Here is a 115,343-nt window from a genome sequence, read left to right on the forward strand (position 1 = left end):
TCTTCTATTATCGAGTCACTAAAAAAAGCATTAAAAGTTCATCCACATCTTACACAGTGGTTTTTATGTACGCCTACAAATTTTACTCCTATTGAACAGAATTGGTTTAAAAATACCTTACTAAGAGCAGCTCCCAAAAATAGAAAAATCAAGTTAATACATAGCGGAGATAGTGATTTTAATAATTGGCTTAGGAAACCCCAGTTTGCCGGAATGAGACAATATTTCTTTGGAGAATTAGAATTAACATTAGATTGGTTTACTAATCAATGCAAAAAACAAATAAGCCATATTGGGGATAAGTTTAATGGGTTACTGCATACGGAAACAGGCCTTGATTTGCACATTCATTCTATACTTTGTGATGCTGATTTTGCACAATATTTTAAAAGCAAGGTAGCCTATTTTAAAGATGATCTTGGTGAGTACCAAGAATCCATAAAAGAATTAAATACTCCACATTATCCGGAGGATATATTTTGGCCTTCTGAAAAGTTAGATTTGATTAAAGACGCGCAACAACTTAAGAAATTTTTCCTAGAAGCAATTAATCATCTTGATAAAGCGTATAATTTACTGCGAAACCAACAAATTAATGGAGTGCGCAAATTAGTTTGGGATAAATTACTTGATGGAATGACCCGGCAATATGAATTATATCATAGGCATATAAAATCATTTGATGTATCAAAGATTAAATATACTGGCAACCGAGAAACGGAAAAAGAACGATGTCTTCGTGAGGCTAACAATCTTATAGTTAAACCCACGTGGCAAGCCGAGGCGCTTATTAGAAATTTTCGGGCAATAAAAAATAGCATTGATACCACCAAACCAAATTTACATATTTTTGGGAATGCCGGACTGGGCAAGACGCATAGTGCCGCTAATATTTGTGCTATGCGATTAAAAGATAAATTACCAGCACTATTCTTAAATGGGAAAATATTTACCGGAACAGGGCTATTAAACACTCAGTTATTGGATAATTTAGATATACCTCGCAGTTATAATTTGAATGACTTTCTAAGCGCTTTAGACTCTGCTGCTGAGGCTTATCATACGCGCATTCCTATAATAATAGATGCACTGAATGAAGCAACGCAAAATGGAGAATTTTCAAATATATGGAGACGACACCTGTCTAGTCTAGTGAATGACATAGGAAGACATAAAAATATTGTTTTAATTACCACATGCAGGACGACTTATAAGCCCGCCATTTGGGACAATCAAGAGCCTCCTAATATTGCGTATACCTATGGGCTTGCCCATTATAATATAGAAGAAGCAAGCAAGAAATATTTTGATTTTTATAAAATCAAAGCGACCCCAACATCCTCAGCGCTATCACAATTTCACAATCCTCTTTATCTAAGAATATTTTGTGAAAGCCAGAATAAAGATCACCAGGTGGAAAAAAATATTTATATTGGGGATCGAACTATTTTCGATATTTTTGATGCTTACTTAGATCAATGCAATAAATCCGTTTGCAACAATTTAGATTTATTCCGCACAAGCAATGTATTAAAAAATATATTGAAGAATATATCAAAAACCTTATGGGAACAAAATGAACGCCATATTTCATTTGATAAATTCACAAGAATAACGGATGGGCAGGGCAAGGATAAATTAGTTCGGGGCTCCTCAATAGCAAACGCAATTCTTAACGAAGGATTATTAATTTGCCGAGATTGGAGCGATGGGACAGAAAATGTTTCTTTCACGTATGATTTTTTGGGGGGCTATCTTATTGCAAGATATCTTGTTGATAATTTTGGGCGCGATTTGAAGAAATTTGTACGCTTAGCTACAACAACCAAAAAACTATTTGGCCCTGATTATAAATTACGTCACCCCTTGAGCGAAGATATAGGGCGCTGTTTAGCCGCATTAATCCCTTCAATGGCTCAGCAATATTTACACAACCTTACGGATAATACAAAAGCGCTTGATCTTTCTGTCAGGGCTTTATTTGAAATCCCCCCATCCAGCATAGATAAAAAATGTATTGGTTTTATGGAGAAACTATTTAAATTCCCAGGGAATCGTAAGGCGCTTTTTGATCTTGCGATTCATACATTAGATCAAATTGGCCATCCTTTCAATGCGCTGTTCTGGTCAAAACAATTGAGGAAATTATCTATTCCAGAGCGGGATATAAGTTGGACAGAATTTATTCGGGAAAATGCCAGCAATTTTGGGAAAACTATAAGCGATTTAGAAAATATTTGTGAGCAAACTGATTTACCTTCAGATAAAACCGCGCAACAACAAGCAGCTCTTTTGGCCGAGCATATTATGTGGGGGTTGACTTCAACATCACATTCATTGAGAGATAAAGCCACAAAGGCACTTTATTGGTATGGTCGAAAATTCCCCAAAAACCTTTTGGATTTAACCATCAATTCATTGAGTATTAATGATACTTATGTTCCAGAACGTATGCTAGCAGCTTCTTATGGTGTGGCAATGGCATTACATAATGATTTAAATAACCCGAACTTTAGCCGAACAATTTTGCCTCAATTTGCCCAAAACCTATATCAATTGATGTTTGCAGGAAGAGCCCCATATTCCACAACGCATATTTTAATAAGAGATTATGCAAGATATACAATTGAAATTGCTCTTATGCGCAATAAGAACCTTTTGAGTGCACAGCAAATACAGCGGATAAGACCACCATTTAAAGATGGAGGGATAAGAAAATGGGGCAGAGAGCAAGATAGAAATAAAGACGAATACAAAAATGGTAATTGTCCGTTTGGCATGGATTTTGATAACTATACACTTGGTCGTTTGTTGCCGGATAGACAGAATTATGATTTCAAAAATAATGGGTATGTGGAAGTAAAGTCTAATATGTGGTGGCGAATATATCAATTGGGATATTCACTAGAAAAATTCGGAGAAATTGACAAGTGGATTCCCAGTTCCAATAGCCGCTCTGGATTTGAACAACCAGATAAAATTGATAGGTATGGCAAAAAGTATTGTTGGATAGCTTTTTATGAATTAGCAGGATATCGCAAAGACAAGGGATTACTAAAATATAGATGGGCTGTTGACGGGGAACGTATTTCAGATGCTGACATAGACCCAAGCTTCCCCGATGAGATTGAAACACCAGGAATAATAAAAACAGATTATCTCAAGGGTAATCCCAAAGAATTACATAAATGGATACAAAAAGGGCCTATGCCCAATATGGCAAATTATTTAATCACCCGTAATCTTACAGGCTTAAAAAGTCAGTGGGTTTTGTTGCAGGGTGATATTGCTCAAGAAAATTATACAACATGCAGAGGTATTCTTGTTTCGATAAATGGTTTTTTTATACGTAATATAGATTTGAAAACTTTTAATAAGAATAAATCCAAACTAACAAAAGCAAATAGTTCATCGCCGGAAACGGAAAGTGATTATTATACTTTTGCTGGAGAAATACCCTGGTGCGAAACCTTTCCTTTTGCCAGAGAAAAAAGTAAAATACAAATCCCTGTTGGAACAAAATTGGTAAGATATTCAGACGTAAACACGAAAATAGTTTACAAGGCTAATGGAATAGAGCTAACCAATGAACAACTCCAAGAATTCTTAAAAATAACTAGAGAAAATAATGAATCTCGCCAAAACGGTTCGCTAAATAAACTGGCATTAATAAAATCCAACTCGCCTAAAACTAGAACAGAAACAATTTATATTGAAATTCCCGTCGAACTCCCAGTGAGAAAATTCTGTTGGGAGAGTTATCATTCTATGGTTAATCCAGGCCAAAATATATGTATTCCTTCTAAAGAGTTGGCGCAAGAATTAGCCTTGCATATTACGCCACAATCTTTCGATATGCTTGATAAAAGAAGCGAAAAAGCGAGCGTGACGATGCAATGGGGTGATCTTTCGCATAATGGGCATAGGCTTATTTATTTGAGAAAAGATCTTTTAGATAGTTACTTGAAAATTAAAAATTATTCGTTATTTTGGGTTATTGATGGTGAACGTAGGTATAGACCCCAAGACTACCACTATATAAGCACCTACCCTAAAAAATATGGGGCTCCCTATGTATATTTTAGGAATATAAATACGTATAAAATATAACAGCTTTTTCTAATTATAGTAAAAAGGTTCGTCTTTCGCGAGAACTATGAACTTTTGAAACTAGTAAATATCTGAAAGCGAATTACACACCTTTGTAAAAATATTCTCATTAGTCAGTAAAATCACGCCATTCATTAACATTAACAAGTCAATCTGGAGGCTTTACTACGCTTGAAAATAGTCAAATTCATGTTGCATTAGTGTTGCAAATAGGGGGTAAAAAGTGGTCATTTACGGTAAATTGTGGTAGGTGGGTTATTTGCTATATCTCTTTATTTATCAATGATTTGTATCTAATTTTGTGTGTGGTAAAAAATGCTCCCATAGGTTTTTCAGTCCAGAGCTCTACCGCTGAGCTACCTACCCCGTTAGAAGTAAGACTTAGGCCGTACTTCTAACGGGGCAAGCCCATAACTTGCTCAAAGATTACACAGATATTTATCAATGTCAAGAAAAGAGAATAACTTATTTTATTTGAGTTCTTTATGACTTTATGGTTAGATTATTCCCATGCGCAAGATAATCATCTTTACGGCATCATACGGCGGCGGGCATAACAGCGTCTCCAACGCGCTGTCCGCTTATTTCAAGTCCAACTACCCGAAGATGTCCGTGGAGATAATAGATTTTATGGAGCGCTTTGTAGCCGGCGACCGGATTATGCGCGCCCTGTACAAGCAAAGCGCTAAAAGACTACCGGCCGCCTACGGGCTGTTCTTCAAACTGACCGACAAGCTCTTCGACAAGCAGATTTGGAAAAATAAGCTGGCCCCGTCGGTGGACAAGGTCAGGAAATTCCTGGCCGCTTATAAGCCCGACACGGTCATCTCGGTCTACCCCATCCCGGGCATCGTCGCGGCTATGCTCGGGCCGGAGCTGGGATTCAAGTCGGCCACCGTCATCACCGATTTCGGCGCGCACAGCCAGTGGATATATGACAAAACCGATATCTATTTTGTGCCCACCGAAAACCTGAAGCAATTCCTGGTAACCAAAGGCATAAAGACATCACGGATAAAGGTCACGGGCATCCCTATCAAGAGCACATTCTCGTCCCGAACCAGGCCGGAGCTGATACGCAAACAACTCGGGCTCAGGCGCAGGTTCACCGCCCTGTTGATGAGCGGGGAATACGGTTTCGGCAGCATCCGCAAACTCTGCCAACGCCTACTCAAGCTGGACCTACAGCTCATCGTCATCTGCGGTAAGAATAAAAAACTGTTCAGACGGATAAACGAGCTGAAGTATAAGGCCAAAGCCGACAACCTGGTCTGTTTCGGGTTCACCGACCGGGTCCACGAGCTTATGGCCGCCAGCGACGTCCTGATCGGCAAGGCCGGCGGAATAAGCGTCTCCGAGGCGCTAGCCGTAGGGCTGCCGTTGGTCGTCTACCGCCCTATCCCCGGGCAGGAAGTCTACAATGTCGATTACCTGGTCAACGAAGGCGCGGCCTTGTTCGGGCGTGATAAGGATGACGTCACGGCTAAGGTCGATTATCTGTCCACCCATCCAAAGAGACTGGCCGAGATGAAGAAACACGCCCGACAAATAGGCAAACCTAAATCCACACAAACTATCTGCCGGATGATTGCCGCATTAAAATAGGATTGTCCCGGTTCAGCGGGACTGATATTTGTTCTTATACCATTCACGCCAGGTGGTTTCATCCAGCTCAAAAGGCAGGTTAGTCAGGCTCCTGATACAGTTCAAAACCGTTTGCTTGAGATTATTATCCTTGAACTTGTCCAAGTATTCGAAAAGCATCTTGATGGCTTTATCGGCATCCTTCTCATCGACCAGTTGCGCGCACAGGAAGATATCCAGCGGCAATTCGCCTTTCAACGCCTGCTCCAGGAAAACCATGGGCTTTTCCAGAGCCGGGCCGACGTCAGGCGGGAAGTAACGGAGCAATATTTCCGGAGTGACAATTTGACGGAGCGTTTCCTGCTTATCCAGATGGTCAGCCAAGGCCTCGCTTTTGATCATCTTTGGCTTGATGCCCAGGTAAACATTATAGGTCCGGTAATAGATGCTTTCGGGCATGTCGCCTTTGGTGACGATGGTTACCGGGAATTCTTTTTTTTCGCCCGGTTTCAACTCGATGCCGTCAACACCCAATTTCACATCCTGCATCCTGGTTATGCTGTTGTAATCACCAGTGGTCGAATGCACGGTCATGGCGATATAGAGCACGGCCGGATTTGAACCCAGGTCTATCTGGACCGGCGAACGGCTGACGTTCTGCAGCCGAAAAACAAGTTCGGCCGTATCGCCGATTTCGTAGATGTTTTTCTGCCTGGAGGAAGTCAGGTTGGCCATCAGGATATTCTTCTGAATAACCCGTTCTTCTATGCTTATCAACAGCAGCTGGAGCTGCTCATGCACTTTCAGCCGGTTATCCATCATCAGCACCGCCCTGACCAGGCTGCGCGCCTCATCGTAACGCTCCTGCTGGCATAACCTCAAGGCGTCCAGGTATCTGCCGTAAAAATACTTCTCAATCACCTGCCGGTCCAGATTAGTCATCGATACCGCCGGGATATGTTTCAGCGACTTTAATTCTTTTTCTATAAAATCAGAGGTGAAACCGGCCCGCTCCATTATCCGTCGGGTCAGGTCCACATAAACAGACTTGTCTTTGAGGTAGTCTATCATAAACGGGATGACCGGCAACCCGATTTCCAGAAGCTGGCTGAAAGCCTGCTCGCGGATGACGGCTTCTTTAGATTCCAGCGCCGGGATAAGCTTGGTTATCCGAACCGCCTGTTCATGGACATCGCCGGACTCTTTTTCCTGGCTTACCGCCGGCTCGGGCAGAGCATCCTTGGAAACAGGATTGGAATCCTGGGCATAAGCGTGAGCCGACACAAGCCCAACGCTCAGGAAAAGGAAACAAATATATTTAGTAGTTACGGGCATATAATGAAATATCCGCGGTTATTCCACGGTAACGCTTTTAGCCAGGTTTCTGGGCTGGTCGATATTACAGCCTTTCTTGACGGCTGTGTGGTAAGCGAGCAGTTGCAGCGGGATAACCGTCAGAATAGGCGAAAGTATCTCCGGCGCGTCCGGCACATCGATGACTTCGTCGGCTATCTTCCCGATGCCCCGGTCACCGGCGGTGGCAATGGCGATAATCACTCCCTTGCGCGCCTTGACTTCCTGCATATTAGAAAGCATTTTCTCATATACCGCGCTCCGGGTGGCGATAGCCACGGTCGGGAAAGTATCGTCCACCAGGGCCAGCGGGCCGTGTTTCATCTCGCCGGCGCCGTAACCTTCGGCATGGGTGTAGGAGATCTCCTTCATCTTAAGCGCGCCTTCGTAAGCGTTAGGCAGATTATAGCGCCGGGCGATGTACATAAAGTTATGGGTATCATACCATTCTTTGGCGTAACGCCTGATGACATTATCGTGCTGGAGAACTTCGCTCATCTTCTGGGGCAAAAGCAGGAATTCTTTTATCAGTGATTTCTCCTGCGCCGGTTTCATAACGCCCCTGAGCCGGGCCAAATATATTGCCGACAGGATAACCACCGCCAACTGGGTGGTGTAAGCCTTGGTCGAAGCGACACTGATTTCCGGGCCGGCATAGGTGTAAAACACGCTCTGGACCTCGCGCGTCAGTGAACTGCCCACCGTGTTGCATACGGCCATGGTCACGACCCCGTGTTGCTTGGCGGCCCTGATAGCGGCCAGGGTATCGGCCGTTTCTCCGGACTGGCTTATGGCCACAACCAGGGTTTTGCTGTCAAGGACCGGGAGCGAATACCTGAATTCCGAACCGAGCGCAACCTCAACCGGTATCCGGGCCAGTTCTTCAATGGCGTATTTGGCAACCAGCGCCGCATGCCAGGCCGTGCCGCAGGCCACAAATACCACCCGGTTCACCTTGCGGAGCCGGCGCTCTATCGGCTTGTCGAAATTAAGCTTGATGGCGTACTTGACCGGGTCGATATAATAACGAATGGTATTGCCGACCACGCCGGGCTGCTCGAATATCTCCTTGAGCATAAAATGCGGATAGCCTTCCTTTTCGGCCGCAGTAATGTCCCAGTTGATATTCTTGATCTGGTAATTATTTTTCCGCCCTTCAAAGTCTATGATATCTATCCGGTGATTATCCCCGTCGCGCCGGGCATGGACAATCTGGCGTTCGGCCAGATAAATAACCTTTTTCGTGTATGGCAGGATAGCCGGGACATCCGACGCCAGGAAAGTTTCACGCTGGCCGACGCCGACTATCAGCGGGCTGTTAAGCCGAACCGCAAACAAACTGTCCGGATGGTCGGCAAAAATGATGGCCAGTGCAAAACTGCCCTCCAGCTCATTGACGGCTTTGCGCACCGATTCCAGCGGGTTATGGCTTCGTTTGTAATACGACTCTATCAGATGGACCACGACTTCGGTGTCGGTTTGCGAGCTGAATTTATGCCCGAGTTTGGTAAGCTTGGATTTTAAGGCCTGATAGTTTTCGATTATGCCGTTATGGACCAGCCCGATGCGGTTATCGCACGAGAAATGCGGGTGGGCATTGGCGCAGGACGGCGCCCCGTGCGTAGCCCAGCGAGTATGCCCTAGCCCGATTACGCCCCGGAGATGCCTGCTTTCAAGCTGTTTTTTAAGGACTGATAATTTACCCTGCGCTTTGTGCTGCTTGAGCGAGCCGTTATCCAGTATAACCACGCCCGAGGAATCATAACCGCGGTATTCTAACCGCGAAAGCCCTTCCATGATAAGAGGAAGAACATCACGATAGCTGAGGCTGGCAATTATTCCGCACATATATAATTATCAGGCCGCTGTTTTAGCAGCGGCCTGAATATTCTTATCGGCGTTAATATGCGTTATCCTTGAACGGCAGTTTCGGGGACCTTCAAAACCACCCGGCATTCGGCCGCGTCCAGTTTAAGGACCTGAACGTTGATGGTATCGCCCGCCTTGACGGCTTCGCCTTCCTTGGGCAGATCAACGGTGCCTTCCAGATTAGCTTCCAGATACACCACCGCGCCGTGAGTCGTCAGTTTCATGACTTTTGCCGGCACAATCGCGTTCTCCGGATATTTTTCCAGGAAACTCGTCTCCCATGGATTCGGCGTCAGCTGTTTGAGGCCGAGAGAAACGCGTTTTTTATCCGGGTCGACCGAAAGGATTACCGCCTCTATCTTGTCGCCCTTTTTGACCACATCCGACGGCTTGACAAACTTCTTGGTCCAGAGCATATCGCCGGCATGGAGCAATCCGTCAACGCCCTCTTCGATCTCTATGAACGCGCCGTAAGATGTGATATTCTTAACGCGGCCCTGGATTTTGGTCCCGGCCGGGTATTTCTTTTCGATCTCCGACCAGGGATTTTCCTCGAGCTGTTTCATACCCAAAGAAATCTCCTGATTACCGGGATCGCTCTTGAGGACCACTGATTCAATTATATCGCCGATGGCCACCATCTCGGACGGATGGGTCAGGCGCTTGGTCCATGACATTTCCGAAATATGAAGAAGCCCTTCGACGCCATGCTCAACCTCGACGAACACGCCGTAGGGAACTATATTGACCACTTTGCCTTTAATCTTGGTCCCGGCCGGGTATTTGGTGGCGACCTTTTCCCAGGGGTTCTCTGTCAGCTGTTTCATGCCCAGAGAAAAACGGCCTTTTTCGATCTCGACTTTAAGGACCTTAACGCCGATTTCCTGGTTCAATGCCACTACCTCGGACGGATGGCTTATCCTGCCCCACGACATATCGCTGATATGCAGCAATCCTTCGACCCCTTTGATATCAACAAACACACCGAAGTCCACAATGTTCTTGACAATGCCCTTAAGCACATCGCCTTCTTTGATCTCGGCTAAAAGCTTCTGCTTCATTGTTTCGCGCTGCTCTTCCAGATGCTGGCGCCGGGACACAATGATGCTGCGCTGGGCATGGTCGATTTTTATCACCTTGCATTCTATTTCTTTCCTGAGAAGATCCCTGAAATCATCGGTCTTATGAATATCCACCTGCGAGCTGGGCATAAATGCCTGGGTGCCCTCGACATCGATTATCAACCCGCCTCTGGTCTGGGTCATAACCCGGCCATGAATCAAGCTGCCTTCCTTGTAATTATTGACAATCCGCTCCCAGGAACGCTGGCGGTCAGCCTTGTTCTTGGATATGACCAGCATGCCCGCGTCATCATCGATCTCGTCGATGAATACCTCCACTTCATCACCGGCCACGAATTTATCGTCCGGCCCGAATTCCGACTTCGGCAGAAGCCCTTCGGACTTATACCCCAGGTTAAGAACAACGTCCTTGTCGGTGACATTGACCACCTTGCCTTTGACGATAGTTTCCGGCTTGAAATCCCTGATGGATTCGGTGTAGATCTTGGAGATATCTTCCTCTGAATAGTTCGCCAGGTGCGCCTTGATTTCCTTTTCGATTAGTTCGCTTTCCGGTTTGGTGTTTTCCACTTCCTTAGCTTTCATTGCTTAGGTTAAACCTTTCTTTATATCAAAAAGAGTGTTCACCGCTATTTGCCGAACGGCTACGACTCTCCCCAATATGCTTTCTACAAAAGCCCTGTACAAATAGCAAAATTACAAATTAATGTCAATATTTTATGCAGTTTGAGCGTAGCGCATTAGTGGCAGTTAGAGCAGAGCGAGTTATCTGCCACTTACCCCTGAGCAAAGCGAACGGGGCTTACTGGTACTTTCGATAATACTCAGGATAAACAAATCACAGAGTCAATAATATTTGCACTGGGCTAGTGCCAGTCGGAGTCCCGCCCGAACGACGCAGTCGGGCAGGCAGGATATCCCGGTGCGCAGCCTCCTGTAAGGACTTATCCCGATGAGCCCCACCAAGGGAGGGGTAGGTCCTATATCATCTGGAAAACACATTAGCGAAGCTCATCACCAGGAGCATTAATCCGTATTTTTAAAAGGGTATGAGTTTACGATACACCCTCTCCCCGTTTTCGATACCACCAGTCCCGATTTTCGATACGCCTAATCCCAGTTTCCGATACGCCCAGTCCCGATTTTCGATATCCCTAATCCTAGTTCCCGATACGCCCAATCCCGGTTTTCGACACCCCCAGTCCCCGTTTTCGATATCCCTAATCCCGGGTTTCGATATGCCCAGTCTCGGTTTTCGATACGCCTAATCCCCGTTTTCGATACACCCAGTCCCCATTTTCGATACGCCCAGTCCCCGTTTTTGATATCCCTAATCCCGGTTTTCGATACGCCCTATCCCGATTTTCGATATCCCTGATACCCGTTTTCGATACAGGTATTAGGGGTTAAGGGGGGAGGGGGTAGGTATCTCCCCCCCCCTGCCTGGAAGTGCGTTATATTCGTTTTAGGGCCAGAAACTGACAGCAAATCATACTATAAGGCCAATTTTTGTTGTTCCTAATGTGTGTAGCACCTACATAGGGGCTCTTATCCCGACGGATATCGAGATCAACCCAGAAACCTGTCAATTTTGGTCGTTCTTGATGTCTGTCGCATCTACAGGCCTGTCCCGCCTACTCGCTCAATACTTCGTTAGAAAATAAAAGCATTTTATATGCAGGCCGAGGGACGGTATCAATTACGTCAGATACAATATCCCAAGGCGTATTGCCGGTAGCATTAATTTTCAAGTAAGATGTTGGTTGTTCATTCCCGGAATAGGGGAAACGGTAGTATAACTGACAGGTAAAATTAGTATCTTTAAATTCTCTAAAACCACCAGGGGCTAAAGCATTCCATGCTTCATTTTTATACTTAGTTCCATCCACAGTAAAAATAGATTTTCCTTTTTCATTATTCCAGTAAATATCAGCGGAAACTATTGTGCCATCAATTTTATAAGGGATGTTTATCCTTAATGTTGCTCCCTCCTTGGCTTCGCCCATGGTGACAGATAAAATATTACCTAAAGAATTAAACACCGGAGGTATCCAAGCAGAAAAAATATCGTGTGTTCCATTGCCTTCTCTGGTGACAAGCAGTATGTTACAAAAACCCATTTCTGCGCACAATTTTAAAACACCATGGACTAATTCCCAGGCTGCTCCATAATCAACAAGCAAACGAATACTTAATGTGCTTAATTTTGACCATTCCTTATGAGGATTTTGGGCGAACTTGACTCTCAGCAAATCACGCAAATCATGAACAACCACGAAATTACTATTAGCCCCAATTGCCCAATGGGTTTTATCCTGACATGGTGGTATTATGTGAAATAACGAGGATATTCTTTTTTCATGCGTTTCACACGGAATAATCTTGTGGATAATCCAAATGTCCATATATTTATCCCTGTCCAATAGGCCGAAACCACTCTGTTTAGCATTTTCCATTTCGGCAAGTTGCGCGGCCCTGGTTGTATAAAAAAATTCTGTTATTTTGGGTAATTTATTATTATCGATTCTCTCCATCGGTTGTGCTATTCCCGCTGATTGGCTACAGCCAAATACGGAGATAACCAACACGAAAACGAATAAAATTTGCATACTAACAACAATCAACTTACAATCCCTTTTCATTTTTTCCTCCTTTTATTATGTGGAATTCTGGGGACACCATACTCAATTCACCTTCGTCTTTGGTTTCGGACCAGGTTTTATTTGTCTGGCAACACCCACCTTGATGCCTATCAAGCTATCCGCCCGGATGAACCGTTCGGACGGGTTTCCCTTACTTGAGTTTTTCCAGGCTTGTTATCTGCCCTCTTACTTTTCCCAGGACCGCATCCGAAGGCATTGCACTATCAGGATATACCGGTTTTGTATAATCCAGCCTGACCGAACTTAACCGCACCGGCAGACTGGCCTGCCGGGGCCAGATATTGTATGCGCCACTGATATATATGGGAATAATCGGTGTGTTGCTTTTTTGGGACAAGAATGAAATACCGCCCTTAAATTCCTTTACCCGGCCGTTATTGGTTCGGGTCCCCTCCGGGAACACCACAATAAGCTTGCCCTCTTTCAATAAACCGATGGCTTTCCTTATGATATCTGAACTGGTAGCTTCCCTGTTAAGAGGCACCGCGTTGTGCAGCGTTATGAAAAGTCCAAACAGCCAATTGGCCGAAAATAACTCCTGCTTGGCCAGGAAATATATCGGCCGGCTTGTGCCCATGGCGATAAGAACCGGATCGAGAAAACTCTGGTGGTTTGAGGCGAGTATCCCGCCTCCTTTTAACGGCACATTATTCTGCCCGCGGGCGCGGTATCCTAAAAATATGATTACCAGAAACCTGAGGATGAAATGGCTGAGCTTATAGCAGATTGTATTAAGCAAAATGATGCTCCACTAACCCCAATAGAGCTACGCTCATTGGGATAACGTGGCAGGTAATACCTAAAAGGTATAATATAATAAATATACCTTAAGGTATAACGTCATGCCGTGCCTACGACACGGTATGACTAACTGCCACTAACTGTATCTGAGTTTTCGCCGGCCCAGTACCGGATGCTGGCTGACAGAATATAGAATCCGGTGAACCACCTGGTTTATGGTCATTCCGGTCGTATCCACGACAACCGCGCCTTTGGGCTTAATCAGCGGCGCGACCTTCCTGGACTTATCGCGCGCATCGCGCAGTTTTATTTCCTTCAAGACCTGCTCATAGGTTAACTCGGTATCAGGCGCAGAACGCTTATCGACTTCGCTGCGGTCCTCTATCTGCAACTGAAGCTCCATAAACCGGCGCCGGGCGCGCTCGGAATCCGAGGCATCCAAATAAAACTTCACCATCGCGTCCGGAAAAACAACACTGCCCACATCACGGCCTTCGGCCACGTAGTTTCCTTTGCCGGCCAGCTTGCGCTGTATGGCCAGTATCTCTTTCCGTATCGCGGGCATCTCGGCCAGGTGGTAAACCTGATTGGTAACTTCCGGCGTCCTGATGCGCTTGGAAATATTCCGGCCGTCCATCATGACCTTTGTCCCCGAGTCGGTCTGGCGAAAGCGGATCCGCGATGATTTTACCAGGCGAACCAGGGCTTTCTTATTCTTAAAGCCGACTCCCCTGTTAATCACTTTCCAGGTGACAGCCCGGTAAATAGCGCCGGTATCCAGGTAATGGAACCTCAGGCGCTTAGCCACCAGCTTGGCAATAGTGCTTTTGCCCGCGCCGGCCGGACCGTCAATCGTAATAATTATTCTGTTTGCTTTCATTGCCTCTCACCTATCGACGCCTTAATGGATTGTTCCTTGCCGTTTCGGATTATCTTAATGTTAATATCATCTCCGACATTCTTCTTATTAATTACTTTAGTAATATCCTCGGGCGTTTCAATCTTTTTAGACTCAATTTCCATAATAACATCGCCCTCAAGAAGGCCGGATTTTTCGGCGTCAGAACCCGGGACGACCCGGAGCACAAATACGCCTTCAGGTTTGGCCATCTTAAGATGCTTAAGCAAATCATCGACACCGTCCAAGCCGTAAGAAATAGCCAGGGCTTTGTCAATCGGGCTGGCCTGGACGCCCAGAAAAGGCCTGGCCACCCGGCCCTTTTCAATAAGCTTATTCATAATATACTTGGCGCGGTTAATGGGTATGGCAAAACCGATTCCCTGGTAACCGCCAGAGCGGCTTATGATCGCAGAGTTTATGCCGATAACCTGCCCGGTCAGCGCTACCAGAGGCCCGCCGCTGTTGCCGGGGTTGATAGCCGCATCGGTTTGGATAAATCCCGAATAATCCCCGGAAATGTTGCTGGAAGCCAGGTCTCTCTTAGCGCTGATGATACCCGATGTCACGGTATTACCCAGCCCGAACGGGCTGCCGATGGCCACAACCATCTCGCCGACTTCAACCTTATCCGAATCGCCCAGCATCGCGGACGTAAGCTTATCGGTGGTGATTTTAACCACAGCCAGGTCGGTCATAGAGTCAGAGCCGATAACCTTGCCGATAACTTCGCGTCCGTCCAGAAGGGACACCTTTATTTCATCCGCACCCTGAACCACATGAGCGTTGGTCAGGATGTATCCTTTTTCATCGACAATAACTCCCGAACCAATCTGCATGGTTTCCGCCTGGGGCGACCTGCGGAAAAAGTTCCAGAAGAAATCATCGTCGTGAGCCAGTAATGTTTTCTTGGTGCTGATACTTACAACGGAAGGCTGCACGAATTTAACCACCGTGATAAACGGCTTTGAAGCATCCTTAAACGCCAACAGCTCCTGCTGCATCTTGACCCGCTCCTCGGAAGATTGTGCAACCGAATAACTGCCATCATAATACTTGCCCAGAAACAATCCCAGAGCAATCCCGAAAAACAGAATCGCCACCAACTGCCATTTTCTCATCATAATATTAACTCCATCTATCTTATTTCTTCTGCCAATCTAACATTTGCTTTTTGCCCTGTCTAATAATTTCCAGTTTTACTCCGCCGCTTTCCATGGAAGACTTAAGCAGACGGCGGAATTCCCAGACCGTAATAATACCGGTGCCGTTGATTGAAAGGACTACGTCATACTGCTTTAAACCGATTTTGTCTGCCAGGCCGTCCGCTTTGATCTTGGCAACCATTACGCCGCCTTTGTCTTCAAGATTCAACTGCGCCCTGAGCGGCGGCTCGATGAATTCAATTTCCGCGCCGATATCCAGGGTTGTTATGGCTTCCTTTTCCGGCTTGGCAGGGATTTTATCCTGCTGAGGAGCTGTTTCTTCCTCCGGCGGATTGCCCCAGGGAATCCATGTATCTTTCATCGAATCCCGCATCATCCGGCGCATCTTATCCATCTCCTTTTCGAAATCATCCCAGCGTCGGCTCCAGGACTTGCCGAAATCATCCCACAACTCGCCCATATCTATCTCGGGAATTTCAATATTCTTACCGATGTTTATGCCGTATTCCTTGGCGATTTCAGGATACTTGGCCATAAATTGTTCCGGACTATCCGCCGTGTAGGTGTTGGTAACCTGTTTGCCATCCTTAACCTCGGTCACCGTAACCGTGATTTTCCCGGATCCATCCTGGACCACGCTGACGGACCTGTTGCCAGGCATAGAATTCATATTCAGGCTGAATGACTGGCTGAAAGATTTCTTATCCTGCTGTTTGTTGGACTTTATAGCTTCTTCACGCTCTTTTTTAAGCTCGGACTTTTTAATGGCATTTATAATGGTTTTAGCCCGCCAAGCAACCTCCGGATTATCGCTTTCGGAAGCCTCTTCCAATGCCTTAAGCGCCGGTTTGCCTATTTTTTTGAGTGACTCGCTGGCCTTCTCACGGGTTTTGACATCATCCGCATCCAGATCCTTAATTAGCTGGGCAATCTGCTCAGTCTGGACTTTGTCATCGGCCTTGGCCTCGACCTTAGGTTTTTCCGGCGTGGCTAGTTTCTCCGCCTCCGCCCTGGCAATACCGGGCAGATTCAAAACAATCGCCAACGCCATTACCACTATTCTCATCCTCATAACATTCCTCCTGGGGACAAACGTCCCAATTATATTATTTATTACTTATTTCTTATGACTATTTTATTCCCGTTACGGATAATCTTAATATCCATAGAACCGGTCAAGCCGCCGGGCATCGTAGATGTTACCGAATAGCCGTTCACCTCGACAACAATATCTCCCATCCTTAAGCCTAATTGCTGAGCCGGACTGGAATCCGGCAGACAGGAAATAATCAAACCGTCATCGGGAGCAATACCCAAATGATTAGCCACCGGTTTTGTCAGCGGCGCCAACTCCGCTCCTAGAAAATTATTCGACCACGACTGGGATACCGGCAATTCATTACCGGTTTGTGGCGGGCATGGTTTTACCCATTGCCAGAGGACCAGGCCGGAAATAATACCGGCTAAAAGCATCGCTGCATATCTAAACATAACCTGAGCAACCGAATCGGTGTAAACCGGTCGGCTATTCACCGCTTGCATAATCTTCCCGCGTTGGTTTGACCAGAAGTCTTCATTCAAAGGAAGTTTTTCCCCACCCAAATGCCCCACTGATTCCTTAAGCGCCTGGTACGCGGCAAACTCATCCCGACACTCTGCACACTCGGACAAATGCGCTCTAAGATTATCCAGCTCAGCTCCGAGTAAATCGTTGCCGGCGCCGAGCGGAATAATCTCTTTAAACTTGTTGCATTCCTTTTTCATACTTACTTCTTAATATAATCCGCGCCTGATGAAGCCGCCAGCGAACGGTCGCCTCAGGCTTACCGATTATCTCACTAACCTCTTTAGTCTCAAGGCCTTCCATATCCCTGAGAACAATAACAGTCTTATAATGCTTCGGAAGCTCATCCACCATAGCCCTGATGCGGCTGGCCTCCTCCTCTTTTCCCGGCTCCGGACTCCGGCTAATAATATCACCAGCCTGTTCAATAGAAACCGGACGGTTTTTATATTTACGCAGATAATCCACCGACCGGTTAACCGTAATCTGCCGAAGCCAAGTGCTAAAATTCTTATTAATATCAAATCGCTTAAGCGACTGATACACCCTGATAAAAACATCCTGGGTAACAGAATCCGCTAATCCCTGGTCTCCCAGCATTCGATAAGCCAGCCAAAATACCATCTGCTGGTAACGCTTGACCAACTCCTCAAACGCGCGGTTGGATCCTGACTGTGCCTGGCTGACAATCTCTTTAATTTCTTGGTCTTCCACAACCTCCTATTATAACGGTTTCTCTTATATTGTCAACTATCTAAAATATATACGTAGCAGAAGGTCAAAGTGTTTGAAGAATTATGGAAATGACTATGAACTATACCGAGCGCATGGTCCGGCAAAGCAACAGCCATTTATTGGAAAACATCCCGAAAGGACGGAAGATGCGGATAAGCTCAAGCCCGGAACTACTAAGTTCTTTGGCAATCTCATCTTTGACGAAATAGTTAACCAGCGGCGAACGCCTGAATATCTTAGCCCGAACCCAGTGCATAATGAATCCCCAACTGTGCTTGTCCCGGCATTCCATGACCACCCAAGCCTTTGTCACCCGGCTCATTTCCTTAAATATCGGGCTCCGGATTTCTTTCGGCACTCTCATGGTCAGAAACCGGACACAGGTAATGGCGTCAAAACTGCCAGTTTTATAAGGCATCCTGGTGGCATCGCACTGAACCATCGGCACATTGCCATCTGGGCCGGCTTTGGGCCGGGCCACAGACATCATATGACGTGAGATATCGGAACCAACCAGTTTATAACCCTTCTCCAGAATCTTAGGAAACAAACGGCCCGTGCCGCAGGGAATATCAAGAACCGAATCAACTTTATGGCCGGACGATTGCGCCAGGTTCAAAGCACCGGCCACGGCGGTAACAAAACGCTGGTTTAGAAACTTACCGCGCGTCGTCTGAAAACGCTGGGCGTCGTATTTACCGGCTACGCCGTTATTCTGGTAACTCGTCCGGATGTGCGTATAGTTACTCACATCAGGCTGATTAGTCACGATAGTGTCATCAGTCATCTGTTTTATCCCTTAAAATCCTTAAAAGGATACCAATCTATATTGTCCCGCTTTATTCATCAATGCCTTACGGCGAATTATAAGTCAAGGAAAATGACTCCATCCCGCTCAACTGAGAAGAAGATTGCGAATAAATTGGGGGTAAGTAATAATGACGAAGTCTACAATTTGCGGCCTGAAAAACAGCATCAATAGCGCGCCCAGCGCCAAATACGGACCGAAGGCGATATAATGGTCCTTGGTCACAAAATAGCTGATGACGCCGAATATCGCACCGAGAATACAGCCCAGAATAAAAGTAAACAGTATCGCGTACCAGCCTAAAAACCCGCCCAGGAATATCATCAGCTTGACATCTCCGAATCCCATAGCATCTTTCTTGAATACCAGTTTGCCGACAACTCCGACCAGGTAAACCACCCCCCCGCCGGCAATCATTCCAAGCAACGAACTAACAAACCCATCTAAATGAGCAGGCAACTTGATGAACAACGCCGGGTGCAGGAAGGGAAATATCGCACTGACTATAGGCGCCAGTATTATACCGGGAATGCTGATTTCATCGGGGATAATCCTGAGGTCGATGTCTATGAAGGTTATTATTATCAATGCCGCAACCAGCCAAATATATATCATAAATTTGATTATATTATCCGGCCCGGCCTGAGGCCCAAGGTTTTGCCACGCGGCCAAAGCAAACAGCAATCCGGTCAACAGCTCCACCAGCGGATACCTGAACGAAATCCGGGTCCGGCATCCGGCGCATCTGCCCAATAGAAATATGTAACTGAACAGCGGAATATTCTGATACCACCTTATCGGCTTGTTACAGGACGGACAATGCGATCCCGGACTGACTATTGACATGCGTCTGAAACCGCTTTTGGAATTGCATTTCGGGCAGGCTTCAACCGGCTCATCTGTTGTCACCACGTGGCCGCAGGATTTACATTTACCTCTGGGTAAACGATAGATACATACATTCAGGAAACTGCCGATAAGTAACCCAAAGATAAAAATAACAATGAATAACACTCTTTGCGTCCTCTGCACTCTTCTTGCCCCGTTAGAGGCATGCCTCTAACGGGGTGAACGTCCTTTAGGGTGAACTAAAACGCCTCAACAATCACCGCCATGCCCTGGCCGCCGCCGATGCAGGCCGAAGCCATGCCGTAGCGCTTGCCCAAACGACGCAGTTTATAGAGCAGTGTCATAACCAACCGCGCGCCGGTGGCGCCGTATGGATGCCCGTAAGCAATCGCGCCTCCGTCCACGTTGGATTTATTGCGGTCTAATCCCAATTCGCGTTCCACGGCGATATATTGAGCAGCAAACGCCTCGTTAATCTCTATCAAATCAATGTCCTTAAGCTTCAGGCCGGCTATCTCCATGGCCAGCCTGCAGGACGGCACCGGACCGATGCCCATAATGTCCGGTGAAACGCCCGATGCGGATGACGCAATCACCCGGCCCAGCGGCTTGACGCCCATAGCCTTGGCATCTTTCTCAGAAGTGACCAGCACTGACGCCGCGCCGTCAACAATACCGCACGAATTACCGGCCGTCTGAACGCCGGTTTCCTTATTGTAAACCAGGTCAAGCTTGCCCAGTTTTTCCACATTAGTCTCGCGCGGGTGCTCGTCCTTATCAAGAACTTCCATGCCCCTGGGCAATTTCGCGATATGCGCCTTGAGGTTATGCGCCTTGAGAATGGCGCCGTTAAGCACCGGCGCGATTTCGTCCTTAAAATAACCGCTCTTAATGGCATTAGCCGCACGGGACTGGCTGAGCACGGCAAATTCGTCGCATTCCTTTCGGGTGATGTTGTATTTCTTGGCCAGATTCTCGGCCGTCTGCCCCATGGCACAACCGCAGGCTGTATCATAAAACGCCTCCCATAGGTAATCCACAAAATTAGGACGACCCAACGGCGAGCCCATCCGGCCGCCGAAAGACGCGATAGGCACCTGAGTCAGGTTTTCAGTACCGCCGGCCAGAACCAGGCTGGCCTTGCCCAAAGCAATATGTTCAGCCGCCTGAGCGATGGCTTCAAAACTGCTGGAGCAAATCCGCTGGACCAAATAAGCCGGAGTCTCGATGGGCGCTCCGGTATAAAGCCCAACATGGCGCGGGGCGAAAAAAGCGTCTCCGGCCGAAGCGGCCACGTTGGCGTAAATAACCGAATTAATCAGTTCCGGTTTGAGGTTGGCCTTTTCCAGCGCCGCGCGCGAGGCGATGACGCCTAAATCAATCGCGCTGACTCCGGCCAACGAGCCCATAAACCTGCCGAACGGAGTCCGGGCCGCGCCGACTATCACCACGCCCTGGTAAGTTGACCCGTAACCGTTGGTCTTGTCCCTGAACCCTTTTACTGCTACATCTGCCATAACCTACTCGCTTTCTAAAATAACTATATTATTAAATAATTGCTGACGAACTGCCGGTAGGCTAAGCGTTTTCCCGCGCCCGGACCAGGCAGGTAATGCTGTCGTTATACGGCACGGCCACTTTCTTTGCCCGGCCGTATTCCACTATCTTGCCGTTGATATAATCAATCTCGGTCGTCTGCTTGCGCTCCAGGTCAACCAGCATGGACGGCTTATGCGCGCCGGCGTTCTTGAGGTATTTGATGCACTCGCCGAAAAACTTACTGCCGTAATCGTGTCCGTTGGCCTTGGCCGCGGCAATGCCCTCTTTAAGCAACTCCTCGACCAGATGATACGTTTCCGGATTATCCATGGCCGCTTTCATAGTCAACCCGGTTATGGCGCAGACCGGCGCCAGCGCGCCGTTGAGTATGGCCTTTTCCCAGGTGTGTTTGTGGATGTTCTCGGTAAAGGACGTGGTCAGGCCGGACTCCGAAAGCAGCTTGGCGGTTTCCTTGGCCTTGATTGCGCCGGCGGCGTTCAACGCCCCGATGTAATTGGGGCTGTTAAAGAACGACATCCGCACCTCGGTCCCGGTGATGATACTGCCGGCATAATTGATTACCCCGCGCAGGACGTTATCCTTGCCCAGAACATCAGCCGCGGTCAGTTCCAGGTCCATTCCGTTCATAAACACCACCACCGTTGACTTGGTCTTCAACGCCTTGACTTCCTTGAGCACGCTGGGCAAAAAAGGCGCCTTGACGCAGATAAAAATATGGCTGATATCCTTGATGTTGTATTTCTTCTTAAGGTCGTTGACCGCGAAACAAACCGAGTGCACCGGCGCCTGGAAATTACCCACGCCCGAAAGAGTGATGCCCAGCTTCTTTATCAACTCCAGCCGGTCCTTGAGAATGTCAACCAGGATGACCTGCTTCTTGATTTTGGAAAGGTAGGCGGTTAGGATGGAACCGATGGGACCTGCTCCGATAACGGCAATTTTCATATAAGGTATTCTTTCAATCTTAGAAGATAAGTCAAGGTTTTGATAATAAAATTATGGAAACCCGTATCCGTAAAATAGTACGCTGATTAGTGGCAGTAGGAGTGCAACGACGTACTGCCACTTTATCCCGATGAGCGCAGCGACATCGGGGTTAGTGGCAATTAGTTATAGGCTGATGCAATCAGGATATAACGTTACTACCACATTATCCTAACGAAGTTCATGGGTTGCGCAGATTAGGCAGATTTCAGAAAAAAGCAGGTGTTTTCTTGACGGTATCCTGCAGTGCATTTAGTCTGCCCCTCCTCTGTATCAAATCTTGCTATCCGAAATATCAAGTCTTGCTATCCGGAATACCAAGTCTATCTATCCGGAATACCAAATCTGACTATCCGGGATACCAAGTCTTGCTATCCGGAATACCAAATCTGGCTATCCGGGATACCAAGCCTGACTACCCGGGATACCAAATCTATCTATCCGGGGTACCAAGTCTGGCTATCCAAGGTATTACAAGGGGGTCTGGGATAGGGGGTAGGGGGGCATCCCCCCCCTCCTTATAGCCCAGAAACACAATTAAATGCCCTTCGGATACTCAGAACAAGCATAATTAGTCCTTAAAATGAGGATGGGGGTATCTCCTGTATATCCCCGGAACCTCCGTGTATACCCCCAAAAGCTCCGTGTATGTACCCGAAACCTCTGTGTATATCCCCAGAACCTCCGTGTATACCCCCGGAACCGCCGTGAATATCCCCGGAAGCTCCGTGTATGCCCCCGGAAATTCCGTGGATGTCCCCCAAACTTCTGTGTATGTCCGGGAAAGTTTCTCTTATATCCGGATTTCTTTCCCGTATGTCCGGATTTCTTCCCCGATATGACGGATTTCTTCCCCGATATGGCGAATTTCTTCCCCGCTCAAGCGGATTTCTTTCTCAGATGTCTGGATTTCTTTTCCAGACCACTGGGAAACTTCCCCCGCCCCTACCTGTCTGTGGTAGATATGTCTCAAGATTTGTGGGGAATTCCGGAAATGCCTTGGTTATCTATTAGGTATGATTGCCCGCCTCTGGAGGGGTGTCCCCCGAACTCTTCCGAACTCTTCTAAAAAATAAACCACCAGAATAAAATCCCAATACAAATCAACTGCCCGATAAGCGCATAAAAACCAATTAAAGCAAATAAAAACTTTAGCATTATACTAATATTTGCCCAACTGCCAAGTCTTTCAGAAACTACCCATCTTCTAGTAGTCAACTCAATAACACTAGCAATTAAAAAGGAAAAAGGAATCCAGATATTAGATTTACTAAAAATCAAGCCAATAATAGATGTTAATAACGATATTATAATTGCTAAACTTATTCTCTTGTTATTTGATATTTGAGAATAATCCCTGAAATAGCTCATTATTTTAATATCTGAAATACCATCATTTTTCATTCGTAAATATTCAGATAATAATTTAGGGTTTTCTATAACTGACCGAGCTATATATTCACCAGTACCAGAAGCCATTAGAATCCAAAATATTGCCTTTACCTCATCAGCCGATTTCTCGTATTTCTGTAAGGTTTCTATGATTTCAGAACGATTGCGAATCGTAGATAACATCTCATCATATTTATCAGCACGATTCTTAAATTCATTTAAATCCATTTCAATACATTAATAAAACTCCGACTCCTGTCCACAGTTTATACTAAAAATATTGCATCAGATATTCTATTTGATACATTGACCGTAACTAATATTTAACCGTGAATAAAGGAGTTATTATGAAACGACTGCTATTGATTCTGTCCATTGCCCTATTGATTTACGCAACTGGTTGCGGCGGCAAGGCCGCGACCACAGCGCAGGAACCGGTGTCTGCCACAGTCTCAACGGCCATCACTCCGACCAAGCCGGCGCCGATAATCAGGGCTGATGAAGAAGTCGCAGCGCAGCAAGCCATGGTCTCGGGCGATTGGCTCAAGGCCTTTGACGAATATTCCAGGCTGATTAAGCAGGACGTCAAGAGCCCGGTTGCCGAATACTACCTCTACCAGCTCCTTCACGTGGCCGACTACGCCTCGGGCATTTCCGGCACCGATATGGCCGGCATCATCAACCATCTGGCCGAATCACCCGACACCAACGACAACCTCCGCGCACTGGCCGTCTGGTTCCAGACCCAGGCACTCATCCGCAAGGGCGAACTGGACAAGGCTAAAACCAATATTGACACGCTCGGCTTCGTGCCGGAATACGTCTTCATAGGTCCGTTTGAGAACGAGGAAGAAACCGGATTCAACACCGAATACGACGTGGAGAAAGAACTCGACTTCGATAAGACCTACACCGGTAAGCAGGGCCAGAACAAATGGTTCAACGTCCCCTCCGCTCCGGTCTGGGGCTGGGTGGATATGTCCGCCATGTTCCGGCTTAACGAGGATGTCCTTTCCTACGCACTGGTCTTCGTCAATTCGCCGCAGGAACAGGATGCACTGATAAAGTTCGGCTCGGACGGCGCCGCCAAGCTCTGGCTTAACGACAATATCATCGTCACCAGCGACTGCTACCGAGGACTGTACCTGGATCAGGATACCCCAGCTGTCAGGCTCAGCCAGGGCTGGAATAAAATACTGGTCAAGGTCTGCCAGAAGGCCGGGCCGTGGCGGTTTATGCTTCGGCTGACCAGCCCGACAGGCCAGGCGCTGGCCGGACTGAATTACGCCGCTAAACCAGACCAGATAAAAGAACTCCTGTCCAAAACGCCGGTCCAGCCGCTCAAATCACAACTCCAACCGATTACCGCCACCTGCATATTCTCGTATTTCGAATCCAAACTAAACGACAACGCCGACGATGCCGTTTCGATGCGCCGGCTGGCCATGCTTTACGACGTCAAGAAAGCACTGGACGAGAACGACCGTAAGGATCGTGACCTCTTGAAGCGCGCACTGGAACTGGACGGCAATGACGTGCTGACCCATATCGCTTTCACCCACGCCGAACCGGACCGCAACAAGCGGCTGGAATCATACAACGCCGCGCTTAAGTTGGCCGCGGACTCAGCCCTGGTCTATTACGAATTCTCGCGTTCATATACCACCGACCCGTCATTCTTCAAAGGACTGGGATTCGACTGGTCCGACTATTTCGAGGAGCTGATGGCCAATGCCGAAGAAGGCGGCGATTCCGACAGCGATTCCGGATATGATTCCGGCAAATCCATCCGGCGCGCGCAGAAACATACCCTTTCGCCCAAACGGATGCCCTTTCCGCTGGAGTCCAAGGAGATAGAACTGCTCCAGAAGGCGCTGGAGCTCAAGCCGGGTTTCCACAAGGCCCGCATCGCGCTGGCCAAGGCTTACCAGCGCCGGTCCGACCAGATCTGGCAAAAGGAAGCCGAATCCATCTACTCCGGCCTGCTCAAGGATATGCCCGAAAATATGGACCTGCAGGAGTCGGTTTTCTATACCAAGAGCCGCCTGCCGGCCGAGCGGATAGAATTCTGCCAAAGCCAGCTCAAGCAGGACTTTACATATAATAAGGCGCGCTACGGCCTGATTGGTCTCTACCGCCAGATAGGCGACTATAAAACGGCTCTGGAACTCTGTTTTGAGATGCTCAAAATCAATCCCTATAACTACAAGGTCTATAACACCACCGCGGCCATCTACAAAAGCGTCGATGATTGGGAAAACGCCACGCATTCGCTCCTGAACGCGCTGGCCATCGCGCCGGAAAATACGTCGCTCCTGAAACTGCTGGCCGACTATTATCTCTACCAGGGCCAGACCAAGTTGGCCATCGCTGAACTGGAAGACGCCCTCAAGATAAAACCCCAGCTAAAAGAGGTAGAAAAACACCTCAAGTATCTTAAATCCAGCGAGAAGGAAAAAGATTTCTGGGACGGCTACGAAGAAAAGATAGCCGCCTACCTGGAGAAGGCCAAGTCCGCGGTACAAACCGACGAGAAGGAATCGGCCCGGTGGATACTCTATAACCAAATCATCCGGGTCAAGTCCAACGGCACTTCCAGCACCTTTGTACAGCAGGTCATAAAGATATTCGACGATAACGGCCGCAACGACTACGGCTATGTCTCGGCTTTCCCCCGGAGGCTGGAATACTATCCCAGCACCAAATCAGAGGTCAAGCAAGCCAAGGTCTACCGCAAACAGGCCGGCTCAGATGAATATATGGAAATCGAGGGCCAGTATCAGGAAAACAGCTCCTATGCGGCGTTCCCCAGGCTTGAGGTCGGCGACATCATCACCTTCGAATGCCAAATAGACGAAGTCGGCGAAGGCCGTTACCGCGACTACTTCGGGCTGATGTGCTCCCTGCAAAACCGCGATGAACCGGTCGAGACCAGCAAACTCACCCTGATTTCACCCAAAAACAAACCGGTCTATCACGAGGCGGTCCGCTGCGCCAATGCCAAGCCCGAGGAAACGGAAAAAACCGAACAGGGCCTGATAGTCCGGACCTGGACCGAGAATAATATTCCCCAGATAAAAAACGAACCGCTCCGGCCGGCTGATTTCGAAATCTGGCCTTACATTCATTTCTCCACCTTCAAGACCTGGGACGAAGTGGCCGAATGGTTCTGGGGCCTGGCTAAAGACCAGCTCGAAACCTCGCCCGAACTCAAGGCCGCCGTCAAAAAGGCGGTCGAGAATCTGACCGACGATCGCTCCAAAATCAGGGCCGTCTACCAGCTTATGGTCTCAGCCATCCGCTATGAAGAGGTGTCACTGGAATCACATTACTTCAAGCCTTTCAAAGCGTCCGATACCTTCGCCCGCAAATACGGCGACTGCAAAGACACGGCCATCCTGCTGATAGCCATGCTTAAGGAAGTCGGCATACAAGCCGACCCGGTGCTCATCCGCGCCACCCCGACCGAGATAGGCGTAGTCAATACGGATTTACCATCAATGAAGATATTCAACCACGCCATCGCCCACCTCTATAAGGAAGACGGCAGTGACTTTTTCCTGGACGGCACGGCCCGCTATTGCGGAGCAGAGGAAATGCCATATATGGATCAGGGTGCGGTGGCCTTCGTCGTATCGCCTACCGGCAAAAGCAAGTGCCTGGTTACTAAATTTGCGCCATCGGCCAGCAACCTGACCCAGGCTGATTATACCGTCGAAATCTATCCCAACCGCGACGCCTCCTGGCAGGAGCATACCGTCATCCGCGGCCAAATCGCCCCGCTCTACCGCCAGGGATTCCAGGACGGCACCAAACAGAAACTCATCTATGAGCAGATATACAACCAAGTCTTCAAAGGTACGACCATCTCATCGGTAGAGTTCTCGGACCTGACCGATTACAACCAACCGGTCGAGGTCAAAGCATCGCTCAAGATATCCGACTTCGCCCGCAAGGAAGAGGAAAAGATGATATTCCGGCCCATTCCCCTGCCGACCAAACTCTACGGCGCCGACCTGTCCGATATCACCTCGGCCGAAACGCGCTATTATGATATGATTATGTATTTCCTGGTGGCCGATAAGACCAGCTTTACATATAAGATACCAGAAGGCTATGTTGTCGGTTCGATGCCGGAAAGCGTCAGCCTGGAAAACGATTACGCCAAATACGCCTGCACTTATAGCAAAATAGATGACAGGCAGCTCCGGGTTGAGGTTGAATTCGACCTCAAGTCGGTCCGGATACCCAAAGATAAATACGCCGAGTTCCGCGACTTCTGCGTCAAGGCATCAAAGAGCGCCGAACACGAAGTCGTTCTCGAACGTAAATAATATATTAGTTAAGGAAAACGTAGTTGCCTGATTTATCAGGCAGAAAGTGGCGCCACTTCGCGCCCCCGCCCGCCGTCGGGGCAGGCATGGCTCGGAGTTTATCCCGCTTATTAGCGGGAGCGCCAGAGTTTGAATTATGAAAAGATTTCTGTTAGTCTGCCTGACCGTCATCATGTTTATCCCATTCCTGGCCGTTGCCGAGTCCAAGAATATCTTCTTCCTTGACCGGCAGAACAACGAACCCCAGGCGATGATTAAAGAACTGGAGGACTCGGCCGACCGAACCGCCGTCAGTTCTACGGCGCTGGGCTGGCTCTACCTGCTTTACGAAAACAACGCCACCAAAGCCAAAGGCTATTTTGATGAAGCTCTGGCCAAGTCTCCCGACCAAGCCGACGCCCTTTACGGGCTGTCCCGCGTCTATTACTGGCTGGGCGAGGACGAACTCTATTACCGCAACCTGATGGCCCGCATCAAGGCCGACCCAAATATGCCTGAATTCGAACTGCTTTTCGACAGCTTCGCATACGGCGGCGGCCGTGCGGGCATAGATTTCATCAACGACAAGGAAAAGATGGAATTCACCCGCTCGCTCCTGGACAAGCCTCTGACCAATAAGTTCAACGAGAATCTCATCCGCCGCACACTGCTGTATATGTCCGAGCGCTTCAACGGCGTCAGCCCGGAATCGTTCGCCACCTGGAAATCGTTCGGCTACCCGGACAAATGGCTGGTCATCGGCTACTTCGAGCCCTATAACTCCAACTGCCTCGACCAGGTTTATCCGCCGGAGAAGGAAATAAACCTGTCCGCCAAATATTCGGTCCAGGACTGGGAGGCCGCCTGGCACAAGCGCGCAGCCAATGTATCCACCTACGATAACTTCACGAATAAGATAACCGAACCGCTGGAAAACCGCGGTAACTGCCTCTACCTGCTGACCTGGATAAATTCACCGGACGAGAAAACCGTATCCTTTAATATCGAATCCCGAAATTCTTATAAAATCTGGCTGAACGACGCCGAAATCGCCCGCGTCGACCGGATGGCAAACTACGAGCCCCTTTATCAGGCGCACGGCGCCGTGCTCCGCCCGGGCGCCAATAAACTGCTGGTCAAGTTCCTGAACAACATCAACAGTATTCAGGTTACCGGTCCGGACGGCACGCTCTATCCGGACATCGAATTCCTGGTCGAGCCGCCCACTCAAACCATCGTGGCCGGTATCACACCCGCGCCCAAGGTAGCCCGGGGTAACCGCGATTATTTCAAGGAACTGGCCAAGAACCCGGCAACACGAACCCTCAAGGATTGCCTGGTGCAGGCTTCTTTCTACAATGAAGACGGCCTGGTCCAGGAAGCCTTCACGGCCTGGGAAGAACTCTTCAACCAGCACAAGACCAACGCCATGATAAACGTCATCATGGGCGATGCCTACCAGCGCAACGATTTCCTGCCCAACGAAAAACGCCAGAACCAGGCCTTCAAGTGCTACAAGGACGCCGAAAAACTGGCTCCGGATTGCCTTATCGCTAAACTGGCGCTGGCCGATTATTACTCCGAGAAGGATAAAGACAAAGCCGTCGAATACCTTGATAAAGCCGCCACCACCAATCCGCGTTCTGTCAAAACCCAGTTGAAGCTGATGGAAATATTCAGCCAGCGCGGCTGGCCGGCCGAATCATTCACGGTTATGACCACGCTGGAAAAACTCCTGCCCAACAATGTCGATATGCTTTTCCGGATGGGCAATTATTATTACCAGCAGTCCAATTATGACAAAGCCCTAGAATATTACAAACAGGCCTATGACCTCAACGGCGACAAGTACAGATTCGGCGATATGAACATCGCCGCCCGCCGGGGAAATTACCAGCCCTATCTGGACACCTACGCCGAACTGCTCAAAGCCCAGCCCGAAGCCTATTACCTTTACCGCTATATGATTGACATTTACACGACCATCAGCAATTATGCCGCGGCTGAAACGTTCTACTTAAAACTGCTGGACACGGCAGAGAAGGATTCGGATAAATACCGGTATTATTCCCAGCTGGCCGAATTCTACTACGGCTGGGGCAAGCCCGACAAGGCGCGCCAATACTGGGATGACCTTAACAAGCTTCCGGCTAAGTACCGCCTCTATGACAACGACCTCAGGCGCTATTTCGATTTCAAGGATGCTAAAGCTGAAACCTGGCCGGCCCAGGCCGACATCTCCGTTACCGAGCTGGTCAAGAACGCGCCGTCCGAAAAAGACTACCCCGAAGCCGGCAGCATTGTCTTGCTCGAAGAACATCTGATCAAAATCCTGGGCCAGGATAACCAAAACCTCAGGGTCAAGGAAACACGCTCGCACGAACTGGTCAAACTGCTCAATAAACAAGCCGGCGAGCGTTACGGCGACCTATATAAATACGGCGACCTGCAAATTGCCCGGGTCTATGCCAAGGACGGCCGGGTACTCGAACCCGACCCCATCCAGGAAGGCTCCTACAGCCTGCGGCTCCCCGAATTGGATGCAGGTTCGGTCATCGAACTGAGCTATATCAAGCGCGAACCGTTCTCTTACCGCGGCCCGGACTCGGTCGTAACTATAGACGATTCGCCATTTTTCCGGCGCGAAAAGGAACCAATTATGCACCTGCGCTACGTGGTCAGCATTCCCAAAAATATCAATGTCAAGATGCCGCCCCGCTACCTCAGCCACGAACCCCAAAAGTCCGAGGACGGCGACAACCTGGTCTATACCTGGGACATCACCAAAAGCCTTGATTACGACGACGAGGTCTATATGCCCTCCGAGCGAGAGGTCATCCCCTGGGTGGATATCTACGCCGGCGCTTACTCAACCGAACAGCAGTTCGCCGGATTCAACAGCCGCTATCTCAAACAGATGGTGCCCTATAACGTCTGTGCCAAGGCCTGTGAACTGGTCGGCAGCAGCGAGGAACCGCTGGCAAAAATCCGTACGCTTTACCAGTTTGTAGTCACCGAGCTCAAAGGCAGCGGCAGTTCCGGCGGTCCGACTTCGGACGAATCGCTCAGCCAGACGCTTATAGAAAAGGAAGGCTCGCCCAGCGCGCTGATGATGGCCATGCTCAAGGCGCTCGATATCGAGGCCTATTGGGCGCTGCCCCAATCCAAGTTCTACCCCGGCGTCAACCCGGATAAGGAAGGTCTGCCTATAAATACCTCGCGGGCGATTATCTATATCCCGGCTACGGCCGTCTCGGCTCCGCAGCCGCTCTTCCTCAGCCCGGCGCAGTTCCAGCCATTCGGCGTGTTGCCCTCGGACATACAGGGCGCCAACGCCTATGCCGTCATGCCCGAAGGCATCCGGGTTCTGGAATTACCCACTATGCCATTCGAGGAACTCTGCCGCTCTACCCGCGAATATAATATTACCCTGTCCGCCGACGGTTCGGCCGCCATCGCCGGGGCCATCAAGATGAACGGTGAATCCGGCGCCCGACTGCGCACCCAATTCAAGGAATACGCAAATGAGCAGCAGAAAAAACAGAGCATCGAACGCACCCTGGGCGCCATGTTCAACGGTTTCAAGCTTAACAGCTACCAGATAAGCGATTTCAATATCGACGAGCGCATCAGCCGACTCAACTTCGACTGCAGCGTAGCCACCTTCGCCCGCAAAACACCGCGCGGCTGGGAGTTCGCCAACATCGTCCGGCCCATGGAGCTTTCCAAAGCCTTCCTGCGCGAAACCGACCGCAAGTTCCCGCTCCGTCTTTACGGCGTGGCCGACTATATGTACACCCTGGACCAGATGCGGGTCATCCTGCCCGAAGGCGCCGTTGCCGAGGCTCCCAAGAGCCTGCTGGTGTCCACCCGCTACGGCTATTACTCTCGGCTGGTCAAACAGACCGACGCGGATATCACCATCGAGCGTAAGTTCAGCCTCCAACCGCAGGACGTACTACCCGAACATTACCAGGCCTTCTCCGACTTCTGCAAGAAGATAGACGAAGCCGAGATGGAAACCATCAAAATCAGGATGACAAAGGAATGATCGGGTATTAGATATGGAAACAGTCATCATAGGCGCAGGCGGTGCGGGGATTTCGGCCTTGGAAACAATCCGCCGCTGCGATAAGGATATCCCGCTTACCGTCATTTCGGCCGAACGGACTGTTCCTTATTCGCTGTGCGCTTTGCCTTCTCTTCTGGGCGGCGAATTACCCCATAAAGCGCTGCCGCGGGTAAGCAAGAATTTCTTCAAGAAGAATTCAGTCAAGGTGTTACAGGGCAGCCCGGTCCAGCGTATCCTGGCCGATAAGCAAAAATTAATCCTGAAGAACGGCAAATCCGTAAAGTACCAGAAACTTCTTATCGCGGCCGGCTCGATGCCGATAATCCCCCCTATAGAAGGAATTGACAGCCCCGGGGTATTCTCATTATCAACGCTGGCCGGTTGTCGGGCAATTAATGATTACACTAAAAAGCATAAGGTCAGACGGGCTGTTATTATCGGAGCCGGTTTTACCGGTATCGAGACCGCATTAAGCCTGCACGAACGCGGAATAAAAACCGTAATAGTCGAAATGCTTCCGCGCGTTCTGGCACGGATATTGGATGAAGATATGACCGAGCCGGTCGAGCAGATACTTAACGGTAAAGGAATTGAAATCAAGCTGGGCGAGGAAGTCATTCAGGTTACCGGCGGCAAAGCCGTCAACGGCATCCGCCTGAAAAGCGGAGGCTTGATAGCCGGCGACTTAGTTGTGGTCAGCATCGGCGTCAGGCCCAACATCAAATTCCTTGAAGGCAGCGGCATAAAAACCAACCGCGGAATCATTGTGAATAATAATATGCGGACTAACATTGAAAACGTTTATGCGGCCGGCGACGCGGCCGAGGCGCACGACTTTATATTGGGTAAACCGGCTTTGAGCGCCATCTGGCCCAATGCCGTGGAGCAGGGCCGAATCGCCGCACTGAATATGATGGATATCCTAACTGTCTATGAAGGCAACGTCAGCGTAAATGCGCTTAATATCGACGGCATATCCGTGACCGGAATGGGTCAAACGGCTAACGAAGCCCAACAACAGGGCGCCAGCGGCCTGGAAGAAATCAGATACCGGAATCAGCACAGCCGGCGCAAACTCATCCTGCGGGATAATCGCATCATCGGCTTTCAATCCTTCGGTGTATTCAGGAATTCCGGTACCATTTGGAACTATATGCAAAAACGCCAGGATATCTCCGCGCTGAAAAACGAACTGTTAAAAGACAGCCTTAAACTGCAATATAATACTAAGGGCATATAAGTTTACCGATAGGCAGTTGAATTTACTTGAAAATCCGGTAATTTTTGTTATACTCATCCGGATAATCAGAATTATAGAAAGATGTAAGTATGCTAGACAGAAAATTAGCGTTGATTGATTTATCCACGGGCAAAATAAAAATAGAGGGTATTCCTGACTCGCTCCGCAAGCAGATGATAGGCGGACGCGGTTTAAACGTGTATTATCTGAACAAATATCTCAAACCGGGCGTGGATGCCCTGTCGCCCGATAACGTGCTGATTTTCGGGGCCGGCCTGCTTACCGGCACGCTGACGCCTTCATCCAGCCGGTTCAGCGTCTCGGCAAAATCGCCCGAATCGGGAATCCTGGGCGACGCCAACTGCGGCGGTTTCTTCGGCCCGGAACTGCGTTATGCCGGGTTTGACCGCTTGATTATCACCGGAAAAGCAAAGCAACCGTCATATATTCTGGTTAAAGACCGCAAAATAGAAATCTGCGATGCCCGGAAATATTGGGGCAAAGACACCACTCAGGCGCAGCAGGAAATACGCCGTGATTTGGGCCCTTGTGAAATAGCGCTCTGCGGCGTGGCCGGAGAAAAACTGGTCCGTTTCGCCTGCGTCCGGACCGGGATAAAAAATGCCGCCGGACGGTGCGGTATGGGCGCAGTTATGGGTTCCAAAAATATTAAAGCCGTGGTTGCCCAAGGCACCGGCGGGCTTAAAATAAAATATCCGGATAAATTACAGAAACTGGTGGAAAAGATCAAGGATTACCTTTTCGCTTCTAAAATCACGCCCATCCTCGGCAAGCTCGGCACGCCGCTGCTTTATGAAGTAAGCAACGCCGTCGGCGCCATCCGGACCAAGAACAGCCAGCTCAACGCCTGGACCGACAAGCTTAACGCCGAAGAGGTGGAAAAGTTCGTAGAAAAGATGATCGCCTGCTCTTCCTGCATGATGCATTGCCGCCACCGGAATACACTGGGCGGTGAAGGGCCGGAGTATACGGCGCTTGGCTTAATCGGGGCTAATATCGGGATAGAAGAGCCCGACCAGGTCATAGAACTCAATAACATCTGCAACGAGCTCGGATTGGACATATCGTCGGCCGGCACTATTTTGTCCTGGGTCTATGAACTGTACGAAAAAGGCATCATCGACAAAAAGGTCACCGGCGGGCTGGAGCTGAAATTCGGCGATGTGGAACTGAGCAAAAAACTGCTGCATATGATATCGCGCCGGGAGGGGTTCGGCAATATCCTGGCCGAAAGCACCCAGGCGGCCGGGCAGTTAGGCGCCAATGCCAAGGATTACGTCACCGCCGTCAAAGGTTTGCCCCAGAGCGACCCGCACGACGTCCGTTACTTCAAGGCATTCGCCCTGGGCATCGCCACGTCTTCGCGCGGCGCCGACCACCTCAGGAGCCGGCCGACCCTGGAAATATTCCAGAAACTGCCGCCCCAGGTGCGCCAGGACATTTACGGCTACGGCTCCAAAATCCAGGACCCGACCGTGCTTGATGAAAAGGAAAAAGCCGTCTATTTCTCCGAGCATATATTCGCCACGGTGGATTGCCTGGGCATCTGCAAGTTCATCTGCCACGGATTCAACAGCCCCAACTTCCTGGGCTATTCACACTTCAAAGATTTGATTTACTGCGCCACCGGTTGGCAGATTTCCGAAAAGGAACTGGAAGCCGTCGGCCGCAGGGTAATAGATTCCGAAAGGATGTTCAATCTCAATCAGGGGATGACCAAAGCCGACGACACCCTGCCAAAACGGTATTTTGACGACCCCATGCCTTTGAAAATGGCAAAGGGTCACCACGTGGACAGGGAACAGTTTGCATTAGCCATAGACCGGTACTACAAACTGCGCGGCTGGACCGAAGCCGGACTGCTCAAGCCGGCCCGGATAAAGGAGCTGGAAGCGATAAAATAGCCTGCTGGAGTATAATTCGCTAAGTTTACCCTGAGTATTTCCGAAGGGCTCAAACTGCTACACTATAAAAAGAAAGGATTATTAATGAAACACTTATACGTTTCCCCTGAATTATGCACCGGCTGCAAAGAATGCTCCCTGGCCTGCTCGCTCGGTAAATTCGGCGAATGCAATCCCAAGAAAGCCGCCATAAGCGTCGTGCGGGATGAGTTCGAGCGTTTTGAATATCCGATTATCTGCATGCAATGCGAGGATGCGCCGTGCCTGAAATTCTGCCCTCAGAACGCATATTACAAGGAATCAACCCCGGCCGGCGAAGTCATCAAATACAACGAAGACAAATGCATCAAATGCCGGTTCTGCGCCACCATCTGCCCCTATTGCGCCATAGCCGTCCTGGACAACGATGTGGTCAAATGCGACCTGTGCACCGGCGACCCCGAAAAGCGCGGGCCTAAATGCGCCAAAGTCTGTTCCACCGGCGCGCTCAAATACGAGGAAGAAACCACCGAACTGAACGACCGCCGTAAGACATTAGCCCGAAAAGTACTGGGCGAGAAAATGGCTAAGGCCTCGAAGCCCTAAAGTCTATGGTCTGCGGTCTAAAGTCTAATTTATCCTTGACATTATTCCTATTTTCGCTATCTTACTGCCATTATATGGCTTTGACACTATATGCCTATATCTTCTAAACTGGAGTAAATTTATGTTGCAAGCCAAAAAATTGATAATCCCGACAATCATTATTATCCTGCTGGCCGGCTCTATGGCCTCAGCCGAGGTGGTCCTGCTCAAGGATGGCAACAAATACGTCGGCAAGGTCGAGGAACAGGGCGATAAGTACAAGATTACCACCCCGGACGGCGCCATCAGCGTCGCTAAGGACCGGGTCAAGGCCGTCTACAAGGATTCCGGCGTCATCCTGCGCGAGACCTACGACGTCCTGACCAAGACCCAGGAGATGATATCCGGCGCCAACAAGATTCAGGACGGCAAGGAACGCAACGCCACCCTGGAAAAGGCGGTCGAACTGCTGACCGAATCGCGCAACGCCTGCGACAGCGTCGTCGACGTCTACCCCACCAAGGAACAGGTACCCATCTACACCCGGATAAAAGACATCAACGAAGCCATCAAGCAAGCCAAGTTCCTGATGGTCAGCAACCAGGCAAACCCGCCGCCTCCGCCGCCAAAACCCGAAGACAGCGGCGACAAGCCGGCCAAGAAACCCAAACCGGCCATCGACCCCAAAAAGATAGAAGGCGCCGAGATATTCTTCACCAACGGCTGTGATTCACTCACCGCCAAGAAATACGAAGAAGCCCGAGACGCTTTCAGCAAGGCCATCAACTATAACCCCGAATACGCCGAGGCCTACGCCAAGCTGGGCGACACGCTGGAAGCGCTCAAGTACGAAGAAAACGCCTACGAAAACTACCAGCGCTGCCTGGAAATCATCAACGATATGGAATCGCCCACCCCGATACAGCTGTCCCTGCGCGATGAGGTCACCAAAAAGACCGACAAGTTCCGCGCCCTGGAGGAAAAACTGTCCGGACTCAACAAGGACTTCATCGCCAAACTAATCGAGCTGGCCAACCAGTGCATGACCGACGCCGATTACTCCCTGTGCGAGGAAATATATAACCTGATACTCCAGGTCGAGGAAAACAACGCCGAAGCAACGGCCGGCCTGCAGAAGGCGCGCGAGGAGCTGGAAAAGGAAAAGGCCAAGGAAAAAGAGAAGGCCAAGGAATCAGAATAAACCTCTGCCAGATGAAAAAACTGCTCTCGGCATTAGTCGTGTCTGTTCTGGCCGTGACGGCCGCCCTGGCCGGCGACGATAACCTGGCCGAGGCATTCTTCAAATCCGGCCTGACCCAATTATCACAGAACAACTTCGAAGAAGCCATTTCCAAGTTCAATAAAGCCCTGACCTACCGGGCCGAATATCCCGAGGCGCTCTACCGGCTGGGCGAAGCCTATGAAAAGAACAAACAGGTGAAAAAATCGCTGGCGCCCTACCGCAAATGCCAGCGCCTGCTGACGCTAAAATCCGGACGGACCAAGGACGAAGATGAGCTGTTCCTGCTAGCCGCCAAGGCGCTGGAGCGAACCGATACGGCCTCGCGCCAGCTGACCAAGGTCCGGGGCGCGTATATGTCCGGCCTGCTCAACCTGGCCAACGACTACGCTAACCGCAAATACCCCCGCTTCGCCGGGCGGGTGCTACAACGCATACTCGACATCGAGCCCAACCACAAAGGCGCCCAGGAACTGATGACCAAGCTCCAGTTGGCGCCGATGCCGGTGGCGCAGCCAAACTCCAAGCCCGAGGACAAGAAACCCGCAGCCAAGGGCAAACCCGAAAAGATATTCAACGGCAAGGACATCAGCAACTGGTCCGTGGCCGGCAACCAGCAGGAATACCAGAACTGGCGCATCGAGAGCGGCCAGCTGGTGGGCGGCTCCAAGATGGCCAACCTGGAATGCTACCTGATATGGAAAGGCAGCCTGCCGGAAAACTACAAAATCAGCGTCAAGTTCAACGTCGAGCGCACCTACACCGTTTACACCAACCACGCCGGCCTGGTCTACGCCACGAGCGACGCTTACCAGAGCATCCAGATAAACTCCAACGACAGCGGCACCAACGGCACGCTGGCATTCATCAAGCAGGACGGCAAATGCAAGGCGCTATTAAACGGCAAGGTCATCAATGATAATATAATGATGTCCGGCACGCCAGTGGTCGGTCTTATGACCAGAAACTCTCACGTCTTCTTCTCCAATATTACCGTGGAAGAGTTAAAGTAGCACAAAATGCAGAGGAATTAGCGCTAAAGGAGGTGCATAATGAAAAGAAACCTTTGGTTGATAATAGCATTGTTTGGTTTGGCTATACTCCTGCCGCAAATCGCCACCACCGAAAGCGGCTCATCCGGTAAAAACACTCCCGCGCTCCCATCCCCCGAAAAAACCAAAGAAATCGTTCTTTCCGCAATTGATAATGCCGTTAATTCTAAGGGCTATAACCTGAGAAAAGACATTAATGTCGACCTGAATAATAAAAATTACCTCACCATTAAATCAGATTGTATTTATAAGAACAAAAATCAATTCGTACTCAATGCCAACGCGAAAATAAATGACGCCACTGATGAAAGATCAGCCTTGTTACATCATTATCAAAACGACGAAAAATCACTTTTCATGTCCATCGATGATATAAAAAAACCCGACCGCGCCGAAATAAAGAAAGGCGAACCGGCAAAAGATGAATTCTCGGAAGGCGACCAGATATTCGATTTTCTTAATTATTCCGTATTCAAAGCCATAAAAGAATCCATACTAAACGCCACCTGCACAGGCCTTATCAAATCCGCAGCCAATCAGCCCGCATATTTAATTAATCTTGAGATATCCCCGGAAGGACTTAGGACAATGCTCAAATCGGTATTTACCCAATTCGACGAAGAGCTTTCTGGAAAAACGGATATCATTAACAGCCTCAACCTTGAGATTGACGCCAAAAGCCTGTTTATCAATCAAATCAACCAGACATTGAGGATTGCCGCAAAAAATAAAGACTCAACCATAACAGCCTCGGCCGAAATCAACACCTACTTCTCAGATTTCAATAGTCCGACTATAGATGCTCGCCTGGCCGACGGCATCAAAAACATCATCGACAAGAAAGATGATTTGCAGAAGGAAAAAGATGAGCCATCCGATGATGAAAAACCGCTTTCAAAAATCGAAGCAAATGAAATTTCAACTATGGCTGGACTAAAGATGCTCATAAGCACCCAGGCCATCTGGAGAGCAACCGATACCGACGGGAACGGCATCAAGGATTACTGGAACTTGGATGTATCATGCTTTTATCGGATGTACCGGGCGGACGGCAAAACCAGGGTGAACTATATAGATCTCTCATTTGCCCTGGCAGATGCCGCCGCATACAGCCGAACTAATCCCCGGCCATTCGGATGCTCTGAAAATATAGACGAGATAGAAAACTGGTCCGACGCTAAATTCACGCCCAAGCCAAAGAACGGCTACTGGTTCCGGGCCATGCAGACTAATATGGAGGGCAAACCTTTCACCCAAACCGAAATCATACCCAAGGGCATCTTATCCGGTAATATAACCTCATTCGCTTTTGTCGCCTATCCGGATATCTACGGCGTTACCGGCCGCCATGTCTTTATTATTGATGTGGGCGGCACGATTTACCAAATCGACCCGGGCAGTGACGCCAACAAAGTCGTACTGCAATGGCCGGGCGACCCGCCAACCGCAGTCAATGGCCCCGGCGGCAATCGTTGGGAACCGGCTGAATAATAGATTAAAGCCGATAGACGAAGGACTGTAGCACAAAAAAATTAACCATACACACTATGAAGGTATATCCCCCCTATACCCACTCCCCTATACCCTATATACTCATGCCCTATGCCCCATAGTCCCCTAGTCTATACCCTACCCCCTCATATCCTATACCCTATACCCACATAGTCTATACCCCGTACTCACCCAGTATATACCCTATCCCCTTATAGGCTATACCCCACACTCCCATACCCTATACCCTATACTCCCCTAGTCTATACCCCATACTCACCTACTATATACCCTATCCCCTCATAGGCTATACCCTATACTCCCATACCCTATACCCCATACCCCCCTAGTCTATACCCCATAGCCCCCTAGTCTATACCTCATAGCCCCCTAGTCTATACCCCATACCCCCATAGGCTATACCCCATACCCCCATAGGCTATACCCCATAACCTATGGGGGGTGGCAGAGGGTCCATAGAGTATATAGGGTATAGGGGGTATGGTTATTAAAAAGACCAGGATTGATAAAAGAAGTCTACTTTATAGTAATAAAGAGGCTTAGGCACAGAATTAAACACTTAAGCATCTGCGCGAACCTGACCCTGCCCGCCAATTGGCAGGCGAAAGCGTGTCTGCGTACCATAGCCCAGTGCAAATATCATTGCTAATCTTAACGCCTAAAAATACTCAGGTACGGCTGGCGGTGCATCTTGCCTCTATGGCTTGGAATACCGCTTTCCACTACTGTCTAATGCATCATCATCCCGCCCTGCCCGTGCTTGGGGCGCTTTAACAAGAATATCAGCGGGATCATACAGAGCATGATAATCGCCGAGATGTAAAAAATATCAGTGAAAGCAAACAAGGCGGCCTGCCTCATCAGCCCCTGATAGATGAGCCCGTTAGCCGCCAGCTCGGAGGCAAAACCCGTTTTAGCCGCCACCAGGCTCGATGCCTGGTGCACATAAGATTGGTATGTGGCATCAAAGGGGCTGAGATGTTCAATCAAACGGAACTGATGGAATTGGGCGCGCCGGGACAGAAGCGTCACCATCACCGCCACTCCCATACTGCTGGCGATGTTCCTTAAGACGTTAAAAATGCTGGAGGCGTCCCCAACCTGCGTCTTGGGCAGGGTCACATACATCATGGCCACCAGCGGAACCATGACCATGCCCAATCCCGCGCCCATAAAAATTACCGGCCAGATAATCGCATTGGGGTCGACATAAAGATTGAATCGCGACATCATCAACGAGCTGGTAGCCAGGCTGAGAATACCCAGCACCACAATAATCTTGGGATTTATCTTGTTGACTAATAAGCCGGCCGCCATCATCGAGAACATACTGACTATGCCCAGAGGCGTAACCGCCAACCCGGCCTGGAAAGCATCGTAACTCATCAGCTGCTGGAGGAAAATAGGCAGGAATATGAAACTGCTGAACATCACCAGCATAGCAGCGCCGGAAATGACATTAGCCGAGGTGAAACAGGCGTCTTTAAACACCCTTAAATTGAGTATCGGATGCGGGCTCTTGAGCTCGATGGCAACAAATGCCGCCAAAGAAACCGCGGATACGACAGTCAATATGGCAATGGGCGTTGAAGCGAACCAATCCATATCCTGCCCCTTTGATAAGACGATTTGCAGGCAGGCGACGCCGATTACCACCAGGATGATGCCCCAATAATCCAGTTTCTCCTTGAAGGTCGTTCTCTGTAAATAAGACGGGTCTTCTATAAAAACCTGTGTCATAATCAGCGCCAGAATGCCTACCGGGATATTGATGAAAAATATCCAAGGCCAAGACCAGTTATTGACCACCCAACCGCCTAAGACCGGACCCAAGGCCGGAGCGGTCAGCGTGCCGATGCCGTAAATGGCCGTGGCTATGCCGTGCTCTTCGGGCGGGAATGTCTCCATCAAGATGGATAACGACAATGCCATCAACCCGCCGCCACCTATGCCCTGGAGAATCCTGAACAAAATCATAGCACCCAAACTTGTGGCCGTGCCGCATAGAAACGAGCTTAACGTAAAAAGCGCGATGGAAGCCATAAGATACCGTTTCCGGCCCAAAAGCCGGCTGAGCCAAACAGTCAAAGGAACAATTATGGCATTAGCGATCAGATAAGAGGTGCTCACCCAGGTGGTCTCGTTCAGGCTGGCGGACAAACTGCCGCCCATAGTGTCCAAAGCCACGTTTACTACGGAGGTATCAAGTACTTCTATAAACGTGGGCATAACAACCGTTAAAGCCACCAACCATTTGTTAGTCTGCTTCATATCGATTATTCTCTGGTTTGAATGGTCGGCTCGCAAGACATGCCCAGGCGCAATACGTGTTCGGTATCGGTATCCTTATCAAAAACAATCTTGACCGGTATGCGCTGGACCACCTTGACATAATTGCCCAGGGCGTTTTCCGGAGGGAAGAGGGAAAATGCCGCGCCGGTCCCGGCCATGATGCTGTCCACCTTGCCGGTAAACACCTTGCCGGGGTAACTATCAACTTTTATTTCAACACACTGACCAATGCGGAATTTTTTCAATTGCGTCTCCTTATAGTTGGCCACCAGCCAGATATCATCCAGCGCCACAATCGCCATCAGCGGTTGAACGGGCATTATCTGATTGCCGGCTACCGCGGATTTCTTGGTAACATAGCCGTCGGACGGGGCCAAAATCCGGGTATGCTCCAGGTTGCGTTGGGCAATCTTGTATTGCTCCCCGGCCGCCTTGAGCTGGGCAGCGGCCAGGCTGTAGGCCGTCAGCTTCTTTTCATACTGGCTCTTGGACGAAACCTTGTCTTTATAAAGCGATTCCTCCCGCTCCTTGTCGCGCTTGGCCTGCTCGAATAACGCTTCCTGAACGTCGAGATTGGCCCGGGCCAGGTTAGCCGCTATTTCGTAATCGGTGGCGTCAATTTCGACCAGCAAGTCGCCCTTCCGGACCATCTTGTTATCTTCGGCACAGACCGCCTTGATGGTGCCAGGAATCTTAGAGGAAATACTGTGTATCCGGCCTTCAATGTAGGCGTCATTGGTAACAATCCGGCCCAGCCCCCTGACAACATAGCCGCTGACCAGAATGCCGATCAGGAGCACCCCTGCGCCGCATCCATATATCCATTTTTTCTTATTGCCGTTAATCGAACTCATTCCCGCAGCGCTCCTTTCTTGGGTTGCCTGATATCAGATAACTGACTAAAGTGTTCAATTAATTGACAAATATTAGATATATGGTCAAATATGTCAAACAATAAATATAAAATTATTCCCTGGTTTTTGACCGGAGGCTGACAGGTTGATTCAGGAGGCATTATGACTGCTGAAAAAAAGTTACCACGCAAAGGCTTACTGGAACGGCGAGACCGGATTCTCCAGGCCGCCCTGGAAATATTCACTGAAAAAGGATTCGACCGCACCACTATCGACGATATCGCCGACCGGGCCGGCGTGGGCAAAGGCACCGTTTACAACCGGGTCGGGCGCAAAGAGGACTTCCTGGAACTCCTAATACAACGCAGCGCCAAAAGCACCCTTAGCAATCTTAAGTCGGCTATCAGTAAAAGAAACGACCCCATCCTGCAATTCAAGGAGATGATCAATGTCTTATGCGATATGTTCGAAAAAGACATAAAATATTTCATGCTTTTGTGGACGCAGATAAGCATACAGGCCAATCAGCGGCGCCTTGATATAAAAGAATCATTGATTATCCAAAAAGATATCGCCAGATTATTCCAAATATTCGAGGATATTTTCAACAGGGCAATCAAGAAAAAGCAGCTGCGCGCGGTCGATGTACCGGTGATTGCCAGAACTCTTTTACAGCTATTCGACCCCAATTATTATTACTACTTGCGTTCGAAATGTAATTACACCAAAAGCGAAATCGCCCAATTAACGATAGGATTGTTTCTGAACGGATTAAAACCGGGAAAATAATAACCTGAACCAATCTGCCCCTGCCCGCCAATTGACAGGCAGGGATATGTCTGCGCACCTTTACCACTCCGCCTCAATCACCCGGCCCTTATCCACGTCTATGCCCATGCTGAAGGTCTTTTCGGGATTGCCCGGAGGCGATGTGCGCGACCAGCCGGCGTTGTTGGTCGGGTCGGCCGCGGTGTTTTCCTGCCCCTGCAGGATATACTTGTCCGTGCCGCCCACATCTATGAACAGCCCGGCATTGAAAGCGTCATAGCGCCAGGATAACGGATTCTTTTCATTCTGGAATGACCAGCCGAAACTCTGGGCGGTGTATATCTCGTAGGTGTCGTTGCCGCCGATGTTGGCGTAAACGGCCACGGAATTATTGATGCCTGAACCCAGCACCGTGCCGCCGCCGCCCTTGGTGCCGGTCTCTTTCAAAGATTGCTGCCCTTTTTCGTCTTTCCATTCCCACATGGAAATAGCGTCGTCGCCGGCCTTGTCGATGAACCAGGAGACCGAGACGTCGTGCGCCCCAGCGATGGAGATGGCGTGCCAGACGTGGTATTTGTCGTTGCCGGCTTCGTCCAGAAGCAGGGTCATGCCCATATGGGCCGTGCCCGATTGGACGAAAAACGAGCCTTCGTAGGAGTCGTTGCCGGACTTGTCGTGCAGTATGCCGGTGCCGTACCAGTATCCGGTGGCCTGCCCGTAGACGCCGCACTGGTAGCTGTCGTCGCCGGCCAGGTCCTGGAGTATGCCCATGCCGCCGCCCAAGGCGTGGCCGCCGAATATGTCACCCCTCTGTCCCCAGCCGGCGCCCTGGCAGAAGTTGTAATTGCGCAGGTTGTCGTGCCCGCCGATGCCCGGATGGACCAGATCATACGGTTCGGCCACATACTTGTCGTTGCCGCCGGTATCCAGAAGCAATCCGAACCCGCCGGTGAACCCGAACCCCTGGCTGGTGTAGTAAGCGTAGTAGGAATCGTTGCCACCGGCCTTGGCCAGGTAGGCGATGCCGAACGAAGCCGCGCCCTGAGCCGAAGTATGAGCCTTAAAGGAGTCGTCGCCGCCCCGGGCGCAGAGGATTCCCACGCCGAAACAGGCCATACCTTGCGCGTTGTTGACGGCGGTAAACGTATCATTGCCGCCGTTGTCGACCAGGAACCCGTAGCCGAGTATGCCAGCGCCCTGGGCGCAGGCGGTTTCCTTGCCGGCCGCATAGGTATCGTTGCCTGAGTTGTCCAGGACAATCGAGATGGGATGCTCCAGACTGTTCGACGCGGCCACTGCCCCGTTATAGGTATCGTTGCCGGCCATGTCTATGATGAGCAGGTAGTCACCGCCCTGATAAGTATTGTCCTCGGGCTTGCCGTTAAAGACCACCTTGCCCAGCGGCGTAGCGAACTCGAACTTGACGCCGGATAGGTCCAGCTTGGCCTTACCCGTTTCGGTCAGCACCTTGGACCAATCGGCCACGGATTTTTCCAGGTCGCTTATGGCGCGCAGGCACAAAGCCGCGCCGGTGTAGAGGTCGTCATAATCCAGCGCCTGGCCCAAGTCCCAATTGACCACGGACAGGTCCTCGAATTCCTCGGGCGGGTTGTCCTCGTTTATGGTAAAGTTATTTACGGCATAGTCGAAAGCGTGCTTAAGCTTTTCCTTTGGATAGTTCCGGAGGGCCCGGTCGCGGTAGGATTTTCCCTCGCCGGCGGCCATAAGGATACGGGAAATCTGGTCTTGCACTTCCGGCGGCACGCCTTTGAGCGCCGGTTCCAGAATGCCGGCGGCGCCGGTCTCGGACCAATCCGTCTTAAATTGCTTGTTAAGCTCCTTGAGCGCCATCAACACCGGTCTGTCCTTGTCGGGCTTGAGTTCAGGCATATACTCCGGCCGGAAGGCCACCCGGTGCCCGGTGCGTGCCTGGCCCTGGCCGAACAGGTCGAACAGCGCAATATCTTTGGCAACGCAATCCTCCTGATATCTCAGGATACTGACCGCGAACTTGGGGAAATCGAATGGGTTCTTCCAGTAACGCAGGAAGTGCGGCATGACCATCTTGTTCTGGTTATAGAGCGACTCGAGTATCTGAGGGTCGACCGAGGCGGTCTGGCGGGTCAGGTCGCGGGACTTGAGCATATAGCCAATCAGATCGGTGTCCGCGCCGACATCGGTGATGGGCGCGGCTGCCGGCTTGGCCGGCTCGTCTTTCTTGGGCGCATCCTTGGCCGGCTCGGCGTTAAGGATAAAAGAAAACCCTAAAATAAACAGACCAGCGAGCAATTTCCTATTCATAATAACTCCTTTGATTGTAACCGCTGATTGAGCGGATTTAGCTGAATAAACATATTCTTATTTAAATATCCGTTTAACAAATTCCACAACAACAATCAAAATAAGAGCAAACCCAAGGGTCTGCCAAATAGAACCATCTCCGGAAAACTTTATAAATGCAAAGCTTATCCACAATACTACTATAATTTCTATTATCCAAGATTCAATTTTGGCTTGTTTGGAAGAATATCGCTGTATTGTTTTATAAGCTGACTTACTTTTACTACGGTTATCAGAAACAAAATTATCATCAAGTTTAAGGCCGTCATCAAATCTTATAACCAAAGATCCTTTATTGATAATCTCTCCTTTTTTTATAGGTAACTCTACAGAGCACTGCCCTTTTTCAATTGCCCTATCAATACATTCAGATACTTGGCGCCAATTAGCAGCTGCCCCTTCAATATCATTGTAATCCTCATTCTTATACCATTCAAAAATACTCTTATCAGACATACTAAAAACTATATCAACTCCCTTAAAGGAGTCTTCGAGATGCCAGTGATCCGGAGCTTTAAAGTCCCCAGAAGCAAAATCATCAACCTCCGCTTTCATTTCAAGTAACCCATCACGATTCCCTACAAAGTGAATCTCATTATTTTCATATTTATTTAATACAGACAAACAACTATTTTCAGGTTTAAAGCAATATTTTTTTATCTTCTTCTTTTGGTCTTTTTTTGACCCTATAATCAATAATGGTAAAGTTATAAAAATAAATACTAAGGATACCAGTATACTGATTACTAAAATAATTTGTTTAAACGGTGTGGGAAGACTCTGCCCTGGGAATACGATTGTAGTTTTAGCCGGCATAATATTACGCTATATCGAATGCTATTTCCCCGCCCCGATGAGGCCGACGATTTTGCTGATGTCCTCGTCCATATACTCGAAGCCGAACCCGGCGAAGAATCCGGGGCGGTTGAGGATATCGTTGGTGCCGATATCGAGGTGGAAGTATTTGAAGAGCTTGAGCCGGACCATGGCCCGGACTATGGGGTCCTCGGCGTTCTCGTTAAAGTCGGCGGCGGCGTAGGCGCTCCGGCCTTCGACCGTAAGCAGGAGTATCTCCTTTTTCTGAGGTATGGGCGCGTAGTCCAGCCCTCCACCGAAACGCCCTTCCATCAACCCGGCCTTAAGCGTCAGCCGCTTATCAAATAGCCTCTGGGCGACAAGGAACTCGGCCGCCACCTTACCGTCCGGGTTACTGCCGTCCGAGGTGATGTGGCTGTCATCAGTCGGGTTGATGATGGACGCGCCCAACCAGAAATAGCGTGTATCGCGCGGAACTATCTTGAGATGAAATCTGGTGTTGGTGTATTCGGGATTGATGTTCTCGTCCAGCCCGACGTATATCTTGGTCTGCTTGATGCTTTCAACGATGGACCGGGTGGAATCGACCGCATCCTTGGCACTGTCATACAGACCGGCGTCGTTGAGCATCTTGCTCAGGCTGCCGTCGCCCCGGTCTATCTTGGCGGTGATGGATTCCAGATTGGCCGCTATCTTGTCAACTCTTTCGGCGATAGACTTAGTCTCTTTTATCAACTCCTCCAGCTCCTTGAAGCTGGCGCCCAACGCCTGGGTGGAATCTATCGCCTGCTTGGCGCTGTCATAAAGACCTGAGTCGTTGACCAGCTTGCCGAGCGTGCCGTCACCCTTGTCTATCTTGCCGGTGATGCCCTCGACGTTAGCCGTGGCTTTGTTGATGCTCTGAGCCGTCTTGTTAAACTCGGTGATGGTATCTTCGACCTTCTTGAATCCATCATCAAGCCGCTTGGCCAGCCCGGTCGAGACGCTGGCCTGGATGAAACTGCCGTCGGCCACAGGCTCGGCCTTGTCGGAGCCGGGCAGGATGTTTATCTCGGTGCTGCCGAAGGCGATGGGCTCGAGTATCTCGGCCGTGGCATCGCGTCGGATGTTCTGGTAAAACGGGTAAGACACGCCCATAGTCACCCAGACGGCGTTGTTCTTGTCCAACCGCATCGATTCGACCATGCCGGCGGCCAGGCCGTTGACCTTGACCACCGTGCCTTTGGAAACGCCGTAGCCGCGGTCCAGCACGGTCTCAAGCGTTATGCGCCGGCTGAACAGCTTGGTGTCCCTGATATTAAGCACCAGGAACAGTGTCACCAGCAGTAATGCCGTGAATATAAATATGCCGGCCAGTTTTTCTATCTTATTGGTCTGGTATTGCATGTTACATCAATTTCTTCATCAGCTTCTCTCGCACCGCCTGGCAGCGTCCTTCTTCGACAATGCCGCCGGCCTCGATAAGCATAATGCAGTCTATCAACGGCTCCTCCACGAACGAGGTCAGCAGGTTGACCGTCTTGGTCGTGGATATGCCGGTCATCTTGGTGGCATTCTTGATATCCTTGAGGTGCTGGACGGCCTTTTCACCCCGGAAACCGCTGACCGAGTCGAAGAACTCGTCAAGCATCAGTAGGCGCGGCCCGACAATCAGCGCCCGGGCCAGGCTGGCCATCAGCTTAATCTCATCCGGCAGGCCGGCCGGACGCTCTTTAGCATACACGGTAATATTTAAGAGTTCAAGATATTTATCAACCTGTTTATCTATGTCCCGCTCGCCCAGTTGAGTGTGATAACGCAGGGGCAAAGCGACGTTATCCCGGATATTAAGGTTGCTAAGCAGAACGCCGCTCTGGAAAACAAAACCGGTCTTGTGCCGGAATTCCTGGAGCTGATCATAAGACAACTCGTTTATCGGACGGCCGTTGACCAGAACGGTGCCGCTGTCCGGTTTGATTAACCCGATGCACAACTTCAGGAGCGACGACTTGCCAGAGATGTCAGAACCGCCCAGAGAAGCAAACTCGCCGGCCACCAGGCCGAAGGAGACGTTGTTAAGCAGCACCACCCCACCGCGCCGATATGTGACATTTTCCAGCTGGATATAAAATTCGGATTCGGCCATATCAGATACTAAACTCCGGGAATATGTATAATGAAATAAATATGCTCAGCACAAAACAGATAATAATAGAGTTAACCACGCCGCGGGTGGTGGCCTGGGGAACCTCGGTAAATGATTTGCGGACGGACAGTCCCTGGTTGCAGTTAACCACGGCGATGACCCAGCCGAAAACCAGAGATTTGGCCAGGGATATCATCACATCGTCGAAGTTGACGGCGGCCAGCAGCTTGCCGAAAATAAAGCTGTGCGAGCCGGACGCCACGAACCGGGCGATGACAAACCCGCCGCCCAGCGCCACGGCATTGAAGATAACGGTCAGCGCGACCGTGGCGATAACCGTGCCCATAATCCGGGGCAAGAGCAGGTGGTAATCGATGTTGATACCCAAGCTTTCGAGCAGATCGATTTCACGATTGAGACGCATGGTGCCCAACTCACTGGCCATGGCCGTACCGGAACGGCCGATGATTATCAGCGCGGTGATGATGGGGATAAGCTCTCGGATGAGCGTAATCACAGATAGCCGCTCAACATACTTGCCGGCACCGAAGGTGGGCAGGATGGTCGAGAGCTCGACGATGACGGCCGCGCCGACCACCAGCCCGGCCAGGATGATAATACCCAGCGCCTGGACTCCGGTAAAGTAGACCTGGAGCGCGGTGTTCTGGGCCGGAAACGGCTTCTGATGCCGCTTCTCAAGCCAAGCAGTACGAATGACCAGGTAAGTCTGTGCCAGGATGGAGTAAAAATATCCGAAAGATGACAGAGTCAGGCGCCCTATCCAACTGAATATGTTGCCCATAGCTGAATTTCTTTCGCGCTCAGGCCGCCCCGGTGCGACTGCTTACTGCTTAGGCAGATATTTTTTGAGCGTCTCGGGTATCTGGTACTGGGTACCGTCGCTGAGAAGATATGCCGATGAGTATTGGTAAACGGCTGAACCAGCGCCGGAGTCTGTAACGGTAACCGTGCCAAGAACATTAGACTTGGACGGTTTCTTGAGCGGCTTAAGGCTGGCCAGCGACTTCTGGATGGCCGCGGCATCCTTGGAGCTCTTGACCGTCTTGACCTTGCCCTTGGCCGGCTTGATTTCGATAACCGGCGGAGCCGGGGGCGGCGGCGGCGCCACGCTGCCGGTAAAACTGGCCGCAACCAGGTTGGACTTGACGGTGCCGGTCCAGCCGTTCTTCCAGTCCTTGGGATATTTCTTGCCCTTCTCAACCAGGTGGCTGTAGGAAGCGGTAACGGCGTATGCCCCGTTAGGCGCATAAGCCAATTTCATATTCTTGTCGGTGGCGATGGCCCGCTGTTCGAAGTTCACCTGCCTGAGCTGAGCAGCTTCTTCCTTGGTGCAGGGCACGACGCTAACGTAAACCTTGGCGCCCGGCGGCAGGCTGCAGAACCCATAAGGGTCGTTAGAACCGCGCTTGCTCTTAAATAAGGTCTTGTTGCCATTACCGGTTATCTCGATATCTATCTGGGGCTTTTCCTTGTTATCCGGCGAGGAACGGAGCACAACCGGTTTTTGAAGGTCGGTATTCTCGATGACCACATCAAAGTAAAGCGGGCTGGACACGTTGATTGTCTCCGGCACGTTGCGCAAGTAGCAGCGCAGACCGTTGACCGTAGCGCCCCAGCTGTTGTCGCGGATGAACACGGACAGCGGCTTGGTGGACAACTTGGCCTTGGTGGTCGGTTCGTCATAGGAAGCGGTGATGGACAGCTTCATACCCGGCTTCAGGGCCGGCACAAATGTACCGTTGGCATCCATCCGGCAAGACATACTATAAGCTTCATCGGGCTTGAGCGTAACTACCCGGCTCATAGACATGGAGCTGCCGGTCCGGGTCCACTGAACCGGCTGTTTGTTCTGGTCAATAATGGTAAAATTAATCATGTCGTTGTCGGAAATGGTCACTGGCTCGGAGTTGATGTTCTTGACGCTCAGGTCCACGGCCAAAGCGCCGTCAACCTCTATTGAGTCCGGCCCGGTCAGGATAGCCACCAGTCCTTCGGACTCGGCGCCCCAGCCCTGCTTGGCCAGTTCGGCCGCCTTGCGCGACTTCTCGCCGCAGCTGCCCATAATGATTACCGGTGTCAACAATAATGCCAGCCATAATGCTTTTTTCATAGCCGATACTCCGTTTCTATATGTTATTAATAATATTATTACGACTTAAATATATCCTGATGCGGATTTGTCAAGGTTTAATAGCTGTCAATCATACGCTAATTATTTACGTCCCTGCTTGTATTTTATAAACAAAACATTCCAGTTAATCATGTCCGGCCGGCGCTTGATTAATTCCATGGCCGAATCAATGTCCTCGGAGCCGGCATCGTTGACAACCAAATCAGAGTTGTTGATTGAAACAAGAGCATCCGCGGACGACCAATTGATATCCCGCCCCGGCCCTTTGGCATCCCGCCAGTGTCCGGACACGTTCTCTGTCCCGCCGCCCAGGTAAACCTCGTAAGAAGCATCCTCCGGCCTGACCGTCATGGCATCAAAACAGTCCCATTCCGAACCGCCCCAGGTACTCTGGTTCATCAGAACACCGTCAGCAGCATACTTCAAAACAAAGGCATCATAACCGCTTTTGGTAAAACTATCCGTCCGCCCGACCATATAGACGGTGCCGTCCGGCGCAGCCACGGTCACCTTGGCCCAGTCCGTACCCGCACCGCCCCAACACCTCTGCCAGAGCAGCCCGCCTTGAGCGTCGTATTTTAATAGGTATGTGTCGTATGACTCATTCAAAACGGAGCCGGCCACATAGATGGCGTAATCTTTGGCCACCGGACGCAGGTTATTGGAATCAATGAATTCATTCAACACCATAACCATTTTTTCGCATTTATCGTTAGCATCAGATATTTTCTTGGCGGCTTCTTCGGCCTTGTTATCCGAATCCTGCCTGTTATTCGAGCCTTGTAACATACCCAGAATCAGGTTTAACCCCTCGATGCTTTCGCTGACAACTATCTGCATAAGATCCCGTATTTCGATTGACTGCTTATCAACCGGATTGACTTTATCCAGCAGGTTTTGCACGCCGATGTCTTTCCCCTTGGCCTTTTTAATCAACTCAATCGCCTCCGACTTGTCTTGCTTCTGCTGCTGCAGAGTATCAAGAGCCTTCAGAACCTGAACTCCGGCATTATTCCAGGCGAAGATGACTTCTTTCATGCCGATGACGAAATCGTTTGCCGGCCCATTGTTTTCCGTTGAGGTACCGCTGTTCAAAACTGATATTGTCACAGAGATGCATTCGTTCCAGGTCTGATTGCCCCATAATTTCTGGAATACTATGTTGCCGTCCCTGTCCAGTTTGAGCAGGAAAGATTTTGAAGAACTGTTATTTTCTGAGGCACTGATGCCGGCGGCTATCAGACAGTTATCCGGCGTGACGGCGATGGCCGCGACCGAATCCCAGTTCTCGAATCCCCAGGTCTTTTGCCAGAGCACCCGGCCGTCGGCATTGAGGCGAGCGATAAAGGCATCGTCGCTACCGGCACCAAAACTTTTAGTCCGGCCAGCCACGTAGATATTATCCTGTTTGTCAACAGCGATGGCGTTAAACTGGTCTGGCGACTCGCCGCCGATAGTTTTCTGCCATAATAGCTTGCCTTCGGGCGAATACTTGAGAACGAACCCGTCACCGGCGCCTTCCCCGAAACTGTTGGTATAGCCCACCGTATAAACGTTACTGCGGCTGTCGGCCGCAACGCCCAGCGCCCAATCCCAATCCTTACCACCCCAAAGCTTCTGCCAGACCAATTTTCCGTCCGGCTGGTATTTCAAGACCATGGCGTTATAGCGGTTGAATTCCCGGTTTTCAGCCCGACCGCAGGAATAAACGCTGCCGTCCGGGCCGACGGCCATGCCATCGACCCATTCCCAAAAACCGCTGCCATAAACGCTGATAACTTCATCGGCGTGATTATTGTACTTATTAACGGCGTACATCACACCGACCGAGCAGGACGAAGCAACGACGCATATGGCAAGTAAAGTAAATATTACCGGTGAAATTCCGGCAGGCAGCGACCTGGGCATAACAAACCTCATCTATCTAAAAACATCACCAGACCGGAATGGGCAGGAGATGATCCATTATAATCATGTAAATATCAAAATGGTTGTTGGCCGTGAAGCGGTTGATTATCGGCATCGAATTCTTATCAATGGCGAACCCGATTCCGGTAACCAGCGACTTGCACAGGTTGCTGGGCGTCTTTTCACCTTCATAGGCGTCCACAAACGCCTTGACCGAATCCCTGTTGCCGACAATACCCAAGGTATGCAACGCGTAGATGCGGACCTTTTCGGGCGCGTCTTTGGAGCAATGCTTGACCAGTTGGGGCAAGACCAGGTCGTCCCGCTTGCCGAGCATGGTCAGCGCCACAGCCAGATTGGTATAGGCCAATGCGTCGAGATTCTTCTGCCCGCTTTCGCTATCAGCAACGGCCCATTCCTTGGCCAGCGGCTCGACAGCTTTCTCGTCGCCAATCATGCCCAAAGCCAAAACCACATAAGGGCGCAGATTGGGGTCGTTCTGCTTCTTGAGCGTCTCGGCCAGCAACGGCACCGCGTCTTTATCCTTTAATATGCCCAAGGCAATGGCCGCCGCGCCTTTAGTCAGCACCCTATCCTTACGGCCTTGGATTACCTCGGAGAATTTAGTTTTAGATTTAACATCTCCGGCCAATGCCAGGGCAATCATCATCAGTCCTTTTTCCTCTTCGCCTGATTTCTGGAATGCCGTGCTGATGGGCTCGGTGATATTTTTTACGTTAGACTGGGCCAGAGCAACCGCAGCCAAGCCGCGAACCAGTCGACTACCATCACTGTTAAGCATATTCAGCAATAAATCCTTGGACTCGGCGGCCTTAAGCATACCTAACGCAATAGCCACAGCGGCCCGGGTATCACGTTCCCTTTCGGGTGCGGCTTTGGCCAGTTCGGCTAATATAACCTTGCGTTGTTCAGGCGTAATTTGCCCCGTGCCGATGCGGGCCAAAGCCAACGCCGCGTGTACCTTAATGCGAGCGTCCTTGCGGGCTGACTTATCCTTGGGGTTCAGCAGGCCTGATAAAAGCGGGATTGAAGAGGCATCGCCCAGATTACCCAAAGAAAGCAACGCGCAACATGTCAATTCAGCGTCTTCCTTCTGGCCAGCGACTTCCTGCAACGCCTTGACCGATGCCGGGTCATTAATGTAACCCAGCGCCGCGGCGGCATAACAACGCGACAGAACCGCCTCGGTCTTGGTGGTCAACACCTCCTTAACGGTATCAAGGCAGGAAGCATCACCGCTCAAGCCCATCGCAAAAACGATATTGTTCCTGAGAAAAAACTTCTTCTCGTCCGGATAAGCTTTTTTGAGAGCAGCCGTGGCAACCGGGTCCTTAGCCATGCCCAGCGATATGGCGGCCCGGAAAGACAGAAATTGGTCGCTATCGGCAAGCACTGCCGACAGGATACCGATAAGCTTATCATAGACCTCAAACCTGGTAACCGACTGCGTGCCGCCGTCGGTAGCCTGGACCTTTACCCATTCATTGGGAATATGAACATTCAGGAAAGAATCACGGTTACGGGTCCACCAGGCCTCCCAGGGCTCGACCGCCCCAATCAGGCTGGAACCGCCGGATTTCATACTCTGAATAAGCGGCTGAATCCCCGGGCCAAGGGGCGGCCGTTGAGGAGCCGGCGCCGGCGAACCTCCGCCTGACGCGTCACCGGCGTTATCTGACCCGCTTCCGGATGACTCACCACTCTTTTTTTCCTCTTGCTTTTCCTCTACTTTTTTCTCCTCGCTGCTGGATTCCTGCTTTTTATCTTCTTTTTTATCATCCTTAGGATCAGCCGATTCTCCCTGACCTAACGATTGACGCAGGCGTTGCATCATCCGCGGACAGCAGGCGTCACTGCGGTTAAACTGCTCTCCCACAAGCAGAATAATCCCTGACATTATCACCAAGCTGACCAGTAATTTAATTCTACTCATATAATTGCCATCTTTCATTTACCATACCGGAATCGGCAGAATATGGTCCATGATAATCATATTTATATCAAAATGGTTATTAGCCGTCAGTCGGTTAATAGCCGGCGCGTTATTCTTGTCGAGCAAGAAACCGATGCCAGTAGCGATGGACTTACGCGTTTCGGTCGAGGTAGATTCCTCATTAAAAGCATCCACGAAAATCTGGGCCGTCTCGCGGGTGCCGATGATACCCAGAGTATGAAAAGCATAAACCCTGATACTCTCATTTGTTTCCTTGGCGCAATGCTTAAGAATCCTGGGAATGACAATATCATCTTTCTTACCAAGCATGGTCAGCGCCACGGCCAAATTGGTATAAGCGGCCATGTTGATATTCTTGGGATCCACCTCCTCCCATTTCTTCTTAAGCGGTTCCACTGCGCTTTCGTCCCCTATCATACCCAGAGCCAGTATAACGTAAGGGCTGTACGACGGGTCGTCCTGTTTCTTGAATGTATCCAAAAGTGTCGGCACGGCCTCCTTGTCTTTCAACATACCCAAGGCAATAGCCGCCGCGGACTTAGTCAAAACCTTTTCCTTGCGGCTCTGTATGATATCACGGAACTTAGACTTTATTCTCTCGTCGCCCATAAGTCCCAGGGCAATTATCATCAATCCTTTATCCTCTTCGCCGCTTTTCTGTAATGATTTCAAAATAACATCATAACTGTCGCTAATCTTCATCTGGGCTATGGATATCGCGGCTAACCCGCGGACCAGGCCGCTGGAATCTTTAAGCAGATTAAAGAGCGTATCCTTGGACTCCTCGGCCTTAATCATTCCCAAAGCGATGGCCACGGCCACTCGGGCGTCGCGTTCCTTATCCGTTGAAGCCTTCACCAATTCAGCAATGATGATTTTGCGGTCATCCTCAAAGGATTTCTTAGGTTCGGCACTGCTTTTCTCGCCGGTTACCACTTCTTTAGATTTATCAACCGCCTTGGCCGCCACGGCAATCCGAGCCAAAGCCAATGCCGCGTGAGCCTTTATGCGGACGTCCTTACGTCCTTCCTGTCCTTTGGGATTAAGCAAATTAGCCAGTATCGGTATGGATGACGGATCGCCCATTATACCCAGCGACAGGGCCGCACAACAGGTAATTTCGGCATCTTCTTTCTTGGTGGCAAGTTCCTGCAGGAACTTGAGCATGCCCGGACTGTCAACATAACCTAACGAAGCCGTCGCATAGCATCGGGAAAGCACGGATTCCTTTTTGCCGGTAAGCATTTCCTTGGCCACGTCTCCGCAGGAACTATCTCCGGTCAAGCCCAGAGCAAAGGCAATATTATTCTTAACGAAGAAACGCTTTTCTTCGGCGTATGCTTTTTTTAGCGCTGCATAAGCCACCTCATCCCGGGCCATACCCAAAGATACGGCCGAGCGAAAAGCCACATACTGGTCTTTGTCCTGAATCCCCTTAACCAACGTGCTTATAAGCTTCTCGTAAACATCAAATTTCTTTATCGAACGTGTGGCGCCTTCAGTAATTTTAACCCATTCGACAGCCTGATGGAGATTAAGATACAGTTCACGGTTACGTGTCCACCAAGCTTCCCAAGGGTCGGCCACGCCGACCAGGCTGGCGCTTCCGGATTTAAGGGTCTGAATCAAAGGCATAATTCCGACTCCCAGCGGAGGACGCGAGGCTGTGACCGGCGCGGGCGAACCGCCGCCGCTTGAACCGCCGCCGCCTGTGCTGCGCGGACAACAGCCGTCCGTAGTATTGTATTGCTCGGTAGCCCAGAATATAACGCAAATTACGACTAAAATACCAATAATAATTCTGAGTCTGGCCATGTTTTAGCTCCTTTTATTTAATGAACACAATATAACCTTTTATACCCTAAAAGTCAACTATTTCCCCTATTTATCCGCAGATATTGATTGACTCTGCCGGCCATAGATGTATCTTTGTTTCATGCTTAGATTTGTGGTGCACCGACATAGCAAAAACGAGTCCGACCATTTTGACCTGATGCTTGAAGGCCCGAGAAAACTCCGGACATGGCAAATATCCCCGCCATATTCTTACCTGGATAAAACTATGCTTTCAAAAGCCCTGCCGGACCACCGCCGGATATACCTGACCTACCAAGGAAAAATATCCCGGGACCGAGGCAGCGTCAAAATAGTAGAGGCGGGACATTACCGTATTCTAAAAAAAGGACGGCTATACTTGGTAATTGAATTCCGTGGCAGGAAATTTAGAGGTAAGTATCTGTTAGCGGTGCTTCCCGGAATAAATGATAAAATCTGGTTGATAATGCGATTGCCGAACTAAGTATTTTCCTCCTCGTCTTCCTCGTCATCGGCCACTGATTCTTCATCTTCTTCCTCGATGAATTTGTCGTAATCTTCATTACTCATAAGGGTTTCCAATTCGGAGGGGTCCTCAAGCTTAATGCGTATCAACCAACCGTCCTCGAAGCAATCTTCGATAATCAGCGAAGGCGTCTTGAGCAGGTCGCTATTGACTTCAAGAACCTTTCCACTGGCCGGCGCGTAGACCGAAACAAAGGTACTGTCCACCTCTATTTCACCCATTATCGAATCCTGGTCCAGGTTCTGCCCTTTCTTAGGCAGGGTTAATTTATTTATTTCCTCCCAACCGCTTATGAGGTAATCCGTCACGCCGATAGTAGCCTCGTTATTCTCATCCAAACGAAGCCATAAATGGTCTCCGGAAAATGTAACATCCTTAGGTCTTCTTTTCATAAGGCGTAGAGTTAATGAGGTATAAAAGTGTTTGTCAAGAAAATAAATAAAATTTATGGGCTGATTTTGGAGTTATTTATAACTCAAAACCAGCACTTCCGAGCTTGCCGGAAGTTTATCCGCCCTGACATCGATTTCGCCCGAAACAAAGCGGCTGACAAAGGTTTTATCAGCCAGGAAATCATCCACCGGACTGATGGGAAAATCGATAAGTTCCGTCTTATAATGCATCGGTATAATAATTTTAGGATGGAGTTTAACCGCGGTTTCAACGGCCTGCGCGACAGTGATGGTAAAATGACCGCCCACCGGGATGAAGATGATATCTACCGGCCCTATCTCATTAATCTGCGCCTCGGTCGGCACGTGGCCCAAGTCGCCCAGATGCGCCAGACGCATCCCGTCCATCTCAAAAATAAATACGATATTAGCACCCCTCTGGCTGCCCCGGCTGTCGTCGTGGAACGCAGGAACGCCTTTAACCCTGATGCCGGCAATATCATACCCGCCCGGCTGATCAATTATCCGGGGCTTGCCCGGCAGATTCTTGTTACAATGGTCCGGATGATTATGGCTGAAAGTAACGATATCAGCTTTAACGCCTATCTTCGGGTATTTAATCGCGCCGTTGTAAGCCGAGGAATCGAACGGGTCAGTTATAATAATCTTTCCGATGCTCGAGGTTATCGCGAATGCCGAGTGACCCAACCATTTAATCTTCATAATTTTAAACCGTATGACTAACCTGAAATGCCGGGTTTATCGAAGTACTCCGTTTAGTTATTCTTTCTTGGCTTCTTTCAAGCCAAGGCGGGCGGCGGAACGGACGGACGGACTCCGGTCGTTGAGTGCGTCTTCGAGCGCATCCTGCGCTTCTATATTCTTAAAATAACCCAGCGCCCAGGCGCAGGCACCCCGAACATCGTCCGAGACGCCGCCGAATAATCCTAGGAAACGCTTTTGCTTGAGCATATTAATCAGCACCGGAACCGCTTTCTCATCTTTAAGCTTACCCAGCGCCATACAACACTCTTTTATAATTTCCGCATCAGACGCGGTTTCGAACATGGAAATCAGTGTATTGGATATCTCAGTGTATCCCAAAGAAGCCGCAGTATCTATCGCCTCGATAACCACTTTCTTATCCTTATCCGCTAAAAACGGGGCCAACATCCTGAGCGCAATTACCCTTTCCATCTTCCTGATGGTATTGAAGACCGCATCCCGGACAATCCCCTCCTTCTGCACCAGGATATTCATCGTTTCCTCCAGGCCGCCCTGTATCTCCGGCGCCGCGGAAGCATATATCGACGGAATAACCTCGACCATCCGCCTGATATCGGCCGGCTCGCCCGCATCAACGGCCACCCTGAGTTCATGCAGGAAAATATGCAGTGATTCCGGCCCGATTAAATTCATTATCGCGATAATCTCTTCGCGCGGCCCGGGCTCTTCGGTGATTTTAAGGAATTGGACCAACTCGGGCAGAATCACCGTGCCCATATTAAGAAGAATCTCCTTGCTCTGGTCGTGACGTGCGTTATCACCGCCCAGGAAGTTATTCAAAATACTCTGGAATGCCGGACTGCCCTTGATATTGGCAAATAATTCTTCTATCTTCGACCGCATCGCGTCGGTCAACCCGCTCATTTCCGGCTTATCATTACGCCGCCGTCCGACAGTCCCGATAATCCTGATAACCGGCTCATACTCGCCGCGCTCAAGATGGAACAAGCAATGGCGCGAAGCCGCTTCCGTAATCAACGGATAAACCTTGTTCTCCTTCTCAATTGCCAGCCCCTCCAGTATATAGTTGAAACCCTGCCCAAGAATCAGCATATGCGCCTTTTCCTTGGTCTTGTTAAGCATCTGCAGATAAAAAGAATATGACTGCGAACGCAGCTCCGGCTTGGCATTGTGCATATTCTGCATAATCCGGCCGGACAGCTGGTCGAAATAGCCGGTGTCGTCGTTTTGAGCCATCTTTTCCAATAAGGCGATGATTTCGTCATTCATCAACCGCTCCGGCGCCGCCTTAATCAAGCGGGCTATCTTGGCGGAAATATCTTCTTCCCTGGGCTGAACCTGCGGCCGCGGCCCGGACACAGCCGGAGCATCGTCCGCCGAATCAAATATCGGCTCGGCCATGGTCGACATCTGCGCCGGCGGCTGCTGGTCCGGAGTCTTATACGCGCCGCCGCGCCGAACGTTCGCCACGGAATAACTTATGGCGCCGACCTTGATGCCGGACACGCCCTGACTACTGAGCATTTCCGACCACTCCTCCACCGAAACCTTGCGCTCCGGCGACAGGTTACTCAGGCTGATTAAGAATTTCTCCAGCTCCGGCGGGGTAACCGATTTTAATATCAGGATGCTCTTGAGGTCGTTATCGCGGATAATCATGGCCATGGTCAGCGCGGCTGTGCCTAACAAACGGGCATGACCCGGCGTGCCGTTGACCAGCAAATTATCCTCAACCACGGAAAAATTCAGCATCGACAGGTTCTGAAAAACAACACCCAGCGCTTTATTGACCGAACTAACCGCATCGGTAGTCAACTGGCTGCCTGCGGGATAAAGTTTTATGTTTTCCACCGCCGCGCAAAAATACCTAAGGAAATCACGGAACTGCGGCGCGTTCTGCTCGGTTATCTCCACTTTTTCCTGGGTCGGTATTCCCACGCCTGAAACGGCCTTGTCCTTCGTTGCCACAAACGCCCGCTGGGTAACACCTATATTTGTAATGGATTTTTCCTCCAGGAATTTATTCCAGTATCCGGCCGCCGAATACTGCTTATACTTTGAATCATCCAGATTCCTGAGGAATGTTTCCACCTCCGTCGAGGTCACGCCCTTACGGAAGGTGCAACTCTTTATATAGTGCTGTTTCATCAAAGCCAGGAATTCCGACGCCCCCGAACCGAAAGCCTTCATATCCACCGAAGTGGTATTAACCTGCAAATCACTCTTGGCTTCAGAAAATGTAAAGACGTTGGCCTCGGACAGCACCTTGTTCATCATCCGCAGTAAAGCGGTTGTGGACATGGTAATAAGCTGGCTGCCTTCCGGGTAAAGCCTCATATTCTTGCCGGCCGTCATTAAACTGCGCAGGACTTCTTTCATCGCGTTCATCTGCTCGGCGTTGAGCAGTTGCGACGCCTCAGGAATGCGCGACCGGATGATGCTGTGCTTATGGTCGTAATACGCCTGAGCTTCCCCGCGCTGGAAGGTCCTGGTTGCGGTGTCTTCGGCTATCTGGGTAAACTTGGTCGCCTTTTCGCTCTGTCCGCCCTTTTCATAATGGAAAGCCAGCATGCCGGCCACTTTTTCCGGGTCATCCTGGTAAAGCTTCTCGGTGACTTCACCGACTTCTTTATGGATATTCTGCCGTTCGGCATTTTCGATATTCCGGTAAACAGCATCCTGCACCCGCTGATTGACAAAGGTGAATTTATCGCTGCGTCCCGGTTCTGACGGCGCGATGATTCTCATTCTTGTCGCCTTGTCGATGGCATCCAGAGTTTCGGACTCAGCCTGATGCCCCACGCCGGCCAAAACGGACAGGTCCAAATCCTTCCCGACTACGGTAGCCCGGGCCACCATCTGACGGGTATCGGATTCCATAATATTGATGTTGGCCGCGATAGCCTGCTCCAGGTCAATCTGCCAGTCCGGCTCGCGGATAGATTCCATCGCCACCTGCCACTTGCCCTCTTTGCTCTTAATATATTTCTTGACGATAAAACTCTTTATCAGTTCCTCGATAAAGAGCGGATTACCGCCGGTCACCTCGGTCATACGCCGGTCAAACTCCGGCATCGCCGTCCGGTTAGGCAGGATAGTCGAAATCATGGCGCTGACCTCATCCGGTCCAAGCGGCGCCAGTATAATCTCTTTGAACTTATCCGTTGCGGCCAAATCCACCAAAAGGTCGCTCACGGCCGGCGCCGTTTTGCCGATATCGTTAAAAATATCGTCCTTGATTGACGCCACCACCACTACCCGACCTTTAGGCGATTCGTGCAGGAAATTAATCACTTCCAGCGAGCCGTCGTCTATATTCTGGAATTCATCAATCATCAATACCAGCGGCCGGTGGCTGGAAACCTGTAGTATCTTGGCGGTGATATCGTCGAATAACTTCTTCCGGTCCTGTTCGGTGGCGTTCTTGTTCGACGACATATCAAAGGTCATCTCGGTCCGCTTGATAAGCGCCATTATCGTTTTGTACGGCGCGCGCCGGTCCGATTCGGAGCAGCTAACCTTCAACCCCAGGAAATTATTGCCGCCACCCTTCTCCAGCTCGGACATCAGCCGGCTCTTGCCGATTCCGGACGGCCCGACCAGCGAGATAAAAGCATTATTGCCTTCGGCCTGATCCATTATGAACTCGGTTATCTCGGTTACCACCTGGGTCCGGCCGATGTATTTGGGACACGGGAAATTATTGAATATGGAACGGCCGTCAATGGCGTTCTCGGAGAAAGACCGGGCCTGTGAAACACGGTTCCGGCCGGAGCGCTTGGAATAATAAAGCGCCTTATCCGCTTCTTCTATCAGCTCCTCTATCTGTCCGCCGTCCTCGGGCGCCGTGGCGATACCGATGCTGATGCCGATTTTCATCGGTTCGGCATTGGCTTCACGCCGATTGAATACGGAATCACTTACCTTCAGCCGAAGAGTCTCCGCGAACTTGGTTGCCTCGTCCTTGTTTTTACCCGGCAGGATGACCGTAAACTCGTCGCCGGCGTAGCGGATGGGCACCTCGTCCTTCTGGGCCGACGCCTTGAGTATCTCGCCGAATTGCTTTAAAAGATTATCGCCTTCCAGATGGCCGTAAGTATCGTTGACCTTCTTGAAAAAGTCTATGTCCATCATCATCAACGATATGAATTTAAGCGAATCCACGGTCTGGAGGGCTTCCTTGAGGTAGGAATACAAGTACCGACGGTTATACAAGTCGGTCAACTCATCCTTATAAACGAGTTTTGCTAAATCTTCTTGCATGTGCCGACAATATAGGTAATATTTACAAATAAGTCAACTAATTTTATCGTTATCCGGCAAGAAAATATCCGCCCTGTTTTGAGCTGAAAAATGGGTATAACGGTGCTAATCATATTCGGATTCCTGGTCGGGGCAATCGGCACCCTGGCCGGCATCGGCGGCGGGATATTCATCGTGCCCTTCCTGATGCTGGCCTGCGGTTTTACGCCGCAACTGGCCGTCGGCACCGGACTGCTGGTGGTCCTGTGCAACTCATTTTCCGGAACAATCGCCTACGCATTCCAGAAACAACGGATAGACTACCGGACCGGCGTCTTATTCACCGTCTTCGTCCTGCCCGGCGTGGTGCTCGGCTCCTACGCGCTGGGCATACTGCCCGAGAATATATTCAAACCCATATTCGCGGTCATCCTGATAATCATCGCCGTGTATCAGATAATCCGGAAACACTCCGGTAGCCCGGAATCAGAAACAGACCATCCGGTCAAAACCGGTCCGGGCAGGTATTTCCTGCTGGCGGTTGTCTCCTGCCTGACCGGAATCATCGCCGGGTTCCTGGGAATAGGCGGAGGAATAATCCACATACCGGTGCTGATATTCCTGGTCGGGCTGAACGTGCACCGGGCCACGGCCACGTCGCACTTCATACTCTTCTTCACCTCATTAACCGCGGTGATAGACAACGGCATTATGGGGCAGATAGACTACCGGACCGGGCTGATACTGGGCTTTGGGGCCATACTGGGCGCACAGGCCGGAGCTTACATATCCAAACGCACCCGGCCCCGGGTCATCATCCTTATGCTGTCTGCCGTGCTCATCCTCACCGCGCTGAGGATGCTGGTGAACCTGTAGTTCAGGAAACCACCATTCACCACAAAGGGCACAAAGTTCGACTCTTAGGACTCTTCAGACTTATTAAATTATTCCCTTGACACCCCGTCTTTATTTGCTATCCTGCGCTCATGTTCCTGCGTATCAGCATAATATTAACCGCTCTACTTCTGCTCGGGGCCGGGGTCTATCCGGTCGCCACCAATACACGGCAATGCCGGATAAAAGAATTACTGATACAACTATTAAACGAAGATGAAGCTGTGTATGGAAAAGCTTTTAATACCTTGATTAACCTGAATGTCGACCATGCCATCCCGGAGCTCACTAAACTATTACAGGACAGAAATCCAAAAGTTCGTTGGTTGGCTGTTGGGATATTAGGTGGTATTGGTACCAAAGAAGCTATCCCCGAAATTACAAAGTTATTGTCAGACCCTGATGAAGATGTCCGCGAAGCGGCCCAGGCGGCGTTGAAGGAATTGGGAGCCGAGGTGCCGGGGGAAACCAAGTAATATGAAAACCAAATATATAATAATCGGCATAATAGCCATCGTCCTGATTATAGGAGTAATCATCAGTCTGCCTGATATTCTCCGGCTCAGTCTATCCCACACAGTTGATTTGTATGGTATCGATGATATCATAAAAAAGAAAGTGCTTGATAATAATCAGGCTGTTTTACAATTTCAAAAGTTTTATCCAGGAAATTCCAAAACATATGGCATTACTACAGAAGGGGGTGACCAATTTAAATGCCATGCTCATTTTGAAGAGTCATTTTATCGGCGTTATATTTTATCTCTCGAAGTATATTTTAATGTTACGGATAATGGAAAAGATGTATCAGAGGTCGGACCGACTAAATTTGAATTTATTGAATTCTTTCCTTTTAATAAGAACGGGGCATTATGTTCTGCTATAAAAAAGAGTTTGAGTGCAGATGATTGGAGTAAAATAGTAACTGCCAACGGGGATATATCTGCGATTGTGCCCGATATACAGAAGGATAAACCAGTTGAAGGGTTTCGGGATAATAAACCAATTCGACTTAATAAATAACCCCTAAGGGCGCTGACGATTAGCGCCAGTTCGAATCCATGAGTTACTGGCGCCTTATCCCGACTATTGAGCCGCAGCGAAATCCAGCACTTATGCAGGATTCCGTCGGGAACAGCGCCCTATTCGTGTCCATTCGTGTCAATTCGTGGCTACTCAATATATCCACGAACCCATATATTAATCGAACAGAATTGCCCATTCTTAGTTATCATCACCCGTATCATCCGTACTTTGGCAGTTTGAGCGGTAGCGAATTATCCTTCAAAGGCGGATCCGCCTTTGGCGGACTGCCAAGTATACTGGGCTAATAACTCACTACGTTCTAACAGCCCAAGTGTGTCCCATCCGTGGCTAGCGTGGCTTCTCTTAGTGGCAGTTAGAGCAAAGCGAGTTATCTGCCACTTAGATCCCCGAAGCGCAGCGGAGCGGGATAATCATTCAATATATCCCTTCACCCAGATATTCGTGGATGTAAACACACCCGATTTAGTAATCATCACCCTTAACTGCCTCAATGTATCGACCGCCAATGTCGCCTCCTTGTATGCGTTCTGATTAAGGTTCGCCATATTCTGCCATATAAAGTGTATAGTCGAACTCCCGAAATCGGTACCTGTTCTACGGCCAAGGACGGTCAGTATCTGCTCCATCCCGACCGGGACGGACATAGCGTTTAATTGCATTTCTAACAGCACCGCCTGTGCCGTAGCCGGTATCACCGCCGACAGGTCTACGAGCTGGTCAACATCCGCCATCGAGTTCTCCGAGAATACCAGCGGTTGCGAGGGCAACAGGGTCAACTGCATCCCGCCTCCGCCGGTAGGCGGAGCAATCCAGTTAAACTTGCCCGAAGCCGCATCGAAGGACAGGATTTGTCCGTCCGTAGGAAGGGCGATATTGTAGAGCAGTTCGTGGTTGATGGAGTTCAGGGCAATCTTGACCCAGTCAACGGCCCGGTCGGCTATCTTCCCATTGGTAATGGCATTATTTGCTATCTTATCCGCGGTTACTGCGTCTCCTGCGATTTCTGCGTTTTCTATCTGTGGCGAAATGGGCCTGGTCAATGGCGTGAACGACAGCTTGGCCGGGGTGACGGCTCCGTCCTTAATCTTGGCCGTCTCGACGGCATCAGCGGCCAGTTTCGGCGCTGTCACGGCAGCATTGGCAATCTTCTGCCCGATGACCGAGGCATCGGCTATCTCGTCCGCCGCAACCCCGGGTGTTATCGGCCTCGCTATGGAAGGCGGGGTAAAGGATAGCTTCGCCTGAGTGATTGCTCCGTTGGCGATTTTATCGGTAGTCACGGCGTTTGACGCCATCTGGGGACTGCCGACCGCGCCGGATGCTATCTTAGCGCCGGTCACTGCGTTCCCGGCCAGCTTCGCGGTCGTTACCGCGCCGTCCTGCAGTTTGGCTGAGGTAACCTGCAACGGGCCGATTTTAGGTGTGGTGACAGCCCCGTCTTTTAGCTTGGCATCGGTCACCTGTGCGTCGCCGATTTTTGATGTGATGACTGCACCTGTAGCGATTTTCTCGGTGGCCACGGCGGCATCCTTGAGCCGGGAAGAGCTCACCTGCTTTTCCCCGATTTTATCGCGGGTCACGGACGCATTGGCTATCTTAGTCGTCGTCACCGCCCCGTCCGCAATCTTGGCACTGGTGACCTGCAGGTCGCCGATTTTCGGCGTGGTCACGGCCGAGTTGGCGATTTTATCTGTGGTTACTTCATTAGGTTGTAGTGGCATACAAAAACCCCTTTCTACCACGAAAACACGAAAGTCCGAAGACACGAAATAATATCGTGCTTTCTTCATTCCGTGCCTTCGTGGTAAATTTAATTTCTTACCTATTACGGTGACACGGTGCATTTGGCCGTTTCGCTGAACGGGCCGGTGCGCGATTTATTGTCAAACCACTGGGCCCGGTACTCCACGTTGGCCGGTTCGGTGATGGCCAAATTATGGGTATAGGGGCTGTTGGTATCGTCGGCCACGAAGGTCCACGGCCCGCTTTCGACGCGGAACCATATCTTAGCGCCGGCAATCTCGATTGGCTTGGCATTGCGCTTTTCGTTGGACGGATTGACGCCGAAATGGACCACCACCTGCCCGCGCCCGGACCAGTCCAAAAGCAGGATGGGCGGGGCCAGGTTGACCACGTATTCCGGCGAGGTCGGGGTCCGGGTCAAATCGGGCACGGTAATGGCCAGGGTCTGGCGATCCGCGTCGGTCAGGGCCGGGTTCTTCTGAATCATCCCGACCACGATTCTGACCGCTTCCTTGGATAAGGCGCGCGACTCATCCTTGACCTCGGCTGCCGCTTGAGCGGCATTATGAGCCGTCTGGTGCGCCGCGTAAGCCAACTGCCAATCCGCAAAGGCCGCCGTCACGGCCGTAATCAGGGCCGGGGTAACCCCCAGCGGCGTGGCAATGGCGCTGATATTGGTGCTGAAATTGCGGAACCACTCGTCAAACTGGGCGTCTGCTTGCGGGATATAAGATTTATATGGTGCCATTTTTTACTCCTTTCATAACACTATTGAACCAGTCCATAGCATTATTATCTTTCTTAATAGCGCTATTGAACCATTCCATAACACTATTTAACCGTTTCATAACACTATTAACCCGTTCCATAACGTTATTTAAACGTTCCATAACGCCATTAACCCATTCCATAGCGCTATTGAATCATCTCATAACATTATTGAACTATTCGTCCAATCGGATTTATTAGTGTTCTCTTAAAGGAGGGATTTTCGACATGCGAAACATCACCCGAGAAGGCCCTGCATCACAGGGCCGTCCGCTTGGTTCACAAGCGGTTATTACCACCATCAGTCGCTGGGATTGCCATTGCCCACTGGCTTTATGACAAAGTGGAAGTCTTTGCCGGAAGACAAGACCACATTCTTCCTGCCCTTTTTCAACAATTTGACCTCGACCCAAAGCTTGCTGAATCCGTGGTGGTCAACCATGTCCATAAACAGGGTATTGAGTTTGGTCTGAGCCGGAGCCAGGTTAAGCCACTTGCCGTTGGCCGCATTGCCAGTTCCGGGGTTTAAATCAACCATCTATATCACCTCCTTTTAATTATTTTGTATCAATTTTCGTAATATTTTAATGCTATCATAAAAAGCCCAAAGAATTTTATCCCACGCTTTTTGGTGATTGACAATAGGGTGCTCAATGTCTAATGCTTCAAACGCTCCAATCGCTTCCTTCTGGTGGGTGGGGTAAGAATTCCGCACCTGAATAATATGACGCAATGTCTTGACGAGGGTCTCACCGGAAGACGAATAATTAAGCTGCAAAAACCTTTCCAGCGCTTCCATGGAATTTAATTCCATGTCTTTGTTACCTTCTTTTTTAGTCCGCTTGTCCTCCGGGAGTAATTCTATTATTTTGAATTGCCCCCTGTCTAGTATCGTTCCTAGGGTCTGAATCAAAGCGGCGAATTCTTCGGCCGTTTGGCATTTACCACGTACATCAGAAATTGGCCTGTAGAATTTAAGGTCAATAAGTTTAACGTCTTTGTTGAGATTATTTTTGACATACAGATTAAGAAAATCAATCTCATCAACCACGCGTTCCGATAAATCCGTGGGGATATTAATAGCTAGTTGAGGTATTTCATAAATCTGTTCCCAGCATTCTTGACCTCCTTGAGGAATGCAAAGCATTATGCCAATACCGTCTAAAGATTCCCCTTTGTTGCAATATACTTCTATTATGTTTCTTTCAGTAATCTTTTTATCAAGATTCCTATAACATTGAGATGCGGGGTGAATTAAACAGGAGCATATTAAGCTTTTATCCGGCATGGAACAGCCTTTACAGAAAGAGACATTAGTTATATTATCTGATGGATTGCCTAAGCTTCTGGATATACCGCATATTGGTCCTTTTATTTCCTGTTGTTGATAATGACACGCCTTATTTAAAAATGGGGATATATCTTCCGGTGTGCTAGTTGATGAGATCATAATTTCTTCACACGTAAGAGTGCTTTTTTGGGGGTAATTACCGCTTGCTAATTTTTCCTTAAGACGTTGGAGCGCGATCTTAAAAAACACCTCTTCTATCAGAGCTTTGTTCTCGTTTTCGCTTCCCAAATTAATTTTAAAGTTACAGGTAGCTTCCAAAGTTAAGGCAACATTAACAGGGAACGATAACTCGCCTTGTTTTACAAGGAAACGACAAAATTTCACCAAATCCCTTCCGTTATGAGGAATATCGCCATCAAAAGTAATTATAAATGGTTTCATTTTATTTCTTCCTTATTACTAAATCATTCCAGAATGTCTGAAAGCGCGTTCTTTTCTGTAATTCCGGGGACGCCTTACTTATTTATTCAGTATGCTGTCCCTCGAATTCTGTCCCTCGAATTCCCACAAATCGATTTAACTAAACTATATGAATTACCCATAAACTTAATCCTAATGAAATAACGGTAATAATAATTCTCAATCCAGTAGACCAATGCTTAATAAACTCTGTAACCTTTGGATCCGCGAACTCCTTAACCTTTATTGTTGAATCCACAAGTTTTGCGGCATTCTCTCGGTAAAACCAAGCGTGTCTCTTGTCTTTTTCATCCGCCACCCAAAACCAGTAAAGACAAAGTATCCATAGAGATGCAACAATGCTGTAAATTAAAAAAAAGTAGCCCTCTACGTCACTTCGCGGGGCTAAATAGCCTGTTAGAGCAACAATAGCACCCAGAAAGGCAAGGAAAAATCTCCATTCAACATCCACCCTTTTATGAAAAAGAGAGATTTGTATTTCACATAATTTTAAGTAAACATCGGCCTTTTCACGTTCGGTCATATTTTTTTCTCCTTTCATTTACGGTTTACATACTGAGCAAGCCGTATAACCTTGATTTATTGCTTGTGACTTAGCAATTGATGTACTACTTTGGCTTAAATATTGACATCCGTAGGCATGGTATTTTGAACCACTACTTGTAATATATACAGTGTAATCACTGCTACCGGAACCGCTACCACCACTGCTACCACTACTATTCCCACATGCGCCACCATAGCCAAAGAATGCTATGAACGCCAGGACTATAATAATTCCGAGACAGCAATATTTTTTATTCATAAATTCTACTAAAAGTTGAACGCTACCCCTTTATTTCCCCTCCGCCGTAATTCCGATGACACACCTTGCCAGTTACAGAGTTATTGAGTTATTGAGTTACTAAGGCCGCCACAACTTTCCTTTCGACAGATGCTCTGCGGGCAGTATAGCCGTTTCTTGAATATTGTCAAATATTTAGCCCGAATAAGAACAAAGTTTCGAGGGCTCACGGGCACAAAGGTTTTACCTTGGCACGGGCTTATCCCGCCGGCCAGTCGGCGGGCGCTTACGGTTATACTCATACGTATCCTATTTATAATGCAAATCGCGTGCCAAGAGGTGGTAAAACGATGGATTTTGGGGGCAAATAACCGCCAGCCCTGTATTTACGCCGGATAGACCTGCAAGAGCTGTTTGGGATGCTTCGGCCCGATTCCCGGGAAATTGCCCTTTCATGCACAATTTATTGTGCACGTGCACAATTTCTTGTGCATGGTTGGGGATACAGACACTAATCCCACTCTATTCTGCCTTATTGGCGCCGGCCTTGAGCGGCGTGCCGTTGACCTCTTCGGATGAGATGCTGATGCCGCCGATATCCATCAGCGGGTCCTGCCGGAGCGCTAATTCTTCCGTGCCAGCTTTTATCTCCTGTTCCAGCGAGACCAGTATCGGCCGGGTGGACTGGGGCGGGAAGTAGTTGAAGCGGATGTCGAAGGCGTCTTTGCCTTTGAATGCCTCGGGGTCGGTGACCACCTTGTTGTCGCGGTCGTAGAACGGCAGCGGGTCGTTTTCGCAGGATGAGTGCATTACTATCTTCTTTTTGAAGAGTATCTTGACGTAGACGTTATGGAGCGGTCTGTTGCCGGCGTTGATTACCTGTATCTCCTTGGTCAGGTAGTTCTTGTGTGAGATGTTGAAGAGTTTCAGGAACGAAACGTTGTACGAGGTGGCGGTATTTTTGACGGTCCAGGCCAGGGAATATTCTTTGCGGTATCTTTCTTCGGCGTGGCGTTCCTGGAACAGGAAAAACGTGATGCTGGCAATCAGGGTTATGGCTATGCCGACCGCTATGCCCGGCACGAACTTGAATACTTTATTTATAACGCTCATATCTTATTGCTATTGGATGGCGCCTATCATATAGAACGAGTCGGCCGCTTTCTTGTCCAGCTCGCCGCTGCAGATGCGTTCACAGCCGAGGATGGTCTTTTCCAGCTGGACGTATTCGCCTTTTTTGCCGGTATAGAGTTCACCGACGATAAACGGCTGGGTCAGGAAGTTCTGGAGCTTGCGTGCCCGTTCGTAGGTCAACTGGTCTTCCTTGGATATTTCTTCCAGGCCGATGATGGCCACGATGCGCTTGAGTTCTTCGTATTTGTGCAGCATCCGGAGCACTTCCTGGGCGACGTCGTAATGCCGGTGCCCGACGATATCGGGCGCGAGCGAGGCGCTGGTAGAGGCCAGCGGGTCAATGGCCGGATAGAACCCGCCCTGGACCCGTTCGCGCGAGAGGACGACTATCGAATCCAGATAACCGAAGGTGCAGACCACGGCCGGGTCGGATAGGTCGTCAGCCGGGATGTAAACGGCCTGTATGGAGGTAATGGAGCCGTTCTGGGTCGAGCGGATGCGTTCCTGGAAGCCGCTCATCTCGGACAGGAGCGTCGGCTGGTAGCCGGTCTCGGATGGCGTCCGTCCCAGCAGAGTCGAAAGTTCCGAGCCGGCCTGGACGAACCGGAAAACATTATCCACGAAGAGCAGGACGTCTTTGCCGTGGCCCAGGAAGTATTCGGCCATGGTCACGCCGGTCTGGGCGACCTCGAAACGGGCGCCGGGCGATTCGTTCATCTGGCCGAAGACCATGATGACTTTGTCAAGCATCTTGGCGTTAAGGAATTCGTAATAGAGTTCGTTACCCTCGCGGATACGTTCGCCGACTCCGGTGAATATGGGCACGCCGCCCATCTTGCCGACGACGTTGTGTATCAGCTCCAGCACCAGAACGGTCTTGCCCACGCCGGCGCCGCCCAGCAGGCCGGTCTTGCTTCCCTTGAGGAGCGGGAAGAGCAGGTCTATAATCTTGATGCCGGTTTCGACCAGCTCGTATTTCAGGCTGGAATGCTGGACCCGGACGGTCAGGTTGGCCGGCTGGCGGACCGGCAGGTATTCATCCGATACGATGGGCCCGCGGTTGTCTATCGGCTCGCCCAGGACGTTCATCAGCCGGCCGAATATCGTTTTGCCGACCGGCACCTTGATAGGCGCCCCGGTCGGACGGACCTCGGCGCTGCGCTGGACGTCGTGGGTGGGCGAAAGAGCGATGCACCGGGCCACGTTGGTGCCGCTGTGCTCGATGACCTCGAGCGGCACGCGCCGGTCGTCGTAGGCCAGGCATTCCAAAAGTTCATATATGGCCGGCAGCGCCACGTTGGGCGGGAACTTGACGTCCACTACCGGGCCCTGGACCGATATGATCCGGCCTGAATTATTCTTGGTCATAATTTATTTACTGTTCTTTTTGCGGTTGATAATCATACGCCGCCCGCCGAAGATATCGCGGATGGTCCGGTCGGCGATTTCGTGCTTGCTCTTGAAATACTGGCGCTGGATGTCCTTCTTCATCTCCTTGAGCTCGTCCATCGAGGAGTCAAGATGCATGGCCCGGGCCGAGAATTCCGATAACTTGCTGTGCCAAAGGATATCGTAAATCTTCAGTCCGACCCAGGTGCGGATCAGGTAGTCGATAACCTTGTCCAGATACGGCTCGAACAGGTAAGGCACCCGCGGCGCCGCGGTTCGCGGCGTAACCGGGGCTTTCGGCTCCTGTCCGGGTTCGGTTTGGGATTCGAAAAGATAACCGCAGGGAATAAGGGTGAACATATCTATTTCCTGGCGGGAGAACGAGATGAACCTGGGGTATGAAATAATCACGCGCCCGATATTATTTTTAATGGAAAAGGCGTAGACATAATCACGGATTTTTTCGGCTTCGTTGAAACGCACCTCGTTGGAAATACCGCCCAGGTAATCGAAAGATTTGCCGAAGTCCTCGAGGTAATTATATCCCTTGTCGCCGATGACCAGGATATGGGCTTCATCGCGCTTGGTCAGCTGGCGCAGGCCGGTTTCGATTATTTCGGTGTTCAGCCCGCCCAGGAATCCCATATCGGTGGTAATGAATATTACCAGGACCTTGTTTTTCGGGTTGGTGAACAGCGGGTGATGATTATGTTTAAGGGCCTCTATTTTAAAGAATTCCTGGATGAGCCCGACGTATTTCTCGAAATGCCCCATGCCCTTGCGCCGATTGAACAAAGCCTGGAATTCTATGACCGCGGTCTGGCGCAGGATGTTCATCAGCTCGTTCATCTCGCGGTTGAATGATATGTCGTTGTTCAGTTCCGACAGCGTTCTCATTTATTATTTCCTTATCGACTTGAAGAACTCCATGAATATCCGGTCAAGCTGCGACGATATTTCCGGCGACAGTTTCTGGGTCTGGGCTATCTTGGCTAAAACGTCATTGTGTTTTTCGCGTATATAATTATATACGTTTTTTTCGAAGTATTGGACTTCCTCCGCATGGAGCAAATCGAGTATGCGCAACTGGTAAGCGTAGAAGAAGACTACTTCTTCTTCCAGGCTGAGCGGGTGGTATTTGTCCTGTATGAAAAGGGTCCGCAGGACACTGCCCCGCTTGAGCTTGGCTTCGACTTCGGGCGAATACCTGGTCCTGATACGGGTCAGTTTGAGAAGTTCGCGGTACTGGATGTATTCCAACCGAAGCATCTTGGACACGTCCCGGATAGCCGAGCTTTGGGCTTTACTGCCGATACGCGAAACTGATAAACCAAGGTCGATAGCCGGCTTGAAACCTTCCTGGAAAAGCGAGGTGGACAGGTAAATCTGCCCGTCGGTTATGGAAATAAGGTTGGTCGGGATGTATCCGGTAAAATCGCCCTGGATAGTTTCGACTATGGGGAAAAACGTCATCGAGCCGCCGCCCAGTTCGGGCTTTAGCTTGGCGGCGCGTTCCATCATCTGCGAATGGATGTAAAAAATATCGCCCGGATAGGCCTCGCGACCGGGCGCCCGCTCCAGCAATAAAGCAATCTGGCGGTAAGCCCAGGCGTGGCGGGTGAGGTCGTCGAAAGCGATAAACACGTGCTTGCCGTGGTGCATGAAATACTCCCCCAAAGCGCAAGCGGTATATGGCGCCAGATACTGGGCGTTGGGAGAATCCGCGCCGCTGGCCGCAACGATGATGGAGTATTCCATTGCCCCGCGTTCCTGGAGAATCTGTATCGTCTTCATCAATGACGCGTGGCTGCGGCCGATGCAACAATATATGCAAATAACATCCTTGCCCTTCTGGTTGAGGATGCTGTCAACAACTATGGTTGTTTTTCCGGATTGCCGGTCGCCCAGAATCAGTTCGCGCTGGCCCTTGCCGATGGGGATGACCAAGTCGAGTATTTTTATGCCGGTCAGGAACCCTTCTTCCACCGGTACCCGGTCGATGACCGGAGGCGCTTCCTGGAACAAAGGACCATAGCCGCTGTGCTTGATTTTACCTTTAGTGTCTATGGGCTCGGCCATGGCGTTGACTACCCGGCCGATAAAACCGTCGCCTACCGGAACACGGAATGGCTCGATGGTGCTGGTGACCTCCTGTCCCGAGCGGACAGAAGTTTCGTCACCCAAAACCAGGACGTGGACTTCTTCTTCATCAAATCCGGTGACAATACCGGCGGCACCGCTGGCAAAGTAGACTACCTGGGAATTGATGCAGGAAGGCAGGCCCTTTATGCGGGCTATCCCTTTACGGATATCTTTGACTATTCCAACTTCCTTAATTTCAATGGGCATACAAAAAAGGCTATTCTTCCTTTATCTTGGTTATTGTCTTTTTCAAAAGGCTGTTAAACGTTCCGTCAATAATAGTGCTGCCAATTTTGATGTAAATGCCCGCCCCGCCGGTGATTGACAGATTACTGTCCTTTTTCTCCGTCAAAGTGATATCCTTCTGAGCGGCGGTCGAAAGCGCCTTCTGAAGCGACTCCTTATGCTCGTGCGAGAGCGGATAACAGGAAAATATTTCAGCATGATCACTGTCGGAAAGACTCCGCCCTTTATGATGGGAAATATCGCCAACCGCCTCGCCTATAAGGTGGTTATGTATGAGCAAAGCTATGTCCTGGTCTATTGAGCGCTTAAATAATTCAGCCGCCACAATAAGCGCTTGGTTATTTATCTCAACGCTGGATTCCCTCTTTATAGATTGGACTTCTTCACGGGCATCGCGCTGGATGGCTTCGCGCTCGTGGTTGGCGTCTTCTATTACGCGCTTTTTATCCGACAACGCCTTTTCTTCAGACTCCTGTATTATTCGCTTGGCTTCTTTGACGGCTTCTTCTATTTTCTTCTTGTATTCCCTTTCTGAATCGTCAAGCTTCTTTTTAAGGTCCACTTCACGCCGGAGGTTCTCTTCATTAATCCGCTGAAGTTTCTGGATGGCCATATTGGACTGGGAAGCGAGATAGTTGCGGAACAAAAGAGCAAAGCTTCCGAATATCACGATGAAGCCTATAGCAATCGGTATAATAATATTCAAATCCATATATTACTTAAACAAATTAAACACTACCAGCAGCGCGATAATCGCAATGCTTTCAGCGAACAAAAAACACATAAGCATGGCCATCTGTATTTTCGGAGCGGCGGACGGATTACGGCCCAGCGCCATGATGCTGGCATAGCCCACCGCGGCGATGATAAATGACGGCCCGACGGTAACAGTCAGCAAAACCAGGATCGTCGCGATTGCTTTTTCCAATGACATATAATTTAATTGAATACCTTAAGCACCAGTGATAACGCCCCGATAGCGCCGATTTCGGCTATGACTAAAAACAGGAACATCCGTAGCATTACCCGGGACGCCAGCGATGGGTTCTTACCCAAAGCATTAATGCTGGTATAACCGATTATGGCAATAATGAACGACGATACCAGCGTAATAATCATTAAAATCAATGTTACCGTTACAACCTTGCCCAGATGCATAATAATTTATCAATAAGTCAAAATAAGCAATTCGTTATTCTGGTCCATCCGGGCAATACCGCCCCGGACATCAAAAAACAAGTCGTTTATCCTGATTCGGCCCGGCCGCAGGGTGCAAACGACAGGCATATGAAATGCCAGTATCTCCAGTTCACCGCCTTCGCCCGGCAGAAAGACTGATTCGACCAGCCCTTCGTAAACTACCTCTTTCTGATTTAAAATATTTACCCTAAACATTGATTATTATATACTATTAATACAAATTACTGTCAATTATTTCGTCTTAAGCGCAATATTAGGCTTCCCAAGCTTAAAGCGTAACCTATCGCATATAATACTTTCACACTGAGTAAAATAGCTTTAAAATTAATGAGCGCGGAGCAGATTTGTACAAAACCGCGGAATAACCTGTAAACAAGGCTGTGGCGCGGGACAAAATCCGTGACTTCACCCGTCGGCGTGTCATAAACCAGGTCCGGATGAAACCAAAAATCAATAGCCGACCCTTTGCCGCGCTGGAAGGCGGTTTTTACCAAAACCCGCCAGTTCTCAGGAGGCGGATGGAACACCCATGTATCCGGGACTATAACAACCCGATAGCCCGCTTTCCTGACTCTGGCCCGCAGGTCCGGGTCATCGCCGTAAATAAGATTCTCGTTCTCCTGCCCTACTTTCATATAGACATCTTTTTTTATGGCCATACCGGCGTGAGTAGCCATATCAGAATCCCTGATGGTTTTTATGACAGGAAATTGGAAACGCCCCATTTGTTCGGCGCATCGCTTCTGGAAACGGTTGGCATCAGGAGGAACCAGTTGCGAAGCGCCTGAAATTCCTATGGAGCTGTCGTGAATTACCGGTCTAATCAGGTTCTCGATTACGCTATTATTCCCAAGGATTATGTCATCGTCAAAAAAGACTAATATTTCTCCATGCGCCCTAGCGGCGCCGATATTATGCGCCCGGGCGCAAGGTCTTTCACCTTTGACTATGATTAATTCAAAATCAGAAATGGTCTGCTCTTTAAGCGCACTCACCAACCGGGGAACATTACCCTGACGATAACCGTCAAGCGATGGAACTATAATACTGATTTTCGGATTCATAAGCAACCGAATTATTTCTGGTATTGCCCGACAAAGTGAAGGCCAAATTTGCTAAAAACCCTTAATAAATATTTTTCGGTAAAAATCCCGATCTTAACCAATAATCTATTGAAATAAGCCGGAAAATACTGGAAATAACATTCGTGGGGAACAAAGAGATTCTGTTCCAGGTTAAGACGGAAAAATCCCGCTGATTTCAAATAGTATTCGAATACCCGGCGAAACATCGGTTCATCATAAACTAAATCTCCCTTAACCCAACCCCTTAATAGATCTCTTAGAAATCTCGGAACAGCAAACATCCATTGCCATAAGAATATGGCCTCACGCGAAGGCGTCGAGAATATGAAACGTCCGCCCGGCTTAAGCACGCGATATATTTCTTTAATCGCGGCCTGCTTATCATAAATATGCTCCAGTACTTCCGAGGAAACCACAATATCAAATGAATCGTCAGGGAACGGCAAAGTTTGGGCATCGCCGACAATACCGACAATATTGGGTCTACCTTCCTTTTTTTTACGGTAAATAAGGTTACGAATATTACTGTAAACTACGTCTAAACCAAAAAATTCCAGATTTTGCATCGGGAATATCTTCAGTATTTCAAAAAATAACCACCCTACTCCGCAACCGACATAAAGTATTTTACTACCTGGTTGAGGGCGCAACCATTCCAAAATCCGCCCCGTGATACGCGAATAACGATAATCCTGAACAAAATCCGGAACAAATGGCTGCACCCATTCGGCCGCGGTTTCATAATACCCTCTTTTGGAATAAAATTCCTCAAACTTATCGCGGTCCCATGAGACTGAACCTTGACCTCTTTGATGCTTCTCATTAGAAGCATCAATTACTCCATCCTTCACAGGATATATTGTCCCGCAGCTTACACACAAGAATCTGCCATCTTCAATACCAAAATCAGTAAACTTGGGATCAATCAATTCCATCCTGTTGTGGCATTTATAACACAAAAATATTTTATCTATTTGCATAAATTATCGTAAAGTGATTCCAATTCCTTAATCATTCTCGGATAATTAAAATACTCTTTGACTCTTTCGTAAGCTTGATAACTCAAACGAGCGCGCAAACCAGGATCTTTATATAACCTATAAACGGCATCTGTAATTGCCTGCGGGCTTTTAGGCGGCACAAGCAAAGCGGTCTGCTCATTAACGATAACATTGGGGTACTCACTAAGTAAAGTAACAACAACGGCTTTCCTCATTGCCATTGACTCTAAAACTGATTTTGGGATTCCCTTTATTAAACAAGGATGTACAATAACATCAAATTGATTGATTACTTGAGGTATTTCCCTGCACGATCCTAAAAGCGAAACATTTCCGCGGATATTCAGATTTAATATTTCATCTTCCAGATTATGACGCAATGGTCCATCTCCAACCAATACCAAATGGGCATCTGGAATGCATTTAAGTATTCCAGGCATAGCTTGCAATAAAAAATCATGCCCTTTTATGGGTGAAAGCCCCGCAACCATCCCGATACAAAACTTACCTTTACCAATTACTTTTGTTATGCAATTGTCGTCAGCTCTTTTTATATCCGGGTTGAACTTTCCGACATCAATTGAATTGTGAATACAAATTATTTTATTAACCGGTATTTTTTCGTCTTTGACAACAGAGTTAAGGACCTCCTTATCAATTACAATAATCTTGGTTGTTATAGCAGATAATCCCCTGTCTATCATCATTTGAACTCTATTCATCATCTGGGTTGTATTCCGCATATGAGCGATAATAACCGGGACACCGGCTAAGTAAGCCGCAATCCGGCCAATCATATTTGAAGCAAAAAGATGAGTATGAACAATCTGTATATCCAATCGATGCATCAGATACGCCAGCTTAAGAATTAACCACGGCTTCCATCTTCGAAAACCCAAAACATGCACCTTGATTCCATAAGATTCTATCTCCGGCACAAGTTCCCCCCCGCCGAAAAGACAGCAAACAGTTATGCGATATTTTGTTTTATCCAAATATTTAAGCACTGTGCTGAAGATTACCGGTCCGCCAAGCCGGAGGTCATCAACAACGTACATTAAATTTATCATAATCAAAACTTTTGAGCTAAACAGATTATACTTTCATTATGCCTATCCCCACATAAAAACCATGTGATTTTGCCTAAACCATCAAGCATTGCACCTAACGTACTCCGACAGCTTGACTTGAGGTTAATACGAATGTCAGGCTGTATTCTTAATACTTTAAAACCTGATGCTTCCACCAACCCCCTTAAAGTAATCTCGGTAAAATAGAAATAATGAATTTCCGTCGAGTTCTCACTAAAAAAAGGCCTATTAAAAACCAAGTTCAGGTAAGATAGTCCCGTATTAAAGGAAGGAACGGCAATGAACAAATATCCGCCCTTCCTGATAACTCGATGAGCTTCTTGTAAGGTTGAGGCCGGATTGAACGTGTGCTCAAGAGAATGCCACATCGTAACCACATCAAATGATTCCTTCTGTAATTTAAGTTCTTCTAAGTATCCAATACGGTAATCCAACCCAATAGATTTAAAATACGAATGCGCCTCATCCATTAAATCTGTTCCGATTACATTAAATCCTTGGTGATGAGCCGTTTTAATGAACATCCCCTGCCCAGCGCCTACATCAAGCAATTTACCATTATTTATATACCCCTTAACCAAAGTCAATCGTTGACGATTAAGTTGAGCAATCCGTTTATAAAGCTCATTTTGTTCCGTATAAAATTTATCTATGGTCTGGGCGTAATATGACTCAAAATAGCTATCCTTGTGAAACTTTTTATGTTCGACCCTATCCGGCCTTGGATTAAGAAACACTAAGCCACATCGGCGGCATTTAACCATACCGTAAGGACTGGGTTTCTGCAAAGTAATGAACTGATTACTGCCGCACAATATGCAATTAATCGTTTCCATATATTTCAAACCTGAACAATACGGCAATATAGCTATCCGAAAAACGCCCTCAGCCACATTTCCAGGTTAACCCAACGCCAAATATCAGTAAATTTTATCGTATCCCGTGAAAGCATGCTGTCTATGCTCCCAAACACTTTATCGGGCATAATAAATTCACCGCATAAAACCTTACTCCCTTTAAAAAGATTCTTTATGTTATCCCGGTTTTCAGCCAGCCACTGTACTTCCGGCGTTGCAAAACCTATTTTATCCCGGCGTAGGGCTATTTCCTTAGGTATAACACCTTTCATGGATTCTCTCAAAATCCACTTGGTTAAACCATCTCTTATTTTATAATTATATGATAACGAGAAACAAAACTCGACAAAACGATGATCTAGAAAAGGAACTCGCGCCTCTAAAGAAAATGCTGATGAGTTCTTATCCTCATATCTTAATAGTGCAGGCAATCCATACTCCAAAGTATCCGAATATAAAGTCCGGTTTAAATCATTCGTATATTTATACCGTGCTTCATAAAAACTGTTAATTCTCCCCTTGAATTTTATCGCCCAATCTTCCCTCACCGCAAATGGCTTACTTTTTACAGATGACTCCTGATACAATGCCGCCAGAGAAGAACGAGCTAAACTCCTTAAATTTGAAGGTAACCGACTGTATATGATAAAAAGTAATAACTTAACTTTTTGATATGGGGTTGAAAAAATGCTATGCCGCCATTCGTAAAAAGCCTTTGACAAATCACCTTTAGAAATAAGGCTATTCAACAGAATTGCCGGATAATTGAAATACCCGGCCAAGAGCTCATCGGCCCCTTGACCGTCCAGAAGGACTTTAACTTTGTTCTGAGATACTAGCTTCATCACACAAAACTGTGCGTATATACTCGTAGATCTGAATGGTTCTTCCTGATGCCAGATCAGCTTAGATAAATCATTCCACAACTCTTTACTGCTAGGAAAAGTCTTATGGCTTTCAGCCGCGGTTTGCTGAATTACCATATTCATAAATTTCTGCTCATCCACACGCTTGTCATCATAACAAGCCGAAAAAGTTTTCTGGTGCGCCCCTATTAATTCCGGTCTAACCACCTTATGCTGAAGCAATAGACGATTTATCAGACAAACAATTGATGAAGAATCAAGCCCACCCGAAAGACATGTCCCCACAGGAACATCACTTCTCAATCTTATTCTAACCGAATCCTCAAGTAAATCGCGAAAATTGCTTACGACATCATGCTCGTTCGCACCTTTATCAATAACTCCTATGGCACCCGCCTCAATATTCCACCATTTATTTATTGTAGCATTATTTTTACTATCTATCAGCATATAATGCGAAGATTTAAGATGTTTTATTCCGGCAAAAAATGTATCCTCGGAATGGTCTACATAACCGGTAGTCAGGTAGTCATATAATATCTCATGATTAATCTTTTTAGCAACAGCCGGGTGTGCCAAAATAGCCTTGATCTCAGAAGCAAATACAAAAATATTTTTATCGTGGTAATAGTAAAACGGCTTAATTCCGAAATAGTCCCGGGCGCAGAATAATCTTTTATTGCGGCTATCCCATAGCACAAATGCCCACATTCCATTAAAACGCCTAAGGCATTCGGTTCCCCACTGTTCATAAGCATGAAGAATGACTTCAGTATCACTGTCAGAATTAAACTTATGCCCGAAATTTTCCAGCTCCTGTTTTAGTTCCAAGTAATTATAAATTTCCCCGTTATAAGTTATCCAAAGAGTTTTATCCTCATTGGCCATTGGCTGGTGTCCGGCCGCGGACAAGTCAATAATTGATAACCGCCTGCTGGCCAAAGCGATAAATGGAACGCTGTTTTGCGAAAGCCAATAGCCTTCATCATCAGGGCCTCGATGTATAATCTGGTCGTTCATCCGTTTAACCAAACTCTGATTAACGCCAGATTTATCTAAAGAGTAAATACCGCAAATTCCACACATATTTTAGCTACCTCAAGAATAAAAATTAGTTCCTATCTTTTAAAAACAGAGCGTAAACTCAGGAAATCAGATATCTTGGGTAAAATAATCTCTCCCAGTGAAATCTTTGTTTGTTTTTTATACAGCAAAATTATAACAACAGTTGCTGTAATATAAGAGATTGACGTAGCTATAGCAGCTCCATTAATACCCCAGCGTGGGATCAAAATAACATCTAAAATAATTGTTACTACAAATGAAACAGCCGCAACTATTGTATTATAATGCGGTAATCCGACTCCTGCCAGGTAACTTGCGATAACCGTGGTAAACGAAAAAATAACCACACCTGGTAAAAGCAGTAAAAACGGCAGAATCGATTCGCTAAAATCACTTCCGAATAATAAAGTAATTAAATATGGACTGATAAAAGCTATAATAAGAGCCATCAGTAAAGTAAGATAAAAAGTCACCCGACTGTAGATTGTGGTAATCCGAGCATTTTCCCGATCATCACGGCATGCTGATACATAAGGGAACAATACCGATGAAACACTGTTACCAAGATGCCAAAGTGATTCCGCCACTGCGACCGAAACAACATAAAACCCCACATAACGCGGCCCGCAAAACCAGTTGGCAATCAAAACATCAATCCGGTAGTTAAAAAATTGCAGTACATTGCCCAAATAACCTTTAACACCGAAAGAAATACTTTTCCCTAATACCTTAAAATCTAAAACAGGGTTGCCTACTGATACTTTTCTTGATAAGTAAATACTATGCATTAGGAATAAAAAAACATTTGAAGCTAGTATTATCAAAATGACTGTCCTCACAGTTGGGTAATACGATAGAATAATTATGTATGCCAACAGGATAAAAATGGTATTTAAAAAAGAGAATATATTAAGTGCCTTTATCTCCTGCAACCCCCTAATAATTCCGCTGAAATATGTAGTCACCAGGATAAATGGTAATGAAATAGCGCACAACAAAAGAAGATGATGTTCAATACCACGGAATGCTGAGGGAATAACTAATATAATAATTTTCGCCACGCCAATCAGAATAAGACCTATAAATATCCCGCTGGACAAAGAATTCCAGAACAAAACAGATGGTTTCTCCCTGGTAGTAAAATAAACATTGGCAAAAGTAATTCCAAAATCAGCTAAAATAGTCAGTATACCAACCGTCATTAGAATCACACCTAGAACCCCCCGACCCTCGGCCCCCAAAAAACGTACAAGAATAATGGAGGCAACGGCGCTAATGATAAAAGTCACAATTCTGGTTCCGAAAGTATGAACTACGTCAGTACGCATATTATTTAACTATTCGGACAATCAAATTACTCCCACCATAAAAGCTATTTTATGCAGTTTTTATAAACCATATCAAATTGATGCCCCACAGCTTTATAGCTAAATTTCTCTCGGGCATAATGGGCAATTGCTTTTGTATCGTAATTTTTAAAATGGTCAAGCATATACTCAATCTCATTTTTCAGGGCATTGATATCTCCAGGCGGAACTAAAAGGCCTCTCTCTTTGGTTATAACTTCAAGAGCAATACCAGTTGTTGTGGCAATAACCGGCTTGCCAGAAGCCAATGCTTCTACTGTCACAACTCCAAATGTTTCAAAAAGACTCGGGATAACAATAAAATCGCTTTGGCGCATAAATTCCGCTACCTCATTCTTTGGCTTTATCCCATGGAATCGCACTTTGTCTTTCAACCCTAATTTTGCAGTTAATTCCTCACATCCCATATAATCAGGACTACCACCAACGATATCCAATACAAAATCATCCCTATTCATTCTAATAATTGACAGGGCCTCCAAAAGATAATTTATCCCTTTTTCGGGCCTTAATAGCCCAACAAAAAGTATTCTCTTTTGCGCTTTATTCATTGCTTCCTTGTATAATGGAAAAAAAATCCCCGTGTCAACAACATTCGGAATAACACAAAATTTATTCTTAATGCTCAAATTAATCATACCATCTCTTAAGCAGTTACTGACCGGCATAACCACCCTTGCCTGCAACATCGCCCATCTGGCCAATAACTTCTGCCGGAATGTTAATTGAGAATGCCCAATAAAACCAGAATAGTGCTCAGTAATCACTCCCGGTCGATGATAAAGTTTAGCTAATAACAAACCAGCCATACCAGCCTCGTGAGTATTTGAATGAATAATATCCGGTATATAACCCTGTTTCCTAAGATAACAAAACGCTTTATATACCGCACATAATTGAGAAATAACAGTAGTGTATTTAATTGGAACCCTGTAAAATACCCTAATGGTACGCAATCCATCCTCTATACTATCCGATATGGGCAACTTCGCCGAAGCAATTTCCGGATAAAGCACTATTATTTCGTTATATAAAGAAATTGCTTTTGCATGTTCACGGACAAAAATACCAGCGATAGAGCTAGCCGTACTGGGATACCACGAAGTGACAAATAAAACCTTCATAAGAAAACGATAATATTATAGATGCGATTATGTATTACTTTCTACGGGATGCGCTCTGCCATAACGACATATTCCAATTTAGTTAACCTTTCAAATACCCCATTTTCTTTAAACACGAAAAAAACATACCGAGTAAACTATTAATTCCCCATATTTTTACACCTAATCCCGAATACAGAATAAATTCCACTCTTCGTGACGCTCATAAATCTTGATTAATTCATCCACACCCATAGAAATAATCTTCGACTGTTCCTCATCTATGATATTAAGTTTAAATCCAAAAGATTCTAATGTCATCAGATATTCTTCCGGTTTAGTCCCGGCCCTATCAAGACCCTCCGGCCAGAATTCACTGATGATTTTTATCTGCCGATTGTTATTAAGTAAGTTTATCATGCCCTTAACTACCCGTCCTTCGGCCCCCTGGATGTCCATTTTTACAAAATCCACTTTACCCTTATAATCACTAAAATAATCACTAAGAGATACCATATCTACATCAATATAAGGCCGGTTATCATCGGAATCAAATATCCGATTATCTCCTTTATTATCGCCGGAAAGATATAATCTAATCTTACCGCCCACATCCGATACCGCTTTTTGAATCAACACCACATTCTCATATTTATTAATCTCAACATTCTTCTTGAGTAATTCAAAATTATCCGGTTCCGGCTCAAAAGCATAGACTTTACCTTCATCTCCCACCAATCGCGCGAAAAGGAGGGTGTAATATCCGATATTCGCCCCGATATCTAATACAATGTCCCCCTTTTTCACATACTGTTTAACAATACTCGTTTCAAGCGGCTCATATACACCATTCATGGATAAACTAAGCGAATCATACGGATCAAGAAACATCTTATGCCCCTGAACATCCGCTAAATCAGGATGCGCATTAGCCACAATCTTGCGGTATATCTTTGGCCAAATAACCGACATCGGATAGAATTTAGTCAGACCGTATCCGGAAAAAAAATAAAAAGTCTTTTTAAATGCCTTAAATAACAGGTGTTTCATTTTATTCTGAACTCTTGCCTCTTATAAACGCCAATTTTGATATGATAGGTTCTCTTAAAATATACAAAACCGCAAAATAAATAATAGCGCCCCAAATAATCTTTATAATCAAACCAGGTATCAAACCTAGATTTATAAATTTACTAACGCCAAAATCTACGCTAAGATACATAACCACCGCTGATATAAGCGATTTTATCAATGTATCTAAAGGTATCCTTATTCTAATAACCTTGTTATTAATCCAATACGAAGTAACCGCATACGCAAAATAAGCAATCAGTGTCGCGGCCGCAGCCCCGATGATACCCCATCTTGGTATCATCACCATATTAAGCAGTATATTAAGAACACCCGCGCCGGATATCAATATCGCAATAATCGAGGGCCTTTCCTTTAGCTGTAACGGCAATGTAAAATATTGGCTCAACCCGAAAAAGAATACGCCACCAACCACCCACGGCAATACAATGTAACTGCCGTGGTATTCAATGCCCATCATTATCTTCACAATATCCTGCCCAACAGCAATTGTGCCGAATGCCGCCGGGATCAAAATCATAAGATAAACCCCAATAAACATCTTCAACTTATCACTGACAAGCTTTTCTCCATGTTTTACATATGTCTGGATGATTATGGGCATAACCGCCAAAAGTAAAAAGTTATATGCATAATTCAGGCAAAATTCAGCTACTTTATAACCAGCGCTATAGATACCAACATCAGCAGTACTGGAATAATAATTTATCATAAAGCGATCAGACAGAGAAAGTAAAACAGCCCCTAATAAAGTCCCTAATTGCGGCAATCCAAACAAAACCACTTGTTTTACTATACGCCCGGAAAAAGACGACCATTTTACGCTGAGTTTCCTATAAAGATCTATTATCCCCGGGATGGATACAATGCCGTTAGCAATAACAGCCGCATAAATAATATTGTCCACCCTGGCCGAAAAGTAATAAAGAAATATGCCGATAAATACCACATTCAACACAGCTACGATTGAGGAATACAGGCTGTATTTAAAGGGCTTCCTCTGCAATTGAAATATGAAAATTATAAATGTATAAATCCGCCCAGTCACTAACAACAATATAGCAATTTTCAAAAGCTGGCTGAAACTGACATCATTGCTATAAAATAAGGCCATCCCATAAATAATGGCGCCAACAATACCGGCCATCAAAATATTAAGGTTAATAATCGTTCCCATAAACAGGGATAGTTCATCATTCTGTTTATATTGATCATAATACCGCCAGACTGAATACCCTATCCAATCAAAACCCAATGTCCCGGCAAAAGTAACGGTCGCGGTAACTAAGGTCAGCAACCCATAGTCATCCGGCTTAATCATCCTGGTAATAATCGCCGTAGCAACAAAACTGGTAATTAGCGGCACTATTTTGGAAGGAAGATAGCCCAGCAAGTCCTTGCCCAGCTCCCGAACATGGGAAATACCACCCTGCGTTATTTCTTCGTTATCCACCATATATATATTTCGGCAAATGCACTGGCTAACCCTATCAAATTGAACTATGCAAACTATTCCATATAAACGCCTATTTTGCCGATTAAATATTATTATTTTGTATTGACAACCAATTATGAACGGATAAAATAACTTTACGTTTATGTACAAAAAACTATCGGCGCTTGCCCTATTATTGATAGCCCTTAATTCCTGCAAAAGTTACGAATTACAGTTTCCGTCAAATCCAACCCTTGACAGCAAAGGCACAACTTTGACAGACGACATCCAGCCCGTTTCAACTTATGACGAAATAGAACATCTAAAACAGAAACTGGTCTCGCCTTCACCGGAAGAACGACTCTTTGCAGCTGAACGCCTGCTTTATCTGGATAATAAAACCTCGGCTAAAATAATCACGAACGGTCTCAAAGGAGATAACGAAGAAGCTGCAAAAACCATAATGACCGCGCTGACCACCAACGGCAAGAAAAACGGCACCCATAAACCAGAGGCCCGGGCCAAAACGGTCGAGCGCTTCCTTGAACCTATCGTCGGGCTACTTGACCGGGCAAATACCCCTATCCTGCCGTTAGTTTACGACTCGCTTAGATTCGCTGATCCTGAAAAATCGGCTCGCCTGCTCATTATATCGCTTAACCAACCGCTCAAAGACGAAATCATCCGCAGCCAAATCGTCCGTGGCCTGGCCTATGCTCCAACCAAAAAGAGCGTTCCGTTCCTGCTTGGACTTTTCAACAACAAGAAATCCGACCTCAACACTGAAATCAACCGGACTTTATACGCCATAACATTCCAGACCTTCTACACCAAGGAAGAATGGTTGGGCTGGTGGAACGACAATAAATATGCCTCACGCGAACAGTGGCTCAACCTAGCCATCATTACCCAGCTGGATATGCTCAAGCAGAAGGACGCCCAGATCGAACAACTCAAAACATCCCTTTCAACCATGCGCCTGGACCTAATGAAAATCCGCATCGAGCAGGCCAGAGCCCAGCACGATGATATTACAGTCCTCAAATACCTGACCGCCGCTCTGGACGATGAATCTCCCCTAATGCGAAAATACGCCATCGAACAGCTTAAAACACTGGATAAAGAAGTAACCAAGCAGTTGATTACTAAATTAGTTGAAATAATAAACCAGCCTATCCCAGCCCGATCTGATGCCAAAGCTGAAGAAGACATTCGCATACAGATTATAGCGCTTCTGGGCGATTTGGGCGATGAAAAGGTCGTTCCCTCACTAACCAACATCCTGTCCGGCGCCAAAGAGCAAACCATACGCGATAAGATTTATGCGGTTTTCGGCCGGATTGCCACGCCCACTGCGGTCGCGCCGTTATTGCTCGGATTAAAGTCCGAACCGGAACCAACCATCCTAATCATACTTGATTCACTCGATAAAATAAAATCACGCGAGCCCGTACCAACCATCCACGAATACCTGGCACTGCCGGAAATCAAGAATAATGAGAACATCACCCGGGCCGCAATCGAACTCCTGGGCAACCTTAAGGACCCGACCAGTGCCGAAATCATCGCCCGCTACCTGGAAGATACCCGCAAGAACGTCCGTTGGTCAGCCGCCAACAGCTTCGGCCGGATGGGACTGCCCGAATACGCGCCCAAGCTGGTCAAGTTACTGTCTGACGAATTCCCGGACGTCCGCCAAATAGCCGCCGAATCGCTGGGCAAGATGTCCAATAAGGAAACTATCCCGGATCTGGTCAAATCAATGCTGTCCGACAAGGACTCGCGTACCCGCCAGCTGGCCGCCGGCGCGCTGGGGCGGATTAAGGACGCCTCGGCCATCACCCCGCTGCTCCAAACTATGGGCGACCCGGATGAAAAAATAGCCTCCGCCGCCTGGGCCGCCGTCAACGCCATTATCGCCGACAACCTCGACCTGATGGAAGAAATCGGCCAGAAACTTGAACTGGCCAACCAGCTCACCCGGGCCATGGAAATATACCAGAAAATCATAGCCCACCCGGCGCTCCAAGCCGATGACGCCAAAGCGCGGCTGGTCAAGAACAAGGCGCCGCTGGCCCGCATCCTGGTCGGGCTTAAATACTACGAAAAAGCCATCCCCCATCTCCAGGACGCCCAGAAGGCCTACCCGGAAAAACTCATATTCACCAATATGCTGATTGAATCATATAAAAACCTGGGGCAACACGACGCGGCCATAAAGACCTGCCTGGATATCCTGCCCGACCTGAAAGTAGATTCCAACGACTGGTGGGACATCCAGATAGAGCGCTTGTCCATATTGAAACTCAAAACTGATTACCAGATGGTCATATCCGAAAGCAAAAAACTTCTGGATAACCCCGCAATACTGCCCGACCCAAAAGTCCGTATCCAGGCGATAAAAGCGGAATGCGAAAAGCTGGCTAACCCGCAATAACGCATATTAATATGAATCTGAATAACTCTCGCAGGCTGATTGCCCAGTTATACCCCTTTGCCCGACGCTACTGGGCCCTGATTATCGTTACCATGGTCTCGATAATATTCTACGGACTGCTTTCCCAGGGTCGGATTCTCCTTATAAAACCCATCAGCGACGTCTTAAAGACCAAGACCGCAGCCGGCGCCGCCCTTCCGGACGTCAGCGCTCTCAACCCCGCACAAACAGCCAAGTTTTCCATACCGTTCGAATCCTATATCCAGGGCGACTCGCCTGAAAAAACACTTATCAACACCGCCATCATCTACCTCTTGATGACTATCCTGGTGGTCATTTTCAACTACCTCAAGGAATACCTCCAGGAATACATAACCCTCAGGATTGTCATTGATATCCGCAACAAGGTCTGCGGACACCTTATGAACCTGTCCATCAGGTTCTTCCACGACAAGAAGTCCGGCGACCTGCTCTCGCGCATGACCAACGACATCACCATCACCCAGGGCGCGCTCCAACTCCTGTTCGGCGATTTCATCCAGCAACCCATTATGATACTAATGACCTTCGGCTATATGTTCGTCCTGGACTGGCAAATCACCCTGTTAATACTCATCGGCGTCCCGCTGGTCGCCCTGCCCATCGTCGCCTTCAGCCGCCAGATACGCAAGTACCGCTACAAGAGCCTGGTCAAGCTGGGCGAGGTGACCGAATCAATGCACCAGATATTCACCGGCATCAAGGTGGTCAAATCGTTCCAGATGGAGGAGAAGGAAAAACAGGACCTGAACAAAGAACATATGGGCTTCTTCCGCAAATCGCTCGGCGTGGCCCGGGCCATTGCCATGCTCCTCAGCGCTACCGAACTAATCGGCGCTTTATTGCTGCTGGGCGCCGCCTACGGGTTCTTTTACGTCCTCCAAACCGGCCGGCTGGAAATAACAACCGCTTTTATCTTTGTTGCTTTCCTGATACTCGCCTTCAAACCCATCCGCATCATCAGCCGAACCTACGGCTCGCTCCAGGCCTCGCTGGGCGGCGCGCAACGCATCTTCGAGATGATGGACCTGAAACCGGAAATCGTCGACGCGCCCAATGCCGCCGAACTGAAATCATTCAGCAATAATATCGAATTCAATAACGTCTCCTTCGCCTATGACCGCGAACCGGTCTTGCGCGATATCAACCTCAAGGTCAAAATCGGAGAAATCATCGCCGTGGTCGGCCCTACCGGCTCCGGTAAATCAACCCTGCTCGACCTGATTTCCAGATTCTACGACCCGACCCAGGGCGTCGTCTCCGTCGACGGCCTTAATATCCGCAACGTAAAACTGGCTTCGCTCCTCAAACACATCGCCATCGTCGGCCAGGAGCCCTTCCTGTTCAACTCGACCATCCGCGAGAACATCGCTTACGGCCGGCCCGGCGCCTCCGAGGACGAAATCAAATCCGCCGCCCGCTCTGCCTATATCGGCGACTTCATCGAAACACTGCCTCAGGGCTACGACACCGTCATCGGCGAACGCGGCGTCAAGCTCTCCGGCGGCGAACGCCAGCGCGTGGCCATCGCCCGGGCCATACTCAAAAACCCGTCCATCCTGCTGCTCGACGAAGCCACCTCGGCGCTGGATACCGAATCGGAGAAAATAGTCCAAAACGCCCTGCATAACCTGATTACCCAGCAGGGGCGGACCACCTTCATCATCGCCCACCGCCTGTCCACCATCCAGAACGCCCACAGGATTATCGTCCTGGAAAAAGGCGCCATTATGGAACAGGGCTCGCATCAGGAGCTGCTCCAGAAAAACGGGCTCTACGCCCGGCTTTACCAGACCCAGTTCGGAGAAGTCAATGGCCTATAAAATATCTTCCGCCCAGACCATCTACCGCGGCCGGATATTCAGCCTGGTCAACAGCCGGCTGACCGGACCGGACGGCCATCGTTTCGAGCGCGACACCGTGGTCCATCCCGGCGCCAGCGCCATGATACCTCTCATCGGAAAAGACAAAGTCCTGCTGGTCCGCCAGTTCCGCTACGCCGCCGGACAGGCGCTCTGGGAAATACCGGCCGGCACTCTGGACAAAAACGAGCCACCCGCCCGCTGCGCCCGGCGCGAACTGATTGAAGAAACCGGCTACGCCGCCCGGACTATGAAAAAAGTGCTCACCTTCTTCAGCTGTCCCGGATTCTGCACCGAGCGGATACACCTGTTCGTGGCCAAAGGACTGGCCAAGTCCAGGACCAAAGCCGCCCAGGATGCCGATGAATACATCAACTGCCGGATATTCACCAGCCGTGATATCAGCCGGATGCTCCGGACAAACCGGATAAAAGACGCCAAAAGCATCATCGGGCTGAACCTATGGCTGGCCGGGAAACTATAAAAATATTGCAAAACTTTCACGGGTTAATTAAATTAGGATTTGTGAAATCAGTCCTTAATAGAGTATTTGCGGTTTATGGCACAAAAAGATGATTTAATATTCGGCGACATCGCCATCCGCTCCAAGATGGTCAGCCAGGAGCAGATAGCCGAGTGCGTCAAGTTCCAGCGCAACCTCAAGGAATGGCGGGCGCTCGGGCAGATACTCCTGGAAAAGAACTACATCACCCCGGCCCAGCACCAGACGCTTGTAGACCTCCAGAAACGCAGCATCGAGACCAAGGCCATCAAGGCGCGCCGGCTCAAGGAAGACAACATCTTCGGCAAGATTGCCATGCGCCTGGGCTTTGCCTCTGAAAAACACGTGGACGAATGCCTGGGCGTCCAGCTGGAAATGGCCGACGACTACCCGCTCCGGCTGGGCGAGATTATGGTCAAAAAAGGATTCCTGACCGAGGAAAACGTCCAAAAAATATCTGAATTCCAGGGGCATCACCTCATCACCTGCCCCAAATGCGGACATAGCTATAACGTCATCCTCTTCAACCCCGGCGTCAAATTCATCTGCTATTCCTGCGACAAAGAATTGACAACCAACCAGTAATTGCTACCATAAATCGTAAAATTTGCCACTGAGACACAGAGCACACGGAGCGGGGAATTAAAAATTATATTGTTAAAATTACTTATTATCAATGCTCTCTGTGCCCTCTGCGCCTCTGTGGCTACGGAATCTTATGCTCTACCGTATCATTGACGTCAACTACAACCGCGCCCGCGAGGCCACCCGGGTCATCGAAGACTACGCCCGGTTCGGGCTGGACGACAAACCGCTCTACCAATCGGCCCGCGGCATCAGGCACCGACTGGTCCGGCTGATGAAACCGCTCGAGCGCGGACTGATTGCCTCGCGCGATATCAGCGCCGACGTGGGCAAGGACAACCCGGCCGGATCCAAGACCAACCCGGAAATAGTCACCAGCAACCTCAAACGCCTGCAGGAATCGCTCCGCTCCATCATCGAATACCTCAAGGCCGACCTGCCCGGGCTGGCCCGCCGGGTCGAAGCCCTCAGGTTCCAAGCCTACCAGCTGGAACAATCATTCAGATTCGTGCTCCATCCTAACCTCTGGCTGGCAAATACCCGGCTTTATCTCCTCATCTCCGAAAAGGATATCAACAAACTGCCCGGACTGCTCAGGCCTGCCCGGACTGCGCACGCAGACGGGTCCGGAGTAGATATGGTCCAGCTCAGGTCCAAAGGCCTGATGGACGACAAACTGCTGTCGCTGGCAAAACGAGTGCGCCAAATCACCCGGCAATACCGCAAGCTCTTCATCATCAACGACCGGGCTGACCTGGCGCTGCTGTCCGACGCCGACGGCGTGCATCTGGGCAAGGACGACATCGCTATCAGCCAGGCCCGCAAAATACTCGGCGTCAACCGGATAATCGGCGCCACCTCGCACGATATCAAAGAAGCGCTGTCCGCCCAAAGGCAGGGCGCCGACTACATCTCGGTCGGTCCGTTCTATAAGACACCGACCAAACCCGGACTCGAGCCCAACGGCTACGGCTACCTGGGCAAGGCCGTCCGGCAGCTCAGAATCCCCTACTTCCTGATAGGCGGCATAAACAAGGGTAATATCGGACAGCTCAAATCTGCCCACGGCCGCAAGCCCCTGCGCATAGCCGTGTCCACCGGCATCCTCACCGCTAAAAATCCCACTCTGGCCGCCAGGCAACTGGCCAAGCAACTGAATAATACAAGCGCTCGGGCCCACCACAAAGCTGAGATTAAATTTGACGCGGCGAGAGGTATTTGATATAAAAAAGTTATATGTTTTACGAAGAAGTGTTCAGGGCGTTCAACAAAGCCGGGGTTGAATATTTAGTAGCCGGCGGCGTGGCCACCGTATTACACGGCTTTGCCAGATTCACCGCCGACCTGGATATCACCATCCACCTGTCAGAAAAAAATATAGACCGCTTTTTTGATGCCATCGCCAAATTGGGATATCAACCGCGGCTGCCGGTGACCAAAGAGCAATTCAAGGATGAAAATAAAAGGCAGGAATGGATAAAAACCAAAAATATGAAGGTTTTCTCATTCTTCCATCCCAAAGAACACCTAAAAACCATTGACGTATTTATCAAAGAGCCCATCAGATTTGACCGGATGGCCAAAGCGGCAAAAAAGATAAGAATAAAAAATATCGCCATACCGGTGCTGTCCATCAACCATCTGATACTATTAAAGAAAAAGGCCGGCCGGCCGCAGGACCGGATTGATGTCGCCAACCTGAAGGAAATAATAAAAATCAAGAGGCGCCGATGAAAAAAAACCACGAAGACAGAATTACGCCCAGCGAACACCTCAACGACTATCTCAAAAGCACCTATCAGGAACGGCTCAACTGGCTGGAGGAAGCCAACAAACTCGTTTCAGCAGTCCCGGGCAAAAAGACCAAACGATCCAGGCCGCAAGCCCCTGCGCATAGCCGTGTCCACCGGCATCCTCACCGCTAAAAATCCCACTCTGGCCGCCAGGCAACTGGCCAAGCAACTGTAATTATCTTGTCGCTCGTCTCTCTCCTCAAAACTTGACTTAATTCCATTCCATGCTATCCTACGCTTATGAATAACATAAAGTTGCAGAAGCCGCTCTTCCTCAAACTCAGCATCTGCCTGGCCGAGGCCGAACGCAAGCAGTACGGTAGCAGGGGAAAACCGGCGTTAATCAATCAAGGGGTGGGGTATATTACTACTTAGCCCCTAGTATTATACTACTTAGCCCTTGTTATAATACTACTCAGCCCTTAGTATCATACTATTTAGCCCCTATTATCATACTACTTAACCCCTATTATTATACTACTTAGCCCTTATTATTATACTACTTAGCCCCTAGTATCATACTACTTAGCCCTTATTATTATACTACTTAGCCCCTAGTATCATACTACTTAGCCCTTATTATTATACTACTTAGCCCCTAGTATCATACTACTTAGCCCCTAGTATCATACTACTTAGCCCCTAGTATTATACCCCATACTCTAGGGTACTATAACCCATACGCTATACCCCTACCATATAGGGGTGGTATCCCCCCCCCTCCCTGTCTGAATATGCGTTATATTAGGATTTAGGGGTAAAAAAGAGCTTATTCGCCGAAAACAGTGCCCGGAAATGAGCCTGACAAGCGGATTACAAAATTAGGTGTGTGTCACCGGATTAAAACGTAAAATCTGGGAAAAAGTTCATTTATTATGTGGATTTTGTGAAGTTTTTTTAGGAAGTGTTGACCGGGAATGGGCTAAATTACTGAATTACCCGGCGTGGGATGTGTCCCTACTTACCCGTTAATTAAGATTCCCAATAGATAGATTGGAATAATTCAACCTCTGTGCGATCAATAATTTTATCCATTTTATCTATTTTGTCAGAATCTATGATACTATGACTATCAATTAGATTTTTTAATTTAGTATTCAACCACTCCGAATTCCAAATAACAGCTTGATTATTATTTACCTTTTCACAAAGTTTTTCTTTAAAAATAATATCCATATCTAACTTTAAAATTAGTCGTTGTAGCCAAACTTCAAGGTAGCCTGTGTTAGGAATTTTATCGAAACGTGCTTTAACCTTTTTAATCATTTTTAGCCTAACGTCATTATTCTCCTGCAAACTGATTAACTTACTCAAAATGGCTGTCGCTGTTGGGTAAGTTCTTGGGTTTTTTAACATAATGTCTACAATGATGCTAATTAGCACTGATAAATGTTCTCTTGTTTCTTTTATATTCTCTATTCGATAAAAGAATTTTAAAAGAAGCTTGACTAATACGCCAGAGTTTGGATACTTTTCAGACAAAGAATGAATAATGAATAATTCTTCCTGCAAGTTGCTTGATAATTGCTTTTGATTCATCCAGTAAAGCTTATCCGGTTTTAAGGAATCTCTTACTACATTACTGGAAGCAATTGTCTTGCTAGAGTTTAATTTCATCCCCAAGTCAATTAGAACTTCCGTCAAATACTTAACTATAAAGTCTGTATCCTGTGGATTATTTGTAAAAATTCTGTAGTCATCCCGATATCGTAAAATCTTGTAGTCATTTATGTTTTGGTTTTTGATTTTTTCCACCAACTGTAAATCGGCAAATCCTAAAATTATCTCAGCAATAAAATTCATTAAAACGCTGCCTTGTGGAATCCCATTGGTTTGGCCATACGCCATATTTCTAATGCATTCATCAATAACATTACCAATAAATGTTTTATCCTTTCTATATTTCTTTGCTTCATCTTTACCATGTAAAGCCCACGCTATTGAATGTGTATAAAGCGAACCATAGCAATTAGAAATATCTGTATGTAGTATGAATTCGTAATCCAGCCCTAACTCAATAGATTGCTGTTCTATCTCTAACCACCATTGCTCAACCGAAGAGGCCTTATCAGATTTTTCGCTTTCGGACTCAACGGGCAAGCTTATGCAAAGCAGTTGTTTATTTTGCCTGAACTGTTCAAATCTCTTAGTGATAAAAGCCCAGTTGCCAGTGCTCGTCATCCTATTTACAAGATCAATATAAATCGCAGGATGAATTAATTGAAGAGGGCGCCATGCATATTTACCATCTTTATTATCCAGCAACATATAGTTCAAATTTTCATAATCGCAAGGTCGTGTTGGTTTATCCTTTTTATTCTCCTGTTCAGAATAAGTCCCATAAAAATCTGAGAGCGATTTATTATCAATTGCAGTAGAAACGGCATCAAGTAACGGCTGGAAAGAGTAATAAACAGGGAGATCGATACTACAGTAGCTCTCCTGTTTTAATAAAAACTTTCTAGCTTCAATATCAGTTAATTCAAGAATCGATTTCATTTTAATCAATAACCTTTACTTCGCCACCTACGTTAAAGTTTCGAACGGACATAACAAAATCTCTTTAGACGGGATATTGGATATTGGGGACGCTTCCCTTTATTTCCCCTACGCCGTACTATTCCGGTGGCACACGCCTTGCCAGTTACAGAGTTATATAGTTATAGATTTACTAAGGCCGCCACAACATTCCTTTCGACAGATGCTCTGCGGGCAGTATAGCCGTTTCTTAAACATTGTCAAATAATTATATTGTTTTTGGAAGACAAAAGACTGCTGGATGCGGAACTGCCCCCACCCCTGAAGCGGGCAGGTGATGGCAGGCAGACCTGGCGAAGTGCCCCCCGAATTCCAGTTAACGGTTATATTTGCCCTTAAGCTTAAGTTTGCTTACTTTAATATTCTCGGGTTGCTCTCTGATTTGAAGCCAGTATTCTTTTCTGGCGTCTTCATCTATAACCACGGTGGTGCTATAAAGGGCATCTTGACCGTCTTTATGACAGCCTGATATCCAATACTCATCTCCGGTTTCTTTGTCGAAGAAGTTCGCTTTGAAGCCTGCCCCCTTGAGTGGTTCAAAATACTTATTTTTGTAATAGACGGACTTACCGGATTTGGAAAAAGTAACTCTGCCAATTCTTGCCGGACCAGCTAGACCGCCGCCTTTATACTCAATGTACATTATTTGCGATTTCGTAACCATATATTTTCTCCGCTAACACTTGCCTGCGCTCTGTCACTATACCTTCTTGTTCCTGCGTTTTTTGAGCCGGTTCTTGACCACAACGATTACCACGGCCACGAGCATAATCAGAACCAGCCAGAGCTTGATGCGCCCGACGAAGAAGGCCATCTGCCTGATTTCGCCTTCGAAATAGTAGCCCAGCCAGACCAGCAACGGCACGCTGATTAAGGCGGCCAGGAAATCCATCAGGATGAACCGCCCGATGGACATGCGCGACGCGCCGGCGCTGACGTAAATAAACGCCCTCAGCCCGGCCGCGAACCGGCCGAAGAATATGGCCGATTTGCCGTAACGGGCGTAGAACTTCTCTATCCGGGCCACCCGCTTCTGGGTAAAGAGGTATGAAAACGGCCTGATGCTGTATATATGGTTGCCATACTTGCGGCCCAGCCAGAAGGTTATCAGGTCGCCGGTGAGGATGCTCAGCATCGTTATCGGTATCATCAGCTCCAGCCGGGCGTAATCGTTGGCCGTGACGAACCCGGCCGCCAGCAGGATGATGTCTTCGGGCACGGGCATTCCCAGTCCGGTCAGGAGCAATGCGAAAATCACCCCGATATAGGAGAATATGTCCCTCGAGAAATATGTAATCAGATGGTCCAGCATAGTTATTTATAGCGCCTAATAATTTTGCCACGGAGGCTCAGAGAACACAGAGACCATTAATAATGGGTAATCTTAATAATATAATTCTTAAGCCTGCTCCGTGCGCTCTGTGTCTCTGTGGCTACTGCTCTGATTGCCGCGCTTAAAATGCGGCATATCAAACGGTATCTCCAGCGACAGTTCGACAAATCCTTTGTATTCGCCCTTTTCATACCAGGGCGATTGGTATATGAGCTTCTTTATGCCTCCCGCCTGACCGGCCGCCAGTTCGGGCAGGTTCTTTTCAATGGTGTATGCGTTGCTGGCCCTTTTGGCCATCAGCTCGGCCAGCTTGGCCCGGGCCGGCTCGGGATGGCAGTCCAGGATGTTCTTGCCGATGAGGGCCAGTCCGCCGTCGCGCCCGAAGACCTTGGCGGATTTGGCGTTCATATACAGGATGATGCCGCGCGCGTCGCAGACCGTCACCGCCCCGGCAAACTCATCCGCCCAAGCAGGATATTTCATATTTTAATCCCTGGATTTAGCCACTGAGGACACTGAGTATTTACCACGAAACCACGAAAATAGAAAAGTTAATTTTAATCTTTTATTTCTTAATTATAGTTTTTACCATATTCATCTGGCCGTTGTCAAATAACACAGGTGTCCCAAACTTATACTTCAACTCTTTCGCGCTGAGGCCGATGGCTTTTATCACCCGTTTGCGGAGCCTGTCTATGCCTGTGCCTTTCAGAGCGGAGATACGAAGTTCAGGTGATTGCGCCAAATCTGATTTGTTATAGACGGTTATAGTCTTTTTCGGAATAAGCCCGGCCAGCATCTCTTTATCAGCCGGGGTCAGGCCTTTGGTGGCGTCGAGCACCAGTATTAAGACATCGGCCCGGGCTATTTCGGACCTGGTGATACCGATACCGGCCTTTTCTATCAGCCCGCCGGGCTTTTGGCGCAGGCCGGCCGTGTCTATCAGCTTGAAAGGAACGCCTTCGACGGCGATGAGCTCTTCAACGCTGTCCCGGGTGGTGCCGGGCCGGTGATGGACCAGCACACGCTCGTGCCCGACCAGCGCGTTGAACAAGGTTGATTTGCCGACATTGGGCCGGCCGATGATAACCACCCGCCTGGGCCGGGTCAGCGCTATGCCCAGCCGCGCGCTTTGTAACAGCTGGCCGGCCAGCCTGTTGCGCCCGGATTCAGGCATCCGTTTCAGACGGGACAGCGCCTTTGACAGCGCGCCCTGATACTGGGCCAGCAACACCCGCCCGGCCAGCAGTGTGCGCGCCTGCAACAGCTCACGCAGGGCGGACTGCTGTATTTTATCTAATCCCTTCTTCTTACGGCCGGCCAGCCGGATAACCTGTTCGGTGGTTGATTCCTTAGCGCCCAATGATTTAAGCGCGTTGGTTATCAGTTTTACCGACATCTGCCCGCCGTGCGCGTTTATCTCGACGGTGTCCAGCCCGGTCAGGCTTTGGTCCGGTCTGATATATCGAATGACGGCCTGGTCTATCTTTTGGGTCAGGTCCTGCGGACGGCAGATATTGCCCAGATAGAAATGGTCGGGCCGAAGATTGGCGGGTGGCAATCTATGGAAATTACGGCCACCCATAGTCGGCTGTGCTCCTTTGTCGCATCCGCCTCTGGCGGACAACTTCACAGGCAGCCGAGCTAGCGCTATCGGCCGGAATACCTGGGCGATGACGCGCCGGGCGCCCGAGCCGAACAGCTCGATGACGCTGATACCACCCTGCCCGGACGGGATACTGACGCTATAATATGTGGTCATAACTAATATTCTATCTATCTAATTTGAGCTGAATAACCTAACAAAAACATGTTATAGTTCAATAAAATTCTTGCAGTATAGGAAAGTTTTATACTTCCTATACTGCCTGTGGGGGTCTGGGAGATTGCAGTCAATCTCCCAGGGGGTGACAGTGGCGCCACAGGCGACACGCCAGAGGGGTGATAACCCCTATGGAAGAAAATCCCGAAAGGATTTTCTTGACAGAACTTTCGATAGATATTGAATACGACAAGAGTGTATCAATTATGAAATGCCCCAACTGTAAGCAGGACAAGGATAAAGTGGTCGATTCCCGCCTGGTCAACGGCGGATACGAAATCCGGCGCAGGCGCAAGTGCCTGAAATGCGCCCGGCGCTATACCACCTATGAAAAGCGCGAGGAAGCGCTGCTCCGGGTCATCAAGAAGAACGGCTCTTCCCAGCCATTCCAACGGGCCAAGATAATATCGGGCATCACCAAGGCCTGCGAGAAGAGACCGATTTCGCTGGAAAGGCTTGAGGAAACCGTCAACAACGTCGAGCGGGCCCTTTATGACAAATATGACCACGAGGTGCCGGCCAAGTTCATCGGCGACCTGGTAATGAAAGAACTCAAGAAGCTGGACAAGGTGGCTTACGTCCGATTCGCCTCGGTCTACCGCGAGTTCAAGGACGTGAGCGAGTTCATAGACGAACTGAAACCGATATTGAAATCGTAATCATATATACCGAATAGTAAGGAGTACTGCTATGAGCAACGTAGCTTTTAACCCGATGATAGAGGCGTCCAAGTTCTGGACCCTGCGCGGTAACCCGGCCATCCTGACCGGACGGAAGCTCAAACGGGAAAACACCCAGTGGACGCACGACGGCGTCAAGCACGGAGTGGTATTCCTAAACATCGGCGACACCCACCTGGAAAAGAACATCATCGTGCCGTCAATGGTCAAGGAAGCCATCCATACGGCGGTGGAGAACCAGCCGATGTGTTACACCTTTTCCGAGGGTCATCCGGAACTGGTCAAGAGCGTGGCTAAGTATTACGGCGTGCCGGACACCGAGGTGTTTATCGTCAACGGCGTGACCGAATCAATCCTGTTCCTAGCCCGGATGATGTCACAGGTTTCGGGCGGGACCAAGGAAGCCGCTAAGTTCGCCCGCCGGACCAACTGGCCCAACATCATGCTGATTAACCCGGTCTATCCGCCCTGGAGCGGGATATTGCTGGAAAACGGGCTGAAACTGAATCTGGTCGACCGGCACCCGGCAGGCAAGCTCTGCGGCCAGCCGGACGTCAAACAGCTAAAGCGCAAGATTAACGACGGCACCCAGGCCATCGTCCTGATTCCGGCCGACAACCCCACCGCCAAGTTCCTGGACAAGAGCATCGTCGAGGAAATCGTCCGGACCATCCACGAACGCCAGAAAAAAGGCCAGAACATCTTCCTTATCGTCGACAACATCTATATGGAATTCATCGACCCGAAACTGAGGGCCGATTACGTCGGGCTATCCAATAAGTATAAGATACCGCTGATAATGCTGGGCGGAATCGACAAGACCCTGGGCACCGGACTGCACGGCGGCTGGCAGGTCATCCATATCCCGGCCGAACTGGAAAGCCTGCACCGGCAGACGCTCGAGGCGATGCGGGTGCTCTTTGCCAAGTACCTGGGCGCCAACACCATCACCCAGTACGCCATGATGCCCTACTTCAACGATTACCAACGGGTACTGGTGGACATCAAAAAGAACATCAACACCTTCCATAATTGGTGCGACAAATTCCAAAAAGGCCTGAAGAAAGGCGAAAAAAAATACCTGCGCTTCAAGTACGGCTCGCCGCAGCTGCCGCTGTATTTATGGCTGGAAATTATCCCCAAGAAAATATGGGCTAACGCCACGGAATTTGCCGATGATTTAGTAAGAAGCACGGGCGTACTGGTGGCTCCGGGCGACCCGTTCGGCGATAAAAACTGTTTCCGCATCTCGGTGGTGCGCGACCCGATTAAGCCGATAAATATACCGCGGATAATGCTTGATTTTATCCAGAAAAAAGCTACACTGCACAGGTAATATGGATAAACCTAAACATGAACTTTTTGGGGCGGTGGCTATACGATTGGGATTCATAACCAAAGCCCAGGTTAAAAAGTCGCTGGAAAGACAAAACGATCTGAAGCAGAAGGGCTTCCGCCGCCTGATCGGCCTGGTTCTGCTGGATATGGATTACCTGGATACGACACAGCTGATAAAGATATTGAAAGAACTTGAGCAGAGAAGAAAGGTCAATGAAAATGGCAAGCAATAAGAAAAAGGCCTCCAGTACCAATAAAAAATCTCTCCAGGAATCATTAACATTCGCCTGCCATCCGAAATACCTGGCCCAGGTGCGCCGGCTGGTCAGTAAGATATGGAAACAAGACCGCTTGCCGGAACGTGAAGGCCGGTTAGTGGCGCTGGCCGTGGATGAGGCGCTTTCGGCTATCGTTCGGCACGCTATCGGAACCAAACGTCCGGGCAATATCGATGTGGTTATCCATATAGACGACGTCCGCTTCAAGGCCGTTATCACCGATAACACCAACGGCAATCACATCAATTACACCGACCCCAAGGTGGTAAAAAACGAAAGACAATACCAAATGGGCGTTTACCTGATTTCGGCTATAATGGATGAGGTGGAATATTCCTACCGCAAAGGTTTCCAGAACGAGTTAAGCTTGATTAAGTTTATTAATATTTAGCCAGCCCCCGTCAAGAAATAGGCCGTCCCCTAAAAAGGACGGCCTTTTTTATTGGCATTGAGTCGCTCTAATCCAGTGTAACTATCTATAATAATGTGATTTTCACTGGATAAGACCCAGTATGTCCCATTCGCTTCGTTCAGGGATAAGGTGCCGGTAACTCACGCTGTTCGAACCGGCACTAATGAGCTTTTATTTGCACTAGCCCCGATACTTCGTATCGGGATAAGTGCCACTAAGTCGCTTCGCTCCAAGTGGCACTAATATTCAGGTGGGAGATCCTTGAGCTGGCCGGCCGTGAAGACAGGCCCTTCCTTACAGATATAAACCTTACCGACATTGCACCGCCCGCATTTGCCGATACCGCACTTCATCCGGTTTTCCAGCGTGGTATAGACGCTGTTCAGCCCGAATCCGAGTTTGTCCAGCACAGGAAGCGTGAACTTTATCATTATGGGCGGACCACAGACCAGAGCCACGGAATTAGCACTGTCCGGCTTGGCATCTTCCAGTATCTTAGGAACCAATCCAACCTGGCCGTCCCAATCTTTGGTCTCACCACCCGGGTCAACCGCCTTAACCAGCCTGACGCCGGGATATTTGGCCCATTCAGGCAACTCTTTGGTGTAAACCAGGTCGGCCACGGTCCGGGCGCCGTAAACTATGGTAATGTCTTTGAACCGGTCGCGCAGGTCCAGGCAGTTCCAGATGACCGAGCGAATGGGCGCCAGTCCGATGCCGCCGGCGATGAAGACTATATTCTTGCCCTGAAAATTGTCCAGAGGGAAAAAGTTGCCGTAAGGACCGCGGAAACCGATGGTCTCGCCGACTTCAATGTTTGCCAGCGCTTTGGTCACCCGGCCGCTCCGGCGAAAAGTGCATTCGATATAGCCCTGCTTGGTCGGGGCTGACGCGATGCAGAAAGTCGACTCACCCTCGCCAAAGGCCGAATACAAGCCGAACTGTCCGGCCTTAAAGTTGAACGAGCGAGCCACGGACTCATCCTGAAAAGTCAGCTTGAGAGTCTTGGTGTCGTAGGTCTCGTTGGTAACTTCCGTTACGGTCATCAGGTGCGGTTTATATACATTAGTCATATTAAGTTTTAGCTAGTTTATCTATGCTTACTAATACGTCAAGCAGGCTCATATCAGCCGGGCAATGGCGGATGCACCGGCCGCAACCGACACACAGGGTCCGGCCGAACTTACCCGGATAGTAATTGAACTTATGCTGTATCCTTTGGCGGAAACGCTTGGACTGGTTATCGCGCGGGTTATGCCCCGAAGCGTGAACCGTGAACATGGAGAACTGGCAGGCATCCCAATTTTTGTAGCGGCAGCCGCCATTAAGCGCGCCTTCATCCACTATGTCAAAGCAATGGCAGGTCGGGCAGAGGAACGTGCAGGCGCCGCAACCGATACAGGGTAACGTCATCTTGTTCCAAATCGGATGTTCGAAATTAGAATCCAACCACTGGCGGATCATATCCAAATCGAACTTCCGGTCCGGACCTTTGCATTCGACCGGTTGTTCTGAAACGTTGTCGCTAAACAAACCTTTATTCGAATTAACCAGCGCCCGGCCCTTTTCGGTTACCACCTCTACAATATAGTTGCCCTTGATTGTCCGGCGCAGGATGATATCGCTGCCTTCGGAACTGTCCGGCGCCAGCCCGGTGCTGGTGCAAAAACAGAACCGGTCGGATTGCTCACAGGCAACAGAGATGATGACATTCTTTTCCCGGCGCTTGATATAAAATTCGTCATTGCAGTCCCAGGCAAAAACCTTGTCCATAATCGGATAAGAAGCGGCTTCGCACGGGCGCAGGCCAAAGAGTATGACGCCAGCCGGCTCAGGCGCGTCTTTCAGCTCAACACCTTTCTGGCCGGATGTGAATGTAAGTATCGGCTCGCTGTCAGACAGGAAATATTCCTTGGACGACTTTGTCGGGTAAGGCAAACCGAGATTAATCTGCTTAAAAGAATTGATAACCTGGTAGGCGGAACCGCTTGATTCCTTAACCGGACCGACGACGGTGCGACCATCTTTTATCAAGCCGTCAATCAACGATTCCAACCGGTATAATGTTATTATCATATTAACCTAATGTCCGGCTCCAGTCACCTACGAAATGGCTGATAAAAATAACTACTATGACAATTATTACGTGTTCCAATATCACATGAGAAGCCTTGCTTCCCTGCGCTTTGGCCATACGCAAACTGACCATGGTTATAAGCAAAAGGCCCCAAGCCACTGCCACAAGAATAGCAATGGGCATTGTTATATCAGTTAACGGGATTGTGAATGTTTTGGAAAACTCCCAGAGCAGGATGGGCACGACAAAGGTCAGCGCCACTATGAATTTGGCAATGAATGTCGATATGGTAGCAACCCATATTTCCGCTTGGGTATGGGTATTTTCCGATTCTTCGGATATGTGAATGCCTAAAGCGTCCGAGAAGGCGTCGGCTATGGCAATGGTCAGGATACCGCCCAACACGGCCATTTTGCTGTGCGTGCCGGAATGCAAGCCAACCATCAGGCCGAGCGTGGTAATCACGCCTGAAGTCGACCCAAAGCTGAAACCGGTGGTTATTGAGTGCTTCATATTATAAAATTCTCCTTATCATCCGGATTATAGGTAGCCAGCGGCGGCGGGTTATCCGGATTGAATCCGGCTTCATACCCGAAATTATCCTTGATGTTATTATATATCATCCGGTTAAAAAGCATCAGCGGAATACCGACCGGGCAGGCACGTTGGCATTCTCCGCAGTTGATGCAACGCCCGGCCAGGTGGTAGGCCCGGGTGATATTCCACATAAAATTACCGACCTGATGCGGCGAGGTCGGAATCCAGGGCGGCTGGTTCTTATCTGCGATGCAACGATTACAGTAGCACAGCGGGCAAATCTGCCTGCAGGCGTAACATTTTATGCATTTGGAGAACTCCTTATCCCAAAATCGCCGGCGCTCCGCAATGGACAACGCGGACAGCTCTTTTATCCGTCTATCAGTTTCTACTGAATCAATAACGCTGAAATCACCTGATATTTCAATGGTCTCATCATATACCTCCGGCAGTTTATTACTACAAGACAGGCCAATGACATAAATATCAGCACGCGATAACTGCTTTTCCTGTATTAAACCGGTAATAGCCCTAAGGTTTGATAACGTCCCTAAAATACCTCGCCGGCCCAACGACTTGACTTCTGGTTTCAGGATATATTTACTGAGCATAACGCGGCAGGTCTTGTCATAAACCAGTTTATCCGCCTGATCGGGTGACGTTACCATAACCGGGCGGCCAAGTTCGGGGTTATCGCCCTTTTCATAACCGATAAAAACGGCTATGGTCTTGGCTTCAAGCAGTTCTTTAACGCGTTTTTGCAGCTTATCTATCATTTCCGAGAAACTTCCTTGAAAGACCCGCATTTGCGGACTGTTTCGGTTACGTTATTGACAACCTCGACGAATTTACCTCCTTCGGCCGCGGAAACCCAGGAGAAATGTATCCGTTCCGGCTCGATGCCGGCAAACCCGAGTATGTCCGTGAATACCATCCAGCGGCGGCGGGCCAGGAAGTTCCCGCTCCGGTAATGGCAATCGTTGGGATGACAACCCGATACCAACACGCCGTCCGCCCCGGTTTCGAAAGCTTTGAGGATGAAGAGCGGGTCAATCCGGCCTGTGCAAGGGACCTTAATAACCCTGATATTGGGCGCGTATTTAAGCCGGCTGGTGCCGGCCAGGTCGGCGCCGGCATAACTGCACCAGTTGCACAGGAATGCGACTATCCGTGGCTCAAAACCCTTGCTTGTAGCAGTGTTGTTGCTCACTTGATTCATTTGGCCAACCCTCTCTTGCATAAGGCAATTAAACGTCCTAATGTAATAGTAGATTATTTTTTGGCAAGAATTTCAGTATAAATGCTGAGGCAAGCCCGGCTAGTTTGACCCGAAACGCCTTGGACTGAAACCTACTCGATTATGATCTTTGTCCCTTCGGGAACAAGGTCATAAAGCTCTTCCACTTCGGCGTTGTGCATCCTGATGCAACCGTCGGAAACATTCTGACCGATGCTTTCGGGCTTGGTGGTACCGTGAATGCCCAGCCTGGGCCGTTCTTTAAACCCCATCCAGCGCGTTCCAAGCACATTGCGCGGATCGCCGTAAGGGATCTGTTCCTGATGTCCGTCTTCAAAGCGTTTGGTCCAGGGCGGATGAACAACTTTGCCGGCTATATGGAACTCGCCGGGCGGAGTCTCGCTCTTTTCCGGAGACCCGACGCCAATCATATATTCTTTGATATACTCGTTATTCATATAAAGAGTCAGCGTGTGGTTGACCTTGTTAATCTCAATATGGAAAACACCCGTCAGGATTTTGAGGTTATCATTCGGGAAAATATTAGTTCCTTTTACGCCATTAACCCGCCTGATATGCCCGAGCGACAGGTCGCCCGGAGCAACAACCTTATACTTTTTAGAAATAGCCGCAATAGTATCTCCGGGGACTACAGCATACATCGTGCTGTCCGGGGTCGGATACGGTGAAAACACCAGTTTTTTATTTATCTCAATCAACTTATTTTTAATATCATCGGCCTTTTCCTTGGGCAGATTACTTCTTAAAGCCATGGAAAATGCGTGCCGCGCTTTGAACTCGCGGTCCTGGATGCTGGTGTCGCTGAGATAATATTCGCCCAATTCAACTCCTGCCGCCCGGCCGCCCTGGCTCTGGGGAAACTTGGCCTGGGCTGTTTCCAAATACTGTATTTTCTGGGCTTTATCCTTGCTCCGGCGGCCGATTTCGTAATAGGCATCACCGCAATACTCGGCGCTGGAGTATTCCTTGACAATCTTTTCCCAAACCTTGAGCGCTTTTTCGGATTGCTCTAACTTGTCATGGGAAACAGCAATATAATACCAGTATTTGCCCTGGTCTTCAGCCTTGCCGTCGTTTATTTCCTGCTCCAGCCTTTTTATGGCTTCTTTATATTTACCCTGGCTGAAAAGCATAACACCGTCGGTCGGAGGGTTTGACGGCGGATTGTTGTCAACCGGCCCAGGAATCGGAGGAGGCGGTGGTTTCTGTTTATCCCTGCCAGGGACCAAAACATAACTATAAACCAACCATGCAATTACGATAAGCGCGACTAGTAATAAGAATTTCTTCATATGCTCCTCCTGATGATAAACGAATATTAGTTCTTACTTATAAACCTACGTAATACTAATATCGGCTAATCACGGTGGAATCTAAAGGGAGTGACCAATAATTCACCAAGCGGTTTCACTATCGGCTGTTTATTACCGGAAACAAGCACTATGGTAATATTTGGAGAGAACTCGGACAATACCTGAAGGCAGGCCCCACAAGGATATGCGATTGTCTTGCCGTTAGTTACTACGGTAATTACCTTAAAATCCCGGATTCCGGCCGACACCGCGTTAAATACCGCTGCCCTTTCGGCGCAAACGGTCAACCCATAAGAAGCGTTTTCTATATTACATCCGGTGAAAATACGGTTGTTCCGGGCCAGGATAGCGGCACCTACTTTGAACTTAGAATACGGCGCGTAGGCGCGCTTAAGCGCGGTCCTTGCGGAAGTGATAAGCGATTTGTATTCCATTATAATCAGTTATTAAATAAAAAACGGAGAGGCTGGGATTTGAACCCAGGGTAAGGGAAAACCCCCTACAACGGCTTAGCAAGCCGCCGCCATCAACCACTCGGCCACCTCTCCATATTTGTATCTTGACTATATCTTGAACGCGCTGTCTCAGCCGCCTTAAAATGGTGTAAAATGAACCCAAATCAGCTCCGCACTAAGTAAAACGGAGGCGGAAGGATTCGAACCCTCGGTCCCGCAAGCGGGACAACGGTTTTCAAAACCGTCGCCATCAACCACTCGGCCACGCCTCCCGTTCCAATGCCGCCGACCGGCGGCATCATGATAATGGCGCTGTCAGTTAAAACCCATATGACGTAACGAGGTAAAATCCTTTCATTGCCAGGTCGGTAGAAAACGTCGAACCGCCCTTAAGGTCGGCATTCAGGCTGGTGCTTCGGTATCCCAACCCGATCGGAATGTTCTTGTAAACGTTCATCTTCACATCAAATGAAAGATTAGCGTAACTGGCACTGACCTGGTTCGGCCCGATCTTTGCTGATTTCAGGTTAAACAGGGTCGCGGTCATGGCGAACTTGAATCTCTCCATAAAACCGACTTCCATAAAACCACCGATAACCGGTATTGGTATGTTAGCCTTTTCGCTGGTATTCACGCCGGTCGTGCCGGAGCTAACCTTAGTATCAAAGCCCAGGTAATTGGCACCGAGTAACAATCCAAATTCGCCTGAATTAAGCGAAGGGAAAGCCGACAGCAACGACGCCGGGGCAAATTCCCACTGGACCATAAGAGATCCAACCGTTGCGTCCATCGATGTTTTTATCGTATCGCTGGCGGTAAAGGTCTTGCCGCCAAAATTAACATCCCGCCCGATTATCCGCCTGCCGGAGAAACTGCCTGTGCCGTAAGAAACAACAATCGTCTTGAAAATAGGCGGCTTTACCTTAAACTCCAATTCACCGACTATGGCACTGCTCTTTATTCCCAGGTCATTTTTCAGGTCTAACTTTGTTCCGGCCAGGACCGAATCGCTCAGCTGTATGTTGCCGGTCAGCTGGTCATCCCATCCCAACCCCTTGACTTTGATAAACTCCGCCTGCGCCATCGAGGGAACCAGTATTACTACAGCTAAAACTAATCCCGCAATAACTTTCTTCATAAAGTTCCTCCTTATTCTATTATATCAGCTATTTCAATCAATCTCTTTAGCCAGATTATTCAATATCTTCTCCTCCACAAAAATCGGGCAGTTAAGATGGCTGGCCAGGACAATCGCATCGCTGGGCCGCGAATCAATTTCCACTTCGCGCCCGTTATTCTGTACCAGCAATCGGGCATAAAACGTATTGTTCTGCAGGTCGTTAATGACCACTCTCTTTACGCTGATTTCCAATCCTTTAAGGATGCTGATAATCAGGTCATGCGTCAACGGACGCGCCGTTTTAACGTTTCTGACCTGACGGTCAAGCGCGGCGGCCTCGTAAATACCTATGACTATCGGAAATATCCGGGTGCCCTGCTTCTCTTTCAGGATGATTATCTGTTCTTCACTCGCCTCATTTATCACTATTTTTGATAGTTCCATCTCAATCATGCCGATAATCTATATTTATGGGGCGTTTTAGTCAATAAATTTTACAAATTCCTTGACAGAGAGTTATTAAATAATATTGTTGGAATTGCCCATAAGGGCAGGAGGTATTAATATGAAGAACCGATCAAAGATAATAGCGCTGGGATTGGTGGCCACCATCGCATTAAGCTTCTCCTCGTGCACCCTGATGAAAAAGTATTTTAACACGGGTTCCCAGGGATTGGTTCAGAGCCCTGCCATAAAGAGTTACCAGGCGCCTGATGTACCGGTTCCGTCCAATTTCATCCATATGCCGGAAGAATCCCTGACATTCATTAACGGCACAGTCAGGACTTCTTACCTGAAGTATGTCGGCAGCGCCCGGACAAACGATGTCATTAATTTCTACGCATCCCAAATGGAAACCAACGGCTGGACCAGAATCCAGACCGGCAACCGGGAATCAATGGTTTACCAGAAGAAGAAGGAAATCTGTAAAATAGAAATAGTCCAGCTGATTTCTGAGACACAGCTGATTGTCAGGATCGGATATTACAAAACTGAGTTACCCGACCCTTTCAAGAAATAAGTGTAGATGGGAGAACGGAGTTTATCCTTACAGGTTGCTTCGCTGTTCCGCCTTAAACGGAACTCCAATTGTCAATTATTACATCTACCCTAATCTCGGAGTACATATAAATTATTATGACGCCTCCTGCCCCTAACGAAACCAATACCCAGGAAAAATCATTCTGGGCCAATACCGAATTATGGATCCGCACCCACCAGAATATCGTATTCTTCGTACTGCTGGTAATCACCCTGCTGGTTGTCCTGGTCGTCTGGCGCTCGTACCGGATAAACCAGATGAGCGATAAGGCCTGGTACGACGTGGAAAAGGCCAACGACTCAAACGCCCTACAGATGATCCTGCAAGTGCACGGCATCACCAAAGCGGCGCCATTTATCAGGCTTAAACTGGCTAACGCCTATTTCGACGAGGGCAAATTAGCCGAGGCCAAGAAAGAATATGAAACGATTATCGCCAACTACCCCAAAGAAGACGTCGCCAAATGGGCAAAATTAAGGCTGGACACCCTGGCTATCAACGAAACATGGAAAAACACCGAGCTTGATAAGCAGATCAAGGAATACATAGCCAAAAGAGGCGTGCCTAATGTAACCATCAAGACAACCCAGGGCGAATTCGAAGTGGAATTATTCGAGGACGAGGCCCCAAATACGGTGGCTAACTTCATTTCCCTGGCCGAGAAAGGCTCATACAACCAGACCTTATTCTCAGACATAAAACCTGATATGGGCCTGTGCCTGAGCGACAAAGGCATCACCCCGACTTATTATCTGCCTTACGAAGTCAACAACCTCAAGCACGAGGAAGGCTCACTGGGCATGATCAGGGAACGCGACCCCAATCCGAAACTGGGCCTGATCGAGGATTCGAAGTATACTAATTCAGCAACCACCAGATTCTTCATTACGCTTCAACCGACCAACCCGGGGCTGGACGAAAAATATACCGCCTTCGGCCGGGTAACAAAAGGAATGGACATAGTAAAACAATTGACCAAAGACTCATCGATTTTACAAGTAGTGATTAATTACAAACGTCCCCATGAATATGCGCCTAAAACCCTGAAATACGAACCGCTGCCTAAAGCGGCTCCTCTGCCGCCGATACCACTGCCCCCGCCGCAGGTTACACCCGTTACGCCGACACCGGTCGCGCCGGTTAATACGCCGAAGTAAAAAAACCTTCGGGAATAATTTATAATGTTGAATCCGGCGTGATTAAACTCTAGAGCATGTTCTTAAGACCGGAACCTTCGGTCTTAAAAAGCGCGTCATTATCGTAGCAGGCAACCATTACCTTGACTATCTCGACATCAAACCTCTTGTTGGCATGAGACTGTATCTCGGCAATGGCCTCCTTAATTGATATCCCCTGCGCCTGCGGGCCGCCGAAAGTCATCAGGTTGTCTATTTCATTGGCAACGGCAAGTATCTTGGCGCCAACCGGAATATTCTTACTTTCCACCTTGAAATATCCGGTGCCGTCAACCCGCTCGTGATGGTATTTTATGACCGGGATAATATCGTGCAGATCCGGAATTGAATTAAGCAGTTTCTCAGCCGTCAGCGTATGTTTTTCTATATCCTTAAAGTTGGTCGTTTCGCCGGCATCGGCCGTTTCCATAATCCGGCCGACGTCGTGAAGCAGCGCAGCCAGGTGAACCCTTTTCACCTCGTGTCCGGGCAGTCCCATCTGACGGGCGATATTGGATGCAATATTAGAAACGCGTTCGGAATGGCCCTGCATTTGGGGCATTTTCATCTCGATAATAGTCAGGAACGCCCGGAGCGTGCCCATCATAGTCCGTTCGGTCTTTTCGGCCGCCGATACGGTTATGATGCCCATGCCGGCCAGAATAGCAATGGCGCTGGCGGTTTCCAGTTCCGTCTGCCCGAAATATTTCTCAAGCTGGGTATTTTCCAGATAGATGACGCCGTAATTCGTTGAAGTCGTAATCAGCGGAACGCAGACAACAGATTTGATGCCGCCGTCGGCTATGCTGGAACTCGGGTCGAACCGCTTATCCAGCATGGCGTCTGATGTCACCAGCGGACGGGTATTCTTGGTCACATACTTGATAATCGTATGTCTGACATGCGGTTCCTGGATGGTATCTTTCTTGGGATAGGATATATGCGATGAAATCTTCTCCGTCTTCTTATCCACCATTATCACATAACCGCGGTCTGCGTTAGTGGCGGTGATGGTCTGCTTTAATACCTGCTCCAGCAGGTGCTGGATATCTTTTTCCGACATTATCAGCCGCGATATCTGGTGCATTATGGGCAATATTTTAGAGCTTACTTCTTTACCCATCGGCAGGTCCGACCCTTTGGCGTCGGCAATGTCATCGGCATCAAGCTTTATCTCGGCGGTGGTCGTTCCGACGTCCTCCTGCTGTGCCGGGCCGCAAGAATATACCGGAGCCGGACCGCCTTCGCTGACCAGTTCCATTATAGTCGTGCCCACCTTGATAAGATTGCCTATTTTTATCTTAAGCTCGGCGGTGACTCTTTTCCCGTCCACGAAAGTCCCGTTAGTGCTGTTCAAGTCCTTGATGTAATAGTCGCTGCCCTTGCGGGATATCTCGGTATGCTGTTTGGAAACCTTGTTGTCTATAAGCGCCAAACCCGTCTTGGATGACAGGCGGCCGATGATGAATTTGTTATTGTCGTCAAAATTGAGCTCGGTGGACGAACCGTTCTGGGGACCGGTTATTATTTTCAGATACATCATATCTGCTCATCTCTATACCACCGCCAGAAAACTATGTCAATTAAAAATAGCTTAGTTATTTAATGGTATAATAACCGCTTATAATTGGGCGCACAGCGCCATATCACTATTGCGTTAAACGGCTGTAAACCGATTCCACTTTGGTATCCAGGTCCACATTGACATCCAAAACCTTCGCCCCAACCGCTCGATAATGGCTGATTAACGGCGTGGTGCGGACATTGAATATGGCTATCTTTTTACCGATATCATCCAGATTGTCATCGGTCCGCCCAACCCGGTCGCCGCCGGCGTTGGTCCGGATGCGCTCGGACAATACCTCAGGCGCGGCTGACAGGTGCACCACCACATTGACATCCACGAATTCCATCATCGCCTTGGCCTGGCCGACGTGCCTGGGCAGGCCGTTCAGGACGATGATGTCATTGTCGGTTATACTGTGGCGTTGAATGAATGACTCCAGAATCTTCCTGGCCAGCGGAAAGTCCTTATCCTCCAGTAACGCCCCGGATTCAAGCACATTCTTAATAAACCCTATATCTTCCTCATTCCAAATAATTCTTTGTGAACTTTGTTCCTTTGTGGTGATAATACTGCGAAGGTTGGCCCCGAAATCAAAGTGCCAGCACCGCTTGCCGTTCAGTCCGTGCCTGGCCAAGTGCTCACCCAAAGGAGTCTTGCCAGAGCCGGTCGGGCCTATTAACAATATCGCTTTATATTTCATAACCTAATTTGCCACAGAGTCGCAGAGCACACGGAGACCTTCATTAAATAATCATTAATTACTCTGTGACCTCTGTGTCTCCGTGGCTAATCAAACGGTTTTTCTTTATTAAAGTCCGGTAAAAAGTCGTCACTGCTTACCAGCGCCTGGATGTAGCAGTTTTTCAGCCCCAATTTCTCGGCATACTGCACCACCTCGTCGTATTCCGTATGCTTTAACCGACGGTTGAGTATCGGATGCTCCTTGGCCTTGTAGCACGGATGATACTGCGACATCAGGCTGACAAATGCGTCCGCCGAGAGCTCGTTCTTTATAAAATCCAGTGATTCAAGACTGCCCGCCCCGCCGGCCGGCCCTCCCGGATGATCCGGTCGGACGGGCAGGACCAGATGCCGGATAATCACCCCTCGCTCCGCCGCGCCGCCGGCATCCATACTCAAGTTCCCAACCTGGCGGTACATCTCCTTAAGCGCCGCACGGTTGTGTTTGACATAGTCACCCGCACCGGAATAGGATTTGGCATATCGGTCATCGCTGTACTTGATATCAGGCAGGTAGATGTCCACGATGCCATCCAGAAGTTTCAGGGTTTCGACGGTGTCATAGCCGTTGGTGTTATAGACGATGGGCAGTTTCAGTCCCTTTTCTGAGGCTATCAGCAATGCTTCCAGTATCTGCGGGACAAAGTGGCTGGGCGAGACCAGGTTGATGTTGTGCGCGCCCTGCGATTCCAAGTCCAGCATAGCCTGAGCCAGTTTTTGGATGGTTATTTCCCGGCCTTCATATTCCTGGCTAATCTGGTAATTCTGGCAGAACAGGCAACGCAGGTTACAGCCGGTAAAGAATATGGTGCCGGAACCCATCTGCCCGGAAACCGGCGGCTCCTCGCCGTAATGCAGGCCGTAGCTGGAGATAACCACTGATGAATGGCTCCCGCAGAAACCTAGCTCTCCGGCTAACCGGTTCACCCGGCAACCCCGAGGGCAAAGGGTGCAGTTCTCCAGCATCTTTTTAGCGGTCTCTACCCGCCGCTTGAGTTCACCGGATTTAAGTAGTTTGATATAACTGGCTTCCATAAATTTGCCACAGAGGCACTGAGAACACAGAGAATACTAATAGTTATTAATTTTAACTCATACTACCTAAAAGTCAAGATAGAGTTAATACCTATCCGAATAAGTCAGGCGGGTCCGTGATTTCGTAGTTTCGCGCCGCAACCTGTCCCGCCAAAAGCGGGATGGTGAATTATGGTGACACGGTACACTTAGCCGTTTGGCTGAAAGAACCCGTGCGCATCTTCTTGTCAAACCACTGCGCCTTATATTCCATATTGACCGGTTCTGTTATGGCTAAACCTGCCTGTACCGTTTGCTGCACAGCAGCCAGAATGTGTATATAAGGGCTGTTGGTGTCGTCCGCCAGGAATTGCCAATCTTCGCCCTTCCGGCGAAACCAGATTTTAGCGCCGGCAATATCCTTCGGCTTGGAATTTTCCTTTTCATTTCCCGGATTGACGCCGAAATGAACGACTACCTGGCCGCGTCCTGACCAGTCCAGCAGTAACAAAGGCGGGGCTAAATTGGCAACATATTCCGGCGAGGCCGGGGTCGGATTTCTGTCCGGCACGGTAATGCCCAGAATGGCCCGTTGTGCGTCGGTCAGTCCAGGGTGTTTCTGAAGCATCCCAACCAAGGGCCTAACCGCTTCTTTGCCCGTATCGCGTAATTCGTCCTTAATTTCCGTGGCGGCCTAGTGCGCATTTTTTGCCGTCTGCTGAGCCACATAACCCACCTTCCAAGCCGCATAAGCATCGGTTACCGCGGTAACCAAAGCCGGGTCAACCTCGAGCGGCGCCGCAATAGCGCTGATATTAGCTGCAAAATTATGAAACCACTCATCAAACTCCGCATCCGAATACGGTATATAGTCCTTTTTTGGCATTTTACACCTCCTATTAGGGGCTGTTTCAACCACGTCAGTGAATCATTCCCCGCCTTGGATGAACCGTTCAGCCACATCAGTGAACCGTTCCCCGCCCTGTACGAACCGTTCAGCCACGTCAGTGAACCATTCCCCGCCCTGTATGAACCGTTCAGCCACATCAGTGAACCGTTCCCCGCCCTGAACGAACCGTTCAGCCACGTCAGTGAACCGTTCCCCGCCCTGTACGAA

Annotated in this window: 100 protein-coding genes and 2 tRNA genes; 29 read left to right on the forward strand and 73 right to left on the reverse strand. The window is 48.8% G+C overall.

Annotation, left to right across the window (positions count from 1 at the left end):
- The first annotated feature begins 213 nt into the window (after positions 1–213).
- Both WC980_00005 and WC980_00010 read left to right on the forward strand, forming a co-directional pair.
- The gene (locus WC980_00005) at positions 214–4,110 is read left to right on the forward strand and encodes a hypothetical protein (GenBank protein ID MFA5793439.1); all 3,897 of its coding nucleotides are present in this window, start codon (positions 214–216) and stop codon (positions 4,108–4,110) included.
- A gap of 510 nt (positions 4,111–4,620) precedes the next feature.
- Positions 4,621–5,715: a glycosyltransferase gene (locus WC980_00010; protein MFA5793440.1), complete on the forward strand. Its 1,095-nt coding sequence runs from the start codon at positions 4,621–4,623 to the stop codon at positions 5,713–5,715.
- Between the two features lie 12 nt (positions 5,716–5,727).
- Here WC980_00010 and WC980_00015 read toward each other — a convergent pair whose 3' ends face one another.
- The 15 genes from WC980_00015 to WC980_00085 form a co-directional block, all read right to left on the reverse strand.
- On the reverse strand, positions 5,728–7,029 hold the full coding sequence (locus tag WC980_00015) for a hypothetical protein (protein ID MFA5793441.1): 1,302 nt from the start codon (positions 7,027–7,029) through the stop codon (positions 5,728–5,730).
- An 18-nt stretch (positions 7,030–7,047) separates the two neighbouring features.
- On the reverse strand, positions 7,048–8,895 hold the full coding sequence (gene glmS / locus WC980_00020; GenBank protein MFA5793442.1) for a glutamine--fructose-6-phosphate transaminase (isomerizing): 1,848 nt from the start codon (positions 8,893–8,895) through the stop codon (positions 7,048–7,050).
- Between the two features lie 62 nt (positions 8,896–8,957).
- Complete coding sequence (locus WC980_00025; GenBank protein ID MFA5793443.1) at positions 8,958–10,583, reverse strand: 30S ribosomal protein S1; 1,626 nt, start codon at positions 10,581–10,583, stop codon at positions 8,958–8,960.
- Between the two features lie 1,049 nt (positions 10,584–11,632).
- The gene (locus WC980_00030; protein MFA5793444.1) at positions 11,633–12,640 is read right to left on the reverse strand and encodes a hypothetical protein; all 1,008 of its coding nucleotides are present in this window, start codon (positions 12,638–12,640) and stop codon (positions 11,633–11,635) included.
- A gap of 151 nt (positions 12,641–12,791) precedes the next feature.
- On the reverse strand, positions 12,792–13,400 hold the full coding sequence (locus WC980_00035; protein MFA5793445.1) for a lysophospholipid acyltransferase family protein: 609 nt from the start codon (positions 13,398–13,400) through the stop codon (positions 12,792–12,794).
- Between the two features lie 138 nt (positions 13,401–13,538).
- Positions 13,539–14,282 (reverse strand): (d)CMP kinase, encoded by a 744-nt coding sequence (gene cmk, locus WC980_00040; GenBank protein MFA5793446.1) that lies wholly within the window; start codon positions 14,280–14,282, stop codon positions 13,539–13,541.
- A complete protein-coding gene (locus tag WC980_00045) occupies positions 14,279–15,424 on the reverse strand; it encodes a trypsin-like peptidase domain-containing protein (protein MFA5793447.1) in 1,146 nt (381 codons plus the stop codon). Before WC980_00045 ends, cmk begins: the two co-directional genes overlap by 4 nt.
- A gap of 19 nt (positions 15,425–15,443) precedes the next feature.
- Complete coding sequence (locus WC980_00050; GenBank protein ID MFA5793448.1) at positions 15,444–16,538, reverse strand: PDZ domain-containing protein; 1,095 nt, start codon at positions 16,536–16,538, stop codon at positions 15,444–15,446.
- Positions 16,539–16,579: 41 nt separating this feature from the next.
- Positions 16,580–17,230, reverse strand: a complete 651-nt coding sequence (locus tag WC980_00055) for a zf-HC2 domain-containing protein (protein MFA5793449.1) — start codon at positions 17,228–17,230, stop codon at positions 16,580–16,582.
- Complete coding sequence (locus WC980_00060; GenBank protein MFA5793450.1) at positions 17,205–17,744, reverse strand: sigma-70 family RNA polymerase sigma factor; 540 nt, start codon at positions 17,742–17,744, stop codon at positions 17,205–17,207. The genes WC980_00055 and WC980_00060 overlap by 26 nt, the downstream gene beginning before the upstream one ends.
- A 100-nt stretch (positions 17,745–17,844) precedes the next feature.
- A complete protein-coding gene (locus WC980_00065; protein ID MFA5793451.1) occupies positions 17,845–18,552 on the reverse strand; it encodes a class I SAM-dependent methyltransferase in 708 nt (235 codons plus the stop codon).
- Positions 18,553–18,660: 108 nt separating this feature from the next.
- Complete coding sequence (locus WC980_00070; GenBank protein MFA5793452.1) at positions 18,661–19,587, reverse strand: prepilin peptidase; 927 nt, start codon at positions 19,585–19,587, stop codon at positions 18,661–18,663.
- A 74-nt stretch (positions 19,588–19,661) separates the two neighbouring features.
- Positions 19,662–20,939 carry a thiolase family protein gene (locus tag WC980_00075; protein ID MFA5793453.1) on the reverse strand — a complete coding sequence of 426 codons (1,278 nt, stop codon included), beginning with the start codon at positions 20,937–20,939 and terminating at the stop codon, positions 19,662–19,664.
- 61 nt (positions 20,940–21,000) lie between these two features.
- On the reverse strand, positions 21,001–21,927 hold the full coding sequence (locus tag WC980_00080) for a 2-dehydropantoate 2-reductase (GenBank protein MFA5793454.1): 927 nt from the start codon (positions 21,925–21,927) through the stop codon (positions 21,001–21,003).
- A 1,104-nt stretch (positions 21,928–23,031) separates the two neighbouring features.
- A complete protein-coding gene (locus WC980_00085) occupies positions 23,032–23,586 on the reverse strand; it encodes a hypothetical protein (protein MFA5793455.1) in 555 nt (184 codons plus the stop codon).
- A 119-nt stretch (positions 23,587–23,705) separates the two neighbouring features.
- Between WC980_00085 and WC980_00090 the strand changes: the two genes are divergently transcribed.
- The 8 genes from WC980_00090 (at position 23,706) to WC980_00125 (ending at position 39,255) form a co-directional block, all read left to right on the forward strand.
- Entirely contained in the window at positions 23,706–27,692 is a 3,987-nt protein-coding gene (locus tag WC980_00090; protein ID MFA5793456.1) for a DUF3857 domain-containing protein, read from the forward strand.
- A 136-nt stretch (positions 27,693–27,828) separates the two neighbouring features.
- The gene (locus WC980_00095; protein ID MFA5793457.1) at positions 27,829–31,722 is read left to right on the forward strand and encodes a tetratricopeptide repeat protein; all 3,894 of its coding nucleotides are present in this window, start codon (positions 27,829–27,831) and stop codon (positions 31,720–31,722) included.
- A gap of 13 nt (positions 31,723–31,735) precedes the next feature.
- Complete coding sequence (locus WC980_00100) at positions 31,736–32,983, forward strand: FAD-dependent oxidoreductase (protein ID MFA5793458.1); 1,248 nt, start codon at positions 31,736–31,738, stop codon at positions 32,981–32,983.
- An 89-nt stretch (positions 32,984–33,072) separates the two neighbouring features.
- Positions 33,073–34,908 (forward strand): aldehyde ferredoxin oxidoreductase family protein, encoded by a 1,836-nt coding sequence (locus WC980_00105; GenBank protein MFA5793459.1) that lies wholly within the window; start codon positions 33,073–33,075, stop codon positions 34,906–34,908.
- A gap of 84 nt (positions 34,909–34,992) precedes the next feature.
- Positions 34,993–35,493 carry a 4Fe-4S dicluster domain-containing protein gene (locus WC980_00110; protein ID MFA5793460.1) on the forward strand — a complete coding sequence of 167 codons (501 nt, stop codon included), beginning with the start codon at positions 34,993–34,995 and terminating at the stop codon, positions 35,491–35,493.
- 121 nt (positions 35,494–35,614) lie between these two features.
- Entirely contained in the window at positions 35,615–36,673 is a 1,059-nt protein-coding gene (locus WC980_00115) for a tetratricopeptide repeat protein (GenBank protein ID MFA5793461.1), read from the forward strand.
- A gap of 11 nt (positions 36,674–36,684) precedes the next feature.
- The gene (locus WC980_00120) at positions 36,685–37,725 is read left to right on the forward strand and encodes a family 16 glycoside hydrolase (GenBank protein ID MFA5793462.1); all 1,041 of its coding nucleotides are present in this window, start codon (positions 36,685–36,687) and stop codon (positions 37,723–37,725) included.
- Positions 37,726–37,764: 39 nt separating this feature from the next.
- On the forward strand, positions 37,765–39,255 hold the full coding sequence (locus WC980_00125; protein ID MFA5793463.1) for a DUF2950 family protein: 1,491 nt from the start codon (positions 37,765–37,767) through the stop codon (positions 39,253–39,255).
- 750 nt (positions 39,256–40,005) lie between these two features.
- Here the strand turns inward: WC980_00125 and WC980_00130 are convergent.
- Together WC980_00130 and WC980_00135 are read right to left on the reverse strand one after the other, a co-directional pair.
- Complete coding sequence (locus WC980_00130; GenBank protein MFA5793464.1) at positions 40,006–41,547, reverse strand: DHA2 family efflux MFS transporter permease subunit; 1,542 nt, start codon at positions 41,545–41,547, stop codon at positions 40,006–40,008.
- Between the two features lie 5 nt (positions 41,548–41,552).
- Positions 41,553–42,422 carry an HlyD family secretion protein gene (locus WC980_00135; protein MFA5793465.1) on the reverse strand — a complete coding sequence of 290 codons (870 nt, stop codon included), beginning with the start codon at positions 42,420–42,422 and terminating at the stop codon, positions 41,553–41,555.
- A gap of 162 nt (positions 42,423–42,584) precedes the next feature.
- On the opposite strand from WC980_00135, the gene WC980_00140 reads away from it, so the two are divergent.
- Complete coding sequence (locus WC980_00140) at positions 42,585–43,211, forward strand: TetR/AcrR family transcriptional regulator (GenBank protein MFA5793466.1); 627 nt, start codon at positions 42,585–42,587, stop codon at positions 43,209–43,211.
- Between the two features lie 60 nt (positions 43,212–43,271).
- On the opposite strand, the gene WC980_00145 is transcribed toward WC980_00140, so the two are convergent.
- From WC980_00145 to WC980_00185, 9 genes are all read right to left on the reverse strand, one after another.
- On the reverse strand, positions 43,272–45,491 hold the full coding sequence (locus WC980_00145) for a hypothetical protein (GenBank protein ID MFA5793467.1): 2,220 nt from the start codon (positions 45,489–45,491) through the stop codon (positions 43,272–43,274).
- Positions 45,492–45,548: 57 nt separating this feature from the next.
- Entirely contained in the window at positions 45,549–46,346 is a 798-nt protein-coding gene (locus WC980_00150; protein ID MFA5793468.1) for a hypothetical protein, read from the reverse strand.
- A 21-nt stretch (positions 46,347–46,367) separates the two neighbouring features.
- Positions 46,368–47,732 (reverse strand): MlaD family protein, encoded by a 1,365-nt coding sequence (locus WC980_00155; protein ID MFA5793469.1) that lies wholly within the window; start codon positions 47,730–47,732, stop codon positions 46,368–46,370.
- Between the two features lies 1 nt (position 47,733).
- Positions 47,734–48,471 (reverse strand): ATP-binding cassette domain-containing protein, encoded by a 738-nt coding sequence (locus tag WC980_00160; GenBank protein MFA5793470.1) that lies wholly within the window; start codon positions 48,469–48,471, stop codon positions 47,734–47,736.
- Between the two features lies 1 nt (position 48,472).
- A complete protein-coding gene (locus tag WC980_00165) occupies positions 48,473–49,273 on the reverse strand; it encodes an ABC transporter permease (GenBank protein ID MFA5793471.1) in 801 nt (266 codons plus the stop codon).
- Between the two features lie 42 nt (positions 49,274–49,315).
- A complete protein-coding gene (locus WC980_00170) occupies positions 49,316–50,602 on the reverse strand; it encodes a hypothetical protein (protein ID MFA5793472.1) in 1,287 nt (428 codons plus the stop codon).
- Between the two features lie 102 nt (positions 50,603–50,704).
- Positions 50,705–52,531: an SBBP repeat-containing protein gene (locus WC980_00175; protein MFA5793473.1), complete on the reverse strand. Its 1,827-nt coding sequence runs from the start codon at positions 52,529–52,531 to the stop codon at positions 50,705–50,707.
- 25 nt (positions 52,532–52,556) lie between these two features.
- Complete coding sequence (locus tag WC980_00180) at positions 52,557–54,485, reverse strand: HEAT repeat domain-containing protein (protein ID MFA5793474.1); 1,929 nt, start codon at positions 54,483–54,485, stop codon at positions 52,557–52,559.
- Between the two features lie 18 nt (positions 54,486–54,503).
- Positions 54,504–56,321, reverse strand: coding sequence for a HEAT repeat domain-containing protein (locus WC980_00185; GenBank protein ID MFA5793475.1), 1,818 nt, complete (start codon positions 56,319–56,321; stop codon positions 54,504–54,506).
- A 121-nt stretch (positions 56,322–56,442) separates the two neighbouring features.
- On the opposite strand from WC980_00185, the gene WC980_00190 reads away from it, so the two are divergent.
- Positions 56,443–56,805, forward strand: coding sequence for a DNA polymerase ligase N-terminal domain-containing protein (locus WC980_00190; protein ID MFA5793476.1), 363 nt, complete (start codon positions 56,443–56,445; stop codon positions 56,803–56,805).
- Here the strand turns inward: WC980_00190 and WC980_00195 are convergent.
- The 3 genes from WC980_00195 to WC980_00205 form a co-directional block, all read right to left on the reverse strand.
- Complete coding sequence (locus WC980_00195; protein ID MFA5793477.1) at positions 56,802–57,239, reverse strand: glycine cleavage system protein H; 438 nt, start codon at positions 57,237–57,239, stop codon at positions 56,802–56,804. The genes WC980_00190 and WC980_00195 overlap by 4 nt on opposite strands.
- A 72-nt stretch (positions 57,240–57,311) precedes the next feature.
- Positions 57,312–57,962: an MBL fold metallo-hydrolase gene (locus WC980_00200; GenBank protein ID MFA5793478.1), complete on the reverse strand. Its 651-nt coding sequence runs from the start codon at positions 57,960–57,962 to the stop codon at positions 57,312–57,314.
- A gap of 57 nt (positions 57,963–58,019) precedes the next feature.
- Positions 58,020–62,249: a diguanylate cyclase gene (locus tag WC980_00205; GenBank protein MFA5793479.1), complete on the reverse strand. Its 4,230-nt coding sequence runs from the start codon at positions 62,247–62,249 to the stop codon at positions 58,020–58,022.
- A gap of 90 nt (positions 62,250–62,339) precedes the next feature.
- Here WC980_00205 and WC980_00210 point away from each other — a divergent pair, with 90 nt between their 5' ends.
- The 3 genes from WC980_00210 to WC980_00220 all read left to right on the forward strand — a co-directional run bounded on the left by WC980_00210 (position 62,340) and on the right by WC980_00220 (position 64,145).
- Positions 62,340–63,104, forward strand: a complete 765-nt coding sequence (locus WC980_00210) for a sulfite exporter TauE/SafE family protein (GenBank protein ID MFA5793480.1) — start codon at positions 62,340–62,342, stop codon at positions 63,102–63,104.
- A 110-nt stretch (positions 63,105–63,214) separates the two neighbouring features.
- Positions 63,215–63,598, forward strand: a complete 384-nt coding sequence (locus tag WC980_00215; protein MFA5793481.1) for a HEAT repeat domain-containing protein — start codon at positions 63,215–63,217, stop codon at positions 63,596–63,598.
- A 1-nt stretch (position 63,599) separates the two neighbouring features.
- A complete protein-coding gene (locus WC980_00220) occupies positions 63,600–64,145 on the forward strand; it encodes a hypothetical protein (GenBank protein MFA5793482.1) in 546 nt (181 codons plus the stop codon).
- Between the two features lie 434 nt (positions 64,146–64,579).
- Here the strand turns inward: WC980_00220 and WC980_00225 are convergent, their stop codons facing one another.
- From WC980_00225 to WC980_00330, 22 genes are all read right to left on the reverse strand, one after another.
- Positions 64,580–65,890: a hypothetical protein gene (locus WC980_00225; protein MFA5793483.1), complete on the reverse strand. Its 1,311-nt coding sequence runs from the start codon at positions 65,888–65,890 to the stop codon at positions 64,580–64,582.
- A 104-nt stretch (positions 65,891–65,994) separates the two neighbouring features.
- Complete coding sequence (locus WC980_00230) at positions 65,995–66,660, reverse strand: hypothetical protein (GenBank protein MFA5793484.1); 666 nt, start codon at positions 66,658–66,660, stop codon at positions 65,995–65,997.
- Between the two features lie 321 nt (positions 66,661–66,981).
- Positions 66,982–67,218 (reverse strand): hypothetical protein, encoded by a 237-nt coding sequence (locus WC980_00235; protein ID MFA5793485.1) that lies wholly within the window; start codon positions 67,216–67,218, stop codon positions 66,982–66,984.
- Positions 67,219–67,233: 15 nt separating this feature from the next.
- A complete protein-coding gene (locus WC980_00240) occupies positions 67,234–68,412 on the reverse strand; it encodes a hypothetical protein (protein MFA5793486.1) in 1,179 nt (392 codons plus the stop codon).
- Positions 68,413–68,551: 139 nt separating this feature from the next.
- Positions 68,552–68,974, reverse strand: coding sequence for a hypothetical protein (locus tag WC980_00245; protein ID MFA5793487.1), 423 nt, complete (start codon positions 68,972–68,974; stop codon positions 68,552–68,554).
- A 783-nt stretch (positions 68,975–69,757) separates the two neighbouring features.
- Positions 69,758–70,348, reverse strand: a complete 591-nt coding sequence (locus WC980_00250) for a hypothetical protein (GenBank protein ID MFA5793488.1) — start codon at positions 70,346–70,348, stop codon at positions 69,758–69,760.
- 9 nt (positions 70,349–70,357) lie between these two features.
- Positions 70,358–71,737 (reverse strand): F0F1 ATP synthase subunit beta, encoded by a 1,380-nt coding sequence (gene atpD, locus WC980_00255; protein ID MFA5793489.1) that lies wholly within the window; start codon positions 71,735–71,737, stop codon positions 70,358–70,360.
- Positions 71,738–71,740: 3 nt separating this feature from the next.
- Positions 71,741–72,655 carry a FoF1 ATP synthase subunit gamma gene (locus WC980_00260; protein ID MFA5793490.1) on the reverse strand — a complete coding sequence of 305 codons (915 nt, stop codon included), beginning with the start codon at positions 72,653–72,655 and terminating at the stop codon, positions 71,741–71,743.
- 3 nt (positions 72,656–72,658) lie between these two features.
- Positions 72,659–74,107, reverse strand: coding sequence for a F0F1 ATP synthase subunit alpha (locus WC980_00265; protein ID MFA5793491.1), 1,449 nt, complete (start codon positions 74,105–74,107; stop codon positions 72,659–72,661).
- Between the two features lie 10 nt (positions 74,108–74,117).
- Complete coding sequence (locus tag WC980_00270; protein MFA5793492.1) at positions 74,118–74,858, reverse strand: F0F1 ATP synthase subunit delta; 741 nt, start codon at positions 74,856–74,858, stop codon at positions 74,118–74,120.
- Between the two features lie 3 nt (positions 74,859–74,861).
- Positions 74,862–75,080 (reverse strand): ATP synthase F0 subunit C, encoded by a 219-nt coding sequence (locus WC980_00275; GenBank protein MFA5793493.1) that lies wholly within the window; start codon positions 75,078–75,080, stop codon positions 74,862–74,864.
- A 5-nt stretch (positions 75,081–75,085) separates the two neighbouring features.
- Positions 75,086–75,304, reverse strand: a complete 219-nt coding sequence (locus WC980_00280; GenBank protein MFA5793494.1) for a hypothetical protein — start codon at positions 75,302–75,304, stop codon at positions 75,086–75,088.
- A gap of 9 nt (positions 75,305–75,313) precedes the next feature.
- On the reverse strand, positions 75,314–75,541 hold the full coding sequence (locus tag WC980_00285) for a F0F1 ATP synthase subunit epsilon (protein MFA5793495.1): 228 nt from the start codon (positions 75,539–75,541) through the stop codon (positions 75,314–75,316).
- 32 nt (positions 75,542–75,573) lie between these two features.
- Positions 75,574–76,410 (reverse strand): glycosyltransferase, encoded by an 837-nt coding sequence (locus tag WC980_00290; protein MFA5793496.1) that lies wholly within the window; start codon positions 76,408–76,410, stop codon positions 75,574–75,576.
- 11 nt (positions 76,411–76,421) lie between these two features.
- Positions 76,422–77,366 (reverse strand): methyltransferase domain-containing protein, encoded by a 945-nt coding sequence (locus WC980_00295; protein ID MFA5793497.1) that lies wholly within the window; start codon positions 77,364–77,366, stop codon positions 76,422–76,424.
- A gap of 35 nt (positions 77,367–77,401) precedes the next feature.
- The gene (locus WC980_00300; GenBank protein ID MFA5793498.1) at positions 77,402–78,502 is read right to left on the reverse strand and encodes a glycosyltransferase; all 1,101 of its coding nucleotides are present in this window, start codon (positions 78,500–78,502) and stop codon (positions 77,402–77,404) included.
- Positions 78,503–78,504: 2 nt separating this feature from the next.
- Positions 78,505–79,359 (reverse strand): class I SAM-dependent methyltransferase, encoded by an 855-nt coding sequence (locus tag WC980_00305; protein MFA5793499.1) that lies wholly within the window; start codon positions 79,357–79,359, stop codon positions 78,505–78,507.
- 32 nt (positions 79,360–79,391) lie between these two features.
- Positions 79,392–81,332 (reverse strand): asparagine synthase (glutamine-hydrolyzing), encoded by a 1,941-nt coding sequence (gene asnB / locus WC980_00310; GenBank protein ID MFA5793500.1) that lies wholly within the window; start codon positions 81,330–81,332, stop codon positions 79,392–79,394.
- 32 nt (positions 81,333–81,364) lie between these two features.
- Positions 81,365–82,639: a flippase gene (locus WC980_00315; GenBank protein ID MFA5793501.1), complete on the reverse strand. Its 1,275-nt coding sequence runs from the start codon at positions 82,637–82,639 to the stop codon at positions 81,365–81,367.
- Positions 82,640–82,683: 44 nt separating this feature from the next.
- Positions 82,684–83,802 carry a glycosyltransferase gene (locus WC980_00320; protein MFA5793502.1) on the reverse strand — a complete coding sequence of 373 codons (1,119 nt, stop codon included), beginning with the start codon at positions 83,800–83,802 and terminating at the stop codon, positions 82,684–82,686.
- 162 nt (positions 83,803–83,964) lie between these two features.
- Positions 83,965–84,717 (reverse strand): FkbM family methyltransferase, encoded by a 753-nt coding sequence (locus WC980_00325; protein MFA5793503.1) that lies wholly within the window; start codon positions 84,715–84,717, stop codon positions 83,965–83,967.
- 115 nt (positions 84,718–84,832) lie between these two features.
- A complete protein-coding gene (locus WC980_00330; protein MFA5793504.1) occupies positions 84,833–86,329 on the reverse strand; it encodes a polysaccharide biosynthesis C-terminal domain-containing protein in 1,497 nt (498 codons plus the stop codon).
- Positions 86,330–86,471: 142 nt separating this feature from the next.
- Here WC980_00330 and WC980_00335 point away from each other — a divergent pair, with 142 nt between their 5' ends.
- The 8 genes from WC980_00335 to WC980_00370 all read left to right on the forward strand — a co-directional run bounded on the left by WC980_00335 (position 86,472) and on the right by WC980_00370 (position 93,901).
- Positions 86,472–88,745 carry a HEAT repeat domain-containing protein gene (locus tag WC980_00335; protein ID MFA5793505.1) on the forward strand — a complete coding sequence of 758 codons (2,274 nt, stop codon included), beginning with the start codon at positions 86,472–86,474 and terminating at the stop codon, positions 88,743–88,745.
- Between the two features lie 11 nt (positions 88,746–88,756).
- A complete protein-coding gene (locus WC980_00340; GenBank protein MFA5793506.1) occupies positions 88,757–90,607 on the forward strand; it encodes an ABC transporter ATP-binding protein in 1,851 nt (616 codons plus the stop codon).
- Entirely contained in the window at positions 90,597–91,130 is a 534-nt protein-coding gene (locus WC980_00345) for an NUDIX hydrolase (protein MFA5793507.1), read from the forward strand. The genes WC980_00340 and WC980_00345 overlap by 11 nt, the downstream gene beginning before the upstream one ends.
- Positions 91,131–91,205: 75 nt before the next feature.
- Positions 91,206–91,733 carry a hypothetical protein gene (locus WC980_00350; GenBank protein MFA5793508.1) on the forward strand — a complete coding sequence of 176 codons (528 nt, stop codon included), beginning with the start codon at positions 91,206–91,208 and terminating at the stop codon, positions 91,731–91,733.
- 133 nt (positions 91,734–91,866) lie between these two features.
- A complete protein-coding gene (thiE, locus tag WC980_00355) occupies positions 91,867–92,955 on the forward strand; it encodes a thiamine phosphate synthase (protein MFA5793509.1) in 1,089 nt (362 codons plus the stop codon).
- A gap of 14 nt (positions 92,956–92,969) precedes the next feature.
- A complete protein-coding gene (locus tag WC980_00360; protein MFA5793510.1) occupies positions 92,970–93,467 on the forward strand; it encodes a hypothetical protein in 498 nt (165 codons plus the stop codon).
- The gene (locus WC980_00365) at positions 93,464–93,658 is read left to right on the forward strand and encodes a hypothetical protein (GenBank protein MFA5793511.1); all 195 of its coding nucleotides are present in this window, start codon (positions 93,464–93,466) and stop codon (positions 93,656–93,658) included. The genes WC980_00360 and WC980_00365 overlap by 4 nt, the downstream gene beginning before the upstream one ends.
- Before the next feature lie 108 nt (positions 93,659–93,766).
- Positions 93,767–93,901, forward strand: coding sequence for a hypothetical protein (locus tag WC980_00370; GenBank protein MFA5793512.1), 135 nt, complete (start codon positions 93,767–93,769; stop codon positions 93,899–93,901).
- Positions 93,902–94,498: 597 nt separating this feature from the next.
- On the opposite strand, the gene WC980_00375 is transcribed toward WC980_00370, so the two are convergent.
- The 5 genes from WC980_00375 to WC980_00395 form a co-directional block, all read right to left on the reverse strand.
- Complete coding sequence (locus WC980_00375) at positions 94,499–96,025, reverse strand: RNA-directed DNA polymerase (GenBank protein ID MFA5793513.1); 1,527 nt, start codon at positions 96,023–96,025, stop codon at positions 94,499–94,501.
- Between the two features lie 355 nt (positions 96,026–96,380).
- Positions 96,381–96,728 carry a 1-deoxy-D-xylulose-5-phosphate synthase gene (locus tag WC980_00380; GenBank protein MFA5793514.1) on the reverse strand — a complete coding sequence of 116 codons (348 nt, stop codon included), beginning with the start codon at positions 96,726–96,728 and terminating at the stop codon, positions 96,381–96,383.
- A gap of 36 nt (positions 96,729–96,764) precedes the next feature.
- Positions 96,765–97,376: a DedA family protein gene (locus WC980_00385; protein MFA5793515.1), complete on the reverse strand. Its 612-nt coding sequence runs from the start codon at positions 97,374–97,376 to the stop codon at positions 96,765–96,767.
- A gap of 87 nt (positions 97,377–97,463) precedes the next feature.
- On the reverse strand, positions 97,464–97,880 hold the full coding sequence (locus WC980_00390) for a PAS domain-containing protein (GenBank protein MFA5793516.1): 417 nt from the start codon (positions 97,878–97,880) through the stop codon (positions 97,464–97,466).
- An 82-nt stretch (positions 97,881–97,962) separates the two neighbouring features.
- Positions 97,963–99,159 carry a GTPase gene (locus WC980_00395; GenBank protein ID MFA5793517.1) on the reverse strand — a complete coding sequence of 399 codons (1,197 nt, stop codon included), beginning with the start codon at positions 99,157–99,159 and terminating at the stop codon, positions 97,963–97,965.
- 266 nt (positions 99,160–99,425) lie between these two features.
- On the opposite strand from WC980_00395, the gene nrdR reads away from it, so the two are divergent.
- The 4 genes from nrdR to WC980_00415 are packed head-to-tail and all read left to right on the forward strand — an operon-like array spanning position 99,426 to position 101,906.
- Positions 99,426–99,878, forward strand: coding sequence for a transcriptional regulator NrdR (nrdR, locus tag WC980_00400; protein MFA5793518.1), 453 nt, complete (start codon positions 99,426–99,428; stop codon positions 99,876–99,878).
- 31 nt (positions 99,879–99,909) lie between these two features.
- Positions 99,910–101,235, forward strand: a complete 1,326-nt coding sequence (locus WC980_00405; GenBank protein ID MFA5793519.1) for a pyridoxal phosphate-dependent aminotransferase — start codon at positions 99,910–99,912, stop codon at positions 101,233–101,235.
- A 1-nt stretch (position 101,236) separates the two neighbouring features.
- On the forward strand, positions 101,237–101,470 hold the full coding sequence (locus WC980_00410) for a hypothetical protein (protein ID MFA5793520.1): 234 nt from the start codon (positions 101,237–101,239) through the stop codon (positions 101,468–101,470).
- Positions 101,457–101,906 carry an ATP-binding protein gene (locus WC980_00415; protein ID MFA5793521.1) on the forward strand — a complete coding sequence of 150 codons (450 nt, stop codon included), beginning with the start codon at positions 101,457–101,459 and terminating at the stop codon, positions 101,904–101,906. The genes WC980_00410 and WC980_00415 overlap by 14 nt, the downstream gene beginning before the upstream one ends.
- Before the next feature lie 260 nt (positions 101,907–102,166).
- Here WC980_00415 and WC980_00420 read toward each other — a convergent pair whose 3' ends face one another.
- From WC980_00420 to WC980_00470, 11 genes are all read right to left on the reverse strand, one after another.
- On the reverse strand, positions 102,167–103,000 hold the full coding sequence (locus WC980_00420; GenBank protein ID MFA5793522.1) for an FAD/NAD(P)-binding protein: 834 nt from the start codon (positions 102,998–103,000) through the stop codon (positions 102,167–102,169).
- A gap of 1 nt (position 103,001) precedes the next feature.
- Complete coding sequence (locus tag WC980_00425) at positions 103,002–104,003, reverse strand: 4Fe-4S dicluster domain-containing protein (protein MFA5793523.1); 1,002 nt, start codon at positions 104,001–104,003, stop codon at positions 103,002–103,004.
- 1 nt (position 104,004) lies between these two features.
- A complete protein-coding gene (locus WC980_00430) occupies positions 104,005–104,517 on the reverse strand; it encodes a hypothetical protein (protein MFA5793524.1) in 513 nt (170 codons plus the stop codon).
- Positions 104,514–105,317, reverse strand: a complete 804-nt coding sequence (locus tag WC980_00435; protein ID MFA5793525.1) for a 4Fe-4S binding protein — start codon at positions 105,315–105,317, stop codon at positions 104,514–104,516. The genes WC980_00430 and WC980_00435 overlap by 4 nt, the downstream gene beginning before the upstream one ends.
- Positions 105,314–105,760 carry a hydrogenase iron-sulfur subunit gene (locus WC980_00440; GenBank protein ID MFA5793526.1) on the reverse strand — a complete coding sequence of 149 codons (447 nt, stop codon included), beginning with the start codon at positions 105,758–105,760 and terminating at the stop codon, positions 105,314–105,316. The genes WC980_00435 and WC980_00440 overlap by 4 nt, the downstream gene beginning before the upstream one ends.
- Before the next feature lie 131 nt (positions 105,761–105,891).
- The gene (locus WC980_00445; protein MFA5793527.1) at positions 105,892–107,091 is read right to left on the reverse strand and encodes a L,D-transpeptidase family protein; all 1,200 of its coding nucleotides are present in this window, start codon (positions 107,089–107,091) and stop codon (positions 105,892–105,894) included.
- A gap of 65 nt (positions 107,092–107,156) precedes the next feature.
- A complete protein-coding gene (cdd, locus tag WC980_00450; GenBank protein MFA5793528.1) occupies positions 107,157–107,546 on the reverse strand; it encodes a cytidine deaminase in 390 nt (129 codons plus the stop codon).
- Positions 107,547–107,570: 24 nt separating this feature from the next.
- A tRNA-Ser gene (locus WC980_00455) sits at positions 107,571–107,660 on the reverse strand.
- Positions 107,661–107,752: 92 nt separating this feature from the next.
- Positions 107,753–107,839: transfer RNA gene (locus WC980_00460), tRNA-Ser, on the reverse strand.
- A gap of 47 nt (positions 107,840–107,886) precedes the next feature.
- Positions 107,887–108,705, reverse strand: coding sequence for a hypothetical protein (locus WC980_00465; protein MFA5793529.1), 819 nt, complete (start codon positions 108,703–108,705; stop codon positions 107,887–107,889).
- A 33-nt stretch (positions 108,706–108,738) separates the two neighbouring features.
- Positions 108,739–109,140: a bifunctional nuclease family protein gene (locus WC980_00470; protein MFA5793530.1), complete on the reverse strand. Its 402-nt coding sequence runs from the start codon at positions 109,138–109,140 to the stop codon at positions 108,739–108,741.
- A 112-nt stretch (positions 109,141–109,252) separates the two neighbouring features.
- Between WC980_00470 and WC980_00475 the strand changes: the two genes are divergently transcribed.
- Together WC980_00475 and WC980_00480 are read left to right on the forward strand one after the other, a co-directional pair.
- Positions 109,253–109,708 carry a hypothetical protein gene (locus WC980_00475; GenBank protein MFA5793531.1) on the forward strand — a complete coding sequence of 152 codons (456 nt, stop codon included), beginning with the start codon at positions 109,253–109,255 and terminating at the stop codon, positions 109,706–109,708.
- A 116-nt stretch (positions 109,709–109,824) separates the two neighbouring features.
- Complete coding sequence (locus tag WC980_00480) at positions 109,825–110,886, forward strand: peptidylprolyl isomerase (protein ID MFA5793532.1); 1,062 nt, start codon at positions 109,825–109,827, stop codon at positions 110,884–110,886.
- Positions 110,887–110,935: 49 nt separating this feature from the next.
- Here WC980_00480 and WC980_00485 read toward each other — a convergent pair whose 3' ends face one another.
- The 6 genes from WC980_00485 to WC980_00510 form a co-directional block, all read right to left on the reverse strand.
- The gene (locus tag WC980_00485; protein MFA5793533.1) at positions 110,936–112,447 is read right to left on the reverse strand and encodes an HD domain-containing phosphohydrolase; all 1,512 of its coding nucleotides are present in this window, start codon (positions 112,445–112,447) and stop codon (positions 110,936–110,938) included.
- 106 nt (positions 112,448–112,553) lie between these two features.
- Positions 112,554–113,171, reverse strand: a complete 618-nt coding sequence (locus tag WC980_00490; GenBank protein MFA5793534.1) for a nucleoside monophosphate kinase — start codon at positions 113,169–113,171, stop codon at positions 112,554–112,556.
- Positions 113,172–113,257: 86 nt separating this feature from the next.
- Positions 113,258–114,247, reverse strand: coding sequence for a radical SAM protein (locus tag WC980_00495; protein MFA5793535.1), 990 nt, complete (start codon positions 114,245–114,247; stop codon positions 113,258–113,260).
- Positions 114,248–114,416: 169 nt separating this feature from the next.
- Positions 114,417–114,854 carry a hypothetical protein gene (locus tag WC980_00500; protein MFA5793536.1) on the reverse strand — a complete coding sequence of 146 codons (438 nt, stop codon included), beginning with the start codon at positions 114,852–114,854 and terminating at the stop codon, positions 114,417–114,419.
- Between the two features lie 66 nt (positions 114,855–114,920).
- Positions 114,921–115,112 carry a hypothetical protein gene (locus WC980_00505; protein MFA5793537.1) on the reverse strand — a complete coding sequence of 64 codons (192 nt, stop codon included), beginning with the start codon at positions 115,110–115,112 and terminating at the stop codon, positions 114,921–114,923.
- A 42-nt stretch (positions 115,113–115,154) separates the two neighbouring features.
- On the reverse strand, positions 115,155–115,313 hold the full coding sequence (locus tag WC980_00510; GenBank protein MFA5793538.1) for a hypothetical protein: 159 nt from the start codon (positions 115,311–115,313) through the stop codon (positions 115,155–115,157).
- Positions 115,314–115,343 lie beyond the last annotated feature (30 nt).

It is taken from the genome of Candidatus Brocadiia bacterium (genome assembly GCA_041658285.1).
In the GTDB taxonomy this organism is placed as follows: domain Bacteria; phylum Planctomycetota; class MHYJ01; order JACQXL01; family JACQXL01; genus JBBAAP01.

Excerpts from the sequence above, each read along its gene's own strand:
- WC980_00005 (MFA5793439.1), top strand. The coding sequence starts at position 214 with ATGAGACAATATTTCTTTGGAGAATTAGAATTAACATTAGATTGGTTT.
- WC980_00010 (MFA5793440.1), top strand. The coding sequence starts at position 4,621 with ATGCGCAAGATAATCATCTTTACGGCATCATACGGCGGCGGGCATAAC.
- WC980_00015 (MFA5793441.1), bottom strand. The coding sequence starts at position 7,029 with ATGCCCGTAACTACTAAATATATTTGTTTCCTTTTCCTGAGCGTTGGG.
- glmS (MFA5793442.1), bottom strand. The coding sequence starts at position 8,895 with ATGTGCGGAATAATTGCCAGCCTCAGCTATCGTGATGTTCTTCCTCTT.
- WC980_00025 (MFA5793443.1), bottom strand. The coding sequence starts at position 10,583 with ATGAAAGCTAAGGAAGTGGAAAACACCAAACCGGAAAGCGAACTAATC.
- WC980_00030 (MFA5793444.1), bottom strand. The coding sequence starts at position 12,640 with ATGAAAAGGGATTGTAAGTTGATTGTTGTTAGTATGCAAATTTTATTC.
- cmk (MFA5793446.1), bottom strand. The coding sequence starts at position 14,282 with ATGAAAGCAAACAGAATAATTATTACGATTGACGGTCCGGCCGGCGCG.
- WC980_00045 (MFA5793447.1), bottom strand. The coding sequence starts at position 15,424 with ATGATGAGAAAATGGCAGTTGGTGGCGATTCTGTTTTTCGGGATTGCT.
- WC980_00050 (MFA5793448.1), bottom strand. The coding sequence starts at position 16,538 with ATGAGGATGAGAATAGTGGTAATGGCGTTGGCGATTGTTTTGAATCTG.
- WC980_00055 (MFA5793449.1), bottom strand. The coding sequence starts at position 17,230 with ATGAAAAAGGAATGCAACAAGTTTAAAGAGATTATTCCGCTCGGCGCC.
- WC980_00065 (MFA5793451.1), bottom strand. The coding sequence starts at position 18,552 with ATGACTGATGACACTATCGTGACTAATCAGCCTGATGTGAGTAACTAT.
- WC980_00075 (MFA5793453.1), bottom strand. The coding sequence starts at position 20,939 with ATGGCAGATGTAGCAGTAAAAGGGTTCAGGGACAAGACCAACGGTTAC.
- WC980_00080 (MFA5793454.1), bottom strand. The coding sequence starts at position 21,927 with ATGAAAATTGCCGTTATCGGAGCAGGTCCCATCGGTTCCATCCTAACC.
- WC980_00085 (MFA5793455.1), bottom strand. The coding sequence starts at position 23,586 with ATGGATTTAAATGAATTTAAGAATCGTGCTGATAAATATGATGAGATG.
- WC980_00090 (MFA5793456.1), top strand. The coding sequence starts at position 23,706 with ATGAAACGACTGCTATTGATTCTGTCCATTGCCCTATTGATTTACGCA.
- WC980_00095 (MFA5793457.1), top strand. The coding sequence starts at position 27,829 with ATGAAAAGATTTCTGTTAGTCTGCCTGACCGTCATCATGTTTATCCCA.
- WC980_00100 (MFA5793458.1), top strand. The coding sequence starts at position 31,736 with ATGGAAACAGTCATCATAGGCGCAGGCGGTGCGGGGATTTCGGCCTTG.
- WC980_00105 (MFA5793459.1), top strand. The coding sequence starts at position 33,073 with ATGCTAGACAGAAAATTAGCGTTGATTGATTTATCCACGGGCAAAATA.
- WC980_00110 (MFA5793460.1), top strand. The coding sequence starts at position 34,993 with ATGAAACACTTATACGTTTCCCCTGAATTATGCACCGGCTGCAAAGAA.
- WC980_00115 (MFA5793461.1), top strand. The coding sequence starts at position 35,615 with ATGTTGCAAGCCAAAAAATTGATAATCCCGACAATCATTATTATCCTG.
- WC980_00120 (MFA5793462.1), top strand. The coding sequence starts at position 36,685 with ATGAAAAAACTGCTCTCGGCATTAGTCGTGTCTGTTCTGGCCGTGACG.
- WC980_00125 (MFA5793463.1), top strand. The coding sequence starts at position 37,765 with ATGAAAAGAAACCTTTGGTTGATAATAGCATTGTTTGGTTTGGCTATA.
- WC980_00130 (MFA5793464.1), bottom strand. The coding sequence starts at position 41,547 with ATGAAGCAGACTAACAAATGGTTGGTGGCTTTAACGGTTGTTATGCCC.
- WC980_00135 (MFA5793465.1), bottom strand. The coding sequence starts at position 42,422 with ATGAGTTCGATTAACGGCAATAAGAAAAAATGGATATATGGATGCGGC.
- WC980_00140 (MFA5793466.1), top strand. The coding sequence starts at position 42,585 with ATGACTGCTGAAAAAAAGTTACCACGCAAAGGCTTACTGGAACGGCGA.
- WC980_00145 (MFA5793467.1), bottom strand. The coding sequence starts at position 45,491 with ATGAATAGGAAATTGCTCGCTGGTCTGTTTATTTTAGGGTTTTCTTTT.
- WC980_00150 (MFA5793468.1), bottom strand. The coding sequence starts at position 46,346 with ATGCCGGCTAAAACTACAATCGTATTCCCAGGGCAGAGTCTTCCCACA.
- WC980_00155 (MFA5793469.1), bottom strand. The coding sequence starts at position 47,732 with ATGCAATACCAGACCAATAAGATAGAAAAACTGGCCGGCATATTTATA.
- WC980_00160 (MFA5793470.1), bottom strand. The coding sequence starts at position 48,471 with ATGGCCGAATCCGAATTTTATATCCAGCTGGAAAATGTCACATATCGG.
- WC980_00165 (MFA5793471.1), bottom strand. The coding sequence starts at position 49,273 with ATGGGCAACATATTCAGTTGGATAGGGCGCCTGACTCTGTCATCTTTC.
- WC980_00170 (MFA5793472.1), bottom strand. The coding sequence starts at position 50,602 with ATGAAAAAAGCATTATGGCTGGCATTATTGTTGACACCGGTAATCATT.
- WC980_00175 (MFA5793473.1), bottom strand. The coding sequence starts at position 52,531 with ATGCCCAGGTCGCTGCCTGCCGGAATTTCACCGGTAATATTTACTTTA.
- WC980_00180 (MFA5793474.1), bottom strand. The coding sequence starts at position 54,485 with ATGAGTAGAATTAAATTACTGGTCAGCTTGGTGATAATGTCAGGGATT.
- WC980_00185 (MFA5793475.1), bottom strand. The coding sequence starts at position 56,321 with ATGGCCAGACTCAGAATTATTATTGGTATTTTAGTCGTAATTTGCGTT.
- WC980_00190 (MFA5793476.1), top strand. The coding sequence starts at position 56,443 with ATGCTTAGATTTGTGGTGCACCGACATAGCAAAAACGAGTCCGACCAT.
- WC980_00195 (MFA5793477.1), bottom strand. The coding sequence starts at position 57,239 with ATGAAAAGAAGACCTAAGGATGTTACATTTTCCGGAGACCATTTATGG.
- WC980_00200 (MFA5793478.1), bottom strand. The coding sequence starts at position 57,962 with ATGAAGATTAAATGGTTGGGTCACTCGGCATTCGCGATAACCTCGAGC.
- WC980_00205 (MFA5793479.1), bottom strand. The coding sequence starts at position 62,249 with ATGCAAGAAGATTTAGCAAAACTCGTTTATAAGGATGAGTTGACCGAC.
- WC980_00210 (MFA5793480.1), top strand. The coding sequence starts at position 62,340 with ATGGGTATAACGGTGCTAATCATATTCGGATTCCTGGTCGGGGCAATC.
- WC980_00215 (MFA5793481.1), top strand. The coding sequence starts at position 63,215 with ATGTTCCTGCGTATCAGCATAATATTAACCGCTCTACTTCTGCTCGGG.
- WC980_00220 (MFA5793482.1), top strand. The coding sequence starts at position 63,600 with ATGAAAACCAAATATATAATAATCGGCATAATAGCCATCGTCCTGATT.
- WC980_00225 (MFA5793483.1), bottom strand. The coding sequence starts at position 65,890 with ATGCCACTACAACCTAATGAAGTAACCACAGATAAAATCGCCAACTCG.
- WC980_00230 (MFA5793484.1), bottom strand. The coding sequence starts at position 66,660 with ATGGCACCATATAAATCTTATATCCCGCAAGCAGACGCCCAGTTTGAC.
- WC980_00235 (MFA5793485.1), bottom strand. The coding sequence starts at position 67,218 with ATGGTTGATTTAAACCCCGGAACTGGCAATGCGGCCAACGGCAAGTGG.
- WC980_00240 (MFA5793486.1), bottom strand. The coding sequence starts at position 68,412 with ATGAAACCATTTATAATTACTTTTGATGGCGATATTCCTCATAACGGA.
- WC980_00245 (MFA5793487.1), bottom strand. The coding sequence starts at position 68,974 with ATGACCGAACGTGAAAAGGCCGATGTTTACTTAAAATTATGTGAAATA.
- WC980_00250 (MFA5793488.1), bottom strand. The coding sequence starts at position 70,348 with ATGAGCGTTATAAATAAAGTATTCAAGTTCGTGCCGGGCATAGCGGTC.
- atpD (MFA5793489.1), bottom strand. The coding sequence starts at position 71,737 with ATGACCAAGAATAATTCAGGCCGGATCATATCGGTCCAGGGCCCGGTA.
- WC980_00260 (MFA5793490.1), bottom strand. The coding sequence starts at position 72,655 with ATGAGAACGCTGTCGGAACTGAACAACGACATATCATTCAACCGCGAG.
- WC980_00265 (MFA5793491.1), bottom strand. The coding sequence starts at position 74,107 with ATGCCCATTGAAATTAAGGAAGTTGGAATAGTCAAAGATATCCGTAAA.
- WC980_00270 (MFA5793492.1), bottom strand. The coding sequence starts at position 74,858 with ATGGATTTGAATATTATTATACCGATTGCTATAGGCTTCATCGTGATA.
- WC980_00275 (MFA5793493.1), bottom strand. The coding sequence starts at position 75,080 with ATGTCATTGGAAAAAGCAATCGCGACGATCCTGGTTTTGCTGACTGTT.
- WC980_00280 (MFA5793494.1), bottom strand. The coding sequence starts at position 75,304 with ATGCATCTGGGCAAGGTTGTAACGGTAACATTGATTTTAATGATTATT.
- WC980_00285 (MFA5793495.1), bottom strand. The coding sequence starts at position 75,541 with ATGTTTAGGGTAAATATTTTAAATCAGAAAGAGGTAGTTTACGAAGGG.
- WC980_00290 (MFA5793496.1), bottom strand. The coding sequence starts at position 76,410 with ATGAATCCGAAAATCAGTATTATAGTTCCATCGCTTGACGGTTATCGT.
- WC980_00295 (MFA5793497.1), bottom strand. The coding sequence starts at position 77,366 with ATGGAATTGATTGATCCCAAGTTTACTGATTTTGGTATTGAAGATGGC.
- WC980_00300 (MFA5793498.1), bottom strand. The coding sequence starts at position 78,502 with ATGATAAATTTAATGTACGTTGTTGATGACCTCCGGCTTGGCGGACCG.
- WC980_00305 (MFA5793499.1), bottom strand. The coding sequence starts at position 79,359 with ATGGAAACGATTAATTGCATATTGTGCGGCAGTAATCAGTTCATTACT.
- asnB (MFA5793500.1), bottom strand. The coding sequence starts at position 81,332 with ATGTGTGGAATTTGCGGTATTTACTCTTTAGATAAATCTGGCGTTAAT.
- WC980_00315 (MFA5793501.1), bottom strand. The coding sequence starts at position 82,639 with ATGCGTACTGACGTAGTTCATACTTTCGGAACCAGAATTGTGACTTTT.
- WC980_00320 (MFA5793502.1), bottom strand. The coding sequence starts at position 83,802 with ATGAAGGTTTTATTTGTCACTTCGTGGTATCCCAGTACGGCTAGCTCT.
- WC980_00330 (MFA5793504.1), bottom strand. The coding sequence starts at position 86,329 with ATGGTGGATAACGAAGAAATAACGCAGGGTGGTATTTCCCATGTTCGG.
- WC980_00335 (MFA5793505.1), top strand. The coding sequence starts at position 86,472 with ATGTACAAAAAACTATCGGCGCTTGCCCTATTATTGATAGCCCTTAAT.
- WC980_00340 (MFA5793506.1), top strand. The coding sequence starts at position 88,757 with ATGAATCTGAATAACTCTCGCAGGCTGATTGCCCAGTTATACCCCTTT.
- WC980_00345 (MFA5793507.1), top strand. The coding sequence starts at position 90,597 with ATGGCCTATAAAATATCTTCCGCCCAGACCATCTACCGCGGCCGGATA.
- WC980_00350 (MFA5793508.1), top strand. The coding sequence starts at position 91,206 with ATGGCACAAAAAGATGATTTAATATTCGGCGACATCGCCATCCGCTCC.
- thiE (MFA5793509.1), top strand. The coding sequence starts at position 91,867 with ATGCTCTACCGTATCATTGACGTCAACTACAACCGCGCCCGCGAGGCC.
- WC980_00360 (MFA5793510.1), top strand. The coding sequence starts at position 92,970 with ATGTTTTACGAAGAAGTGTTCAGGGCGTTCAACAAAGCCGGGGTTGAA.
- WC980_00365 (MFA5793511.1), top strand. The coding sequence starts at position 93,464 with ATGAAAAAAAACCACGAAGACAGAATTACGCCCAGCGAACACCTCAAC.
- WC980_00370 (MFA5793512.1), top strand. The coding sequence starts at position 93,767 with ATGAATAACATAAAGTTGCAGAAGCCGCTCTTCCTCAAACTCAGCATC.
- WC980_00375 (MFA5793513.1), bottom strand. The coding sequence starts at position 96,025 with ATGAAATCGATTCTTGAATTAACTGATATTGAAGCTAGAAAGTTTTTA.
- WC980_00380 (MFA5793514.1), bottom strand. The coding sequence starts at position 96,728 with ATGGTTACGAAATCGCAAATAATGTACATTGAGTATAAAGGCGGCGGT.
- WC980_00385 (MFA5793515.1), bottom strand. The coding sequence starts at position 97,376 with ATGCTGGACCATCTGATTACATATTTCTCGAGGGACATATTCTCCTAT.
- WC980_00390 (MFA5793516.1), bottom strand. The coding sequence starts at position 97,880 with ATGAAATATCCTGCTTGGGCGGATGAGTTTGCCGGGGCGGTGACGGTC.
- WC980_00395 (MFA5793517.1), bottom strand. The coding sequence starts at position 99,159 with ATGACCACATATTATAGCGTCAGTATCCCGTCCGGGCAGGGTGGTATC.
- nrdR (MFA5793518.1), top strand. The coding sequence starts at position 99,426 with ATGAAATGCCCCAACTGTAAGCAGGACAAGGATAAAGTGGTCGATTCC.
- WC980_00405 (MFA5793519.1), top strand. The coding sequence starts at position 99,910 with ATGAGCAACGTAGCTTTTAACCCGATGATAGAGGCGTCCAAGTTCTGG.
- WC980_00410 (MFA5793520.1), top strand. The coding sequence starts at position 101,237 with ATGGATAAACCTAAACATGAACTTTTTGGGGCGGTGGCTATACGATTG.
- WC980_00415 (MFA5793521.1), top strand. The coding sequence starts at position 101,457 with ATGGCAAGCAATAAGAAAAAGGCCTCCAGTACCAATAAAAAATCTCTC.
- WC980_00420 (MFA5793522.1), bottom strand. The coding sequence starts at position 103,000 with ATGACTAATGTATATAAACCGCACCTGATGACCGTAACGGAAGTTACC.
- WC980_00425 (MFA5793523.1), bottom strand. The coding sequence starts at position 104,003 with ATGATAATAACATTATACCGGTTGGAATCGTTGATTGACGGCTTGATA.
- WC980_00430 (MFA5793524.1), bottom strand. The coding sequence starts at position 104,517 with ATGAAGCACTCAATAACCACCGGTTTCAGCTTTGGGTCGACTTCAGGC.
- WC980_00435 (MFA5793525.1), bottom strand. The coding sequence starts at position 105,317 with ATGATAGATAAGCTGCAAAAACGCGTTAAAGAACTGCTTGAAGCCAAG.
- WC980_00440 (MFA5793526.1), bottom strand. The coding sequence starts at position 105,760 with ATGAATCAAGTGAGCAACAACACTGCTACAAGCAAGGGTTTTGAGCCA.
- WC980_00445 (MFA5793527.1), bottom strand. The coding sequence starts at position 107,091 with ATGAAGAAATTCTTATTACTAGTCGCGCTTATCGTAATTGCATGGTTG.
- cdd (MFA5793528.1), bottom strand. The coding sequence starts at position 107,546 with ATGGAATACAAATCGCTTATCACTTCCGCAAGGACCGCGCTTAAGCGC.
- WC980_00465 (MFA5793529.1), bottom strand. The coding sequence starts at position 108,705 with ATGAAGAAAGTTATTGCGGGATTAGTTTTAGCTGTAGTAATACTGGTT.
- WC980_00470 (MFA5793530.1), bottom strand. The coding sequence starts at position 109,140 with ATGATTGAGATGGAACTATCAAAAATAGTGATAAATGAGGCGAGTGAA.
- WC980_00475 (MFA5793531.1), top strand. The coding sequence starts at position 109,253 with ATGAAGAACCGATCAAAGATAATAGCGCTGGGATTGGTGGCCACCATC.
- WC980_00480 (MFA5793532.1), top strand. The coding sequence starts at position 109,825 with ATGACGCCTCCTGCCCCTAACGAAACCAATACCCAGGAAAAATCATTC.
- WC980_00485 (MFA5793533.1), bottom strand. The coding sequence starts at position 112,447 with ATGATGTATCTGAAAATAATAACCGGTCCCCAGAACGGTTCGTCCACC.
- WC980_00490 (MFA5793534.1), bottom strand. The coding sequence starts at position 113,171 with ATGAAATATAAAGCGATATTGTTAATAGGCCCGACCGGCTCTGGCAAG.
- WC980_00495 (MFA5793535.1), bottom strand. The coding sequence starts at position 114,247 with ATGGAAGCCAGTTATATCAAACTACTTAAATCCGGTGAACTCAAGCGG.
- WC980_00500 (MFA5793536.1), bottom strand. The coding sequence starts at position 114,854 with ATGCTTCAGAAACACCCTGGACTGACCGACGCACAACGGGCCATTCTG.
- WC980_00505 (MFA5793537.1), bottom strand. The coding sequence starts at position 115,112 with ATGCCAAAAAAGGACTATATACCGTATTCGGATGCGGAGTTTGATGAG.